This window comes from Bacillus sp. PS95 (genome assembly GCF_037963565.1).
GTDB classification, from domain to species: Bacteria; Bacillota; Bacilli; order Bacillales; family Bacillaceae; genus Bacillus; species Bacillus subtilis.
Genome location: NZ_CP150160.1, coordinates 3539549 through 3654891, shown reverse-complemented (window position 1 = coordinate 3654891; position 115343 = coordinate 3539549). Strand labels below are relative to the sequence as shown.

At 42.0% G+C, this 115343-nt stretch carries 104 protein-coding genes (2 of these 104 running past the window's edge); 82 read left to right on the top strand and 22 right to left on the bottom strand.

Translation table 11 applies throughout. From position 1 onward, the window contains the following. Positions 1 to 1257, top strand: partial view of a sugar porter family MFS transporter gene (locus NSQ12_RS18975; protein ID WP_024571920.1) — the 3' portion only. It extends 117 nt beyond the left edge of the window; only the last 1257 of its 1374 coding nucleotides appear in the window; the start codon falls outside the window, past its left edge; it ends in the stop codon at positions 1255 to 1257. Between the two features lie 36 nt (positions 1258 to 1293). Here NSQ12_RS18975 and gerBC read toward each other — a convergent pair whose 3' ends face one another. From gerBC to gerBA, 3 genes are read right to left on the bottom strand one after another with little or no spacing between them, the layout of a single operon-like run. Continuing rightward, positions 1294 to 2418 (bottom strand): spore germination protein GerBC, encoded by a 1125-nt coding sequence (gene gerBC, locus NSQ12_RS18970; RefSeq protein ID WP_198878454.1) that lies wholly within the window; start codon positions 2416 to 2418, stop codon positions 1294 to 1296. Next, a complete protein-coding gene (gene gerBB, locus NSQ12_RS18965) occupies positions 2415 to 3521 on the bottom strand; it encodes a spore germination protein GerBB (RefSeq protein ID WP_198878455.1) in 1107 nt (368 codons plus the stop codon). The genes gerBC and gerBB overlap by 4 nt, the downstream gene beginning before the upstream one ends. Before the next feature lie 5 nt (positions 3522 to 3526). Continuing rightward, positions 3527 to 4978, bottom strand: a complete 1452-nt coding sequence (gerBA, locus tag NSQ12_RS18960) for a spore germination protein GerBA (RefSeq protein ID WP_003243291.1) — start codon at positions 4976 to 4978, stop codon at positions 3527 to 3529. A gap of 264 nt (positions 4979 to 5242) precedes the next feature. On the opposite strand from gerBA, the gene manA reads away from it, so the two are divergent. Next, on the top strand, positions 5243 to 6193 hold the full coding sequence (gene manA, locus NSQ12_RS18955; protein ID WP_032722626.1) for a mannose-6-phosphate isomerase, class I: 951 nt from the start codon (positions 5243 to 5245) through the stop codon (positions 6191 to 6193). A gap of 129 nt (positions 6194 to 6322) precedes the next feature. Beyond that, positions 6323 to 8965: a beta-N-acetylglucosaminidase LytD gene (gene lytD / locus NSQ12_RS18950; protein ID WP_198878456.1), complete on the top strand. Its 2643-nt coding sequence runs from the start codon at positions 6323 to 6325 to the stop codon at positions 8963 to 8965. Positions 8966 to 9003: 38 nt separating this feature from the next. Here lytD and NSQ12_RS18945 read toward each other — a convergent pair whose 3' ends face one another. The 6 genes from NSQ12_RS18945 to NSQ12_RS18920 form a co-directional block, all read right to left on the bottom strand. Then, positions 9004 to 10863, bottom strand: coding sequence for a CDP-glycerol glycerophosphotransferase family protein (locus NSQ12_RS18945; RefSeq protein ID WP_015384814.1), 1860 nt, complete (start codon positions 10861 to 10863; stop codon positions 9004 to 9006). Between the two features lie 18 nt (positions 10864 to 10881). Beyond that, complete coding sequence (locus NSQ12_RS18940) at positions 10882 to 12051, bottom strand: CDP-glycerol glycerophosphotransferase family protein (protein ID WP_088327097.1); 1170 nt, start codon at positions 12049 to 12051, stop codon at positions 10882 to 10884. 3 nt (positions 12052 to 12054) lie between these two features. Continuing rightward, on the bottom strand, positions 12055 to 13080 hold the full coding sequence (locus NSQ12_RS18935; RefSeq protein WP_003235523.1) for a ribitol-5-phosphate dehydrogenase: 1026 nt from the start codon (positions 13078 to 13080) through the stop codon (positions 12055 to 12057). Beyond that, positions 13077 to 13790 (bottom strand): 2-C-methyl-D-erythritol 4-phosphate cytidylyltransferase, encoded by a 714-nt coding sequence (locus NSQ12_RS18930; protein ID WP_003235520.1) that lies wholly within the window; start codon positions 13788 to 13790, stop codon positions 13077 to 13079. Before NSQ12_RS18930 ends, NSQ12_RS18935 begins: the two co-directional genes overlap by 4 nt. A gap of 88 nt (positions 13791 to 13878) precedes the next feature. Further along, a complete protein-coding gene (locus NSQ12_RS18925; protein ID WP_088327095.1) occupies positions 13879 to 15030 on the bottom strand; it encodes a CDP-glycerol glycerophosphotransferase family protein in 1152 nt (383 codons plus the stop codon). A 95-nt stretch (positions 15031 to 15125) separates the two neighbouring features. Next, a complete protein-coding gene (locus NSQ12_RS18920) occupies positions 15126 to 15899 on the bottom strand; it encodes a WecB/TagA/CpsF family glycosyltransferase (protein WP_015251089.1) in 774 nt (257 codons plus the stop codon). A gap of 508 nt (positions 15900 to 16407) precedes the next feature. On the opposite strand from NSQ12_RS18920, the gene tagD reads away from it, so the two are divergent. From tagD to tagH, 6 genes are all read left to right on the top strand, one after another. Continuing rightward, the gene (tagD, locus tag NSQ12_RS18915) at positions 16408 to 16797 is read left to right on the top strand and encodes a glycerol-3-phosphate cytidylyltransferase (protein WP_029318766.1); all 390 of its coding nucleotides are present in this window, start codon (positions 16408 to 16410) and stop codon (positions 16795 to 16797) included. Positions 16798 to 16890: 93 nt separating this feature from the next. Then, complete coding sequence (locus tag NSQ12_RS18910; protein WP_015251091.1) at positions 16891 to 18075, top strand: CDP-glycerol glycerophosphotransferase family protein; 1185 nt, start codon at positions 16891 to 16893, stop codon at positions 18073 to 18075. Positions 18076 to 18098: 23 nt separating this feature from the next. Then, on the top strand, positions 18099 to 19439 hold the full coding sequence (locus tag NSQ12_RS18905; RefSeq protein ID WP_204551393.1) for a glycosyltransferase family 2 protein: 1341 nt from the start codon (positions 18099 to 18101) through the stop codon (positions 19437 to 19439). Positions 19440 to 19564: 125 nt separating this feature from the next. After that, on the top strand, positions 19565 to 22267 hold the full coding sequence (gene ggaB / locus NSQ12_RS18900) for a poly(glucosyl N-acetylgalactosamine 1-phosphate) glucosyltransferase (RefSeq protein ID WP_198878458.1): 2703 nt from the start codon (positions 19565 to 19567) through the stop codon (positions 22265 to 22267). A 171-nt stretch (positions 22268 to 22438) separates the two neighbouring features. Further along, positions 22439 to 23266: a teichoic acids export ABC transporter permease subunit TagG gene (gene tagG / locus NSQ12_RS18895; RefSeq protein WP_014665585.1), complete on the top strand. Its 828-nt coding sequence runs from the start codon at positions 22439 to 22441 to the stop codon at positions 23264 to 23266. A 19-nt stretch (positions 23267 to 23285) separates the two neighbouring features. Further along, complete coding sequence (gene tagH / locus NSQ12_RS18890) at positions 23286 to 24869, top strand: teichoic acids export ABC transporter ATP-binding subunit TagH (protein ID WP_088327089.1); 1584 nt, start codon at positions 23286 to 23288, stop codon at positions 24867 to 24869. A 38-nt stretch (positions 24870 to 24907) separates the two neighbouring features. Here tagH and galU read toward each other — a convergent pair whose 3' ends face one another. Further along, positions 24908 to 25786 (bottom strand): UTP--glucose-1-phosphate uridylyltransferase GalU, encoded by an 879-nt coding sequence (gene galU / locus NSQ12_RS18885; RefSeq protein ID WP_003227944.1) that lies wholly within the window; start codon positions 25784 to 25786, stop codon positions 24908 to 24910. 340 nt (positions 25787 to 26126) lie between these two features. Between galU and NSQ12_RS18880 the strand changes: the two genes are divergently transcribed. From NSQ12_RS18880 to wecB, 4 genes are all read left to right on the top strand, one after another. Beyond that, positions 26127 to 27494: an alpha-glucosyltransferase N-terminal domain-containing protein gene (locus NSQ12_RS18880; RefSeq protein WP_101172236.1), complete on the top strand. Its 1368-nt coding sequence runs from the start codon at positions 26127 to 26129 to the stop codon at positions 27492 to 27494. 34 nt (positions 27495 to 27528) lie between these two features. Beyond that, positions 27529 to 29049 carry a glycosyltransferase gene (locus NSQ12_RS18875; RefSeq protein ID WP_029318774.1) on the top strand — a complete coding sequence of 507 codons (1521 nt, stop codon included), beginning with the start codon at positions 27529 to 27531 and terminating at the stop codon, positions 29047 to 29049. Between the two features lie 75 nt (positions 29050 to 29124). Continuing rightward, complete coding sequence (locus NSQ12_RS18870) at positions 29125 to 31035, top strand: glycosyltransferase (RefSeq protein ID WP_029318775.1); 1911 nt, start codon at positions 29125 to 29127, stop codon at positions 31033 to 31035. A 22-nt stretch (positions 31036 to 31057) separates the two neighbouring features. Then, a complete protein-coding gene (wecB, locus tag NSQ12_RS18865; protein ID WP_144500505.1) occupies positions 31058 to 32200 on the top strand; it encodes a UDP-N-acetylglucosamine 2-epimerase (non-hydrolyzing) in 1143 nt (380 codons plus the stop codon). 39 nt (positions 32201 to 32239) lie between these two features. On the opposite strand, the gene lytR is transcribed toward wecB, so the two are convergent. Continuing rightward, complete coding sequence (gene lytR, locus NSQ12_RS18860; protein WP_144500506.1) at positions 32240 to 33160, bottom strand: transcription antiterminator LytR; 921 nt, start codon at positions 33158 to 33160, stop codon at positions 32240 to 32242. A gap of 212 nt (positions 33161 to 33372) precedes the next feature. On the opposite strand from lytR, the gene NSQ12_RS18855 reads away from it, so the two are divergent. The 13 genes from NSQ12_RS18855 to NSQ12_RS18795 all read left to right on the top strand — a co-directional run bounded on the left by NSQ12_RS18855 (position 33373) and on the right by NSQ12_RS18795 (position 50075). Beyond that, positions 33373 to 33696, top strand: a complete 324-nt coding sequence (locus NSQ12_RS18855; RefSeq protein WP_015384797.1) for a hypothetical protein — start codon at positions 33373 to 33375, stop codon at positions 33694 to 33696. A 27-nt stretch (positions 33697 to 33723) separates the two neighbouring features. Further along, the gene (locus tag NSQ12_RS18850) at positions 33724 to 35877 is read left to right on the top strand and encodes a SpoIID/LytB domain-containing protein (protein WP_160221847.1); all 2154 of its coding nucleotides are present in this window, start codon (positions 33724 to 33726) and stop codon (positions 35875 to 35877) included. An 87-nt stretch (positions 35878 to 35964) separates the two neighbouring features. Further along, positions 35965 to 37452, top strand: coding sequence for an N-acetylmuramoyl-L-alanine amidase (locus NSQ12_RS18845; protein ID WP_198878459.1), 1488 nt, complete (start codon positions 35965 to 35967; stop codon positions 37450 to 37452). A 219-nt stretch (positions 37453 to 37671) separates the two neighbouring features. Then, positions 37672 to 39576: a (poly)ribitol-phosphate teichoic acid beta-D-glucosyltransferase TarQ gene (gene tarQ / locus NSQ12_RS18840; protein ID WP_198878460.1), complete on the top strand. Its 1905-nt coding sequence runs from the start codon at positions 37672 to 37674 to the stop codon at positions 39574 to 39576. 234 nt (positions 39577 to 39810) lie between these two features. Continuing rightward, positions 39811 to 40470 carry a sugar transferase gene (locus NSQ12_RS18835; protein ID WP_003242561.1) on the top strand — a complete coding sequence of 220 codons (660 nt, stop codon included), beginning with the start codon at positions 39811 to 39813 and terminating at the stop codon, positions 40468 to 40470. A 55-nt stretch (positions 40471 to 40525) separates the two neighbouring features. Beyond that, positions 40526 to 41977: an MOP flippase family protein gene (locus NSQ12_RS18830; protein WP_080530093.1), complete on the top strand. Its 1452-nt coding sequence runs from the start codon at positions 40526 to 40528 to the stop codon at positions 41975 to 41977. Next, positions 41974 to 43143 (top strand): glycosyltransferase family 4 protein, encoded by a 1170-nt coding sequence (locus NSQ12_RS18825; protein ID WP_129137970.1) that lies wholly within the window; start codon positions 41974 to 41976, stop codon positions 43141 to 43143. Before NSQ12_RS18830 ends, NSQ12_RS18825 begins: the two co-directional genes overlap by 4 nt. A 61-nt stretch (positions 43144 to 43204) precedes the next feature. Beyond that, on the top strand, positions 43205 to 44590 hold the full coding sequence (gene tuaD, locus NSQ12_RS18820; RefSeq protein ID WP_033884207.1) for a UDP-glucose 6-dehydrogenase TuaD: 1386 nt from the start codon (positions 43205 to 43207) through the stop codon (positions 44588 to 44590). An 84-nt stretch (positions 44591 to 44674) separates the two neighbouring features. Continuing rightward, a complete protein-coding gene (tuaE, locus tag NSQ12_RS18815) occupies positions 44675 to 46141 on the top strand; it encodes a teichuronic acid biosynthesis protein TuaE (RefSeq protein ID WP_198878461.1) in 1467 nt (488 codons plus the stop codon). 28 nt (positions 46142 to 46169) lie between these two features. Continuing rightward, positions 46170 to 46850, top strand: coding sequence for a Wzz/FepE/Etk N-terminal domain-containing protein (locus tag NSQ12_RS18810; RefSeq protein ID WP_017695313.1), 681 nt, complete (start codon positions 46170 to 46172; stop codon positions 46848 to 46850). Positions 46851 to 46873: 23 nt separating this feature from the next. Continuing rightward, positions 46874 to 47632: a glycosyltransferase family 2 protein gene (locus NSQ12_RS18805; RefSeq protein ID WP_003242619.1), complete on the top strand. Its 759-nt coding sequence runs from the start codon at positions 46874 to 46876 to the stop codon at positions 47630 to 47632. A 28-nt stretch (positions 47633 to 47660) separates the two neighbouring features. Further along, positions 47661 to 48854: a glycosyltransferase family 1 protein gene (locus NSQ12_RS18800; RefSeq protein ID WP_198878547.1), complete on the top strand. Its 1194-nt coding sequence runs from the start codon at positions 47661 to 47663 to the stop codon at positions 48852 to 48854. Positions 48855 to 48998: 144 nt separating this feature from the next. After that, on the top strand, positions 48999 to 50075 hold the full coding sequence (locus tag NSQ12_RS18795) for an MraY family glycosyltransferase (protein WP_003227975.1): 1077 nt from the start codon (positions 48999 to 49001) through the stop codon (positions 50073 to 50075). Positions 50076 to 50147: 72 nt separating this feature from the next. Here NSQ12_RS18795 and tagV read toward each other — a convergent pair whose 3' ends face one another. Next, entirely contained in the window at positions 50148 to 51323 is a 1176-nt protein-coding gene (tagV, locus tag NSQ12_RS18790) for a polyisoprenyl-teichoic acid--peptidoglycan teichoic acid transferase TagV (RefSeq protein ID WP_064671519.1), read from the bottom strand. Next, a complete protein-coding gene (locus NSQ12_RS18785) occupies positions 51323 to 51976 on the bottom strand; it encodes a YigZ family protein (RefSeq protein WP_003227979.1) in 654 nt (217 codons plus the stop codon). Before NSQ12_RS18785 ends, tagV begins: the two co-directional genes overlap by 1 nt. 216 nt (positions 51977 to 52192) lie before the next feature. Here NSQ12_RS18785 and degS point away from each other — a divergent pair, with 216 nt between their 5' ends. The 30 genes from degS to minJ all read left to right on the top strand — a co-directional run bounded on the left by degS (position 52193) and on the right by minJ (position 78289). Beyond that, positions 52193 to 53350: a two-component sensor histidine kinase DegS gene (gene degS / locus NSQ12_RS18780; protein WP_003227983.1), complete on the top strand. Its 1158-nt coding sequence runs from the start codon at positions 52193 to 52195 to the stop codon at positions 53348 to 53350. Between the two features lie 82 nt (positions 53351 to 53432). Continuing rightward, complete coding sequence (degU, locus tag NSQ12_RS18775) at positions 53433 to 54122, top strand: two-component system response regulator DegU (protein WP_003219701.1); 690 nt, start codon at positions 53433 to 53435, stop codon at positions 54120 to 54122. 97 nt (positions 54123 to 54219) lie between these two features. Next, positions 54220 to 55065 (top strand): DegV family protein, encoded by an 846-nt coding sequence (locus NSQ12_RS18770; protein ID WP_003244125.1) that lies wholly within the window; start codon positions 54220 to 54222, stop codon positions 55063 to 55065. Positions 55066 to 55170: 105 nt separating this feature from the next. Beyond that, positions 55171 to 56562 carry an ATP-dependent helicase ComFA gene (comFA, locus tag NSQ12_RS18765; protein ID WP_080529868.1) on the top strand — a complete coding sequence of 464 codons (1392 nt, stop codon included), beginning with the start codon at positions 55171 to 55173 and terminating at the stop codon, positions 56560 to 56562. 59 nt (positions 56563 to 56621) lie between these two features. Next, on the top strand, positions 56622 to 56918 hold the full coding sequence (comFB, locus tag NSQ12_RS18760; protein ID WP_015483764.1) for a late competence protein ComFB: 297 nt from the start codon (positions 56622 to 56624) through the stop codon (positions 56916 to 56918). After that, positions 56882 to 57604, top strand: a complete 723-nt coding sequence (gene comFC / locus NSQ12_RS18755) for a comF operon protein ComFC (protein ID WP_038429729.1) — start codon at positions 56882 to 56884, stop codon at positions 57602 to 57604. The genes comFB and comFC overlap by 37 nt, the downstream gene beginning before the upstream one ends. Positions 57605 to 57676: 72 nt before the next feature. Continuing rightward, positions 57677 to 58096 carry a TIGR03826 family flagellar region protein gene (locus NSQ12_RS18750; RefSeq protein ID WP_038429728.1) on the top strand — a complete coding sequence of 140 codons (420 nt, stop codon included), beginning with the start codon at positions 57677 to 57679 and terminating at the stop codon, positions 58094 to 58096. Between the two features lie 80 nt (positions 58097 to 58176). Continuing rightward, on the top strand, positions 58177 to 58443 hold the full coding sequence (gene flgM / locus NSQ12_RS18745; protein WP_015384783.1) for a flagellar biosynthesis anti-sigma factor FlgM: 267 nt from the start codon (positions 58177 to 58179) through the stop codon (positions 58441 to 58443). A gap of 15 nt (positions 58444 to 58458) precedes the next feature. Then, a complete protein-coding gene (gene flgN, locus NSQ12_RS18740; protein ID WP_339175349.1) occupies positions 58459 to 58941 on the top strand; it encodes a flagellar protein FlgN in 483 nt (160 codons plus the stop codon). 18 nt (positions 58942 to 58959) lie between these two features. After that, a complete protein-coding gene (flgK, locus tag NSQ12_RS18735) occupies positions 58960 to 60483 on the top strand; it encodes a flagellar hook-associated protein FlgK (RefSeq protein ID WP_003228001.1) in 1524 nt (507 codons plus the stop codon). Between the two features lie 10 nt (positions 60484 to 60493). Next, positions 60494 to 61390 (top strand): flagellar hook-associated protein FlgL, encoded by an 897-nt coding sequence (gene flgL, locus NSQ12_RS18730; protein ID WP_015714797.1) that lies wholly within the window; start codon positions 60494 to 60496, stop codon positions 61388 to 61390. Positions 61391 to 61436: 46 nt separating this feature from the next. Next, on the top strand, positions 61437 to 62012 hold the full coding sequence (locus NSQ12_RS18725; RefSeq protein WP_015384781.1) for a DUF6470 family protein: 576 nt from the start codon (positions 61437 to 61439) through the stop codon (positions 62010 to 62012). Positions 62013 to 62032: 20 nt separating this feature from the next. Then, complete coding sequence (fliW, locus tag NSQ12_RS18720; protein ID WP_003228007.1) at positions 62033 to 62464, top strand: flagellar assembly protein FliW; 432 nt, start codon at positions 62033 to 62035, stop codon at positions 62462 to 62464. Further along, positions 62458 to 62682 carry a carbon storage regulator CsrA gene (gene csrA / locus NSQ12_RS18715; RefSeq protein WP_033884178.1) on the top strand — a complete coding sequence of 75 codons (225 nt, stop codon included), beginning with the start codon at positions 62458 to 62460 and terminating at the stop codon, positions 62680 to 62682. Before fliW ends, csrA begins: the two co-directional genes overlap by 7 nt. A 143-nt stretch (positions 62683 to 62825) precedes the next feature. After that, complete coding sequence (gene hag / locus NSQ12_RS18710; RefSeq protein ID WP_029725988.1) at positions 62826 to 63647, top strand: flagellin Hag; 822 nt, start codon at positions 62826 to 62828, stop codon at positions 63645 to 63647. Between the two features lie 233 nt (positions 63648 to 63880). Next, positions 63881 to 64210: a flagellar protein FlaG gene (flaG, locus tag NSQ12_RS18705; protein ID WP_029318316.1), complete on the top strand. Its 330-nt coding sequence runs from the start codon at positions 63881 to 63883 to the stop codon at positions 64208 to 64210. Positions 64211 to 64227: 17 nt separating this feature from the next. Next, positions 64228 to 65724, top strand: coding sequence for a flagellar hook-associated protein 2 (locus NSQ12_RS18700; RefSeq protein WP_029318317.1), 1497 nt, complete (start codon positions 64228 to 64230; stop codon positions 65722 to 65724). 21 nt (positions 65725 to 65745) lie between these two features. Beyond that, a complete protein-coding gene (gene fliS, locus NSQ12_RS18695; protein WP_003243747.1) occupies positions 65746 to 66147 on the top strand; it encodes a flagellar export chaperone FliS in 402 nt (133 codons plus the stop codon). After that, positions 66144 to 66485, top strand: a complete 342-nt coding sequence (fliT, locus tag NSQ12_RS18690) for a flagella biosynthesis regulatory protein FliT (protein WP_042975227.1) — start codon at positions 66144 to 66146, stop codon at positions 66483 to 66485. The genes fliS and fliT overlap by 4 nt, the downstream gene beginning before the upstream one ends. A 9-nt stretch (positions 66486 to 66494) precedes the next feature. Beyond that, positions 66495 to 66872, top strand: coding sequence for a hypothetical protein (locus tag NSQ12_RS18685; protein ID WP_029318318.1), 378 nt, complete (start codon positions 66495 to 66497; stop codon positions 66870 to 66872). 190 nt (positions 66873 to 67062) lie between these two features. Then, complete coding sequence (gene hpf / locus NSQ12_RS18680; protein ID WP_003228031.1) at positions 67063 to 67632, top strand: ribosome hibernation promotion factor; 570 nt, start codon at positions 67063 to 67065, stop codon at positions 67630 to 67632. A 167-nt stretch (positions 67633 to 67799) separates the two neighbouring features. Then, positions 67800 to 70325: a preprotein translocase subunit SecA gene (secA, locus tag NSQ12_RS18675; protein ID WP_024571530.1), complete on the top strand. Its 2526-nt coding sequence runs from the start codon at positions 67800 to 67802 to the stop codon at positions 70323 to 70325. 69 nt (positions 70326 to 70394) lie between these two features. After that, positions 70395 to 71496, top strand: a protein-coding gene (gene prfB / locus NSQ12_RS18670) for a peptide chain release factor 2 (protein ID WP_010886623.1) whose coding sequence is annotated in 2 segments (ribosomal slippage) — positions 70395 to 70466 and positions 70468 to 71496 — 1101 coding nt in all. Because the reading frame shifts where the segments join, the coding sequence is not laid out codon by codon here. A 166-nt stretch (positions 71497 to 71662) separates the two neighbouring features. Next, positions 71663 to 72508, top strand: a complete 846-nt coding sequence (locus NSQ12_RS18665) for a YitT family protein (protein WP_003242677.1) — start codon at positions 71663 to 71665, stop codon at positions 72506 to 72508. Positions 72509 to 72556: 48 nt separating this feature from the next. Then, a complete protein-coding gene (gene cccB / locus NSQ12_RS18660) occupies positions 72557 to 72895 on the top strand; it encodes a cytochrome c551 (protein ID WP_014481036.1) in 339 nt (112 codons plus the stop codon). Positions 72896 to 73128: 233 nt separating this feature from the next. Further along, positions 73129 to 73815, top strand: a complete 687-nt coding sequence (ftsE, locus tag NSQ12_RS18655; protein WP_003228039.1) for a cell division ATP-binding protein FtsE — start codon at positions 73129 to 73131, stop codon at positions 73813 to 73815. After that, positions 73808 to 74698 carry a permease-like cell division protein FtsX gene (ftsX, locus tag NSQ12_RS18650; RefSeq protein ID WP_015251119.1) on the top strand — a complete coding sequence of 297 codons (891 nt, stop codon included), beginning with the start codon at positions 73808 to 73810 and terminating at the stop codon, positions 74696 to 74698. Before ftsE ends, ftsX begins: the two co-directional genes overlap by 8 nt. 139 nt (positions 74699 to 74837) lie before the next feature. Continuing rightward, entirely contained in the window at positions 74838 to 76280 is a 1443-nt protein-coding gene (ctpB, locus tag NSQ12_RS18645; RefSeq protein ID WP_003228041.1) for a carboxy-terminal processing protease CtpB, read from the top strand. 383 nt (positions 76281 to 76663) lie between these two features. Beyond that, positions 76664 to 77017 carry a swarming motility protein SwrAA gene (swrA, locus tag NSQ12_RS18640; protein ID WP_015251121.1) on the top strand — a complete coding sequence of 118 codons (354 nt, stop codon included), beginning with the start codon at positions 76664 to 76666 and terminating at the stop codon, positions 77015 to 77017. Between the two features lie 78 nt (positions 77018 to 77095). Continuing rightward, positions 77096 to 78289: a cell division topological determinant MinJ gene (gene minJ / locus NSQ12_RS18635; protein WP_003228042.1), complete on the top strand. Its 1194-nt coding sequence runs from the start codon at positions 77096 to 77098 to the stop codon at positions 78287 to 78289. A gap of 47 nt (positions 78290 to 78336) precedes the next feature. On the opposite strand, the gene NSQ12_RS18630 is transcribed toward minJ, so the two are convergent. The 3 genes from NSQ12_RS18630 to NSQ12_RS18620 form a co-directional block, all read right to left on the bottom strand. Next, positions 78337 to 79671, bottom strand: coding sequence for an MFS transporter (locus NSQ12_RS18630; protein ID WP_029725985.1), 1335 nt, complete (start codon positions 79669 to 79671; stop codon positions 78337 to 78339). A gap of 30 nt (positions 79672 to 79701) precedes the next feature. After that, entirely contained in the window at positions 79702 to 80271 is a 570-nt protein-coding gene (locus NSQ12_RS18625) for a TetR/AcrR family transcriptional regulator (RefSeq protein WP_080529853.1), read from the bottom strand. 76 nt (positions 80272 to 80347) lie between these two features. After that, positions 80348 to 82843 carry a PEP/pyruvate-binding domain-containing protein gene (locus NSQ12_RS18620; RefSeq protein WP_339175341.1) on the bottom strand — a complete coding sequence of 832 codons (2496 nt, stop codon included), beginning with the start codon at positions 82841 to 82843 and terminating at the stop codon, positions 80348 to 80350. A gap of 447 nt (positions 82844 to 83290) precedes the next feature. Here NSQ12_RS18620 and NSQ12_RS18615 point away from each other — a divergent pair, with 447 nt between their 5' ends. The 4 genes from NSQ12_RS18615 to hag (NSQ12_RS18600) all read left to right on the top strand — a co-directional run bounded on the left by NSQ12_RS18615 (position 83291) and on the right by hag (NSQ12_RS18600) (position 89732). Then, a complete protein-coding gene (locus tag NSQ12_RS18615; protein WP_003228053.1) occupies positions 83291 to 83521 on the top strand; it encodes a CsbA family protein in 231 nt (76 codons plus the stop codon). 185 nt (positions 83522 to 83706) lie between these two features. Then, positions 83707 to 85692, top strand: a complete 1986-nt coding sequence (gene uvrB, locus NSQ12_RS18610) for an excinuclease ABC subunit UvrB (RefSeq protein ID WP_003228054.1) — start codon at positions 83707 to 83709, stop codon at positions 85690 to 85692. Positions 85693 to 85699: 7 nt separating this feature from the next. After that, a complete protein-coding gene (gene uvrA / locus NSQ12_RS18605; RefSeq protein ID WP_033884617.1) occupies positions 85700 to 88573 on the top strand; it encodes an excinuclease ABC subunit UvrA in 2874 nt (957 codons plus the stop codon). 337 nt (positions 88574 to 88910) lie between these two features. After that, positions 88911 to 89732 carry a flagellin Hag gene (hag, locus tag NSQ12_RS18600; protein WP_029318328.1) on the top strand — a complete coding sequence of 274 codons (822 nt, stop codon included), beginning with the start codon at positions 88911 to 88913 and terminating at the stop codon, positions 89730 to 89732. Between the two features lie 198 nt (positions 89733 to 89930). Here hag (NSQ12_RS18600) and NSQ12_RS18595 read toward each other — a convergent pair whose 3' ends face one another. Further along, complete coding sequence (locus tag NSQ12_RS18595; RefSeq protein ID WP_003235419.1) at positions 89931 to 90161, bottom strand: hypothetical protein; 231 nt, start codon at positions 90159 to 90161, stop codon at positions 89931 to 89933. 217 nt (positions 90162 to 90378) lie between these two features. Between NSQ12_RS18595 and yvlA the strand changes: the two genes are divergently transcribed. From yvlA to NSQ12_RS18570, 5 genes are all read left to right on the top strand, one after another. Next, positions 90379 to 90705, top strand: coding sequence for a protein YvlA (gene yvlA, locus NSQ12_RS18590; protein WP_032726939.1), 327 nt, complete (start codon positions 90379 to 90381; stop codon positions 90703 to 90705). A 24-nt stretch (positions 90706 to 90729) separates the two neighbouring features. After that, positions 90730 to 91827 (top strand): DUF4097 domain-containing protein, encoded by a 1098-nt coding sequence (locus tag NSQ12_RS18585; protein ID WP_128422427.1) that lies wholly within the window; start codon positions 90730 to 90732, stop codon positions 91825 to 91827. A 4-nt stretch (positions 91828 to 91831) separates the two neighbouring features. After that, entirely contained in the window at positions 91832 to 92029 is a 198-nt protein-coding gene (locus tag NSQ12_RS18580; protein ID WP_128422426.1) for a PspC domain-containing protein, read from the top strand. Between the two features lies 1 nt (position 92030). After that, entirely contained in the window at positions 92031 to 92390 is a 360-nt protein-coding gene (locus tag NSQ12_RS18575) for a phage holin family protein (RefSeq protein ID WP_003228066.1), read from the top strand. Positions 92391 to 92589: 199 nt separating this feature from the next. Further along, positions 92590 to 96459 carry a metallophosphoesterase gene (locus tag NSQ12_RS18570; RefSeq protein ID WP_339175337.1) on the top strand — a complete coding sequence of 1290 codons (3870 nt, stop codon included), beginning with the start codon at positions 92590 to 92592 and terminating at the stop codon, positions 96457 to 96459. Between the two features lie 19 nt (positions 96460 to 96478). Here the strand turns inward: NSQ12_RS18570 and nagR are convergent, their stop codons facing one another. The 3 genes from nagR to nagA are packed head-to-tail and all read right to left on the bottom strand — an operon-like array spanning position 96479 to position 99143. Further along, positions 96479 to 97210, bottom strand: coding sequence for an N-acetylglucosamine utilization transcriptional regulator NagR (gene nagR, locus NSQ12_RS18565; protein WP_339175335.1), 732 nt, complete (start codon positions 97208 to 97210; stop codon positions 96479 to 96481). Positions 97211 to 97227: 17 nt separating this feature from the next. Then, positions 97228 to 97956 carry a glucosamine-6-phosphate deaminase gene (gene nagB, locus NSQ12_RS18560; RefSeq protein ID WP_224913087.1) on the bottom strand — a complete coding sequence of 243 codons (729 nt, stop codon included), beginning with the start codon at positions 97954 to 97956 and terminating at the stop codon, positions 97228 to 97230. Further along, positions 97953 to 99143 carry an N-acetylglucosamine-6-phosphate deacetylase gene (gene nagA / locus NSQ12_RS18555; RefSeq protein ID WP_014481023.1) on the bottom strand — a complete coding sequence of 397 codons (1191 nt, stop codon included), beginning with the start codon at positions 99141 to 99143 and terminating at the stop codon, positions 97953 to 97955. Before nagA ends, nagB begins: the two co-directional genes overlap by 4 nt. Before the next feature lie 181 nt (positions 99144 to 99324). Here nagA and hprK point away from each other — a divergent pair, with 181 nt between their 5' ends. From hprK to hprF, 5 genes are read left to right on the top strand one after another with little or no spacing between them, the layout of a single operon-like run. Beyond that, a complete protein-coding gene (gene hprK, locus NSQ12_RS18550; protein ID WP_003228097.1) occupies positions 99325 to 100257 on the top strand; it encodes an HPr(Ser) kinase/phosphatase in 933 nt (310 codons plus the stop codon). Positions 100258 to 100270: 13 nt separating this feature from the next. Beyond that, positions 100271 to 101080, top strand: a complete 810-nt coding sequence (gene lgt / locus NSQ12_RS18545) for a prolipoprotein diacylglyceryl transferase (RefSeq protein WP_003242661.1) — start codon at positions 100271 to 100273, stop codon at positions 101078 to 101080. A gap of 23 nt (positions 101081 to 101103) precedes the next feature. Next, positions 101104 to 102042, top strand: coding sequence for a nucleoside recognition domain-containing protein (locus NSQ12_RS18540; protein WP_017695286.1), 939 nt, complete (start codon positions 101104 to 101106; stop codon positions 102040 to 102042). After that, entirely contained in the window at positions 102039 to 102689 is a 651-nt protein-coding gene (gene ppaX / locus NSQ12_RS18535) for a pyrophosphatase PpaX (RefSeq protein ID WP_029318337.1), read from the top strand. Before NSQ12_RS18540 ends, ppaX begins: the two co-directional genes overlap by 4 nt. 3 nt (positions 102690 to 102692) lie before the next feature. After that, positions 102693 to 103211, top strand: a complete 519-nt coding sequence (gene hprF / locus NSQ12_RS18530) for a heptaprenylglyceryl phosphate O-acetyltransferase (protein ID WP_003228107.1) — start codon at positions 102693 to 102695, stop codon at positions 103209 to 103211. 19 nt (positions 103212 to 103230) lie between these two features. Here the strand turns inward: hprF and pelC are convergent, their stop codons facing one another. After that, positions 103231 to 103896, bottom strand: coding sequence for a pectate/pectin lyase PelC (pelC, locus tag NSQ12_RS18525; protein ID WP_015251135.1), 666 nt, complete (start codon positions 103894 to 103896; stop codon positions 103231 to 103233). A 239-nt stretch (positions 103897 to 104135) separates the two neighbouring features. Then, positions 104136 to 104888 carry a C39 family peptidase gene (locus tag NSQ12_RS18520; protein WP_015251136.1) on the bottom strand — a complete coding sequence of 251 codons (753 nt, stop codon included), beginning with the start codon at positions 104886 to 104888 and terminating at the stop codon, positions 104136 to 104138. Between the two features lie 250 nt (positions 104889 to 105138). Between NSQ12_RS18520 and NSQ12_RS18515 the strand changes: the two genes are divergently transcribed. From NSQ12_RS18515 to bmrA, 12 genes are all read left to right on the top strand, one after another. Then, positions 105139 to 106314 (top strand): ATP phosphoribosyltransferase regulatory subunit, encoded by a 1176-nt coding sequence (locus tag NSQ12_RS18515; protein ID WP_014481016.1) that lies wholly within the window; start codon positions 105139 to 105141, stop codon positions 106312 to 106314. Then, positions 106307 to 106948 carry an ATP phosphoribosyltransferase gene (hisG, locus tag NSQ12_RS18510; protein WP_015251138.1) on the top strand — a complete coding sequence of 214 codons (642 nt, stop codon included), beginning with the start codon at positions 106307 to 106309 and terminating at the stop codon, positions 106946 to 106948. Before NSQ12_RS18515 ends, hisG begins: the two co-directional genes overlap by 8 nt. After that, positions 106945 to 108228, top strand: a complete 1284-nt coding sequence (gene hisD, locus NSQ12_RS18505; protein ID WP_339175330.1) for a histidinol dehydrogenase — start codon at positions 106945 to 106947, stop codon at positions 108226 to 108228. Before hisG ends, hisD begins: the two co-directional genes overlap by 4 nt. Beyond that, complete coding sequence (gene hisB, locus NSQ12_RS18500) at positions 108225 to 108809, top strand: imidazoleglycerol-phosphate dehydratase HisB (RefSeq protein ID WP_015714780.1); 585 nt, start codon at positions 108225 to 108227, stop codon at positions 108807 to 108809. Before hisD ends, hisB begins: the two co-directional genes overlap by 4 nt. Further along, positions 108810 to 109448 carry an imidazole glycerol phosphate synthase subunit HisH gene (gene hisH / locus NSQ12_RS18495; RefSeq protein WP_015251140.1) on the top strand — a complete coding sequence of 213 codons (639 nt, stop codon included), beginning with the start codon at positions 108810 to 108812 and terminating at the stop codon, positions 109446 to 109448. It begins immediately after the preceding gene. Further along, complete coding sequence (gene hisA / locus NSQ12_RS18490) at positions 109445 to 110182, top strand: 1-(5-phosphoribosyl)-5-[(5-phosphoribosylamino)methylideneamino]imidazole-4-carboxamide isomerase (protein WP_339175328.1); 738 nt, start codon at positions 109445 to 109447, stop codon at positions 110180 to 110182. The genes hisH and hisA overlap by 4 nt, the downstream gene beginning before the upstream one ends. Further along, the gene (gene hisF / locus NSQ12_RS18485; protein ID WP_015384749.1) at positions 110179 to 110937 is read left to right on the top strand and encodes an imidazole glycerol phosphate synthase subunit HisF; all 759 of its coding nucleotides are present in this window, start codon (positions 110179 to 110181) and stop codon (positions 110935 to 110937) included. Before hisA ends, hisF begins: the two co-directional genes overlap by 4 nt. Beyond that, a complete protein-coding gene (gene hisIE, locus NSQ12_RS18480) occupies positions 110934 to 111563 on the top strand; it encodes a bifunctional phosphoribosyl-AMP cyclohydrolase/phosphoribosyl-ATP diphosphatase HisIE (protein ID WP_339175325.1) in 630 nt (209 codons plus the stop codon). The genes hisF and hisIE overlap by 4 nt, the downstream gene beginning before the upstream one ends. A gap of 245 nt (positions 111564 to 111808) precedes the next feature. Then, positions 111809 to 112531: a lipoprotein YvcA gene (locus NSQ12_RS18475; RefSeq protein ID WP_339175324.1), complete on the top strand. Its 723-nt coding sequence runs from the start codon at positions 111809 to 111811 to the stop codon at positions 112529 to 112531. A gap of 5 nt (positions 112532 to 112536) precedes the next feature. Further along, positions 112537 to 114444, top strand: coding sequence for a DUF6792 domain-containing protein (locus tag NSQ12_RS18470; protein WP_038429714.1), 1908 nt, complete (start codon positions 112537 to 112539; stop codon positions 114442 to 114444). Positions 114445 to 114458: 14 nt separating this feature from the next. After that, positions 114459 to 114818, top strand: coding sequence for a hypothetical protein (locus tag NSQ12_RS18465; protein ID WP_003228131.1), 360 nt, complete (start codon positions 114459 to 114461; stop codon positions 114816 to 114818). 164 nt (positions 114819 to 114982) lie between these two features. Beyond that, positions 114983 to 115343 carry the 5' end (the start) of a multidrug resistance ABC transporter ATP-binding protein/permease BmrA gene (bmrA, locus tag NSQ12_RS18460; protein WP_038429712.1) on the top strand. It continues 1409 nt past the right edge of the window, so only the first 361 of its 1770 coding nucleotides appear in the window; the start codon lies at positions 114983 to 114985; its stop codon lies off the right edge, out of view.

Sequence of the window (115343 nt, the reverse complement as noted above, 5' to 3'; positions counted from 1 at the left end):
TTAAACGCGTTTACAGAAGGTCTTGTTGTCAGCTCCTTGCTGGTTGGGGCGATATTGGGCTCAGGAGCGGCCGGCAAGCTGACTGACCGTTTCGGAAGAAAAAAAGCAATTATGGCAGCCGCGCTGCTGTTTTGTATAGGCGGTCTTGGTGTGGCACTGGCCCCAAATACAGGAGTCATGGTGCTGTTTCGCATCATTTTGGGACTTGCAGTCGGAACATCGACGACAATCGTGCCCCTTTATTTATCTGAACTGGCGCCAAAACATAAACGCGGGGCGCTGTCATCACTGAATCAGCTGATGATCACGGTCGGCATCCTTCTTTCTTACATTGTCAATTACATATTTGCCGATGCCGAAGCGTGGCGCTGGATGCTTGGATTGGCTGCTGTGCCGTCATTGCTCTTGCTTATTGGCATTTTGTTTATGCCGGAGAGCCCGCGTTGGCTGTTCACGAATGGCGAAGAAAGCAAAGCGAAGAACATTCTTGAAAAATTGCGTGGCACAAAAGATATTGATCAGGAAATACATGATATAAAAGAAGCGGAAAAGCAGGATGAAGGCGGCCTGAAGGAGCTGTTCGATCCATGGGTGCGCCCAGCGCTTATTGCCGGTTTGGGACTCGCTTTTTTGCAGCAATTTATCGGAACGAATACGATCATCTACTATGCGCCAAAGACCTTTACAAACGTCGGATTCGGAAACTCCGCTTCGATTTTAGGCACGGTCGGAATCGGCACAGTCAATGTTGTCATGACATTAGTAGCGATTAAAATCATCGACAAGATTGGAAGAAAGCCGTTACTGCTATTCGGGAATGCGGGCATGGTGATCAGCTTGATCGTTCTCGCTTTAGTAAATCTCTTTTTCGATAACACTCCGGCTGCCTCATGGACGACCGTCATTTGTTTAGGCGTGTTTATCGTTGTCTTTGCGGTCAGCTGGGGACCGGTTGTATGGGTGATGCTTCCTGAATTGTTCCCGCTTCATGTCAGAGGAATCGGGACCGGTGTTTCGACCTTAATGTTGCACGTTGGGACACTGATTGTTTCACTAACCTATCCAATATTAATGGAAGCGATCGGAATCAGTTATTTATTCCTGATTTATGCCGCGATCGGTATCATGGCGTTCTTATTTGTCCGATTTAAAGTGACAGAGACAAAGGGAAAAAGCCTTGAAGAAATTGAGCAGGATTTACGGGACAAAAACGGACAGGGAGGATCGGCCGGAAAACAGCAGACTGTCGGAACATAAAAAAGGGTGCGCGATCATGCGCACCCTTTTGATTGCTTACTTTCCTACCGTGCCAAAGTTAATGATTTTAAAAGAAATATCGTACTTAAAATCAGTCTCAGAAAATATTTCCTCCCAATGCCCTTTTACTTTATTCCAGTAGTCAGGGTGTTGAATCCTTATGTGGTCTGATAAAAAGACCGGATCGGTTTTATACTCGTGCTGCAGTTTATCCATCACCTGCTTTACATCTCGTTCAAGCTTTTTTTCAAAAATGTTTTCCAGCCTGTGCAAATAACTTTTGCTGAAGGAGTTTTCATTCGGGTTTTGGTCTTCTGTCAGGATGCCCTTCGTTTTAACAGAAATATGAAAGATAGGCTTTCCGTTTTCAATGATAGGCTTAATTTTGGTTTTCGACTTTTTGATTTCAAACGTAATCGGATGTCCTTTATCTGTCGTCGGCATGACACCGCCTTGGATCGTCCCCATGACCCATGACAGTGTTTGGGTTTCATCAGCTGAAAGAAACCCAACGAGTTTATTGCTGCCCCTTTTGATAATGCCTGCTCCGTCATACTTGGCTTTTCCCTTTTCGTTTTTCACGGCTTGAATAAGATAACTGTACCCGTTCTGAGAGTAGACAGAAGCTCTTCCGATGCGCAGCGGTATCATAATCTTACCGTTATATCCGCTGTGAGTTGTCAAATCAATCAGTTTTTCGGAGGGCATCGGCTGCTGCTGATTGGGGTTTCCTTTTGTGAGAACTTCAGCTGCATTCCCTCTGGCTGCCATCAAATAGCTGCTTCGCCGCAGCTCATCATCTCGGATAAAGTGGTTGAGGACTTGGTCTACATTTTGATTCCTCATCAGTTTTTCTCCCAGAAGAATGACTTTTAAATGATCGCTATAAACAGGAGGGTCCTTGATGGATACATCACTGACTGCTTCCAGAATCGTTTTCCCGTGGGACGTCACATTGACAAATTCGGGTTTTCCGGATGCTTGGCTGTCTTCGCTTTGGGGAAGAAGGTTTTGATACGTCAGTTTGTACTGGTGATCATCTGTCTCATCGATCGCCAGCCCTCTGGCGAAGGATAGTTGCTCGATATCTTTGACATCCCAGCAGCCGCAGAGGGCCAGCAGCATAAAAAACATGACGGAGAATTTTGATGCTGTTTTCATTGCAGCTGCCCCCTCCCTAATTTTTTCTGTATCCAGCTTAAAAACCAGACGAATAATGGAATTGTAATCACAATTAAGAAAGCATATCCAAGAAGCGTCCCGTAATAAAACACGTCATTCAAGTCCTTGGGATACATCGTTATGAAAAACGTCGCAGCCAGCATTGCAGTCAGCAGCCATGCATTGTTTTTATTTTTCAGATGAAAGATTTCCGTTAACCCGATATGGGCGCCTTTAAAGGATCCGAGCATACAGGCAAATTGCTGAGCTGTCCAGGTCAGCTGTAAGAACAAATCAAATCGTTCAATAAAAATACCCGGAACCTCTAATGCGTGAATAAGGGAAATGGTCGGCCATGTCACCGTTTTTGCCTCAGCCACAGTCATACAGCCAATCACAATGAGCAAAGTAATGCTGTAGAACAATGTGGAAGTCGCGATGCCCAGAGCAACAGCCTTTTTCACTTGCTTTGGATCTCTCATAAAGGGGACCAGGTAAAAAATGATTTCAAATCCGGAGAAATATAATAATGTTTTTGGGAATAAAGAGAAAAAGCTTTGATAGCCTCCTTCAAATACCGGCCGGATAAAATCAAGCTGGAACAAGCGAAAGCTGAACATCAGAAGCATCATAAAAATAATAAGGGTTATAGGAAAAATATAAGCGTATACTTTTGCAATTGAATAAACGCCTCCGCCTACATGATAGATGGCAACTGCAAGAAATATAAACACCACAACTGCCATTGGCGTATTTTTCAACAAAAAGAATCCGACAACCTCTCCCAAAATCCGAGCTTGAAAGCAAACAATCCCAATGAAATATAGACAGATATATAAATTCAATAGAAAGCCGATGAATGTTCCAGCTACAATGCTGTTGAGCTTAAAAAGAGTTTTTCCGCTGTTTTTTTGAAGAAAAGGCAAAAAAAGCAGAGCGATGATAATAAAAATAACGCCCTGGAGCAGTATCATTAGCCATCCGCTCGGACTGCCGGTTTCGGCGGCTGAGCGGGGAAGGGTCAGCACCCCGGCGCCGATCAATGTGCTGCTGATCATAATGAGCGTCTGCATAAATGTCAGTTTATGCTCTGATTTCCTCATAGCCATCACCTTTGTCTGATGTTATCTTCGGGATCGTTTCGTGTCGGTCTTCTTTTTAAAAACATCGTGGGAATACGGATGACTGTGTCTTTCAAATCCTGTCCAGGCTGCGCCATGATCGGGATAATGTAATCCTGTCCAAAGCTTTTCAGGCGCATGAGATGGCCGATCACAAACAGATAAACCATTATAACGCCATACATGCCAAGCGCTGTTGCACTTATCATAACCCCGATCCGAATGATCCGCAGCGGAAAGTTATAGGCGTATGAAGGAACGGTAAAGGATGCCAGTGCTGTGACAGAAACGACAATGACCATAAGCGCACTGACAATTTGCGCCTGAACAGCTGCCTGTCCGATGACAACGCCGCCGATAAGGCCAATTGTCTGTCCAATCGGCTTAGGCAATCTTAATCCGGCTTCTCGAATCAATTCGATCGTAAAGATCATGATAAAGGCCTCTACAAAAGGCGGGAATGGTACGTTAAGCCTGCTGCCTGCAATGGAAATGGCCATTCTAGTCGGCAATAGCCCGGTGTGAAAAGAAACGAGAGAAATATACAGACCGGGCAAATAAATGGTGATCAGGATGCTGGAATAACGAAGAAGGCGTACAAGTGACATTGGGATCCAGCGCTGGCTGTAATCATCGGGCGAATGAATAAATTCGTCAACCGTAGCCGGTACAATCAAAGCAAACGGCGTACCATCCACTAATATGGACACTCGCCCTTCTAATAGAGAACTTTCGACCCGGTCCGGTCGTTCTGTGCTTAATATTGTGGGGAAAATTGAAAATGGTTCGTCTTCAATCAGCTGTTCAAGCGTCCCCGATTCCGGCAAATTATCTATATTGACTGATTTCAGCCTTTTAAACACTTCTTTGACGACATAATCTGGGGCGATATCCTGAATATAAGCGACAGCGATTTTCTTTTTGGTCCTTTTTCCGAGTGTCATTTCTTTGATGACGAGATTAGGATCACTCGTCCGTTCACGCAAAAGCGCCGTGTTTGTCCGCAGTTTTTCAATAAATCCTATTTTAGGGCCGCGTTCCACGACTTCGGAGGAGGGTTCATCAAGACTGCGTGTTGCGACTGACTTTGTGTCGAAAGCTAATCCTCCGCGATAGCCATCAGCGAGCAAAATGGCTTGCCCTGAAAAAACGAGCTGCTCTATTTCTTTCATTGTAGAAACAACGCTGTGGTGAAAGCCGAAAAAAAAGGCGGATAAGTCTTCAATCGAGCATTCCTTATGGGCCAACGCCTCTTTTTGTAAAGGAGAAATGACGTATTGCGCCAGCATTTTATTCTCTGTCAGACCGTCAATATACAGTAAACACGCCTTTTGTCTGCTATCTCCGAAAGCAAATGTATAAAACATCATATCGTCGTTTTGTCCCAATGTTTTTTTCAGTGTGTCTAAATTGTTCTGGAGATCAGAGTCGATTTGCATAGTTTCTCTCCTTCGTAAACAGATTGACGGTTTTTATTAATTTGTATCAAAAAAGGAGAATTATTCTTATCGAGGAAAAGGCTGAAACAAAGCTTCTTTTCGACGTGATATAATAGATAGGAAGCGTTTTCTTTGAAGGGGTAATGAAAAGATGATGCTTTGTACATATGTTGTCATCGGAAAAAGGCAGCTTATACGGGCGTTTGTAAGAGGGGCGCACCGGGAAAATGATGATCAGTTATTTACAGGGGAGGGGTACGGATCATGACGCAATCACCGATTTTTCTAACGCCTGTGTTTAAAGAAAAAATCTGGGGCGGAACCGCTTTACGAGATAGATTTGGATACAGTATTCCTTCAGAATCAACGGGGGAATGCTGGGCCATTTCCGCTCATCCAAAAGGACCGAGCACTGTTGCAAATGGCCCGTATAAAGGAAAGACATTGATCGAGCTTTGGGAAGAGCACCGTGAAGTATTCGGCGGCGTAGAGGGGGATCGGTTCCCGCTTCTGACAAAGCTGCTGGATGTGAAGGAAGATACGTCAATTAAAGTTCACCCTGATGATTACTATGCCGGAGAAAACGAAGAGGGAGAACTCGGCAAGACGGAATGCTGGTACATTATCGACTGTAAGGAAAACGCAGAAATCATTTACGGGCATACGGCCCGCTCAAAAACCGAACTTGTCACAATGATCAACAGCGGTGACTGGGAGGGCCTGCTGCGAAGAATCAAAATTAAACCGGGTGATTTCTATTATGTGCCGAGCGGAACGCTGCACGCATTGTGCAAGGGGGCCCTTGTTTTAGAGACTCAGCAAAATTCAGATGCCACATACCGGGTGTACGATTATGACCGTCTTGATAGCAACGGAAGTCCGAGAGAGCTTCATTTTGCCAAAGCGGTCAATGCCGCCACGGTTCCCCATGTGGACGGGTATATAGATGAATCGACCGAATCAAGAAAAGGCATAACCATTAAAACGTTTGTTCAAGGGGAATATTTTTCGGTGTATAAATGGGACATCAATGGCGAAGCTGAAATGACTCAGGATGAATCCTTTCTGATTTGCAGCGTGATAGAAGGAAGCGGTTTGCTCAAGTATGAGGACAAAACATGTCCGCTCAAAAAAGGTGATCACTTTATTTTGCCGGCTCAAATGCCCGATTTTACGATAAAAGGAACTTGTACCCTTATCGTGTCTCATATTTAAACTTAATCTCACTTCGAGATTAAGTTTTTTTTATTAGAAAATGGAAGTGATTCACCTATAAATGAAGCATGCGCGTGCCGATAAATAAACTAGTTTTATATACTCATAGAATAAGAAAGAGGAGAAGGAATGAAAAAGAGACTAATCGCACCTATGCTTCTATCCGCCGCGTCCCTTGCCTTTTTTGCCATATCTGGTTCTGCCCAGGCAGCCGCGTATACCGACTACTCACTATATAAAGTAGAGCCGTCGAATACGTTCAGTACAGAAAGCCAAGCCTCACAAGCTGTCGCCAAACTGGAAAAAGATACTGGCTGGGATGCATCCTATCAGGCTTCAGGCACAACAACGACCTACCAAATTTCCGCCTCAGGCATTCATAGCGAATCAGAAGCGAAAGCAATACTGAGCGGACTCGCCAAACAGACATCGATTACAGGAACGTCAAGTCCTGTTGGAAGCAAACAGCCATATGTCACCATCTCGTCAGGTGCCATCTCCGGAGAAAAACAGGCCAACACTACCCTAGCAAAGCTGAAACAGGAGACGGGAGTGGCTGGCGCTGTAAAAGCTTACGGAGCAGCTCGGCCCTATATGAACGTCATGACATCAGACATTGCTGATGAGACAAAAGTCAAGGCGCTTATCCAGAGCCTGGCTAAGCAAACAGGGATTAAAAGCTCGTATCAGCCCATCACACACACGGTGTCTGTCACAACCATTCAGTCTGGCACAATCGTGGGAGACAGCAGAGCAGCGCAGATCAAAAACGCCTTCCAAAAGGAATCTGGGCTGCAGGCATCATTAAAGGAAACAGTGAAAGGGCAAGCCTATTATACGTTTACAACTGCCGCCATTTCAGGTGAAGCCAATGCCAAAACTCTATTGCAGCAGCTGAAACAGAGCACTGGCATCACAGGCAGCTACAAGTCCATCAATCAAAAAACAACCGTTGAGTCATACAATGTCCAATCAGCTTATTTCAAAGGGCTGAGTACAGTAAAGGACGCCATCAGCCAAATCAAGAAAAACACTGGCGTATCCGGGAGTTATCAACAGGTTGGAAAAAGCACATCATATACCGTGAATATGAAGGGTATAACAAAACAGCAGCTCCAAAAAATAGACACTTTCTTTAAAAAGAAAAAATGGCATTACACGTCATCCAGCGTCAAAAAAACGACAACGTCTGCAGCTTATCAAATCACGACGGCAAAGATTTTAGGCGAGCAGCAAGCAAACAAAGCAGCAGCCTTCTTTGCTCAGAAAAAAGTAAAAGCTGCAAAAACAGCAGCTGGATCAACAGCAGAAAATCAATATCAGCTCATCTCAGAAGAAACATCAGATCAAGCAAAAGTCACAAAGGGCTTGAACATATTAAAGAAAAATCAGCTGAGTGCTTCTGCGAAATCCGTCAAAAAACAAATAGCTGGCACGTTTAAAATCACAACCGAATCTCTGCTTGATCAAACGAAAGTCAATCAGGCACTCACGTTTTTCAAATCGAATCATATATCAGCAGCAAGCCAGAAAACCGGTCAGACAGCTGCGAGCAGCTATCAAATCACAACTGAAGCTATTATCAGCCAAGAAGAGATTGACCGCGTTTTAACATTTTTCAAACAAAATCATATCGCAGTCACAACATCAAAAACAGGCCAGACAGCATATACACAATACAAAATCGTGACAACACAGCTCAGCAGCAAAACAGCATTGAATAATGGGTTAACCTATCTTAAATCGAAAAGTGTAACCCCCAGCTACACAACGAAAAGCAATACGCTTTATAAAATCAGCGTAAATGAGCAGTTCACAGGCAATGATACAGCTGCTGCGGCATCAACGAAGCTAAAACAATTATACGGATGGACATCATCTATCGTGAAGATCAAAAACGGCCCGCAAATCATGAAAACAAATTACAATCTCTCGCTTCGTGATATGGTCCAAAAACAAATGACAGTAAGTCCGCAAACAGACGGAGCGGCTTACGTATCGCTCACGTACATTAATATAGCAACATCAACCGTTACGGCTGATGTACTAAATATCCGGTCAACGCCGGAAGTCAGCCCGACAAACGTGATCGGCCAATTTAAAAAAGGCGATAAAGTGAAAATCATCGGACAGATAAACGGCTGGGCTAAGATCAATTTGGGCTGGCGAAACGCAAGCAGTGATGAAGTAGTTCAATACGTGGATCCAAATAACTTTACCAGAGACAGCAAATACTACTTCCAATTTCTCAAGCTGTCACAGACAGCGGGCCTCAGCGTTACTGAGGTCAATCAGAAAGTGCTTGCGGGTAAAGGCATCCTGACAGGGAGAGCAAAGGCATTTATCGATGCCGCCAATCAATATAGCATCAACGAACTGTATTTAATCTCACACGCTCTTCTTGAAACAGGAAACGGGACATCCGCCTTAGCCAATGGATTAACCTATAACGGAAAAACCGTATACAACATGTATGGAATTGGAGCATACGACAGCAATCCGAATTACTACGGAGCCAAATATGCGTACGAGCAGGGCTGGTTCACACCTGAAGCGGCCATTATCGGCGGAGCTAAATTCATAGGCTCATCGTATATCCACAACACAGCTTACAATCAGGACACACTGTACAAAATGAGATGGTCAGCTACAGCGACACATCAATACGCAACAGACATCGGCTGGGCGTACAAACAAGTAAACCGCATGTACAGCCTGTATTCATTGCTGGACGGCTATACACTTTACTTTGATGTTCCGGAATATCGATAAAAAAAACACCTTTTGCGGCTGCAAAAGGTGTTTTTGATTTATCTTTTAAGAACTTTATCCTCTGATGGCTCTTCTTCCTGAGGGAAAACAATTTGATCGACGACTCGCTCACTTGCTTTTCCATCAAGATCATCGAAGAAATAATGAACAAATGAATCAATTTGCTCAAAGTTATACTTCTCTTCTTTAATGATCGAAATCATTTGCTCAGACGTTTTCGCAAGAGGGCCAGGAATAAAGTCAAAGTAATCGTAATAGAAATCACGTTTGCGAATATAATCATCTACATCATAGCTGAAGAAGATCATTGGTTTATTTAATAAAGCATACTCAAAGCAAACAGAAGAGTAATCCGTTATCAGAATATCTGTTACGAGCAATAGCTCGTTAATTTCCCTGAACGAAGAGAAATCATAAAAGAAATCGCTGTACTGATAAGGTATATTGGCATCGTTTCGTACGAATGGATGAATTTTGAATAAGAAGATATATTCATCCTTTAACTCTCGATACAGACGGTCAAAATCAAGCACTTCAAAAGGATAATGAGCTGATTGCTGACCGTTTCCGCGGAAGGTTGGAGCAAAAAGAATGACCTTTTTGTCCTTTAGAAACGGATATTCCGTGTAAAGGCGTTCTTTTACAAATGCCTTCTTCGCTTCATCAAAGAAAAAGTCTGTTCGCGGTACGCCCGTAGCAATGACGTTCTCAATGTCTACCCCAAAGCCCTCTGCGTAGTGCTTCCGTATATTTTCAGAGCTGACAATAACCTTCGTGTAGTTTCTATGGTTTTTCGAATGCGGTGACGGTCCTCCCGGCAGACCGATTCGGCTGTAGCCGAATGTCTTAAAGGCGCCGACAGCATGCCATAGCTGGACAAGGTCCGCATTTTTACGGATTTTTAACGGATAAATAATCGGATAAAAATCATCTATAAAAATGATTTTGCTTGTCGCGAAATGATAAGCCATCGACATCAGTTCAGACAGGCTTTTTCTATCTCGAATGCTGCTCTTTAAGAAAAATTTGAAATCAAAATTTTCTTCACGTTTCAGCAGCTCTTCATAAACAAATTCGAAGTTTCCTGTCATATCAAGTCGGCTGTCAGAAGCAAAGACAATTTTATTAGACTTAATTGGAAGCAGGCGGAATACATCATAAGCAAAATGGAATAAGCTTGTATTCAGCTTGCGCAAAAAGCGGTTTGCCTCTTTTCCAGTATCCAGCTCCAAAAGGCTCGGATCAATTTCCTGCAGTTTGTTGCAAGACAAATTAATCGTCTTTTCGCCCTCATCATAATTAACGATCAAATTGAACTTCATCAGCTTTTTAGCAGAATGAAATTCCATTTTTGTGGCATACACATCATTAGAGAGGAAATTACTTACATTTCCGACTGTATGCACTTCCTGATGTTTTACATTTTGGTCATCTACAGCTTCAATCTCGAGAAACAGCTTATACTCGCCCTGCGGAAGAGGCTTGTCATTCATCAGCTTAGAAAAGTTAATCTGCTGTGAAAATCCTGCCCACTTATAGGCTCCAGGCACATTTGAAGTATCAATTGACAGCTTATCTACCGGAACATCCCGCAGTGAAACAGCTGTAAATAAAACACCGTTGTTCACCAATAATAAACGTTTTCGAACCTGATCCTCTTTTTGAAGCGGCAGGCCCTTGATATACATATAACCCGCAATTTTTAGAATTGACCCATTCCAAGAAAACTCAGAAATCTTTCTGACAGGGACTTGCTGGTTTTCTTCAATTCGCTTCGTTTTATCAAATAGAGAAAAAACCCTGTTATCAGCTGGATGGACAATGACAGCTGCATTTTCTTTTTGCGTTTTCTTTTTTGATCTGAAAAGTCTGTTCTTAATCTTTCTTGCCAGCTTCACTTTGTACCTCACTTTCTCCTAATCGGCACCAGATGTTAAAAATGATGAAATAAAATCGGCTACCCGCTCTGAAGATTTGCCGTCCTGATGGGTGATAAATGCCTGTGAAAAATCTTCAATACGTTTCGTATCAGCCTCGTGATCACTCTCGATATCGTGTACAAGCGATGGAACGTCTTTCGAAATCGGCCCGGGTACAAACGATTCAAACGGGTAGTAGAAATCACGTTCTTCCAAGTAGTCTTCTAAATCCGGGCAGTAAAAATACATCGGACGTTTCAGCAGGCTGTACTCGAAAATAACTGAAGAATAATCGGTTATCAGCCCATCAGAGATTGCCATCAAATCGTACAAAGAGTACGAATCAGTTAAATCCAGCACAAAATCATCCTCTTCCGTGTGCGCATGTTTGCGCATATACGGATGAAGATGGAGGATCACGACATAATCTTTATGGCTTAGCGCCGATTTTAATTGTAGCAGATCAAGCGGTATAGCGTCACCCTCTTGATGATGTCCGCTGCCTCGAAAAGTAGGAGCATACAAAAGCTTTTTTTTATGCTTCAGTTCAGGATAAACCCGATGAAACTCATCCAGTACAGTGCGAATATGTTCCTTATGATAAAAGTAATCCGTTCTTGGAATGCCGAGCGGCAAAATCTGCTTTTGCTCCATTTGAAAGGCTTCGGCGAAATGCGGAACGGCAGCGGGTGCACTGACAATGGCATAATCATAGTTTGAATGCACGGGAACAATCTTCAAATAATCAGAAGAAGGGCCGAACGGCTTGTTCACAATGCTGTAGCCAAATTTTTTAAACGCGCCGCAAGCATGCCAAAGCTGGATGGCAACAGTTTCCTTTCGTTTTGGCACAACATACAAAGGAAAATAATAATCATCCAACAAAAGCACGCGGCATGTTGCAAGGTGATATAACGAGCTGAAAAGATGAAGCAAATATGCAGCTCGTCCGATCAGCCCCTTATCCATCTTGCGGAACAGCAGGGTGATGCGAAGAGACGGGTCTTGCTTCAGCTTTTCATAGACACCTTTAAAATTATCACTTAAATGATCCTCACGATAGGAAGCTATGACAATTTTGTTGTGCTGTACTGGTAATAAAGCGCTCAATAGTTTATAAGCAGTGCCGAATACTCCTTTTACAATTCGTGTAAGGAATGTTTTCACTGTTTAAATTTCCCATTCAATAACAGTTTTTCCCCAAGATGAAGTCAAATCTGCTTCAAACGCGTTTGTAATTTCCTCAATACTGCGTACCGGGAAGCGTCCGCCAACTAATGTTTCTAAATAATCAACGACTTCAGGGTATTGAGCTAAAAAGTCTACAGTACGGGCAAAATCCTCGCGTCCGCTCCGGCTGCTGCCGATCAGCGTAATCCCTTTTTCAAGCACCATTCTTGTTTCAATTTCAACAGGGTATTCAGACACGCCTAGGAGCGCTACACACGCTTCAGGATGGACATGGGCAATGATCTGTTCAATTGCGCTTTCACTGCCGCGTCCGCCCACGCATTCAAAGGCATGATCGATTCTGACATCTTCAGGAATGTCGTTAATTTGATAAGCTGCATCAACAAAAGAAAAATGATCAAGCTTGTAAGGTGTTTTTCCGAAAATAAACACCTTGCTGTCTGGATATTTTTTCTTCAGTAGAAGCGTCATGATAAATCCGAGATTTCCGTCCCCCCAGACACCGAATGTGTCACGCTTCTTATGCGCCATGCGCTCAAAGCGGGAAAGCGCGTGAACTGCAATTGTAATAAGCTCAGTGAAGGCTGCGACATGCGGATTAATGCTGTCTGGAAGCTCAACAAGCCGATCAGGCGCCATGAACATATAATCCTGCATAAATCCATCATAACCGCTTGAACGGAATCTGCTGGACCGCAGGTAATTCTCCGCGATGACTTCATGCTCTTCAACCGGTGTATTTGGCACCATAACAACCCGGGTTCCAACTTTAAATGTGCCTGTCGGATCAAACATGACTTTTCCGATCCCTTCATGGATCAGAGCCATCGGCAGTTTTTTGTCCATCGCTTCTTTGCCGCGTGAGCCAGTATAATAACGCTGGTCTGCAGCACAGATGGATAAATGGGTAGGACGGACGACGACCTTATCTGAATGGACAACTTTATCTTTATATGTCACTTCAAATTGTCGGGCAGAAACTAAACGATATGTTTGATTAATCATTGTGAAATTCGCTCCTGTAAAATGGCATTAGCCACTTTTAAGTCATATGGTGTCGTTACTTTAATGTTAAAGACTTCACCGCGGACCAGCTTCACTTTTTCACCTGCTAACGAGCAGATCTTGCAAGCGTCAGTAAGGACAGCTTTTTGCTCATCGGACAGTTTATTATAAAGCTCGACCAATTTGCTGATCCGGAAGCTTTGCGGTGTTTGCCCCTGATACATGTTATCGCGGACAGGGATATCAGAAATAAATTCCTGGTCTTCTGAAGCAATAATTGTATCAATGGCTGAGATAACAGTATCAACCGCGCCGTATTGAAGAACAGCATCAATGTTTTCATCGATAATGCGATGAGTGAGAAACGGACGCACAGAATCGTGAGTGATGATCACGTCATCATCCTGAATACCGAATTCTTTTTCAATATAGCGGATGCCGCTCATAATAGATTCATTACGGTCGCTGCCGCCTTCAACGACAATCAGGCGATCATCCTGCCCGATAAATTTCTTTAAAATGTCTTTTGTATGGTTAATCCACTCTTTAGGGGAGACGATTAAAATCTTATCGAAACGGTCATTTAATAAAAACTTTTCAACCGTATGAATGATAATTGGGCGTTTATTTAATGGCAAAAACTGTTTTGGCATATTGACGTTCCCCATGCGGGAACCTTTTCCACCGGCTAGAATCTCAGCATAAATCATAAAATGACTCCTTCCTTACTACAACTCATAATGTTTTATAAAAGGTTTTCATATTATTTGCAATACCGATCTCTATTATATATAAAGATCAGCTTGATTTCTCATTTACATAGCTTAAAAGCAGCTTGCTGGCATTCCCTCTCGAGTACAGATTCCATTCACGTGAAAAGCGCTCCACTTCAGCTTGAAGCCTGTTCATATCTTTCAGCTGGTCCAAGAGCATTCCTGAATCACGGCAAGGAACCCCGGGGATTACCTCTGTATAATGGCGGATTAAACCGCGGGTTCTGTTGTAAGCCTCCATATCATACGTATAAAACAAAATGGGTTTGTCCAGCAAAGCAAATTCAAAAGGGACAGAAGAATAATCTGATATTAACAGATCACTCATTTTTAAAAGGTCTGCAAGAGGGAGATCTGATACGTCTTTTATCCACGCACTATCCCCATGCAATTGAGCAGATTGCTTCATAACAGGATGAAGTTTTACTGCAAGTAAATATTCTCCTTTTAAATCATGCTGCAGCTGTTTTTCTGAAAACGGCAGCGAAAAGCTTTCAAACTGATGATCCCTAAAGGTTGGCGCATACAGGATGATTTTTTTCTCTGCCGGCAGGTGATATTTGCTTTTAAGGTCATTGCTGTTTTCCTTCACCTCATAGTAAGCATCGGTTAAAGGCACGCCAAACCGAAGAAATTTATCACCTTTTATATCGAAGAATTCTTTGAATATGTCAGCCATATGTTCAGAACCGACGACAATCCGGTCAAATGAAGCATACACTTTGCGAAAGCGTCTCACGTCAGCCCGCGAACGATTCTGTGTGTTGATATCCTTTAACCCAAATCGTTTAAACGCTCCATTCGCATGCCAAACTTGGATACACTCGATATCAGGTCTGCAGGTCAAAACGGTTGTCAAAACAAAATAGTTATCAACAATCACAGCTTTACTGCTCAGCATAGAAAAGACCGCTTTATATATATGAAGCGGGTGTTTTTCGTTAATAACTGAAACAGTAAGCTCAGGAAATTCTGTTTCCAGCGATTTGGCATGCTGGGTCAGAAGTACATGAATGGGAAATGAGTAGTGTCCCATCTGATATTCCTTTAATATTGCCCGGGCATTATCAGGAAAGGAAACAAGAAGGGTCACTTGACTTCCCGGTTTGACCCAAAACAGCAATGCGCCGATGACTTTGATGAACAAATAGTAAAAAAACGCAAACCAGGATTTCAATCTGTCATCAGCTCAAAACGGCTGCCGCGGATTGTCGGCAGGCACAGCGAAAGATTCATGCATTTCATTACATACCATAGCTCCTTTAAGGCCCATTACAGATGGCGTGATTGATCTTTGACCTGTCCCGTATATTGCGGCTTTGCTGAAGTTCGTTCATGTTTCAGCACGGCTGTAACATACTTAGGAATGCTAAGCATTCTTCTCCAGCGCGCAGGGTTTGTGATCAGCCTGTACATCCATTCAAGGTGAAAACGGATAAAAAATGAGGGCGCTCTTTTGACATTGCCGCTGAACACATCAAAGCTTCCGCCCAGCCCTACAGAAACAGCCTGAGGGAATAGATGTCGGTATTTATGGATAAAGAACTCCTGATTAGGATAACCTAAAGCAACAAATACCATGTCAGGATTTGAGGCTGCGATCTTGTCTGCTACCTCACGTTGATTCTTCACATAACCGTCAGAATATCCGGCAATTTCAATCCCAGGATAATCACGTTCGACTCGCTCGATTGTCTGAGCAATCACATGCTTAGCTGCACCGTAAAAGAAAACCCGTTTTTTCTTTTGATCAGCCTTCTCAAGCAAAGACGTAAACAAATCATAACCGGCGATTCTGGATTGAAGCGGCTTACCAATTAGCTTGGAAACCAACACAACACCAATGCCATCCGGCAAAATAAAATCAGCAGATGAAAGAACCGCTTCATAACGCGGATTTTGCATCGCTTCAAATCCGATTTCAGGATTCGCTGTTACGATGAACGCACCTTTATTCTGGTCCAAAAATGACGTTTCTAAATGTGATACAAATGAAGTCAGTTCACCGTCTACAAAATCTAATTGATTAATGGGTTTCGTTTGCATCGTATCAACCCTCCTTTTCATCTATATGTCTATAAAAAACACGTGTCATTCGTATAGTTTGATTAAAGACTCTTTGTCTGAAAACATTTTACTCTATCTTACCACAAAAATCTTTAGGAACTTTTAACATTCACATTACAATTCCTTCACGTTTTGACGATGAATTAATATGAGGAGGGGCGTACAAAATAAATGACGCAGCAGAAAGAAAATCGTTTCACTTAAAAACGCGACAAAGGATTCGATTTTTTCGAAAAAGAAAACTTGTTATAATGGGTATGGATAAGGCATTAGACCTGTAAAAATTATACATCAATACAACGATGATACCAAAAAATGCTGGTGATTGACATTTTTAAAGAGCCTTAACTTTTATAGGAACTTATGCTATTATTGTTCAATATTAATGGTACGTAAAAAATGTGTCGAAATTATAAACAATCTGTTAAGGTTTTTGGTTTTTTTCTGGTACTCTCAGTTGAAAACGGTTGGAAGGTGATGTTATCTGATGAAGAAAGTGATAACGTACGGAACATTTGATTTATTTCATTATGGACACATGAAGCTGCTGCAAAGAGCAAAAAATCTGGGTGATTACTTAATCGTGGGATTATCTACAGATGAATTTAATCTTCAAAAACAAAAAAAATCGCATCATTCCTATGAACATCGAAAATTCATTTTAGAAACAATTGATTTTGTGGATGAAGTGATTCCCGAAAAAAACTGGGAACAAAAAATCTCAGATATTCAAAAGTACGATATAGATACATTTGTGATCGGCGATGATTGGAAAGGGAAATTTGACTTCTTAAAGGAATATTGTGAGGTCATTTACCTCCCGAGAACAGAAGGCATTTCAACTACCCAAATCAAAAAAGACATGGCTAGTTTATAGAAGCACTAACTTAAAGAGGCTTGAAGTAATTCAGTTGCTTCTTTTTTTCTTGTTTGCGCAAATATAAATTTTTCACTCTTTAAGGAGTTCATTATGAAATCTTTTATTTTACAAAAATGCAGAAGTTTATTAGTCAGGGCCTATTCAGTTCTTTTTAAGATTTTTGCTCTTCTGCCAAGAAACAATAAATTAATTTTATTTGAAAGCTACTCAGGAAAACAGTTTAGCTGCAATCCCCGAGCAATCTATGAATATTTACAGGAAAATAAAGATCAATATGATTATAAAATGATATGGAGCATTGATAAACGATATTTGTCGGCATTAGACGGCGTAGATGCAGCATATATAAAAAGGTTTTCTTTTAAGTGGATTTGGTACATGGCTACAGCGAAATATTGGATTACAAACAGCCGGCTCCCTTTATGGATTCCAAAACCAAAAAACACATTGTATGTACAGACGTGGCACGGCACTCCGCTAAAAAAACTTGCTAATGATATGGATGAAGTGCATATGCCTGGAACCACAACTGAAAAATATAAACAGAATTTTCTGCAGGAAGCAAGCAAATGGGATTATTTGATTTCTCCTAATGCTTATTCGACTGAAATTTTTAAACGGGCATTTCAATTTAAAAAACAAATTTTAGAAACAGGTTATCCGCGAAATGACATTCTATATTCACCAAATAAAGAATCATTAATAAATAGGGTAAAACAAGAGTTAGAAATTAGCGAAGATAAAAAAATAATTTTATATGCACCAACTTGGAGAGACAATGAGTTTAAGAAAGTTGGTCAGTATAAATTTAAACTTCAATTTGATTTAGAGGAAATGAAGAGGAAGCTTGGGGACTCTGTGGTTATTCTTTTAAGAATGCATTATCTAGTTTCAGAACAATTTAATTTAGGGAAATATAAAGATTTTGTGAAGGATGTTTCCTTATATAAAGATATTCGAGATTTATATTTAATTAGTGATTTATTGATTACGGATTATTCTTCTGTCTTTTTTGATTATATGAATTTAAAAAAACCCATCGTATTTTTTGTGTATGATCTCCCGGCTTATCGAGACTCTATCAGAGGTTTTTACTTTAATTTTCAGCAAAAAACGCCAGGAAACTTGGTTCAAACAAGTGAAGAACTTATAGATACGGTAATAGAGTTGTTACATAATCCTTATATAGATCATAACTATGAGGATTTTTATAATGAATTTTGTAATTTAGAAGATGGCAAGGCTTCTAAAAGAGTAATTGAAACGATCCTTTAACTTCTAAATAAAGAGGTACAAACATGTTTTCTATAATTATGCCAATATATAATTCTGAGAATTATTTAAGGTACTCAATAGAGAGTGTCATTAACCAGTCAATAGGATTTAAGGAAAATATAGAACTGATATTAATAGATGATGGCAGTGTTGACAGCAGTCCTCAAATTTGTGAGTCCTTTAAAAATCTATATCCTAATAATATTAAAATCATGAAAATTGAAAACTCTGGACCCTCTGCTGCAAGAAATTGTGGATTATCAAATGTAAGCGAACAATCTAAATTTATTGGTTTTCTTGATTCTGACGATGCATTGTCTCATAATGCACTGCAAAGTGTTTATGATTTTTTTTGTGATTCCGAAGATGTAAATATCGCGGTATTACCTGTTTATTACACAGGTGAAAAAGAAGGCGAACATAAATTAAATAATAGATTTGAAAAAGGAACAAGAGTTATAAATATTCTCAACGATTATAAAGCTATTCACTTTTATATTGGCGGCACTTTTTACAGAAGACATACACTAAATCGTACCGTCCAGTTTGATGAATCTATAAAGTTTTGGGAAGACGCTATCTTTTTTAATCAGTTATTACTGAAAGAAAAAAGATACGGAGCAGTTGCAGAAGGAAAGTATTTTTATAGAAAACGGAAAGAACAGAACTCGTTAGTTGATCGTTCGTGGTTTAACAAAAAAAGGTACACATATTTGTTGAATGAATGTTACATGACTTTGTTGATGGATTCAATAAAAAAATATGATATAGTTTTGCCTTATCTGCAATTTTTAATTGTATATCATATGAAATTGTTTTTATATCCGAACTATAGAGATGTTTATAAGTCTGTTTTAGATCAACAAGAACAAAAAGTTTTTGTTGATAATTTTATAAAAGTTTTAAAATTTATTGATCCGCAATTTATAAAAGAACAAGATATGCCGATGTACTATAAAGAATTTATGTTTCACTTATTAAAAGAAAATACAGAAGCTCTTGAAAATATAAAAAAAGAAAGAGTACTGCTTAGTTCATGTACTGTTACTTCGACAAAAATAAAAGGGTTTAGACTTGAATTAACAGGGCACTTTATTAACCAGTATTATGAGATGAAAGAAAATGACAGATTATATATAAAATATTTTAATAGATTAAAAGTATGTAAACGAAAAGAACTGAAAAAAACAATTGAAGTATGGGGATATAAATTAAGAGATTTTAGACATGCTGGTTTTGTTGTAGAAATACCGATTTGGGCCCTTGCATTTGACTTTGTCCTAAAAACACCAAATGATGCTTTAGAACTTAACCATGTAAACGTATTTAAAAGTTTTCTTACAAAGACTTTAAAAAACAGGTAAGGAATCCTTTTCATACATTTTACTAAATTAATTATGTGTTTTCAAAAATTTAGCACTCTAATTGTTTTTACTTTTATTTACCCGGATTCTTATTCATATAAACATTTTGTTAGGAGTAATCTTTTATGAACGAAAAGAGTTTTAACTATGATTTCAGTGTTATAATGCCGATTTATAATGTCGAGTTATATCTAACTGATGCAATAGAAAGCGTTATTAACCAGACTTTAGGATTCGAGAATATTCAGTTAATACTTGTGAATGATGAAAGCCCTGATAAAAGTGAAATGATTTGTAAAGAATATGCTCAAAAATATCCAAAAAATATTGTATATGTAAAGAAACAGAATGGCGGAGTGAGCAGTGCCCGAAATTATGGTTTAAAGTATGCCGAAGGCAGATATATTCAATTTTTGGATCCGGATGATTTAGTTTCAGAAGAAACATTCGAAAATGTTTTAAACTTCTTTAACCAACATAAAAATGAAATTGATATTGTAGCAATCCCAATATTTTTTGAGGAAGGAAGAACTGGAGAACATAATCTAAATAATAAGTTTTCTTCCACGAGAATATTGGATGTGGAAAAAGAACCACATCATATATTAACTCATTGCTGTTCTACATTTATAAAAAATGATGCCTTGAAAAAAATCAGGTTTGATGAAAATTGTAAAATAGGTGAAGATGCTAAGCTAGTTAATTTAATTATATCGCAAAAGAAAAAGTATGGTCTTGTTAAGGAGGCAAAATATCATTATAGAGTTAGAGAAGATGGATCGTCTGCCATGCAGACTGCTAAAGCAAATAAGAATTGGTTTAACCATTCACTTATCACTTTCTCCAAGAATTTAATCGATATTACCAAAAATAATGAACAGAAAATACCTTTGTTTCTTCAATACATGGTTATGCATGATTTGAAGTGGAAATTATTGATTAAGGATATTAGTGAAACACCTTTAGACGAAAATGAATACCGCGAATTTTTAACATTGATACGAGAAGTATTATCGTATATTGACGACGATGTCATTATTAATACAAAAAGTGTCAGCCATTTCTATCTATATCATGCTTTAAAAATAAAACACGGTGAAAATTATAGTAAGTATGTATATGAAAAAGAAACTGAACAAGATTATTATTTATTCAGAGAAGATAAAATTGTTTCGAAGTTATCGAATCAAACTCTAACTATTGAGATTTTAGAAGAAAATGATGATTCTATTCATATTGAAGGATTTTGGAGCTCTCTTTTTAATTCTAAAGGCTTTAATTTTTATGCTAAAATTGGAGAAACAAAAATAAAAGCAAAGAAAATAAAAAGAAGGCATAACGATTATATAAGTTTGGGAGAAGTAATAAAAAAATATCCTGGTTTTTCTATAGATATTCCGAAAAGCTATCTTGATGGCAATCACCATATTGAATTTTTTATAGCTAAAGGTAAAAAAAGAAAAATGGCAAAACTTCGATTCTTTAAGTATTCAGGTTTGTCAAATGATCTATTTAACGCTTATGCAGCTAAAAAGGATTATATCTTTTATTATAATTATAAAAAATTAATGTTCAAACAAAACAATGTTAAAAATAGATTTATAAAAGAATTTCGTTTCTTAAAATCCCTTAATAAATTAGGAGATAAATCAAAGAAACGAAAATCAGCTATTAAAAAGGCAATGTTGGCAAGAGTGGCACACCATGTTTTTACTATTTTTAACAGGAAGCCAGTTTGGTTATTCATAGACAGACAAGATAAAGCTGATGATAATGCAGAGCACCTCTTTAAATATGCAATCAGCAAGAATGATGGGGTAAAAAAATACTTTATAATAAAAAAAGATAGCAAGGATTACAACAGGATTAAAAAATATGGAAAGGTTATACCATACAGATCTTTTAGACATAAAATTTTAACCTTATCCTCTTCCAAAGTAATATCGACACATGCAGATATATGGGTTGTAAATCCATTTTTTAATATGGAGATTTATTTTAGAGATTTATTTAATTTTGAGTTTGTCTTTTTGCAGCATGGAATAACAATGGCAGATCATTCTGAATGGTTAAATAAATACAGTAAGAATATCAAATTATTAGTCACTTCTGCCAAACCTGAATATCGGTCTATTGTGAAAGGGAATTACAACTATAAAAAAGAGAATATTTTGTTGGGTGGATTTCCGAGATACGATAATCTTAAGAAGAGTGAAGGAGAAAAGCAGCTTCTAATAATGCCGACTTGGAGAAAAGATATTGTATTACCGAAAGATCAGGCAAAAGGAGTAAGACCGTACAACCCGAAATTTAAAGATAGTGAATACTTTTCTAGGTATAATGCTTTGATTAATGATGAACGGCTAATCGAATTTGCTAAGAAAAATAATTATAAAATAACTTTTTTTCCGCACCCAGATATTCAGCAACAGATTGTAGACTTTGAAAAGCATGAGTATGTGGAGTTTGCCGACTATAACAGCAGCTATCAAATGCTATTTAATTCTTCTAATATAATGATTACTGATTTTTCATCTGTAGCGTTTGATTTTGCATATGAGAAAAAACCTGTTATCTATTATCAATACGAAAAATCATACCATTTTAAACTTGATTATTATGATTATAAAAAAATGGGGTTTGGTGATGTAATAGAAGATCATAATAGCTTAGTTGATAAAGTTATCTATTATATGAAAAACAATAGTCGTATGGAAGATAAGTATAGAAAAAGAGTAGATAACTTTTTTGCATATACTGATAAAAATAATAGGAATCGTATTTATAAAGCTATTTTGGAATTAGATAATAATAAAGTTGCTAAGTGAGTTTAATTTACCCTATACTGACACTTTAAAGTAAAGAGAAGTTCTGCGGGACTTCTCTTTACTTTTCAAAAGTGAAAAAAACCTCAATATCTGTTACAATATTCACCGGTGCTTTCAAATTTCTTTAACCGAAAGATCCAAAAAATCATTTAAGTCTAAGGAAGATAAACAATGAATGCATTAGTAAGAATCGTAAAAGAGCAAGTGACATCGTTTCCTTTAATTTTGCGCTTAGCTTCGTATGAGACAAAGTCTCAGTATCAGATGAATTATCTTGGCGTATTATGGCAGTTTCTCAATCCTCTCATTCAAATGCTGGCGTATTGGTTTGTATTTGGTATGGGGATTCGTAACAGCAAGCCAGTCATAACAGGTATTGGAGAAGTTCCTTTTATTGTTTGGATGTTGGCTGGTTTGATCCCGTGGTTTTTTATTAGCCCGACGATTTTGGATGGATCAAACAGTGTATTTAAACGGATCAATATGGTTGCGAAAATGAATTTTCCGATCAGTTCACTGCCTTCTGTAGTGATTGCTTCAAATTTATTTAGTTATTTTGTAATGATGGGTGTTTATGTCATTGTCCTTTTAGCAAGCGGTGTTTACCCTAGCTTGCATTGGATACAATATATTTACTATTTAATCTGCATGATTGTGTTTATGTTTTCATTTAGCTTGTTTAACTCTACAATCAGTGTGCTTGTCAGAGATTATCAATTTCTGCTGCAGGCCGTAACCAGATTATTGTTCTTTTTACTTCCGATTTTTTGGAATATCTCAGAGCAGCTCGGGAAAAATCACCCGAATCTTCTGCCTGTGCTTAAGCTGAATCCGATTTTTTATCTGATAGAAGGATTTAGGAACAGCTTCTTAGACGGAAAATGGTTTTTCCAAGACATGAAGTACACGCTGTATTTCTGGCTGTTCACATTCCTTTTATTGTTAGTGGGTTCTATTCTGCATATGAAATTCAGAGACAAGTTTGTTGACTTTCTTTAATACGTAAGGAGATTGTACGATGAAACTAAAAGTTTCGTTTCGAAATGTTTCAAAGCAATATCATTTGTATAAAAAACAATCGGACAAGATAAAAGGATTGTTTTTTCCGGCTAAGGATAATGGTTTTTTTGCTGTGCGGAATGTCTCCTTTGACGTGTATGAGGGAGAGACAATCGGCTTTGTAGGGATAAATGGATCAGGGAAATCAACCATGTCTAACCTGCTGGCTAAAATTATTCCACCGACCAGCGGTGAAATTGAAATGAACGGCCAGCCGTCGCTGATTGCGATTGCTGCCGGTTTAAATAACCAATTAACGGGCCGGGACAATGTCCGGCTCAAGTGTTTGATGATGGGGTTAACCAATAAAGAAATTGATGATATGTATGACAGCATCGTTGAATTTGCTGAGATTGGCGATTTTATTAATCAGCCGGTTAAAAACTATTCCAGCGGGATGAAATCGCGTCTCGGTTTTGCGATTTCCGTGCATATTGACCCTGACATTTTAATTATTGACGAAGCGCTTTCTGTAGGGGACCAAACGTTTTATCAGAAGTGTGTAGACAGAATAAATGATTTTAAAAAGCAAGGGAAAACGATTTTCTTTGTCAGCCACTCGATCGGCCAGATTGAAAAGATGTGTGACCGCGTCGCTTGGATGCACTATGGTGAGCTTCGTATGTTTGATGAAACAAAAACGGTTGTCAAAGAGTATAAAGCGTTTATTGACTGGTTTAATAAGCTGTCTAAAAAAGAAAAAGAGACATATAAAAAAGAGCAGACGGAAGAGAGGAAGAAAGAAGATCCTGAAGCGTTTGCCCGTTTCCGCCAAAAGAAGAAAAAGCCGAAATCATTGGCTAATGCGGTTCAAATTGCTATTTTGTCTATTCTGACTGTATTCATGGCAGGAACGATGTTCTTTAATGCCCCGCTTCGTACAATTGCTTCGTTTGGCGCTATCCCGCAAAATGAAGTGGAGAATCATCATGGCAATGCAAAGGGCAAGTCAGAGGAACGCTTAACCGCAGTCAATAAGCAAGGGTTTATAGCAAATGAAAAAGCGGCTGCTTATAAGGATCAGGGTTTGAAACAGAAGGCTGACGTTACACTGCCATTCGGTACAAAAGTGACGGTAGCTGCAAAAGGCAAACAAGCAGCGAAAATAAAGTTTGACGGGCACTCTTATTATGTGAAACAGAGCGCTGTTGCAACTAACATGAAACATGCTGAATTGCATGCCGCTGCATTTACGTCTTATGTCTCGCAAAACGCAGCATCTTCCTATGAATACTTTCTGAAATTCCTGGGAGACAGCAGAACCAGCATTCAATCCAAATTGAATGGATATACTGAAGGGGATACGGCTGACGGCAGAAAAACGTTAGATTTTGATTATGAAAAAATCAGCTATGTGCTGGAGAATGATAAAGCAACAGAGCTTATTTTTCATAACATTTCTCCTATCAACCCGGCGTCACTATCCTTAAGTGATAGCGATGTATTGTATGACAGCAGCAAGGATCGTTTTCTTGTGAATACAGCTGATCTTGTCTTCACAGTTGATAATGAAGAGCATACACTGACTTTGATGTTGAAATAAAAAAAGGCTATTGGATGAATGTCCAATAGCCTTTTTGTTTAGATTTCTTCTTTGTTTAGTAAACCTTCCATAAATGGAACGAGCTGATCGCGAAGCTCTTTATCCTGCATCGCAAATTCTAGAGTTGTTGTGATAAAGCCGAGCTTTTCACCAACATCATAACGCTTGCCTTCAAAATCGTAAGCAAACACTCTTTGAATTTCATTCAGCTTTTGAATGGCGTCTGTGAGCTGAATTTCTCCGCCGGCGCCAACCTGCTGCTCTTCTAAATACATGAAGATCTCAGGAGTGAATACGTAACGGCCTAAGATGGCAAGATTAGAAGGTGCTGTGCCTTTAGGCGGTTTTTCAACGAAGTTTTTCACCTGATAACGGCGGCCTTCACTTGTCAGCGGGTCAATAATGCCGTAGCGGTGTGTTTCTTCTTCAGGCACCTGCTGAACACCGATAATAGAAGAAAGTGTTTTTTCATATTCATCCATTAATTGGCGCAACCCTGGTGTTTCAGCCTGAACAATATCGTCTCCAAGCAGTACCGCAAACGGCTCATCGCCGATAAAGTTGCGCGCGCACCAGACAGCATGTCCGAGACCTTTAGGTTCTTTTTGGCGGATATAGTGAATGTCAGCCAGGTTAGAAGCCTTTTTCACTTTTTCAAGCAGCTCAGTTTTTCCTTTTTCTTCTAGGTTTCTTTCAAGCTCAGGAGAGTAATCAAAATGATCCTCAATCGCACGCTTGCTTTTTCCTGTTACGATAATAATATCTTCAATACCGGCTTCAACAGCTTCTTCAATTATGTATTGAATGGTAGGTTTATCAACGATAGGAAGCATTTCTTTCGGCATTGCTTTCGTAGCCGGCAAGAATCTCGTTCCGAGACCTGCGGCAGGGATTATGGCTTTACGTACTTTTTTCAATTTCAAAGCACCTTCCTTAAGAACAGATTTAGGGTCACTCTTTTGAATGCAGAGTATTTAAAATGTTTGAGTTTCTTTTCTCATCAATACCCTATTTTCATTCTGTTAAACACATTTAATCATATAAGAAAAACCAATATTAAACAAGAGTCAATTCAGTGACTTTGGGGTTGAAGAAATACAAAAAAATATCATTAATTGATAGATAAAACAGTTTCACCTGATCCGGTATTTCAAGAAATATAACAGCTTCTTCATCTCTAGAGCCTGCTCAGCAAAAGTGATATAATGTAGTTCTGAAAATGTGACTGTACGAATTTATTCGAAAGGTAATAAATAGATGATGACGATTAAGGTTTCTACTCCAAAATTAGCATTTGTTTGTCAAGAGCTGAATGCTGCAAAAAAGTTTAGTATCAATACGATCGATTGGAATTATCCAATGGAAATTGTCACTTTACATCATGAGCCCAATGGGCCTTCTTCTTTTAAAGATACTGCTGTTATTAATATGTACAGCTACTTTAAAGGTTCTGAACCTCAGAAAGATAAAATCAAGCATCCGATTGAACAAGAAGGTTTAACATATATTCAAGAACCAAATAAGCCAATTTATCGTTATTACAATAATGGACGTTATATCAAATATCAAAGGTTTACAGCATCAGGAGAACTTGCTGTTATTGATTACTTTAATGAAAGCAGGCAAAGATTTAAAAGGGAAGAATATGATTTGTCTGGATATGTACACAGCTTAATGTACATGGATCTGGACACTAACAAACCGAAGCAGCATCTTTATTTAAGGGCAGATGGCACTTGTTATATGACAAAATGGTATAAGAATGATGGAACAACTGAAAAAATTGTCATTTTTGACGAAAAAGAGAATATAGTCAGTGTATTGTATTCAGAAAATGAACTTGCCCGTTATTTTCTGAGCCGCTTGATAAAGGAAGCGGATTATTTATTTATGACTTCTGAAGTTGAGTTATATACTACATTAAAATCTCTTTCAGTTGAATATTCTTCCATGTATCTAGGTTTTATAGAGACGAATGAGATGTTGGAAAACCCTGAAAAGGAAATAGGCCACCTTGATGCTTTTGTGGTTCCTTCCTTGAAGAGATATCATGACATAATTAAAAATACGGGGCCTCGCACAAATATTTATTACGTTTCTGAAGAGCCGTTTACCCGCAAGCGTTTTGTGGACAAACTAATAGATCAGGTGCCATTTAATAATCAATTGAAGGATATGAATGTTGAGCTGTTAATGGCAGAATGGCAATCAAAATCCGATTTATATCTGTCAGCCAAGGTTGAATTTAAAGGCTGCATTCCTCCCCATTCTGTTGGCCGCCATAAAATGTATTGGAAATTAAAAAATAAAAAGAGCGGCACTGAAAGCACGTTTAACGCAAAAGTAAACAGCGAGGAAGAACTAATATTTACCGTAAGCGGTACACTTCGTGTTCACTCTGTATTAGATCAGTTGTCCACCATTGAATTGTATCTCTGTTCCGAGTGGGATAATAGCTTCTTTGCATCAGGTGTGCGAATAACCGATTCAAAGGAAATTCCATTATCAAAACAAAGTATTTCAGGCTGGCAAGTTACTTTAGAAAAAGAAAATAATTATTTGCGTGTTCAGACTGCCGAGGGATTTCGGAGAAAATTAATGAAACGGCTGTTTGTGAAAAAATAGCAGACAAGGTTTTACCAGAAGAAGGAGTTTGAAGATGAGAAGGATCTTTTCACTAATATATGAAATAGACATTGAAAAAGGCGGCATTACAAGCTCTATGATGTCAAGATCTTTTACATTTGCGGAGCGCGGCCATAAAATCGATTTGGTTACACTTGATTATAAAGACAATTATGATCAGATTGAGCAAGTGCTGAAGAGCGCTGGAAGGCTGCATGCTGATGTAAATATCCTCAATATTTATGATGACTATAAAAATCAGCATAAGCATATAAAAATTGGGGAAGTGCAACAAAGTTACTATGATCAAAATCGTAATCGCTTTGAAGAACCGTATGCTGCGTATCATAATGAGGAAAAATTAGAAACGGAATACTTCAAGAATGGCTTATATATTAAAAAGAAAAAATGGGATGAGTCGGATAATCTTTTATATGTAGATCATTTCAATGAAAATATGCAAATGACAAAGCGAGAATTCTTTCATGGCGGTTATGTAAATAAAACTGTGATATTCGATACAAGAAGCGGAAAAATCAATCAAATTCACTACACAGCACCCGACGGTTTCTGTTATTTAACAGAATGGTACCATTTTAAAACAGGAGCCAGTCAAGGAGTTATGCTGTTTGGCCGTGATGAAAAGGAAGCTGTATTTTTCAAAAACAAGCACCAGTTTCATACACATTGGCTTGAAACGTTATGTGAGAAAGAAAAGGACCCTATTATCATCTGTGATGGAGTCGGAAGTGCTTCAAAAGTAAATGAAATGCGTGCAGGATTGGCAAAACGATTTTACTGTGTTCACTCAAATCATTTAGATTATCCTTATACGTTAGGCAGCAAAGTTCGAACCAATCATCAATATGCGATGGAGCATATTAAGGATTATGACGGGCTGATCGTATTAACGAATGAACAAAAAGAAGATATCATGAAGGATTTTGAGTCGAACAATAATATTTTTGTTATTCCTCATGCACCAAGAAGGCTTGAAAAATTACAAACGTATGAAAAGAAGAAAAACGAATTTGTCATGGTGGCCAGATATCATGAGGAAAAAGGGATCGATAAGGTCATAAAAGCAATGGGAATCGTAAAAAAATCCCGGCCGGATATTGTCCTGAATATATATGGCAGCGGTCCCGGCCATGAGGAATACCAGCAATTGATCGATGATCTTAAGTTAGATAATGTACATTTAAAAGGATATGTCGCAAATCCCGCTCCATTTTATCAGCAGGCGCTTGCCACATTATTAACATCAAAATTTGAGGGGTTTAGTCTCGCGATTTGTGAATCGTTTTCGTGCGCAACCCCTGTTATCAGTTTTGATGTGAAATACAGCCCGAGGGAGCTCATAAAAGAACACGAAACGGGAATGCTTGTAGAACCTGATAATATTGACATGCTTGCTGAAAGTATCATTTATTTGTACGACAACCCTGAGAGAGCCATTCAATATGGAAAAAACGCAAAGAACTTAATGGATACTGAATATAGTGAAGCCCGATTATTTGAAAGATGGGAAGAAGTATTTGAAATAACGAAATAGTACGTTTTTGCATCATTTTTGTTCATTATATGAGCTTTTGCGAATGAAATAGAAGCGGATAAGGATAGAGGTGTCATGGTGAAAATCACTGCAGCAGTACCCACATACAACTCAGAACATTTTATCTCCCGCTGCCTGGATAGTCTGGTTCAACAAACCATGCCGAATAATGAGTACGAAATTATTTGTGTAGATGATTGTTCACAGGATGGCACGGTTTCAATATTAAAAAAGTACAGTGAACAGTATTCTAATATAACGGTTATAGAACGAGAAAAAAATTCGGGAGGGCCGGGGGAGCCGCGAAACCAAGCGATACGTGCTGCGAACGGTGAATACATTTTTTTTATTGATTCCGATGATTATGTAGGAATCGAAGCGTTCGAGAGAATGTATCAATTTGCAAAACAGCATGATTCAGATATTGTGCTTGGGAAAATGGTCGGTGTAAACGGCAGATCGGTCCCGCAAGCTATTTTTAAGGAAACGAAACCTGAGGCGGATCTTGTAAAATCTCCGCTTGTTTACTCAATAGGACCGACAAAACTTTTTAAAGTCTCACTGCTTAGAATGCATGACATATATTTCCCCTCTAATATACAGGCTACAGAGGATCAGGTATTTGTCATGCAGGCTTATTTAGAAGCGGACAAAATTTCTGTCTTGGCCGATTATGATTATTACTATGCTGTACAGCATGATGGCGAGCATATGACGTTTGCATACGTTGCGCCTCAAAGCTACTATGGCGCAATGAAGGTAATCATAGATATGATTCGTAATAGCCGTCTTTCACATAATCGCAAAATGAAGTTTATGGCGAAATTTTTGAATCGTCATTTTGATTTTTCCAGAACAACGGACTTTACCGTAACAATCGAGGACGAACGGGAGCAGCAAACATGGATGACAGAGCTGCATCATTTTGTTGAACAAAATATACCACGGGAAATTGATAAACTTGTTCATTCTCATACGCGGTTAAAATTACACTTTGTACGCCATAATGACCTAAAGGGCTTAAAGCAGTTTGAAGCTGATAAAGAAAATATGGCCCAATATACGTCAGTTAAAAATGGTCATATCATAGCAAACTATCCCAGCCTTATCTCATATCATTTGGCAGAGAATGAACGGATTGTTGATGACAGAAACAAAATCAGTCATTACGTGAGCGAATTTCAAATGAAGGACAACACTTTCACATTAAGAGGGTCGGTTACCCACACGGCTTTACAACCAGAGCATCAAGCTATGCAAACTTTATACGGCATTTGGGTGCACCGTGATAGAAAAACTGAAAAAATCATTTCTCCAGTGTATTCCAAGGACGGAGAATTTGAATTTCTCACGAAGTTTACTGATTTGGCTATTCATGAAGAAGATATTGGTGTGTGGGATTTCTTTATTGAATCGGGGATAGACGGCTATAAAAAACGCGTCCGAATTGGCAGCAGCAGAGAACCGTATCCTTATTCAAAACATGCTAAATATATTGGGAATAACGGGGAATATGCTTTCAGCGCACGGCCGTACTTTACTAAAACCTATGATAATTTGTCGGTGGATATCAGAAAGCAGGAAGTTCTGAAAGTCGAATTCAGAGATAATGATTCGGACCAGCATTTAACGTTCGTATTTCCTGGAAGCCAATTGTTTTTTCCGAAGCAATCTTTATTATTGCTCGAATGCAATAACCAAGAGTTTTTAATACCAATAAAAAATCAAATCAGTTCAGCTGATGGGACAGTGATACAGGTTGATCGGAATCTCGTTCAGCAAAAGTTTGCTCCGGCTTATTTACAAAACACCAATATTGTTTTATCCATTAATTCTTATAAAACCACATTGGTTCCGAAAAAGGATGTCAGTGTGTACTTTTGCAGTAAAAATATTGAAAAAAAGCTATGGTGCTTTAAAATAAAGAAGAAAGTAGATCTATTTATACAATCGGACCAATCGAAATTCTATCTAACAGCCCGTTAAACAAAGAAACCAGGTGACAAATATGAAAAAACTAAAAGTTATGACTGTTTTCGGGACCAGGCCTGAAGCGATCAAGATGGCACCGCTTGTGCTTGAATTGAAAAAATATCCTGAAATAGATTCCTATGTAACGGTAACTGCACAGCACAGACAGATGCTCGATCAGGTGTTAGATGCGTTTCACATCAAGCCTGACTTCGATTTGAACATTATGAAGGAGCGGCAGACACTGGCAGAGATTACGTCTAACGCACTTGTAAGATTGGATGAGTTGTTTAAAGATATCAAACCCGATATTGTGCTTGTCCATGGTGATACGACGACGACGTTTGCCGGAAGCCTAGCCGCTTTTTACCATCAAATTGCTGTCGGTCATGTGGAGGCGGGGCTCCGTACAGGGAATAAGTATTCCCCGTTTCCGGAAGAGCTCAATCGACAGATGACAGGGGCGATTGCTGATTTGCATTTTGCTCCGACAGGCCAGGCGAAAGACAATTTATTAAAAGAAAACAAAAAGGCCGACTCTATTTTTGTAACGGGCAATACAGCGATTGACGCACTCAACACAACGGTTAGGGATGGTTACTCACATCCTGTTCTCGATCAGGTGGGTGAGGATAAAATGATTCTCTTGACCGCTCACCGCCGGGAAAATTTGGGTGAGCCAATGGAAAACATGTTCAAGGCCATCCGCAGAATTGTAGGGGAATTTGAAGATGTACAAGTCGTTTACCCTGTGCACCTGAATCCTGTTGTCCGGGAAGCGGCTCAGAAGCATTTTGGTGATTCTGACAGAGTGCATCTGATTGAACCTTTAGAGGTGATTGATTTCCATAACTTTGCAGCGAAATCGCATTTTATATTGACAGATTCGGGCGGCGTGCAGGAGGAAGCCCCATCTCTCGGGAAACCGGTTCTTGTTCTGCGTGATACGACGGAACGGCCTGAAGGAGTGGAAGCGGGAACGCTGAAACTTGCAGGGACGGATGAGGAAAACATTTATCAGCTGGCAAAACAGCTGTTAACTGATCCTGATGAGTACAAGAAAATGTCCCAGGCTTCTAATCCGTATGGAGATGGAGAGGCTTCCCGCCGGATTGTGGAAGAATTGCTGTTTCATTACGGGTACCGGAAAGAACAACCGGATTCATTTACAGGCAAATAAAAAAGAAGCTTTGCACATTGTGCGAAGCTTCTTTTTGTTTTACTTTTCGAGGCTGTCCTTCAGCTCTTTTGTAATATCGGAAAGGGCGCTTTCATCAGCTTGGTAGTAGTAAATTCCATTGATTTTCGTGCCTGTACCTTTTAGTTCGTGCTGTTTAATATGTTTTCGCGCACCTTTGTAATCGGACTGGATATCCCACATGTTATCGAAGGTCAAGTTCGTTTTCACATTATCTTCAACAACTTTAAACATATCTCCGAATTTCGTGATGGAAGAAATATTAGCGCCTTTATTAATAATACCTTGGATGACTTGGCGCTGGCGGTCCTGGCGTCCGAAGTCGCCTCTCGGATCTTCTTTTCTCATCCGGGTATAAGCGAGCGCTTCTTTTCCGTTCAGCGTGATTTCTCCTTTGCCGAACGAATAACCGTCATAACTGAACGCGAATGTGCTGTTAACTGTAATGCCGCCAAGTGTATCAACAACGTCTCTAAAGCTTTCCATGTTCACTTTCACAAAATAATCAACCGGGACATCGAGGAAGTTCTCAACAGTGTCTACCGTCATCTGCGTGCCGCCGAAAGCGTATGAATGGTTGATTTTATCCATTGTGCCTTTTCCGATAATTTTTGTATACGTGTCACGCGGAATGCTGACCATGTCGGTTGTATTCGTTTTTGGGTTAACGGTCATATAAATGAGCGTATCGGCACGGCCCTTATCGCCGTCGCGTTCATCCACACCCATGATTAAGACGGAAAAAGGATCTTTTTTATTGATACTGACCTCTTTATCCCTCTTTTTCGATTTATCAATGCTTTCATGAATACTTGCCACGGTTGAAGCTGCTTTATGCCATAAGTAGTATGCATAGCCGCCAGTTCCGAGTACAAATACGGCCACAATGGCTAAAATGACAAGTAATGCCTTTCTTTTTTTCTTTCTTTTTTCAGCTCTCATAATAAAGTCCTCGCTTTTTTGTAATCTAGTACGATTATAAGTTTCTTAATATTTGAAAACAACTAAAATTTGTCTGATTCTTTACAATAGACGGCTCCTTGTAATAAATGTTTCGGTATTTTAAGAAAATCCGCAAAAATTTTTCGTTGTTTTGAAAGAAATCTTAAAATAAGCTTAAAATTGTCGATAAAAAGTGGAGAGGTGATATAGGAATGAAAAAAATTGCTATTTTAATGTTCTCAATGCTGCTTCTTTTGTCTGCGTGCGGCACAGCTCAGAACTCATCAGGAGCAGAAACAAATTCAGACAGCCAGGATGCGGCTGCAGAAGAGACAGTAACGAAGGAAGGCACTTTTGCCGGTTTGGCGGACAGCCATACAATTGCAGTCACTATTGATGATAAAGAGACGTCGATTCAGGTTGGTTCAGACCTTCAGGACAAAATGAACAGCATTTCAGAAGGGCAAAAAGTTGTTGTCAAATATACAAAAGATTCAAATGGCGCTTTAATGCTTAAGGATCTTGAGACAAAGTAATAAAAAACTCTTAGGGGGTTCCATGTTTTGAAAAAAATGAAGCTCTTGCTTCTATCGTCAGTCACTGCGGCGGCTGTAGCATGTCCGGCGTTTATGCAGACTGCGAAAGCCGCTGATAAAACCATTTCGGTTAAGCTGAGTAATTATGTAGGCAGCAAATCAAGTTTGGATGTCGATATCACAGGCGGATATGAAATTCCCGGCTCAAGAATTGCGGATACGGAGCGATATGGAGGAGCAACCCGTTTTGATGTTGCCAATAATGTCGCCTCTGCCGGATGGACAAATCCAACGACTGTGGTCATTGTGAATCGGGATGCTTTTGCCGATGCGCTCTCAGCAACCCCGCTTGCCAAAAAGTACGATGCACCGATTTTATTAACAGACGCAGATTCGCTAACACCAAAAACAGAAAGCGAAATTGCAAAATTAAATCCTGACAATATTCTCATCATTGGCGGGACAATCAGTGTTTCTAAAAATGTAGAAAATACATTAAAAAAATATGGTTCTATCGATCGGATTGGCGGAGCAACCCGTTACGAGGTTTCTAAAAACATAGCCGATCGGATGGGGAATTACAGCCAGGCAGTAGTGGCCACAGGCATGGTCTTTACGGATGCCCTGTCAATCGCGCCATATGCTGCAATGAACGGTTATCCGATTTTACTTGCGGGAGACAATAACATCCGCAGTGATTACAAAATTCCAAGCAAGGTTACAATTGTCGGCGGTCCGTTGAGTGTCAGCACTGGTGTGGAAGCTGCATTAAAAAAGAAGGCAACTGTGAAACGGATTGGCGGCGTTTCACGATATGAGGTATCTGCCAATATCGTTAAAGAATTAAATATGAAAGCAACAAAGGTATTTATGTCAAACGGCCAAACATTCGCGGATGCATTAACGGGATCTGTGCTTGCAGCAAAGCAGGGAAGCCCTTTACTGCTGGTTGAATCAGGCAGCCTGCCGTCACCAGTCGCTGATGTAGTAGCGTCAAAAGGAACTCAGTCATTTGCGCTGCTTGGAGGAAGCATTTCCATCAGTGATACGCTAAAGAACAAACTGGCAGATACTTTTGCAGGAACTGGATATACAGTCAAGTTAACCGGCGGAAACCTAGTGCTTTATAAAAACAGTACTGCAATCAAGACGCTTGGAACGTCTTTTACAGCACAGCCTAAAAAATATGCAACTACAAATTCTATCAGTCTGAACGGAACGCCATATCTCGGAAACATGAAATTTACAATAGAGTCAGGCAAATATGTTCGGCCAATCAATGTGAATATCCCCTTTGAAGATTATTTAAAGGGTGTTGTTCCTCATGAAATGCCGGCCAGCTGGCAGAAAGAAGCGCTTAAAGCCCAAGCTGTCGCAGCGAGAACTTATTCCATCAGTTCGGCCGGAAAAGAAGTACAAGACACCACCGCTTTTCAGGTATATGGCGGATATGACTGGAATTCAAAAACTTCAGAAGTGGTCGAAGCTACAAAAGGAAAAGTTTTGAAATACAATGGGAATTTGATTTCTGCTACGTATTCCTCAAGCAACGGCGGCTACACAGAAGCGAGCGGTGAGGTCTGGAGCAGCCAGCTTCCTTATTTAATCGCCAAAAAAGATACGTACGACCCGCAAATCAGCTGGTCTCTGTCTTTAAATAAAACCCAGCTTGATAAGAGCAGTCTGAATCTGAAAAGCCCGGGTTCATGGTGGAGCTCTAAAAATGAAACAAACTTATCATATTTGAGCGGTTTGAAAAGCTGGTTTATTAAAAATAAATACAGCAATGCCGAGTCTATCAAAATCACGAAAATATCCAGTGTGAAATTCAGCACGGAGAAAACTGCCGGTCAGCGGCCGAAAACAGCAAGCGTCACATTCTCATATTTCGTGAAAGAAAAATCAAATGGCTATATCCTGTCAAATGGAAGCCTCAGTGAAAAAACAGCAACAATTACTGTACCTGCAACAGAGCTGAGAACGATGCTTGGCGCTTCCAATATGAAGAGTACATATGCTTCTGTCTCAAGCAATACAAACGCCTTTCTCATTAGCGGTAAAGGATACGGACACGGCATAGGCATGAGTCAGTACGGAGCCAATGCCAGAGCAGCTGCCGGACAATCTTATACAACAATTTTAAGTTTTTACTATCCGGGAACAACTCTATCAAGCTATTAAAAGATTGTTAGAGTCAAAGGAGGCGAGATGCCTCCTTTGTTCGTTATTTGATTTATGAATCATTATGAATCTTTGGAGGGACTATCTTTGCGGATCTTTCTTAAAAGCATACCTATGCTGATACTAGGAGTCGTGTTATTTGTACCAAATGCGTTTGCGGCAAACTCTGTTACAAGGCTGGATGGAGCAAGCAGATATGAGGTTGCTGTGAATGTTTCAAAACAAGGGTGGAGCAGTGCGAGCACGGTTGTTGTGGCAAACGGAACAGCGTATGCAGATGTATTAACTGCTGCTCCTTTGGCTTATAAATACAATGCCCCGATTTTATTGACGGAATCATCTAAACTGACTGCACCGACTAAAGACAGAATCAGCCAGCTTAAACCGAGCAAGGTCATCGTCATTGGCGGAACGATCAGTGTTTCTAACAACGTTGTAAGCGACATTAAAAAATTGGGTATTTCCAATGTGGAACGGATCGGCGGAAGAAGCCGCTATGAAGTTGCTCAAAATATTTCTAAAAAATTGTCTTCAAATTCAAAAGCAGTAATCGCAAATGGAACGGCATATGCTGACAGTCTGGCAATCGGTTCTTATGCTGCCCGTAACGGTATTCCAATTCTTCTGACGACTGCAAGCTCTATTCCCGAACCAACGAAAAATGCGATGAACAGCAAAGGAACAACATCGACTATTGTGGTCGGGGGAGAAATCAGTGTCTCAAAAAGCGTTTACAGCCAGTTGCCATCACCAACAAGAATCGGCGGGAACAGCCGTTTTGAAGTGGCTGCCAACATAGCGAAAAAGTATTATTCTTCATCAAAAGCTGCATTTGTCAGCAATGGCTATCAATATGCAGATGCTTTAGCGGGTTCTGTGCTGGCGGCGAAGCAAAATCGCCCAATGCTATTTACTGACGCCGGTTCATTGCCGACTGCGACAAGAACAGTCATCGGATCAAATAGCAAGAATACCTTCACAGTTCTTGGGGGAACTATTTCAGTGAAAACAAATGTCGTGAACCAACTTAAAAATGTAATTGTAGGCAAAAAGATATTTGTGGATGCAGGACACGGTGGTTATGACAGCGGCGCGGTCGGTAATGGTTTAAAAGAGAAAGATGTTAACCTTGCCGTTGCTAAGCTTGTAAACAGCAAACTTTCCAATGGTGGAGCCATTCCGATTATGGCCAGATCTACAGATGTTTTCTTAGAGCTTTCAGAGCGGGTTGCAAAAGCAAAAAGCAATAATGCAAACCTGTTTGTGAGTATTCACGCCAATTCAGCGAGCCCAGCAGCAACCGGTACTGAAACCTACTATTATACAAAATATGAGTCAGAAAACAGCAAACGGCTTGCGACAGAAATACAAAACAGACTCTATAAAGCACTCAATACTCAAAACCGCGGCGTGAAAATCGGGAATTTCCATGTCATCAGAGAATCAACGATGCCGAGCAGCTTAGCGGAGCTGGCGTTCATTTCAAATGCGAACGACGCAAGTAAGTTAAAGAGTGCTTTGTATCAAGAAAAAGCAGCTCAAGCAATATATGAAGGAATCATTGGATATTATTAGGGGATTAAATTAGTAGACATCAATAGCGGCTTGCCGGCAGAACCCATCAGGAATTGCCGGCAAGCTTTTTTATACGATAAAATGAGAAAAATTTTAAACCACATATGCTATGTAAAAGTTTAACAAAATTTAAGGTTAGGCCTATTCTTATTGACAGATGTTTTTGATATAATTATCAGGCAAAAATATAACCGATCCATTAGGGTAGTGAGGTAATCGATGAAAATAAGCATTGTTATCCCTGTATATAATTCAGAAGATCTTATTTCCGAATGTCTTGATAGCTTAGTTAACCAAACGATGCCAAAAGAGGATTATGAGATTATATGTGTCGATGATAAATCTACGGATTCATCTTTAGACATTTTGAATCGATATAAAAAGAAATATGACAATATTGTTGTTGTTGAAAGAACCGTAAATTCAGGCGGTCCAGGTGCGCCGCGGAATGATGCAATAAAAATTGCCAAAGGTGAATACATCCTGTTTGTTGATTCCGATGACTATCTAGGCAATGAAGCATTGTTAAGATGGTACAATTTCTCAAAAGAGAATGATTCAGATATTACTTTAGGTAAGTTAAAAGGGATAAACGGCCGAGGTGTTCCCAAATCAATGTTTAAGGAAACAAACCCAGATGTTGATTTGGTTGATTCCAAAATTGTTTTCACATTGGGACCCCAAAAACTGTTTAAAGCCTCACTTTTAAAAGAAAATCAAATCATCTTCCCTACTCACATAAAAGCAGCGGAAGATCAAGTCTTCACAATGAACGCTTATTTAAAAGCAAAGAAGATTTCTGTTTCAGCTGACTATGATTATTACTATCTGGTCAAAAGAGACGGTGAGCATATGAGTGTCGCTTATGTTCCCCCAGAGAACTTTTATGGAGCAATGGAAGATATTATCTCTGCTATCAAGGCTAGTGATCTGGAAGAAGCAAGAAAAACGAAACTGATGGCAGTATTTTTAAACAGGCATTTCGATTTTTCGCGGACAAAAAATGTCACAATAAAAATGAAGACAGATGAAGAAAGAGCTGAATGGTTTAAATATTTGTCCTCATTTATTCATGCAGTACCTGAAGAGGCTGACCAATTTGTCCTTCCGCATATCAAATTGCGGCTGCTGTTTATTCGGAATAATGATTTGCAGGGGTTAACCCAGTATGAGCGTGAAGAACAACACATTAAAAAGTTCTGTGTTGTAAATAACGGGGATTTAATTGCACGTTATCCGAGCTTAGAACGCTATCCAATTTCTGAAGAGTTATTAAAAGTAAATTATAAAAATAAGCTTGAACATTATCTGCAGAATATTGAATTTAGCGATCACAGCCTCAGCATTCAAGGAACCATTAAACACAAATTGTTGGATGATGAAACGAATCAAAATCAATCTCTGACAGGAGTATTTGTTCATCGCGATACAAAGGCGGAAAAATACATTGCGCCGGCTAAGTATGAAAATTCAACATTTACATTTGAGTGCAAGTTTGATGAACTGGCATCTGCAGAAGAAGATTTAGGCGTTTGGGATTTCTTTATTGAATCGTCAATAGATGGCTATAAATTAAGGGCGAGAATCGGAAACAAGCGTGCTGCGTATAAGTATTCAACAAACACGATGTATTTAGGGCATAATGCGTTGTTTGTCTTCAGTGCAAGACCATATTTCACAATGAACTACGATAATCTTTCGATTGATATAAAGAAACATGCCTATACAGAAGCAGAACTTTCATATGAAACTGAATCAAAAGATTTATCATTTATTTTTAAAGATAAGCAAATCTGTTTGCCAAATCATTCAAAAATGATTGTGAATACCGGACAGTCTGAAATCTCATTACCGGTAAAACGTATAGAGTTAGAGCCTAATTGCACAAAATTGACGGTAAACGTGCAGAGTTTGCTTGAACAGCTAGCTCATGTAAAGAAAGAGCGATTAATTGAATTTGCGATAAACACTTCTCAAAATAAAATCAGTGCAAAAGTGGATAACCAAGCAATTGTCCTGGACACAAGGAATGTGGAACGAAAATCCATGTTATTCTTTAGTAAAATGGTTGAGGTTCAATACAAGCTGTTAACCTCTAAATCAAAGTTTTATTTTCAATATTAAATGCTTCACAACGAAAAGAGACAAATCAGTAAAATGATTTGTCTCTTTTTTTAAACAATATGCTTAATTTTAAAAAAAAGTGTCTAAAACAATAAAAAGTTTACGGATAAATGTCAGAAAAAATAACAAATTCACACTTCTTAACATACCATTTACATCCAATTAACATCCGTCTGCTAAACTGACTGGCATAGGTCATCATAACATCCCAAACAAATCGTGAGGTGTGTGTCAGTGAGTGCAGAGAAAAGCATGAATGTGAGTCGTGAATTCTCAGTTCAGCAAATACATTCTTTTACATTATCTGAAAAGACGGCTCGTTATTTGGCAATAAAGCGCGTAATGGATATTTGGTTTGCGCTCATTGGGTTGGCGATTGCGCTGCCAATGATTGCGGTATTTTCAATTTTGATTTGTTTGGAGACGCCGGGACCTGCCATTTATACGCAGGAACGCGTAGGGAAAGGCGGGAAACCATTTAAGCTTTATAAGCTTCGTTCCATGAAAATAGATGCCGAGAAGTCTGGGGCGGTTTGGGCACAGAAGCAAGATCCGCGGGTGACAAGGATCGGAGCTTTTATCAGAAGAACGAGAATTGACGAGCTTCCTCAGCTGTTTAATGTGCTGAAAGGCGATATGAGTATGATTGGCCCTCGTCCGGAACGGCCCGTATTTACGGAAAAATTCCAGAATGAGATTCCAGGCTTTACACAGCGTCTGGCTGTTAAACCGGGATTGAGCGGCTGGGCTCAAGTGAACGGCGGTTACGATATGACGCCGAAGGAAAAGCTGATATTTGATTTATATTACATTCGCAATCTGACTTTCACTTTAGAATTAAAAATTATGTTAAAAACTTGTAAAGTAGTTTGGACGGGTGATGGTGCAAGATAAAACGGAATGCCATTATTCACCATCAATCTGAGCTTAAAAAGAAGTAGGGAATATGATGCCAAGTATTACAAAACAAATCATGAGCGGTGCAAAGTGGACAAGTATTTCAACCATGTGTATTACAATCATACAAATTGTTCAGTTTGCCCTGCTTGGAAATATGATGACCTTAACAGAATTTGGGCTTGTCGGCATGATCACAACGGTTACAGTTTTCGCCCAGATTGTGCTCGATATGGGTTTTGGAGCAGCATTAATTCAGAGAGACGACGCGACGGAGCGCCAGCTGTCAACATTGTATTGGCTTAACATTATGACGGGCGTTTTGCTGTTTGTTCTTTTATATGTGAGCAGTCCTGTCATTGCGGGATTTTATCAAAGAGAAGAGCTGGTGTTTCTGGTTCGGATTCTGGCGATTATGTTTTTGATCGCGCCAATTGGACAGCAATATCAGTATATGCTGCAAAAGCAGCTGCATTTTAATACGTTAAGCAAAATAGAGATTTTTTCAAATGTATTGTCATTCGGATATTTAGTGATAGCGGTTTTTATGATGGATGCGATTTTGGCGTACGTGATTTCTCAAGTCCTGCTGCAGTCCAGTAAAGGGATTTTATATTGGGCTGTATACCGAAAAAAGTGGCATCCTGCTTTTGTTTTTGATTTGAGAGGCATGAAGGATTTCTTTTCTTTTGGAGCCTTTCAGCTTTCATCCCGTCTTGTGAACAGGCTGGGAGCAAATATCGATATGATTTTGATCGGCCGGTTTATTGGTGCTGAAGCATTGGGGATTTATAACCTCGCTTATCAGATTGTCACCATTCCGGTTTTGAAGATCAATCCGATTGTCACACGGGTGGCATTCCCTGTTTTCGCAAAAAACAAATATGAAAACAGCGTGATCAGAGAAGGCTTTCTGAATATGACAAAAATGCTGGCGCTTGTTTCGTTTCCGCTGTTAATCGGGCTCGTGTCTGTGTCAGACGCCTTTATCACAGCGGTTTTCGGAGAAAAGTGGCTTGCTGCTGTTCCGATCCTAAATGTTCTGGCGATTGTCGGAATACTAAGAGTGCTTATGAATCCAAATGGATCTGTGTTGCTGGCTAAAGGAAGAGCTGACTTAGCGTTTTATTGGGATTCCGGCGTGCTGCTGCTGTACGGATTATCACTGTTTGCAGCTGTACAGACGGGAAGCCTGCTGACAGTCGCATGGGTATATGCCATTATCAGCGTTGTTAATTTCCTGATTGGGCGCTGGCTTTTGGCATATGTCATCAAGCTTAACCTTTCAGCTTATTTCCAGTCGATTATGAAGCCATTTCTGATTACTGCGGCGATGGGCATCATCGCGTTTGGTGTAAGCCTCAGTACCGAACACTTCAGTATGCAGGCAGAAATGCGGCTGGCCATTTCAGTTGCGGCCGGGGCGCTGTGCTATCTCTTTCTTTTGGTAAAAGCGTACCCTCAAACGAAAAGCAAACTACTAAGAAAAGGACGTTTGTCATGAAGATTTTGTGGATCACAAGCGTATATCCGAGCAGTATGAAACCCGGAGAGGGTGTGTTTCATGAGACACAGGTGCAAGAGCTGCAAAAACTCGGGCTTGATATCACTGTGATATGCCCACGGCCTTTTCATTCAGCGCCTGTCCGCATGCTGAAAAAGACATATCGAAAAAAGGATGCCAGACCGGAGTATGAGGTTAGAAAGGGGATACCGGTTTACCGGCCTTTCTATCGGGCAGTTCCCGGCCAGCTGAAGTGGGCGCAGCCTCATCGGAGAATCGCATCAGCCGTTTTAAAAACCATGAAACAGCGCGGCCTATATCCGGATCTGATCCATGCTCATTTTGCCATGCCATCGGGCGGGGCTGCGGCAGTCGTGTCAGAGTCAGCGCAAATTCCTTATGTCCTGACCTTGCATGGCAGTGATGTGAATGTCTATCCGCATTACAGCAAAGGAGCGTTTAAAGCCTTCAAGCGTGCCGTAGGTTCTGCGTCAGTTGTTTTAGCAGTCAGCCACAAGCTTCAGGAAGAAGCCAAAAAGCTTTCGGGCTTTGACAGCTCGGTTTTGCCAATTGGCATACAGCTCAGCCGTTTTCAGGAGAATGAGGAGACGAAAGAGGAAATCAGAGAAAGACTCGGACTCCCGCTTGATCAGCGTCTGGCTGTCTATGTCGGCCGGCTGGTCAGAGAGAAAGGCATTTTTGAACTGTCTGAAGCGATCGAATCGCTGCAGGACCCACCTCAGGCAGTCTTTGTCGGGGATGGTCCCGCAAAATCGACGCTGACGCAGAAGGGGCATATCGTCACAGGCCAAGTGCCGAATCATCATGTAAGAGACTATTTACTTGCGGCAGATCTATTCGTGCTTCCTTCTTACAGTGAGGGGATGCCGACTGTTGTGATTGAGGCGCTGGCGCTAAGGGTTCCTGTTATCTGTACGGATGTTGGCGGAGTGTCGTCTTTGTTCGGAAAGCACCAACATCTGCTGATTAAACCGAAATCCGCTCAAGCCTTGGCGGAAGCGATCACTCGGTACGAACATGAGCAAATATGGAAGCCGGAAGTAGCAGATGACTTATATGAAACCGTGCAGGCTCAATTTGACGCAGGAAAAAACGCCAAGGCCTTGCATCATCAGTATCAGACGGTCACGAAAACGTCCGTTTAATCGTAAGAAACTGCGACCAATATAAATAGGAAGATCATTTTACAGGAGAGGGATGAGCGCTGTGAAAAAAATAGCTGTAATTGGAACAGGTTATGTAGGACTCGTATCAGGCACTTGCTTTGCGGAGATCGGCAATAAAGTTGTTTGCTGTGATATCGATGAATCAAAAATCAGAAGTCTGAAAAATGGGGTAATCCCAATCTATGAACCAGGGCTTGCAGACTTAGTTGAAAAAAATGTGCTAGATCAGCGCCTGACCTTTACGAACGATATCCCGTCCGCCATTCGGGCCTCAGATATTATTTATATTGCAGTCGGAACGCCTATGTCCAAAACAGGTGAAGCTGATTTAACGTACGTCAAAGCGGCGGCGAAAACAATCGGTGAGCATCTTAACGGCTACAAAGTGATCGTAAATAAAAGCACAGTCCCGGTTGGAACAGGGAAACTGGTGCAATCTATCGTTCAAAAAGCCTCAAAGGGGAGATACTCATTTGATGTTGTATCTAACCCTGAATTCCTTCGGGAAGGGTCAGCGATTCATGACACGATGAATATGGAGCGTGCCGTGATTGGTTCAACAAGTCATAAAGCCGCTGCCATCATTGAGGAACTTCATCAGCCATTCCATGCTCCTGTCATTAAAACAAACCTAGAAAGTGCAGAAATGATTAAGTACGCCGCGAATGCATTTCTGGCGACAAAGATTTCCTTTATCAACGATATTGCAAACATTTGTGAGCGAGTCGGCGCAGACGTCTCAAAAGTTGCTGATGGTGTTGGTCTTGACAGCCGTATCGGCAGAAAGTTCCTTAAAGCGGGTATTGGATTCGGCGGTTCATGTTTTCCAAAGGATACAACCGCGTTGCTTCAAATCGCAAAATCGGCAGGCTATCCATTCAAGCTCATCGAAGCTGTCATTGAAACGAACGAAAAGCAGCGTGTTCATATTGTAGATAAACTTTTGACTGTTATGGGAAGCGTCAAAGGGAGAACCATTTCAGTCCTGGGATTAGCCTTCAAACCGAATACGAACGATGTGAGATCCGCTCCAGCGCTTGATATTATTCCAATGCTGCAGCAGCTGGGCGCCCATGTAAAAGCATACGATCCGATTGCTATTCCTGAAGCTTCAGCGATCCTTGGCGAACAGGTCGAGTATTACACAGATGTGTATGCTGCGATTGAAGACACTGATGCATGCCTGATTTTAACGGATTGGCCGGAAGTGAAAGAAATGGAGCTTGTAAAAGTGAAAAGTCTCTTAAAACAGCCAGTCATCATCGACGGCAGAAATTTATTTTCACTTGAAGAGATGCAGGCAGCCGGATACATTTATCACTCTATCGGCCGTCCCGCTGTTCGGGGAACGGAACCCTCTGACAAGTATTTTCCGGGTTTGCCGCTTGAAGAATTGGCTAAAGACTTGGGAAGCGTCAATTTATAAAAAGAAAAAGTGTTACTTGGTTGAAGCTGCCGGCTGCTAGGCTCGGCCGCCGGCTCCTGAAACATCAGGAAAGGGGTTAAACATGTGAGTATCAAACGATCAGCGGTCCATACGCTAGCGTTACTGGCCGCTGCTATATTTGGAGTCGTCCTATTGCTGGGAGCCATCCATAAAGATATAGGTTTCATGCAGATGGCTGCTGTGCTTGCGGTGTTGGCAATTGGCCTGTTTTTACTGACGCTTGCAACCGCATTTACAACAAAAGAACGGCTCTTTATGGCTGTAATCTATATTTTGATCGCCTGCACTTTTTTAAATAATGCATTTTTCGCTATTCATCTTGGATTTTTCAGTTTGTTCCTTTACCGGCTTCTGCTCATTGCAGCGGGTTGCCTTCATATTTTCGGCATGGTTCGGAATCGAACCCATATTGAAAGATGGCATGGGCTGCAAGTAAAAGGGATATTGCTCTTTTTCGCCTTTTGGTTTATATATGGCCTTGTTTCTCTGCTGTGGGCCAAGTCGGTAACAGTTGGCCTCAAGTATTTAGCCTTATTGGCAATGGGAATTTTCTTCATTTATCTTATTGTCATGTACGTGCAAAAAATGGAGCGGCTGATGATTATTTATGCCATTTGGCTGGTGATGACGGTATTTCTGATGATCATTGGTTTTTACAATCATATCACCCACCATCATCTTCCGAGTTCCACATTGTACAGCGGACCGGAGTATAAGCAGCATTATCCGACATCGGTCTTTTTTAATCAAAATGACTTTGCGACCTTTTTATCCATCAGCTTCTTTTTTTACATCACGATGATGAAAAACATTAAGAATGGATACATCAAGGCAATTGGCCTTGTGCTCTCGCTCTGTGCGTTGTATTTAATTTTTGCCACTGGTTCAAGAGCCAGCCTTCTGGGGATTTTTGCAGGTATTGCTGTCTACATCTTCATTGTATTGCCGCCTGTTTTAAAGAAAATGGCTATATGGCTGTCGGCGGCGGGAATTGCTCTTTTCGCAGTTCTTTTCGCCAGCAAAATCTATTCAAAGTTTTGGGAGCTGTTTCTGGCCCCGCAGACGCTGCATTCATTTCATGACAGGCTTCCATCAAATGTGGCTCGGGCAAATCTGCTGAAAAACGCTTGGCATTTTTTCCTTGATTCATACGGATTCGGAGTCGGAGCAGGAAATGTATCCTATTATCTTGAGCATTATGCTGTATATGATACTGACAATGTGGCAGAGGTGCATAACTGGCTTGTTGAAATTCTGGCTAATTTTGGCTTGTTCATCATGCTGGGATATCTGTCCATTTATGCCTACCTCATATGGGTGTTTTACAAGTTTTATGAAAGAAAATTAGAAAATCAGTCAAAACTGATCACAGAAGGACTTATTACCGCTATGGTCAGTTTCCTGGTATCAAGTATCAGCCCAAGCTCTGTTTCAAATTTATTTTTCCATTGGGTGTTTATGGCGCTCGTCATCGCAGCCGTGAATGTGTTAAGGCGATCCAGACAAATGCCTGAGCCGATGTACAGATAAACAGACTACAAAAAGCAGGGAGACTTATATGAACGATATATTGATAAGAATAGCCCGTCGCATAAAAAAAAATATCATTTGGATCATAGCGGTGCCAATTATATTAGGTGCGGCGGGGTATATCCTGCCGTCACAGATCGCTGATCAAAAGAGCTATACAGCTGAAGATACTTTGGCTGTGGGGAGCTATGATCATCCGGTTTATAACAGCACAGAAGAGATTCCGCTTCTGCTAAAGAGCGACTCTTTTTTGAAGGAGGCGCTTCCTGATGAAAAGGATGAAGATGTAGCAGAGATCAAAGAGAAGCTTACAATCAAAACGGAATCCAAATCGTTACTGACTTTAAGCTATAGTGACGAGGATAAGGATAGAACGGAATCTGTCTTAAACGCCATATCCTCCACCTTCCTCAAAAACGATCAAAAGCTGTATGCAGAAAGAGAAGCCGTCATCCGCAGCAGCATAGACGCGCTTGAAGGCGAGTCGGTGAGCGAGGATTCCAAAGTGGATAAAGAGAGATTTTTATATGAACTCAAAAACACACAGCTTAACCTGAAAGCGGCAAGTGTTACTGATTCCGAAACCGTAAGTGAGACAGCAGGCGGCGGTATGTCTCCGAAAAAGAAAGCAGTTCTCGGCGTTATGATTGGCCTTACGATTGCCTTTATGTTCGTTGTCATTCCTGAATTTTTCAGAGAATCCTTTTAAAATCATACGATGGAGATGTGATCATGACCAATTGGAAACCTCTCGTATCTGTCATTACACCTTCCTATAATGCGCGTGACTATATTGAAGACACGGTTCATTCGGTATTAGATCAGAGCCATCCTCATTGGGAAATGATTATCGTGGATGATTGCTCAACGGATGGGACCCGCGACATTTTACAGCAGTATGAAAAAATAGACGAAAGAATTCATGTGGTGTATCTGGAAGAGAACTCCGGAGCTGCGGTTGCTCGCAACAAAGCGTTGGAACGCGCTCAAGGGCGCTACGTAGCATTTTTGGACAGTGATGACAAATGGAAAAAAGACAAACTGGAAAAGCAGCTTGAGTTTATGATGGAGCGCTCCTGTGCGTTCTCTTTCACGGGCTACAGCTTAATGGCGCAGGACGGGACCCCACTCGATAAATTTATTCATGCGCCGGAAAGCCTGACGTACGATGACGCCCTGAAAAATACAATTATCGGCTGCTTGACGGTGATGATTGACAGGGAGCAAACGGGACAGATCCAAATGCCGAATATTAGAACGAGACAGGACTTAGCTACATGGCTGTCTCTTTTAAAAAAAGGATTTACTGCCTATGGAATGAATGAATGCCTGGCTGAATATCGGCTTGTCAATAACTCAATTTCCAGCAACAAATGGAAGGCTGCGAAAAAAACGTGGTTTGTCTACAGGGAGATCGAACGGCTTCATTTTATGAAAGCAACATGGTGTTTTGTTCAATATGCAAAAAACGCGGTGAAAAAAAGATTATAGCCGCAAACAGAGAGAAAAGGTGATGAAGGTGGAAACAAAAGAAGCAATCATTCATGTCATCGTTGCCACTGCTGAATGGGGAAAAGACCAATTGAGATACAGAAGGCACCGGCTGGCAGAATTTTTAGCTGCTCAGGAGGAAACGAAGGAAGTTATTTGGGTATGTCCGGCTCCGCGTGCCCAAGGGAAAGAGTTTCAAGAAGTCCATTCTGGCATCAGGCAATTCGCTGTCAAAGACCTGCTGCAGAAAAAAATGTTTCGTTTCGGACGATATACAGATGTCTTTTACAGACATAAGCTCTCCCCATTACTCGATGAGCTTACATCTGCTTCTGCAAACGGTGAACGCTGCTGTTTATGGTACACGTTTCCCGGATTCCCGCTGCTGTCTTCGCTGTATTCTTGGGATCAGGTCATTTATGACTGCAGTGACCTATGGGCTGCGCCGATCAGCGGCCGATCAAATCTGCTGTCTGAATTCCGGCGAAAAGTCATTAAATCGGCAGAGCTGAGAATTATACAACGAGCAGATTCAATAACCTGTTCATCAGATTATCTTCACAAGGAAGTAGACAAAAAACTGACTGCAGGACGAGAAAAGGTTCATACTGTGGAAAACGGTGTGGAGTATGAGCTGTTTTCTGCAACTAAACAAGCTCCCGATCGCAGTATACTGCAGGGGAGAGAAGGAACAGTGTTAGGTTTTATTGGCGGGATTAAACCGAAGCTCGATTTTAAAATGATTAAAGCCGCCGCCCTGCAAAAGCCTGATTGGACATTTTTATGGGTTGGCCCGGATGCCACCAATGGTGACGTTTCGTTTCAAGAGCTGCTGAGGCTTCCCAATGTCATATGGACCGGTCCGGCAGATCCAAAAGAAGTGCCTCATTATATGGAGCTTATCGACATTGGCATCATGCCATATAAACAATCACCGTATAATCAAGCTGTGTTTCCGCTGAAACTATTTGAATTTTTAGCGGCAGGAAAACCTGTCGTCGGCTCTAATCTCCCGTCAACCTCAAAAATGCAAAAGCCGTATGTATACGAATATGTAGAGGGCGATCATCCGATTGATTTTATAGCCGCTTGTGAAAAAGTTCTCGGTCAAAACGGAGACGAGACCTATAAAGAAATGCGCCGAAACATCGCTCGCACACAAGATTGGAATTGCTTATTTAGACAAATTATGAAGTATACAGGGATTCAAAAACATGCGTAGTCCTATAAATTGGGATGCGCGTTTTTTGATTATACGTGTTTCTTTTTGATGAAGCTTGTTATAATAACTAAGGAGAAGGTATAATGGAAGGAACGGTTCTCTATATAAATAAAGACTTCATTTAATTCCAAAGGAGACTTCTTTATGCTTGACGAACGCATGATTCGCATTGTTGTTGCGTTTATTGTCTCGCTGCTGACAGTTTTAATCATAACCCCAATCGTAAAAAGGATTGCGATTAAAATAGGTGCAGTTGACCAGCCCAGCAATCGAAAAGTACATGACAAAATCATGCCCCGCATGGGCGGGCTGGCCATATTTATCGGGGTGGTTGCAGGCGTGCTTGCATCCGGTATTTACACAGAAACAAGGATGACGGCAATTACAGTCGGAGCATTCATCATTATTGTGTTAGGTATTCTTGACGATAAATATCAATTAAGTGCAAAAGTTAAGTTTTTGATTCAATTAGGTGTAGCCATTATGATTGTAAGCACTGGCTTAAAAATGGACTTTTTCTCAGTACCTTTTTTAACAGAACGATTTGAGTTAGGATGGATGGCTTATCCGCTGACGGTATTATGGATTGTCGGCATCACGAACGCAATTAACCTGATTGATGGATTGGATGGCCTTGCTGCCGGTCTTTCTGTTATCGGCCTGTCAACGATTGCTGTCATGGCGCTATCCGGCGGAAAAGTGCTCATTCTGTCACTCTCATTAGTCGTTATTGCCAGCACGCTGGGGTTTTTGTTTTACAACTTCCATCCGGCAAAAATCTTTATGGGAGATACGGGATCACTTTTTTTAGGGTATAGTATTTCGATTCTTTCATTATTAGGCCTGTATAAAAGTGTCACATTGTTCAGTATCGTTATCCCGATTATCATATTAGGCGTCCCGATTTTTGATACAACTTTTGCTATCATCAGGAGAATATTAAACAAACAGCCGATTTCAGCGCCTGATAAGTCGCATATTCACCATAGACTGATGGCCTTTGGCCTTTCACATCGGATGTCGGTCTTAGTTATTTATTTAATTGGATTTATTTTCAGTATCAGTGCGATTGTACTTAAAAGTGCCACAATTTGGCTTTCTTTGTTTATTATCTTCATTTTAATTATTTTTATGCAAATCATAGCAGAAGTGACAGGACTCGTGAATGAAAAATTTAAGCCGTTTACAAAGTTTTATAAACGGCTGGTGAAAAGGAATTAAAAATTCCGGCTTATGTGCCGGAGTTTTTTTCTGCGCAAAAATGCCCGATCCTCTAAAAGGACCGGGCATTTTTTAATAGGATGAATCAGTTGTTGAATTCGTTGTACTGTTGTTTGAGCTTGTGCTGCTGTCATTCGAATAGCTGTTTCCGCTCGTCGTCCCGTCAGTTGTTGTGCCAGTGCTGCCAGAACTGCTTGAGCTGTCAGTCCCGTCTGTTGCACTTCCGGTACCGGAAGTGCCAGTGCTTGTATCAGGAGTATAATCTAAATGCTCTTGAAGCGTTTTTCTGACTTTCTCGAGATTTGTAGCATCAGGTTCAAAGTAATATGTGTTGTTAGGCCCTAAATACAAATCAGAACCTGTAATGCTCAATGTGTCGATTTTTTTGCTGGTAAAGCCGCTGTAAATCTGCTGAAGTGCTAAACCTTCAGTAATGCGAATATTGGTTTCAACGTTTTCGCTGGCTTTTTCTGCGATTTTATCAATTTTAGCAATGTTGCTTGCACTTGACATGCGGTCAATCAGCGCGTTTAAGATTTGTTTTTGTCTGTCATTACGGCCAAAGTCTCCGCGTTTATCCTGTTTTCTCATCCGGGCATATGCTAAGGCTTCTTCGCCGTTCAAATGCATCTCGCCTTTTTTGAAGTAAATCCGTTTGCTTTCGTCTACATCACTTTTTTCATCGAAATCGAAAGGCACGTCAACATCAATACCGCCGACTTCATTAATCACATCTTTAAATCCGTCAAAATCAACTGTGACATATTTATCAATCGGGATTTGCAAGAAGTTTTCAACAGTTTCAACTGTCTCATCTTTACCGCCTTTGCTGTAAGCGGCATTGATCTTCGTCTTGCTTCCCGTTGTGTCACCAGCTAATTGCACACGTGTGTCACGCGGAATGCTCAGCATTTTCATGGTTTTATTTTTGGGATCCAGGGTAACAACAATAAGAGAGTCTGATCTCCCTTTTTGTCCTTTAGTCGCGTAATCCTCTATTCCCATAAATAAAATAGAAAATGGTTTTTTCTTCATGTCTACAACTTCGTTGCGAAGATTTGATTTATTCCCGCGGGATAGGGCATCGTACGATTCATCCGCAGCGTTAATGGTTTTATAAAGTTTATACCCGCCAAGTCCTACAACTACCAATAGTGCAAGGGCGAACAATAACATAATTCTTTTTAAAATTTTCCTGCGTTTGCTCTTTTTCTTTTTTCGCACACGCACTCTAACGCGTTCAGCCATTATTCAGTCTCCTTTATGTGATTGACGGCTTTTTCAAGATACGTCAACTCTCCCTCTTTAATATCACTCTTTCCATTTGTCAGTTCTGTCATCCATTCAGAAAAAGCGTTTGTTTCTTTTTCTTCGACGTATGTTTCGAATTCAACATTTTCTGAATAATGGATTTCCTTTAACAGAAATTGTGACTCCCTTAATTCATTTTCAATCTTGCCAAGCCATGTGTAATCTGCAGAAGTATGCATGATTCGCATAAGCTTCCGTTCTACAACACCTATATGATTTAATCCTTCAGACACTGATTTCCCATAAGCGCGAATTAATCCGCCAGCACCAAGCTTAATGCCTCCGAAGTAGCGTGTAACGACGGCGCAAGTATCCTTCAGCCTGCGTTTTTTTAAAACCTCGAGCATCGGCACTCCCGCTGTACCGCTTGGTTCCCCGTCATCATTGGCTTTTTGGATATGATCATTCTCGCCAATAACATAAGCCGAGCAATTATGAGTCGCATTCCAGTGCTGTTTCTTTATTTTCTGTATAAATTCCTGTGCCTCTTGTTCGGTAGAAACACGGCTTAAATGACAGATAAAACGCGATTTTTCTATAACAATCTCGTGTTCTCCTGCTTCTTTCACAGTAAAATAGCTGTGCAGCATGCTAGCTGACCCTCCTGCTAAGCATAAAAGACTGCCTATACAAATTCGTACAGTCTTTAGAATTTTTGTGCGTATTTTGGTATCATAAAGAGTAGATAGTATATAAAAATGTTTTTTTCTAGAATATACGCATTCTTTCATTATAATTCGACATAATTTGCAGATCAATTACATTTATAATAAAAATATATGACAACGCCGTGACGGAGGGAAATTATGAATAAAACAAAGATGGATTCCAAAGTGCTGGATTCTATTTTGATGAAGATGCTGAAAACCGTTGACGGGAGCAAGGACGAGGTTTTTCAAATCGGGGAGCAGTCACGCCAGCAGTATGAACAGCTGGTCGAAGAACTGAAACAAATTAAACAGCAGGTGTATGAAGTGATTGAGCTTGGCGATAAACTTGAAGTGCAAACTCGCCATGCGAGAAACCGTTTATCCGAGGTCAGCCGTAATTTTCATAGATTCAGTGAAGAGGAAATCCGCAATGCTTATGAAAAAGCCCATAAGCTGCAGGTAGAATTGACGATGATCCAGCAGCGTGAGAAGCAATTGCGCGAACGGCGGGACGATTTGGAGCGCAGATTGCTAGGGCTTCAGGAAATCATTGAGCGGTCAGAATCATTAGTAAGCCAAATTACAGTTGTGCTCAACTACTTGAATCAGGATTTGCGCGAAGTTGGACTGCTTCTTGCTGATGCTCAGGCAAAACAGGATTTCGGCTTAAGAATCATTGAGGCGCAGGAAGAAGAGCGAAAAAGAGTCTCAAGAGAAATCCATGACGGACCCGCTCAAATGCTGGCGAATGTTATGATGAGATCGGAATTAATCGAGCGGATTTTCCGTGACCGGGGCGCAGAGGACGGATTCCAAGAAATTAAAAATCTACGCCAAAATGTTCGGAATGCCCTTTACGAAGTGAGAAGGATTATATATGATTTAAGACCGATGGCCCTTGATGACCTAGGCCTGATTCCAACTTTAAGAAAATATCTATATACAACCGAGGAATATAACGGGAAGGTCAAAATACATTTTCAGTGCATTGGAGAAACAGAGGATCAGAGGCTAGCGCCTCAGTTTGAGGTTGCGCTCTTCAGGCTCGCACAGGAAGCTGTGTCTAATGCGCTAAAGCATTCTGAATCTGAAGAAATTACAGTCAAAGTTGAGATCACAAAGGATTTTGTGATTTTAATGATAAAAGATAACGGTAAAGGGTTCGACCTGAAGGAAGCGAAAGAGAAGAAAAACAAATCATTCGGCTTGCTGGGCATGAAAGAAAGAGTAGATTTATTGGAAGGAACGATGACAATAGATTCGAAAATAGGTCTTGGGACATTTATTATGATTAAGGTTCCGTTATCTCTTTGACTATGATTTGTAAAATAGAGCCAAAAGGCATATTGACCGAATGCTAGAGTATATAGAACAATAATACAAGGAGGCGTGGCTTGTGACTAAAGTAAACATTGTTATTATCGACGACCATCAGTTATTTCGTGAAGGTGTTAAACGGATATTGGATTTTGAACCTACCTTTGAAGTGGTAGCCGAAGGTGATGACGGGGACGAAGCGGCTCGTATTGTTGAGCACTATCATCCTGATGTTGTGATCATGGATATCAATATGCCAAACGTAAATGGTGTGGAAGCTACAAAACAGCTTGTAGAGCTGTATCCTGAATCTAAAGTAATTATTCTATCAATTCACGATGACGAAAATTATGTAACACATGCCCTGAAAACAGGTGCAAGAGGTTATCTGCTGAAAGAGATGGATGCTGATACATTAATTGAAGCGGTTAAAGTAGTGGCTGAGGGCGGATCTTACCTCCATCCGAAGGTTACTCACAACCTCGTTAACGAATTCCGCCGCCTTGCAACAAGCGGAGTTTCTGCACACCCTCAACATGAGGTTTACCCTGAAATCCGCAGACCATTACATATTTTAACTAGGCGGGAATGTGAAGTGCTGCAGATGCTTGCAGACGGAAAAAGCAACCGCGGTATTGGTGAATCATTGTTTATCAGTGAGAAAACCGTTAAAAACCATGTCAGCAATATTTTACAAAAAATGAATGTAAACGACCGGACGCAAGCCGTTGTGGTCGCCATTAAAAATGGCTGGGTAGAAATGAGATAGTATAATAGGAGACTTGCCTTTTACTAGGCAGGTCTTTTTTTAGGCTGCCGTTTCCCTTACAATAGAGTTATAAAGCAATAAGGCAGGTATCGAAGCTATGAATATTGCAGTCGTAACAGACAGCACGGCATATATTCCGAAAGAAATGCGTGAACAACATCAGATACATATGATCCCTCTCCAGGTTGTTTTTAGGGAGGAGACTTACCGTGAAGAAATTGAGTTGGACTGGAAAAGCTTTTATGAAGAAGTGAAAAAACATAATGAGCTCCCGACGACTTCTCAGCCGCCAATCGGCGAGCTGGTTGCGTTGTATGAAGAGCTTGGCAAGTCTTATGATGCGGTTATCAGTATCCATCTTTCCAGCGGGATCAGCGGAACATTCAGCAGTGCAGCAGCGGCTGATTCGATGGTCGACAATATTGATGTGTATCCATTTGACTCAGAGATCAGCTGCTTGGCTCAAGGCTTTTATGCCCTTAAAGCTGCTGAATTAATCAAAAACGGAGCATCATCGCCGGAAGATATTATAAAAGAACTGGAAGAAATGAAAAAAACAGTTCGAGCTTATTTTATGGTAGATGACTTAGCCCATCTTCAGCGCGGCGGGCGATTAAGCAGCGCCCAAGCCTTCATTGGTAGTCTTCTAAAGGTAAAGCCTATCCTTCATTTTGACAATAAGGTAATTGTGCCTTTTGAGAAGATTCGCACACGTAAAAAAGCAATTTCGCGAATTTATGAGCTTTTAGACGAAGATGCGAGTAAAGGGTTGCCTATGCGAGCTGCTGTTATCCACGCTAATCGAGAGGAAGAAGCAGCGAAAATCATTGAAGAGCTTTCTGCAAAATATCCTCATGTTGAATTTTATAACAGCTATTTTGGCGCGGTAATCGGCACTCATTTGGGTGAAGGTGCGTTAGGAATTTGCTGGTGTTTTAAATAAGGCCAAATCTCCGTTTTTAGAGCGGAGATTTTTTTATATTCTTATTTTAATAGTTGGACAGAAAATATTCATTCAGGCATACTGTTTCGAAAGGAGGCGTGCTATGTGAATGTGCCAGTTGAAAAAAACGGTTCCTTTTCAAAAGAATTGCAGCAGACGCTTCGAAGCCGTCATTTGCTCAGGACTGAGCTCTCATTTTCCGATGAGATGATTGAATGGCATATCAAGAATGGATATATCACTGCTGAAAATTCTATATCCATAAATAAACGGAGATATAGATGTAATAGGTGCGGACAAACTGATCAGCGGTATTTTTCTTTTTATCACTCATCTGGAAAGAATAAGCTGTATTGCCGTTCCTGTGTCATGATGGGCAGAGTGAGTGAGGAGGTTCCTTTATATTCATGGAAAGAGGAAAATGAATCAAACTGGAAGTCTATTAAGCTGACATGGGATGGCAAGCTTTCAAGCGGACAGCAAAAAGCCGCCAATGTTTTAATTGAAGCAATATCAAAAAAAGAAGAGCTCCTCATCTGGGCGGTTTGCGGCGCTGGCAAAACAGAAATGCTGTTTCCTGGTATAGAATCAGCGTTAAATCAAGGACTGCGTGTATGTATTGCAACACCTCGCACCGATGTTGTATTAGAGCTTGCTCCAAGACTCAAGGCTGCCTTTCAGGGTGCTGACATTTCAGCGCTTTACGGAGGAAGCGATGACAAAGGGCGGCTATCTCCGCTTATGATTTCCACTACGCATCAGCTTTTGCGATATAAAGATGCAATCGATGTTATGATCATTGATGAAGTTGACGCTTTTCCATATTCTGCTGATCAAACCCTTCAATTCGCTGTTCAAAAAGCAAGAAAGAAAAACAGCACCCTCGTTTATTTAAGTGCAACACCTCCTAAAGAATTAAAAAGAAAAGCACTGAACGGACAGTTACATTCAGTTCGCATCCCCGCAAGACACCACCGGAAACCTTTACCCGAACCGCGCTTTGTATGGTGTGGAAACTGGAAGAAGAAATTAAACCGAAATAAAATTCCGCCAGCGGTGAAAAGATGGATAGAGTTTCATATAAAAGAAGGGAGGCCTGTTTTTTTATTCGTTCCTTCCGTTTCTATTCTGGAAAAGGCTGCTGCGTGCTTTAGAGGTGTTCATTGCCGAACCGCATCTGTGCACGCGGAAGACAAGCATAGAAAGGAGAAAGTGCAGCAATTCAGAGATGGTCAGCTCGATTTATTAATCACAACAACAATACTGGAAAGAGGCGTCACAGTCCCCAAGGTGCAAACGGGTGTACTAGGAGCGGAATCATCTATCTTTACGGAAAGCGCACTTGTTCAAATTGCAGGAAGAACCGGCCGGCATAAAGAATATGCGGACGGCGATGTCATTTACTTTCACTTCGGCAAAACAAAGAGTATGCTCGATGCAAGAAAGCATATAAAAGAAATGAATGAATTGGCAGCAAAAGTTGAATGTACAGACTAGCCATTATTTGAAAACGTGGTACAGTATACTCATATAACCGATGATGAGGAGCTGTAAAAATGCTTGTCAATTCAAAAGAAATCGTAATGAAAGAACTGCTCGACCGATATATGGACCAGCTTCATATGGCCTGTACTTGCCAAGTATGCCAAAACGATGTATTGGCACTTTCTTTAAACAAAGTGAGTCCATCCTACGTTACTGATCTTAAAAAGATCGCATATACGAAAGCTGAGCTGGTAGATAAACAAAAAAACACAGCAATGCTTGTCATTTTGGCTGAATCTGCTGCAGTAGTTTCAGAGAGTCCAAGCGATTTATGTCAAACGAAGCAGGAGGAGGCATTCATAAACTGATCTGTTTATTATGTGATTCGCAATTTTCTCAAGATGTTACATGGAGAGCCCTTTTTTTACTAAAGCCTGATGAAAAGGTTTGTTATTCTTGCAGAAGCAAATTAAAGAAAATCACAGGACATATCTGCCCCCTGTGCGGCAGACCTCAATCTGTTCATGCCGTATGCAGGGATTGCGAGGTGTGGAGAACAAGGATCAGAGACAGTTTGCTATTGCGTCAAAACCGTTCAGTTTACACATATAATGATATGATGAAAGAAGCGCTCTCCCGTTTTAAATTTAGAGGAGATGCAGAAATCATAAATGCATTTAAAAGTGATTTTTCTTCAACCTTTTCTAAGGCTTACCCCGATAAGCATTTTGTTCTTGTACCTATTCCGCTGAGCAAGGAACGGGAAGAAGAGCGCGGTTTTAACCAGGCACAGCTCTTGGCAGAATGTTTAGACCGGCCTTCCCACTATCCCCTCATTCGCCTGAATAATGAGAAGCAGTCAAAGAAAAAGAAAACAGAACGCCTGCTGTCAGAGCGCATTTTTGATACAAAAAATAATTCAGCAGCAGGTATGAATATCATTTTAATAGACGATCTTTATACAACAGGCGCCACCTTGCACTTCGCAGCCCGCTGCTTATTAGAAAAAGGAAAAGCCGCTTCAGTGTCATCTTTTACCTTGATCAGAAGCTAAATGATTCTGTTTTTATGCCGATATAATCACTAGAAATTGACACAGGCATATTATCTAATAAGGAGAAAAAAGATGGGAGAACTGGCTAATTGTCCGAAATGCAATGCTTTATTTTTAAAAACAAAGCTGCAAACCGTATGTCAGGCGTGTATTAAGGAAGAAGAAAAATCATTTGAGACTGTCTATAAATTTTTAAGAAAACAGGAAAACCGGCAATCAACTTTGAGCCGGATAACTGAGGAAACAGGTGTGGAAGAAGAGCTGATATTGAAATTCATCAGACAGAAGCGAATTCAGATCACTCATCTTCCTAATTTGGCATACCCTTGTGAAAGGTGCGGGACATCGATTAGAGAAGGCAAGTTCTGCAAGGATTGCCAGTCCGATATTAAGGATCAAATGGATCATTTGAACCACGAGGATGCTCTGAAAATCGAGAAAGAAAATAGTAAAAAAGACACATACTATGCCTATAATACCAAAAACAGCTGATTCCCTAAACTAACTGAAAACGCAGTCGATAAAAGGGTTAAGATTGTTTAAAGACTGCAACGGAAAGCGAGAGGAATCCTATGAAAATCAATCAATTTGGAACACAATCCGTTAATCCATATCAAAAAAATTATGATAAGCAAGCGGTGCAAAAAACTGCTGCACAGCCTCAAGATAAAATTGAAATTTCATCACAGGCTAAAGAAATGCAACATGCATCCGACGCAGTCGCTGGTTCACGACAGGAAAAAATTGCGCAGCTTAAAGCGCAAATTGAAAACGGGTCATACAAAGTAGACGCAAATCATATCGCGAAAAATATGATTAATTTTTATAAAAAGCAATAAAAAAGGAGAAAGCCCATGTCAGCGAAGGCAATTATTGAACAATTGAAGCGACTTTGCGTTCTGCATGAGCACCTGCTCACGCTGTCTGAAGAAAAGACGGAAGCGCTCAAAGCCGGCAAAACAAAAGAGCTTTCTAACATTTTGACAAAAGAGCAAAAATATATTCAAGCGATCACGCAGACAGAAGATGACCGGATCAAAACAACTTCGGCCTTTCTCGGACATAGCGAAAATAATACTATTTCCGCATGTATCGCCAAAACCTCAGGCAGTGAAAAGGAAGAGCTGGAACAACTATACGAATCTCTTTCTCAAGTTCTCGGACGTCTGAAAAAAGTAAATGAGATGAATAGGCAGCTGACAAGAGACGCGCTGCAATTCATCTCTATTTCGTACGATATGCTGGTTCCTAAGGAAAATAACTTCAATTACAGCAAATCAATTAAAGCTGAGCTGCCGAAAAGCAGCCAAATGAAACTGTTTGATTCAAAAGCTTAGCAGAAAGGAATTCAGAAAATGACATCTACCTTTATGGGGCTTGAAACTGCAAGGCGGGCGTTAAGCGCTCAGCAGGCAGCTTTAAGCACTACTGCAAATAACGTGGCAAATGCCAATACTGATGGTTATACAAGACAGCGGGTCTCATTGGAGGCAACTGACTATTTCCCTGCTGTATCCAAAAACGCAGAAAAAACAGCGGGACAAATGGGTACGGGCGTTCAAGGAAAATCAGTTGAGAGAATAAGAGATATCTTTCTTGACTACCAATACCGTCTTCAAAACAACAGTGCCGGATACTATGACACGAAGGCCAAAGCGCTGTCCCAAATGGAAGGCGTTTTAAATGAAACGGATGACAGCGGCTTGAACAGTGTGCTCAATTCGTTTTGGAACTCCCTGCAGGAATTATCGAATAATACAAATGAAGAAAGTGCACGTTCTGTTGTTGCTCGAAAAGGACAAGCTGTAGCTGAAACGTTTAATTATATTTCTGAATCACTTACAAATGTCCAATCGAATTTAAAAGCAGAGCTAAATACAACTGTGTTGGATGTCAATTCTCTGCTTTCTCAATTAAACAGTTTAAATAAGCAAATTGCACAAGTAGAGCCGGTCGGGCTTCTTCCGAATGGCTTATATGATCAGCGAGATTTGCTGATCGATAAATTATCCTCAATGGTTGATATCAAAGTCAGCTACAACAAATCAGGCGGGAATGCACTTGCATCTGCTGAAGGAACTGTATCAATTGAAATCCTTGATAAAAATAAACAGTCGCTGGGAACTGTTTTGGACGGTAAAAATTACGAGGTTTCAGAACTTGCAGCCAACTATGATAATGAAACTGGGTTAGTATCAAGTATTTCAATCGGGGATACAGCTGTACAGGCGGAGTCCTTTAGCAGCAAGGGATCCCTTTTAGGATTTATAGAGTCTTATGGGTATATAACAGCAGATGGCCAAGAAAAGGGCGTATACCCGGAAATGCTTTCTGATCTTGACAATATGGCGCTTGAATTCGCGAAAGCTTTCAATGAAGTGCACAGAAATGGTGTGACCAAGAGCGGTGAACAAGGCGGAGACTTTTTTGATTTTACTGGCGGTGAAACTGAACCTGCCAAGGGCGCGGCGGGCAAGATCAAAGTAGCTGACAGCATAATAGATTCAAAAGGCGCAAACATTGCTTTCTCACTGACTGGCGCAGCCAACGATAACGCAAATGCTACAAAATTAGCAAATGTTTTAACCGGTAAAATAACCATTAACGGTAAAGAAACTAGTGTTTTAGATTATTATGCGGGTCTGATTGGCGAGCTAGGGATCGAAGCTCAAGAGGCTAATCGACTGGCGTCTAATACAGAAACACAGCTGAATGATGCTGACATAAACCGTCAGCAAATGAGCGCAGTTTCTTTAGACGAAGAAATGACGAATATGATTCAATTCCAACACGCATACAATGCAGCTGCAAGAATGGTGACTTTACAAGACGAATTGCTTGATAAAGTGATCAACGGCATGGGTGTTGGAGGAAGGTAGGTAGAGTCACATGAGAGTAACACAAGGCATGATACAGCAAAACTCACTGAGATATATCGGTTCGAGCTACTCGAAGCTGGATAAACTCCAGTCGCAGATTTCTTCAGGGAAAAAAATCTCAAAAGCTTCCGACGATCCTGTAGTAGCAATGAAAAGCTTAAAGTATAATACGCAACTGTCTCAAGTGCAGCAGTACAAAAGCAATGCTTCTCAAGCCTTTACCTGGCTCGAAAACACAGAAACAAACATTACAGAAGGAATTGACATCTTGTCAAAGGTCAGAGAATTAGCGGTTGAAGCTCAAAATGATACAAACGGCGAGTCGGAGCGGCAAGCGATTGGCGTAGAGGTAAAGCAGTTAAAGGAACAGCTTTTAAATATTGCGAATACACAAGTGAACGGCAGATATATCTTTAATGGCACAAATTCAGATAAGCCTCCGGTTACAGATAACGGAGACGGAACTTATACAATTTCTGATACAGCTGATGTCGTAGTCAATATATCAAATAATATGTCATTGAAAGTGAATTCAGATCCAAAGTCAGCTTTTGGAGGCACTTCTGAAAGCGGGCAGAATGTATTTGAAATGCTTGATTCTTTTGAGAAAGCACTAAATTCTGGTTCGCTAGATGGCATGGACAGTGTTTTAGATGATATTGATCATTTTTCTGACGGCATGAGTGCTGAACGATCTGATCTTGGAGCGAGATATAATCGTCTTGAATTGGTTAATACAAGACTGTCAGCGCAAGAAGAAACAGCTACCAAAGTGTTATCAGACAATGAAGATGTAGAACTGGAAGAAGTAATAACTGAATTTATTGCGCAGCAAAGTGTGCACAGGGCTACTCTGGCCGTTAATGCGCAAATTGTTCAGCCTACATTAATTGACTTTTTAAAGTAAGCGGCTCTCAGGAGTTCGCTTTTTTTATAGTTCAGGAGGTAGAGTGATGCAGATTCCCAGATTGATTATGCATAGTGTTCAAGGAAAAATTGGTTTAACAACGACGCCTGCCAGCTTAAAAATGGAGCAGCCTCAAGCTGATCTAGAGATCGAACAGCCGAGTGCGGAAATGGAAATATCGGTGACACCTGGAAAACTCACGATTGACCAGACACAAGCATGGGAAGAATTAGACAGAAAGCATGTTTTCAAGAGAATTGAAGAAGCCGCACAACAAGGGCATGAGGATGTAATGGAGGGAATAGCGCGTACTGCAGAAGAAGGCGACGAGCTTATGAGGATTGAAAATAAGGGGAACCCAATCGCTTCACAAGCAAGGAGGAACTCTGAAATGCACCAAATTCAATTAGGCGAAAATTATGCTCCTTCTCTATCTAGGGTGAAAATACAATATACTCCGTCACAGCTTGATGTTCAGATTACGCCGCGAAAGCCTGTTATTCAGGCTGAGCCGCATAAGCCAATTGTTGAATATACGCCAGGAAATGTTAAGGTTGACATGCTCCAATACCCTGATTTAAATATAGATGTAGAATACCCGAAAGAATCACCCGAAAAGTAAAAAGAAAAGGATCGTGAACAATGATCATTCATACGAAGTACCATGGCCAAATGAACATAAAAGAAGAACAAATCATTCTTTTTGAAAGCGGGATTCCAGGCTTTTTAGAAGAAAAACAATTTGTCATACTTCCGCTTTCAGAAGACTCTCCATTCGTGGCACTGCAGTCCGTCACTTCAGAAAATCTTGCGTTTATCGTCGTAAGTCCGTTTATCTTTTTTAAGAATTATGAATTTGATCTTGATGAATCAACTGCTGAACTTTTGGATATCGATAATATTCAAGACGTAGAAGTCATGACAATATTGACTATGGCAGAGCCATTTGAAAAGTCTACTGCGAATTTATTGGCTCCCATTATTGTGAATCGCAAGAACATGATGGCTAAGCAAGTCGTTTTACACGACTCCTCATATACGACAAAGCATCCGATTGGAGGAGAATCATGCTAGTTTTATCGCGGAAAATAAGCGAAGCGATTCAAATAGGTGCTGATATTGAAGTAAAAGTGATTGCGGTTGAGGGGGATCAAGTGAAGCTTGGAATTGACGCCCCAAAGCATATTGATATTCACAGGAAAGAAATTTATTTGACCATTCAGGAAGAAAATAACCGTGCAGCAGCGTTATCCAGCGATGTGATCTCCGCATTATCCTCACAAAAAAAGTGAGGATTTTTTTATTTTTGTATTAACAAAATCAGAGACAATCCGATATTAATGATGTAGCCGGGAGAGGGCAAAAATGGCTCCGCCGATTACAAAATTGAGGCACAAGGACGTGCCTAAACAACATATTCAGGGAGGATATAAAAATGAGAATTAACCACAATATTGCAGCGCTTAACACACTGAACCGTTTGTCTTCAAACAACGGTGCAGCACAAAAGAATATGGAGAAACTTTCTTCAGGTCTTCGTATCAACCGTGCGGGAGATGACGCAGCAGGTCTTGCGATCTCTGAAAAAATGAGAGGACAAATCAGAGGTCTTGATATGGCTTCTAAAAACTCTCAAGACGGAATCTCTCTTATCCAAACAGCTGAGGGTGCATTGACTGAAACTCATGCCATCCTTCAACGTATGCGTGAACTTACTGTTCAAGCTGGTAACACAGGTACACAGCAACCTGAAGATTTAACTGCAATTAAAGATGAAATGGATGCTTTAACTGAAGAGATCGATGGTATCTCTCAACGTACTGAATTTAACGGAAAAAAACTTTTAGACGGTAGTGTAACAGCAGGATTTACATTCCAAATTGGTGCAAATGCTACCCAAAATATTAATGTTACAATTGGCAACATGGATGCAACAACTTTAGGAGTAAAAGGGATCGATGTTTCATCAGCTACTTTTAGTTTTGACACTGAGATCGCGAAAATCGATACTGCAATTACTAGCGTTTCAAGCCAACGTTCAAAACTTGGTGCGGTACAAAACCGCTTAGAGCACACAATTAACAACCTTAGTGCTTCTTCTGAAAATTTAACAGCTGCTGAGTCTCGTATCCGTGACGTTGACATGGCGAAAGAAATGAGCGAGTTCACAAAGAACAACATTCTTTCTCAAGCTTCTCAAGCAATGCTTGCTCAAGCGAACCAACAGCCGCAAAACGTGCTTCAATTGTTACGTTAATTTTAGAGAGGACCTTGGCGTTGCCAAGGTCTTTTATTTATATTTCTAACTCCGAATCATTCCACTTGCTGTTATTAAATCATGATATAATAACCGGATTCTCCACTTACTTTTTATAAACGTATTTCCAAACTAAGAAATCTAAAACGGATGAGATTTTTTCCAAAAATATGTGTAATCTTATCTCGATTTAGTCGATATAAACGATAGATTGGGGCATAGGGGATGATCAATTGAACATTGAAAGGCTCACTACGTTACAACCTGTTTGGGATCGTTATGATACTCAAATACATAATCAGAAAGATCATGAGAGTGAGGTTCCTGTTCATCAAGTTTCATATACCGACCTTGCTGAAATGGTAGAGGGAATGAACAAGTTTTTGGAACCTTCGCAAGTTCATCTGAAGTTTGAGCTCCATGAGAAGTTAAATGAATACTATGTAAAAGTAATAGAGGACTCTACAAATGAAGTGATCCGTGAAATTCCGCCAAGGCGGTGGCTAGATTTTTATGCAGCTATGACTGAATTTCTTGGGTTATTTGTAGATGAAAAAAAGTAGATTAGGAGTGGTTTGAAATGGTCACGAGAATAACAGGTCTGGCGTCAGGAATGGATATAGATGATATTGTATCAAAGCTGATGCAGACAGAAAGAGCACCGCTTAATAAGCTAACACAAAAAAAGCAGACTCTTGAATGGCAGCGTGATAGCTATCGTGAAGTAAACTCGAAAATAAAAGAATTCCAAGATTATATGTCTAATAATAAGCTGACATATCCGAGTACGTTTCAGAGTAAAACCGTATCAAGCTCAAACGAATCTGTGTTAACTGCTACAGGAACTGCAAGTGCAGCAAACTCTTCATCTACTATTGAAGTAGCAAGTTTGGCAACTGCTGCGACATATAAGGCAAACAATTATACAGGATACACACAGGGCGATTATAATTTGGCATTTAACGTTGTTGCGCCTGGTGAGACAGCCGCAAAAACAGTGAACATTAGTGTGACGAGCGCTGATACGATTGATAATGTGATTTCTAAACTTAACAGCTCAGATCTAGGAGTATCAGCTTTTAAAGATAAAATTTGGAATGGTACAGAGTATGTGGAAACCATTGCGTTTTCTTCTAAAGCAACAGGTGCAGGAGGCAGTATACAAGCAGCAGACTCTGCTACAGCAGATTTTATGTCTGGCCAGCTAGGTTTTTCTTTGGACACTGATAATAAGATTACTGCTTACAAAGAAGGAACGAATGCAAAAGTCACCATCAACGGCTTTGAAATGGAGAAGCTGTCAAACAACTTCACAGTGAATGGCGTTACTTATTCGATCAAAAATACAACTGCAGCCACAGGCCCTGTTACCACATCTGTATCTACTGATGTTGACGGGATTTACAACCAAATTAAAGAGTTTGTGAATAAATACAATGAACTGGTAGACAGCCTGAATGAAAAGTTGAAAGAAGAAAAATACAGAGACTATGCGCCGCTGACGAGTGAACAAAAAGAAGCCATGTCCGATAAAGAGATAGAACTCTGGGAAGAGAAGGCAAAAAGCGGTTTGCTGAAAAATGATACCAGCATAAGCACTGGTACGAATCAAATGCGGACTGATTTTTATTCTCAAGTTAGTGCGGATGGAAAAACCTATCAATTAACTGAATTTGGCATCACAACGTCTGGTGCTTACCAAATGCGAGGACATCTAGAAATTAATGAAGACAAACTGAAAGCTAAAATACAAGAAGATCCGCAAAGTGTTGCCGCCTTATTTACAAGCGGGTCGAACAGCAGTGCTTATAGTGATAAAGGGATTATGAAACGTATCGGTGACACACTGAAAAGTACGGTGAAAAGCATTGAAGCAAAAGCCGGTAACTCGACAATGGGAACCAATGACTACTCAATCGGTAAAAATTTAAACACGATCAGCACTGATATCACCAAAATGCAGGACCGGTTGACCACAATAGAAAACCGCTATTATACAAAATTCAGTGCAATGGATTCTGCGATTCAAAAAATGAACGAACAATCGTCCTATTTATCACAGCTTCTAGCACAATAAATGTAATTTGGAGGATGACACATGGCGATCCAAAATCCATATACAGCCTATCAGCAAAATTCAGTGAATACGGCTACACCCGGGGAGCTGACGCTTATGCTGTATAATGGCTGTTTGAAATTTATAAGACTTGCCGCTCAGGCCATTGAGAATGATGATATGGAACGTAAAAATGAAAATCTGATTAAAGCGCAAAATATTATTCAGGAATTAAATTTTACACTTAACCGTAACATAGAGCTTTCCGCTTCTATGGGTGCGATGTACGATTATATGTATCGCAGATTGGTACAGGCAAATATCAAAAATGATACGGGCATGCTGGCTGAGGTTGAAGGTTATGTAACAGATTTTCGCGATGCTTGGAAACAAGCCATTCAAAGTGAGCGGAAGGACCGGCACGGATCAGGCGGGATCGCATGAATAATATAGATCAACTATACACTGAGACGAAGAGTATGCTGTCACACATACAAAATACGCCGGAAAGCGATGAACTTTTAAAGCAAATTGAAGACTTTGTGGCTACACGGTCTGAACTGATTCAGGAGATATCTCTGCCGCTTTCAGAAGAAGAGCGAAAGCAGATGAAGCTTGTGCTGACATGGGATCAGCTTATTGTGAAGGAAATGGAACGACTGAAGCAGTCAATCGCAGCAGAACTTCAGCAGATGAAAAGAAAACGTGTGATGCATACGACGTATTTAAATCCTTATAACAACATTACGATTGACGGCACATATTATGACAAGCGTAAATAGGTGAGTGCCTTGAAGAGCATTGAAGATTATACGCTTTTATCAGCTTATTATCATCTTCTTTTTACCATTGAAGAAGGGTTGTGTTATTTGATAGAGGCTGAAGAGAATTTATCAAAAACAGAAGGGGATCGGATCTACCAAGATCTGATCCAAGCCTTTTTTTATTTGGATTCAACACATTCAACACTTCTCTTCATTATGGATTCACGGTGTGCTGAAATTTGTGTGAAAGCATTTGACCAAATTTTTGCGGAGTTTGATCAATTGGTCTCTTTCTCTTTTCCCTCTCATGAGTTCTGTGAGTATTTAAAGGAATATTTTCTGATTCATTATAGAAAATGGATGCTGTCTATTCATCAATGTATGGAACCCTTTTTAATCAATTAGGCGTGTTTGAGGTATTTGTTTCGTTCAATCAGCATATACATATACCTCCGAACCGCCAATAACAGAGCAAATACAAACAAAATTCGACAAAGTTCACTGAATTTTCACAAAAGATTTATGTTTCAGCAGGAATTGTAAAGGGTAAAAGAGAAATAGATACATATCCTTAATAAAAGGGAGGCGTTCTTTGATGAACTATAACATCAGAGGAGAAAATATTGAAGTGACACCCGCGTTAAAGGATCATGTCGAGAGGAAGATCGGCAAGCTGGAGCGCTATTTTGACCATAGCGTGGATGCCGATGTGAACGTCAACTTGAAGTTTTACAATGACAAGGAGTCTAAGGTTGAGGTTACGATTCCGATGACAGATCTGGCGCTTCGGTCCGAGGTGCATAACGAGGATATGTACAACGCAATTGATCTCGCAACAAACAAACTGGAACGTCAAATCCGTAAGCATAAAACGAAAGTAAACCGTAAATTCCGTGAGCAGGGCTCTCCAAAATATTTATTGGCAAACGGTCTTGGCTCTGATACAGATATTGCGGTTCAGGATGACATAGAAGAGGAGGAGAGCTTGGACATTGTCCGTCAGAAACGCTTTAATTTAAAGCCGATGGATAGTGAAGAAGCGATCTTGCAAATGAATATGCTTGGCCATAATTTCTTTGTTTTCACAAATGCGGAAACAAACCTTACAAATGTCGTGTACCGCAGAAATGACGGGAAATATGGCTTAATTGAACCGACTGAATAATGAAGAGAAGCCTTCCGTGATGTCCGCGGAAGGTTTTTGTTTTTCTTATTTGCAAATTCTTTGGAAATAACAAAAGGTATGATATGATAATGAGAGGTATACATGGACTAGTAAATTATTTATACATGCCTTTAAAATAGGCATGTGATGATAGAGGAGCGTTATAAATGCTTGGAATTTTAAATAAAATGTTTGATCCAACAAAACGTACGCTGAATAGATACGAAAAAATTGCTAACGATATTGATGCGATTCGCGGAGACTATGAAAATCTCTCTGACGACGCGTTGAAACATAAAACAATTGAATTTAAAGAGCGCCTTGAAAAAGGGGCGACAACGGATGATCTTCTTGTTGAAGCTTTCGCTGTTGTTCGAGAAGCTTCACGCCGCGTAACAGGCATGTTTCCGTTTAAAGTCCAGCTCATGGGGGGCGTGGCGCTTCATGACGGAAATATCGCGGAAATGAAAACAGGGGAAGGGAAAACATTAACGTCTACTCTGCCTGTTTATTTAAATGCGTTAACAGGTAAAGGCGTACACATCGTGACTGTCAACGAATACTTGGCAAGCCGTGACGCTGAGCAAATGGGGAAAATTTTTGAGTTTCTCGGTTTGACTGTCGGCTTGAATTTAAACTCAATGTCAAAAGACGAAAAACGGGAAGCTTATGCCGCTGATATTACTTACTCCACAAACAATGAGCTTGGCTTCGACTATTTGCGTGACAATATGGTTCTTTATAAAGAGCAGATGGTTCAGCGCCCGCTTCATTTTGCGGTAATTGATGAAGTTGACTCTATTTTAATTGATGAAGCGAGAACACCGCTTATCATTTCTGGACAAGCTGCAAAATCCACTAAGCTGTACGTACAGGCAAATGCTTTTGTCCGTACGTTAAAAGCGGAGAAGGATTACACGTACGATATCAAAACAAAAGCTGTACAGCTTACTGAAGAAGGAATGACGAAGGCGGAAAAAGCGTTCGGCATCGATAACCTCTTTGATGTGAAGCATGTCGCGCTCAACCACCATATCAACCAGGCCTTAAAAGCTCACGTTGCGATGCAAAAGGACGTTGACTATGTAGTGGAAGACGGACAGGTTGTTATTGTTGATTCCTTCACGGGACGTTTGATGAAAGGCCGCCGCTACAGTGAGGGGCTTCACCAAGCGATTGAAGCAAAGGAAGGGCTTGAGATTCAAAACGAAAGCATGACCTTGGCGACGATTACGTTCCAAAACTACTTCCGAATGTACGAAAAACTTGCCGGTATGACGGGTACAGCGAAGACAGAGGAAGAAGAATTCCGCAACATCTACAACATGCAGGTTGTCACGATCCCTACCAACAGGCCTGTTGTCCGTGATGACCGCCCGGATTTAATTTACCGCACGATGGAAGGAAAGTTTAAGGCAGTTGCGGAGGATGTCGCACAGCGTTACATGACGGGACAGCCTGTTCTAGTCGGTACGGTTGCCGTTGAAACATCTGAATTGATTTCTAAGCTGCTTAAAAACAAAGGAATTCCGCATCAAGTGTTAAATGCCAAAAACCATGAACGTGAAGCGCAGATCATTGAAGAGGCCGGCCAAAAAGGCGCAGTTACGATTGCGACTAACATGGCGGGGCGCGGAACGGACATTAAGCTTGGCGAAGGTGTAAAAGAGCTTGGCGGGCTCGCTGTAGTCGGAACAGAACGACATGAATCACGCCGGATTGACAATCAGCTTCGAGGTCGTTCCGGACGTCAGGGAGACCCGGGGATTACTCAATTTTATCTTTCTATGGAAGATGAATTGATGCGCAGATTCGGAGCTGAGCGGACAATGGCGATGCTTGACCGCTTCGGCATGGACGACTCTACTCCAATCCAAAGCAAAATGGTATCTCGCGCGGTTGAATCGTCTCAAAAACGCGTCGAAGGCAATAACTTCGATTCGCGTAAACAGCTTCTGCAATATGATGATGTTCTCCGCCAGCAGCGTGAGGTCATTTATAAGCAGCGCTTTGAAGTCATTGACTCTGAAAACCTGCGTGAAATCGTTGAAAATATGATCAAGTCTTCTCTCGAACGCGCAATTGCAGCCTATACGCCAAGAGAAGAGCTTCCTGAGGAGTGGAAGCTTGACGGTCTAGTTGATCTTATCAACACAACTTATCTTGATGAAGGTGCACTTGAGAAGAGCGATATCTTCGGCAAAGAACCGGATGAAATGCTTGAGCTCATTATGGATCGCATCATCACAAAATATAATGAGAAGGAAGAGCAATTCGGCAAAGAGCAAATGCGCGAATTCGAAAAAGTTATCGTTCTTCGTGCCGTTGATTCTAAATGGATGGATCATATTGATGCGATGGATCAGCTCCGCCAAGGGATTCACCTTCGTGCTTACGCGCAGACGAACCCGCTTCGTGAGTATCAAATGGAAGGTTTTGCGATGTTTGAGCATATGATTGAATCAATTGAGGACGAAGTCGCAAAATTTGTGATGAAAGCTGAGATTGAAAACAATCTGGAGCGTGAAGAGGTTGTACAAGGTCAAACAACAGCTCATCAGCCGCAAGAAGGCGACGATAACAAAAAAGCAAAGAAAGCACCGGTTCGCAAAGTGGTTGATATCGGACGAAATGCCCCATGCCACTGCGGAAGCGGGAAAAAATATAAAAATTGCTGCGGCCGTACTGAATAGTTCGCCCCGGCAAGTTTACTGACCGCGGCGCCTGCAGGCGCCTGCGGATCTTTTAATGAGGTGAATGAAATGGAATTATCAGAAATTAGAGCAGAGCTCGAAAATATGGCTTCTCGTTTAGCGGACTTTAGGGGGTCTCTTTGACCTCGAATCAAAGGAGGCCCGCATTGCTGAGCTAGATGAACAAATGGCTGATCCGGAATTCTGGAATGATCAGCAAAAAGCTCAAACGGTTATAAATGAAGCAAACGGTTTAAAGGATTATGTCAATTCGTATAAAAAATTGAATGAATCCCACGAAGAATTACAAATGACTCATGATCTTTTGAAAGAAGAGCCGGACACTGATCTCCAGCTTGAGCTTGAAAAAGAACTAAAATCATTAACAAAAGAGTTCAATGAGTTTGAGCTTCAGCTTCTTCTCAGCGAGCCGTATGATAAAAATAACGCGATTTTAGAACTGCACCCTGGTGCTGGCGGTACAGAGTCACAGGACTGGGGCTCTATGCTTCTTAGAATGTATACAAGATGGGGAGAGCGCCGCGGCTTTAAAGTAGAAACTCTCGATTACCTTCCAGGTGACGAGGCGGGAATCAAATCAGTGACATTGCTCATCAAAGGACACAACGCTTACGGGTATCTCAAAGCAGAAAAAGGTGTCCATCGTCTTGTGCGGATCTCACCATTTGATTCATCAGGCCGCCGCCACACATCTTTCGTTTCATGTGAAGTCATGCCTGAATTTAACGATGAAATTGATATTGATATTCGTACGGAGGATATTAAAGTTGACACGTACCGTGCAAGCGGCGCGGGCGGACAGCACGTCAATACGACGGATTCAGCCGTTCGGATTACTCACTTGCCGACGAACGTAGTTGTGACATGCCAAACGGAGCGCTCACAAATTAAAAACCGTGAAAGAGCCATGAAAATGCTGAAGGCCAAGCTGTATCAGCGCAGAATTGAAGAGCAGCAGGCAGAGCTGGATGAAATTCGCGGTGAACAAAAAGAAATCGGCTGGGGCAGCCAAATCCGTTCTTATGTATTCCATCCGTATTCCATGGTAAAAGATCATCGGACCAATACAGAAATGGGGAACGTTCAAGCTGTAATGGATGGTGACATTGATACGTTTATTGATGCCTACCTGCGTTCTAAGCTTTCATAAGCTGAAAAACACACCTGATGCATACGGGTGTGTTTTTTTAATTCCTTATATCCTTGATTTCACTGCTGCTTTAGCATATTACCACTGTATTTGGGTGTTATTTACATCTAATCAGGGAAGGATTAAAATGCTATCGGAGAGCATTGGAAGAAACGGAGGATATATGATGGACGTACGGAATAAAACATTGTGGATTTTGCGGGATTATGTATACATATTGATAGGAGCAGCGATTACGGCCGTGTCCTTTAATGTATTTTTGCTTCCGAACAAGATTGCCGCCGGCGGTGTCAGCGGGATCAGTACGATTTTACAATCATATGGTTTTGAAGCAGCGTATGTACAGTGGATTATTAATATCCCTTTATTTATTGCTGGCGTCATTTTGCTCGGTGGGAAATTTGGGCTAAAGACGCTTGCAGGTTCTGTGTTTTTGCCGCTAGTAGTGTTTCTGACAAGGGATATTCAGCCCGCCACTCATCATGAACTCTTGGCGGCGATTTTTGGCGGTGTCGGGATAGGTATCGGAATTGGTATTGTGTACTTAGGGAAAGGATCGACGGGAGGAACAGCCTTGGCTGCACAGATCATTCATAAGTACTCCGGTCTGTCATTGGGGAAGTGTCTCGCCATCATTGACGGAATGATCGTTGTTACGGCTATGATTGTATTTAATATTGAGCAAGGCTTATATGCCATGCTTGGCGTCTATGTGTCCAGCAAAACCATTGATGTTGTGCAAGTCGGCTTTAATCGTTCAAAAATGGCGCTCATCATTACAAAGCAGGAGCAGGCTGTCAAGGAGGCTGTCTTACAGAAGATTGACAGAGGCGTGACAAAAATTTCTGCAGTCGGCGGATATACTGACGATGACCGTCCGATTTTAATGTGCGTGGTTGGGCAAACTGAATTCACCAAATTGAAACAAATCGTCAAACAGATTGATGAGTCAGCTTTTGTGATTGTAGCAGACGCGAGCGAGGTGCTGGGCGAGGGTTTCAAACGCGCTTAAACGAGGTTATAATATGGAAGAGATCGTAAAGGAGTTGTGCTTCTCAACATGAAATCAAAGTTATCGATACTAATGATTGGATTTGCGCTTTCTGTTCTGTTGGCTGCCTGCGGATCAAACGATGCAAAAGAAGAGAAGACAGACACTGGCAGCAAGACGGAAGCCACTGCATCTGAAGGGGAAGAATTATATCAGCAAAGCTGCGTAGGCTGCCACGGCAAGGATTTAGAAGGTGTGTCAGGGCCTAATCTCCAAGAGGTCGGAGGCAAATACGATGAACACAAAATTGAAAGCATTATTAAAAACGGCCGCGGCAATATGCCAAAGGGGCTTGTAGAGGATAACGAAGCCGCTGTTATTGCCAAATGGCTGTCAGAAAAAAAGTAAGATAAAAACATCCTTGCCGAGTGCTGGCAAGGATGTTTTTATGCCTTGACAATATGAATGAAAAGAAACTGTAATAGTATTATGTCTAAATTTGACGTATAATGAAGTGTATTGAAAAAGGGAACTTTCAGATTTTCCATCTTTTTACAAATGAATGGGTCATAAATTGTCGAATGCATTCGAAGAGTATGACCGTGTGATAGATAAAATGATATAAAAGATTAGGTGATTTCATGATAGAGATGAAGGAAGTATATAAAGCCTATCCGAACGGCGTAAAAGCGCTCAATGGGATTTCTGTTACCATTCATCCCGGCGAGTTTGTGTATGTTGTTGGTCCGAGCGGAGCAGGTAAATCTACTTTTATTAAAATGATTTACAGAGAAGAAAAACCGACAAAAGGACAAATTTTAATCAATCATAAAGATCTCGCGACAATTAAAGAAAAAGAGATTCCTTTCGTGCGCCGAAAAATAGGCGTTGTCTTTCAAGATTTCAAGCTTCTTCCGAAACTTACTGTTTTTGAAAATGTGGCATTTGCCCTTGAAGTGATTGGAGAACAGCCGTCTGTCATTAAGAAACGGGTGCTTGAAGTGCTTGATCTCGTGCAGCTGAAGCATAAAGCGCGACAATTTCCTGACCAGCTTTCAGGCGGGGAGCAGCAGCGTGTATCTATTGCAAGATCAATTGTGAACAACCCTGATGTTGTCATTGCTGATGAACCGACAGGAAACCTTGATCCGGATACGTCTTGGGAAGTCATGAAGACGCTGGAGGAAATTAACAACCGCGGGACAACAGTCGTGATGGCGACACATAATAAAGAAATCGTAAACACCATGAAGAAACGTGTCATTGCAATCGAAGATGGTATCATTGTGCGTGATGAGTCAAGAGGGGAGTATGGTTCATATGATTAAAATTCTCGGGCGCCACTTGCGTGAGAGTTTTAAATCTCTCGGGAGAAACACATGGATGACATTTGCATCCATTAGTGCTGTAACCGTTACGCTGATTTTAGTCGGCGTGTTTTTAGTGATTATGCTGAATTTGAATAACATGGCCACGAATGCAGAAAAACAAGTCGAAATCAAAGTGCTGGTTGATCTGACTGCAGATCAGAAGGCACAGGACAAGCTTCAGAACGATATTAAGGAACTGAAGGGCATTCAGAGTGTCACTTTTTCATCTAAAGAAAAAGAGCTTGACCAGCTGGTTGACAGTTTTGGTGACAGCGGAAAATCCCTGACAATGAAGGATCAGGAAAACCCGCTTAATGATGCGTTTGTCGTCAAAACGACAGATCCGCATGATACGCCGAACGTGGCGAAAAAGATCGAAAAAATGGATCATGTTTATAAAGTCACTTATGGAAAAGAAGAGGTCAGCCGTTTGTTTAAAGTGGTCGGCGTTTCCCGCAACATCGGAATCGCGTTAATTATCGGCCTGGTATTTACGGCGATGTTCTTAATTTCCAACACCATTAAAATTACAATTTTCGCAAGAAGAAAAGAAATTGAAATCATGAAGCTTGTCGGCGCGACAAACTGGTTTATCCGCTGGCCGTTTTTCCTTGAAGGATTGCTGCTAGGCGTATTCGGTTCTGTGATTCCGATTGCACTGGTGCTGAGCACTTACCAATACGTCATCGGATGGGTCGTTCCAAAGGTTCAAGGATCATTTGTCTCTCTTCTTCCTTATAATCCATTTGTATTCCAAGTTTCGCTAGTGCTGATTGCAATCGGCGCAGTAATTGGAGTATGGGGAAGTCTGACTTCCATCCGCAAGTTTTTGCGAGTATAAAGTGAAAAAGCCGTTCCGTTTTCGGGACGGCTTTTCATTTGCCTTCTTTTTCTTCTATGATTACATGAAATCTCCATCCTTTACATATACTATCTCTAGGTTTTGGTAAAGACAGTCTGGCATACAGGAGGAGTAAAGGATGAATCAAAAAATAATGGCTGTGATAGCAGCAGGGAGCATGCTGTTCGGAGGCGCCGGTGTATATGCGGGAATCAACCTGCTTGAGATGGATAAGCCCCAGACTGCAGCAGTTCCCGCGACGGCACAAGCTGACTCTGAACGGGATAAAGCTATGGACAAAATCGAAAAAGCGTATGAGTTAATTTCGAATGAGTACGTAGAAAAAGTAGATAGAGAAAAGCTGCTCGAGGGAGCCATCCAGGGAATGCTGTCTACGCTAAATGATCCTTATTCTGTTTACATGGACAAGCAGACAGCTAAGCAATTTTCTGATTCTCTTGATTCCTCATTTGAAGGCATCGGGGCTGAGGTTGGAATGGAAGACGGCAAAATTATTATTGTTTCTCCATTCAAGAAATCGCCAGCGGAAAAAGCCGGGTTGAAGCCTAATGATGAAATTATCAGCATCAATGGAGAATCGATGGCCGGCAAGGATTTAAACCACGCTGTGTTAAAAATAAGAGGAAAAAAAGGGTCCAGCGTTTCAATGAAGATTCAGCGGCCTGGAACGAAGAAGCAGCTGTCATTCCGGATCAAGAGAGCTGAGATTCCGCTCGAAACGGTTTTTGCATCAGAGAAAAAAGTACAGGGGCATTCTGTCGGATATATCGCCATCTCTACTTTTTCTGAGCACACCGCAGAGGATTTTGCAAAAGCGCTGAGGGAGCTTGAGAAAAAAGAAATAGAAGGACTTGTCATTGATGTACGCGGCAACCCGGGCGGATATCTTCAAAGTGTGGAAGAAATTCTTAAGCATTTCGTTACAAAGGACCAGCCGTATATTCAGATTGCTGAACGCAATGGAGATAAAAAACGTTATTTTTCAACATTGACCCATAAAAAAGCGTACCCTGTCAATGTGATTACGGATAAAGGAAGTGCCTCTGCATCAGAAATTCTTGCCGGCGCATTAAAGGAAGCTGGCCATTATGATGTTGTAGGCGATACGTCTTTTGGAAAGGGAACGGTTCAACAGGCTGTGCCAATGGGGGACGGCAGCAACATCAAATTAACGCTTTACAAGTGGCTGACGCCAAATGGAAATTGGATTCATAAGAAAGGAATTGAACCGACCATTGCGATTAAGCAGCCCGATTATTTTTCTGCCGGGCCCTTACAGCTGAAAGAGCCGCTTAAAGTGGACATGAACAATGAAGACGTCAAGCATGCGCAGGTATTGTTAAAAGGTCTCAGCTTTGATCCGGGACGTGAGGATGGCTATTTCAGCAAAGACATGAAAAAAGCGGTTATGGCTTTTCAGGATCAAAACAAGCTGAATAAAACCGGTGTGATCGACACTCGCACTGCAGAGACATTAAATCAGCAGATAGAAAAGAAAAAATCAGATGAAAAAAATGATTTGCAGCTTCAAACAGCATTGAAATCATTATTTGTCAATTAAAGGAGATGGTATTCCATCTCCTGTTTCTTTGTGCTTAAAGAGATTATGGATCATAAGTCACATAAAAAATGAGTTTTTGACAAGAAATTAAAAAAATTTTCACAAATAAACATTTATAAAGGACTGTTATTACCCGATATCAATATATGAGAGAGACTTTCTAACGAGTTAATATGCATTTAAAATGAAACTTTTGCAAGTTGCCTAGTCTTTGTTTACTTCATACAATATAAGAAGGTTCTAAAAAGAACAGTAATCAGGTTAATGGCAGCTGAACGACAGGTATTTAAAGAGTAACGTTAGCGAGAATGCTTGTTAGCACTCCAGTACTGCTGCTTATACTGGCCCGTGCTTATCTGTATAAAGAAAATGGGGGTTCACAATTGAAGAGGGCAAGTATTGTGCGTGAAAAAAAATATTATGAATTAGTGGAACAATTAAAAGACAGAACACAAGACGTAACATTTTCAGCTACAAAAGCACTAAGTCTTCTTATGCTGTTCAGCAGATATTTGGTCAATTACACCAATGTCGAATCAGTAAATGACATTAATGAGGAATGCGCCAAACATTATTTTAACTACTTAATGAAAAACCATAAGCGATTAGGAATTAATCTGACAGATATAAAAAGGTCGATGCATCTAATCAGCGGGTTATTGGATGTGGATGTAAACCACTATTTAAAGGATTTTTCACTATCGAATGTCACGCTGTGGATGACGCAAGAGAGATAAACTCTCCTGAGGATATCCAAGCCATTTAATATTTGATAGAATATGAGTAACATGTTTGGCTTGAGGCGGTGAGAGATAGTGTCTGTTCAATGGGGAATTGAACTGTTAAAAAGCGCGGGCTTGTTCTTCTTACACCCGCTTTTCTGGTTTTTTATCATCATAACCCTGGCTTTCGGCTATGTAAGAATCAAACGGGAACGAAAAACCTTTCATACAAGAATAGCAGATATTTATGATGATCTGAAATTTACATATACAAAGGGACTGATTCCAGGTCTTCTTTTGTCAGTTATTTTAGGTGGACTCGGAATATCGATTCCTCTCGGTTTACTTGCGATTATTGCCGTTATCACTGCAGCGGCAGCGTTCACTCTTCGCGCAAACTGGATGTCTGCTGCATATATCGTCAGTGTGAGTATGCTGATAGGTTTTGGACTGCAAATATATCAGGCGGAGCCCTTTCTAGAGAGATTTCCGCAAGGATTTGCAGTTGTTTGGCCGGCTGTGGCTGTGTTTCTAGGTTTGCTGATTATCACTGAAGGAGCGGTTGCTTATCGTTCTGCGCATGTGAGAACATCACCGGCACTTGTCGTAAGCAGCCGCGGTTTGCCGATCGGACAGCAGCTGGCAAACCGGGTTTGGCTTTTGCCGCTGTTCCTTCTCGTGCCCGGCAATGGTTTAGAATCGCACCTTAGCTGGTGGCCCGTGTTTACTGTTCCCGGCGGCTCATTTCATTTTCTATGGATTCCTTACTTTGTCGGATTTGGACAAAGGGTACAGGGATCGCTGCCTGAAACGAGTATAAGGATCACAGCGAAACGCGTTTGTATTCTCGGTCTTGCCGTCGCAGTTCTCGGTGCAGCGAGCTTACTGTGGACGCCGCTTGCGGGTGCAGCGGTCTGTACTGCTTTGTTAGGGCGCATTTTTTTGTCCATAAAGCAAAGAGTGAATGATAACGCGGCTCCGTTTTATTTCTCGAAAAGGGATCAGGGCTTAATGGTGCTTGGGATTATCCCCAATACGCCGGCTGAGGATCTGGAATTGAAAATCGGGGAAATCATAACGAAAGTCAATGGCATACCGGTTAAGAACGTTTCTGATTTCTATGAAGCGCTTCAGCATAACCGTGCATATGTAAAGCTTGAAATTATCGGTTTGAATGGAGAAATCCGTTTTGACCAGCGAGCTTCTTATGAAGGAGAACATCATGAATTGGGCATCCTCTTCGTAAAGGATGACCGTGAAGACGAAGCAGCCGCTTCTGGATCATAAAAGGCAGCCCGGCACCGCAGGAAGATGCGATGCCGGGCTGTTTTGCGTTACGCTGAGTTTTTTTCTATCCGTGCCGTTTCATCAGATTTGATGCCCAATGAAACAAAAACGCCGATGATGGATACAGCAAAGAGAATCATAAATAGGATGTGATATCCCGAAATCAGGCCAATTAAGGCTGATGAAATGATGCTTCCGAAATAACGGAAGGTCGAGAAAATCCCAGATGCCACTCCTGACATACCGGGGTCTACTGTGGCAAGGGATGAAACCTGCATGCTGGTCAGACCGACTCCGGAAGCGAGCCCGCCAAGGATAAGAGAGAGCATGAGGAACAAGACAGAATGCGAGCTGCTTAACAGCAAAAATAATAGATTCGCACCAGCCATCATGGCAAATGAAAGAAAAATGATTTTTTTGGCTCCCCATTTGTGATGGAGCTGCGCGCCCACCCAGTTGCTGGCTGACATGAAGATCGAAAATACAGAAAGCGCCATCCCGCTGTTAGATGTATTAAGCCCAAATTGGTTCGTCATAAATAACGGCATAATCAATAAGACGGCATACATCATCAAATTGCTTAACAAGACTGATAAATTCGCATTTGTAAAGGTTGAGCTTTTAAACAGTGCAAAGTCAATGATGGGGTGCTGGGTACGTTTTTCTCTTCTGAAAAAAAGCGGAACAAAAAGAAGTATCAATACACTGTATACCGCATATCCCCATGGAGCCTCATTTTTCGTCAGCAGGATAATTGAAACGATGCTGCCTGCAAGCAAGAGAGAGCCGATGATATCCAGCGGCGCGTCAGATTTATTTTCTTTATATTGAGGAAACATCGTTAATGCCGTAAATAAAGCAATGGCGAGGAACGGGATGTTGACCCAAAAAATCGAATGCCAGCTGAAGCTGTCAATCAGTATAGAGCCGATAAAAGGCCCGAGTGCTGCACCAAGTCCCGCACCCAGTCCGAAAAATCCAAACACTTTCGGTAGGCGTTTTTCAGAAACAACATGCCGGATAATGGCAATGCTGTTTGGCGTAAGCAATGCCCCGCCGACAGCCTGCAATGCCCGAAAGACAATTAACAGGAGCAGACTCGGTGAAAGGGCGCAGCCTAGAGATGCGATTAGAAAAAGGCCGACTCCCCATAAGTACATTGTTTTATTGCCGTACATGTCACCGAGCTTTCCTGCAATCGGCTGTGTGACTGCCATCACGATTAAATAAACGGTAACCACCCAAGTGATGCTTGCGATGGACTCGTTATACGTATGGGAAATAGATGAGAGCGCGACCGCGATCATCGTTGAGTTAATGGGAACCAGAATGGCCCCCAATAATAGCGAGACGATCAGCGCCCATTCTTTTCTTGAGCTCATTGGGATCCTCCTTTTTATTATGCCAAGGAGTTAATCAGCAGAAATTCCTTTGACAAATAGAGCTGTGCTGTGCTCCAGCATTTTTTCCTGGGGCATTGATATGACCCGGTCTCCTAAGTGGAGACAGTGAATGAAATAACCGAAGATAATCGACATGAACACGTCGGCATGCTCCGCTTCATTTCCTGTCTGAATAACCCCTTTCTCACCCATTGTTTTGAGATAATCAACCAATAGCTGTTTCATAGATTGGGGATATTCAGTGACGTGGTTAATGACATCCTGAAACATGGCCGGTTCACGAAAGCTGATTTTAATGATATCTTTTCTATGTTCGAGCTCCTCCAAGAGACAGGTTCCGATATGAAGCAGGTCTTTGTACAAATCCCCTTCTGTTTGTTCCAAAATGCTGCCTCTGTTTGAAGAATGCTGAGAAAGCAAAGCCTCAACTAGTCCTTGTTTGTTTTTAAAGTTCCTGAAAATCGTCGCTTCACTTACATTTGCTTTTTCTGCAATTTCTTTTGTAGTTGTTGCGCGATATCCTTTTTTGACGAGCAGCTGCATGGCAGCGTCAAGGATTCTCTTGTTTGTCGGTCTCAATACGTTTCACCTCACGAATATACTGGCAGGACAAGTATACACCCGCCCCGCTTGTATAAGAAAGAGGGGGGACGCATCAGGACCGGCTGACAACTGTGATTTTGCCGCTGCTTCCGTCAACAGTGATGATGTCACCGTCTCGCAGTCTTTCGGTTGCCGTGCGTGTGCCGAGAACGGCTGGAATGCCGTATTCACGGGCAATAATCGCAGCGTGAGACAAAATGCCGCCTGTGTCTGTAATAATCGCTTTGGCGTCTTGAAACAGGCTGGTCCATAGCGGTGTGGTCATCTTGCAAACGAGTACGTCCCCAGGCGCGAATTGAGAAAATTCATTGGCGTCCCGAATGATTTTCACCGGACCTGTCGCAATGCCGCTTGATGCCGCAATGCCAAAAATATGATTCTCTGTGTTTTTTTCATCCTCTATCACAGCGCCGACAATTTCTTCAGCAGCTTTGAGCTGTTCTTTTGTCGGGGTGCCGAGGTAGGCCGGGGCTTGGGCCAGCTCATACTCATGAAAAATCTGTCTGCGTTTTTCAGCCTTTTCTTGCAGGGATACAGGGTGAAGAAGCGCTTGTTCCACTTCGTCATCATATAAGAACCAAAGGTCCTCACGATCTTGAATGACACCGTTTTCCGCCAGCAATTCACCTATCTTCAGCAGAAAGATTCTCGCCTTGGCATCCAGCATGGCGTCAATATAAAAGTGGTGATCATCTTTTATATTTGCAGAGTTCAGTGTCCATTGATAATAGAGGTCAAATTCGGTGCGCAAACCGGGATCTTCTATGTTTTCCAAGAATTCATTGTATAATTTCTCTCGTTTTTCTTTCGTTTTCTGAAATTCATTGTCAAAATGATAGCCATTACGGACATAATTTTGAATATTGGCCAGAGCGAAATACGGATTTTCCACCCAGATTTGTTCAATCAGATCATGACTTTTAACAGATCTCCATCCGTATTCTTGCAAGAATTCATGGACGTTCTTCAGGAAGTGTCTTCCCTCATCTGTTTGTTCCAATTTCTCCTGGAGTTGTTCAGGCTTGTTGTTTTCAAAAATGGCCAGAAGGTTCGGGTTCTCCTGAACTTCCACAGAAAATAGCCATAAGCAACGGTCCGTTTCCAGTGATTTGTTCATTTTTCCTGTCAGCATCTCGTAAAAATGAGCGTTTTCGGACTCTCCTTGAATGTCCTGATACATCGCTTGCAGTTTGTTTGTTAAAAGGATTTGCGGGAAAACGATATTAAAGTGCTCTTCATAAGCCGTGAGATAAAAGGCCTTTAGTTTTTGAAAAGCTTCCAGTGCGCTTTCTGCGGTATGCTCAGTTTGTGCGAGCTGGTCCAGTGTCCGGTAAAAAGGGAGGTATGTGTGATTGATGATGTCATACATATGCTCCGATAAAATCGGGAAAAGCTCTTTGCCACAGTCTTCAGAAGGAGGCTGCTGTCCGCCTTGGTTTTTGGAATAAATATGTCCGCGATAAAGTTTTACTTCATCAACAACTACACCAATCGGAAACTTTTGCATGCTCTTCTTCAAGCCATATTCCAATGCCGGCACGATGAAGGATGAAAATAACGGACTCACCGGACCTTCAATATTAGACTCCATGTTAAGCCAGAAATCATTCATATCAGTGTCGGTAATCATGAAGCTGCGTTTTTCTTCTGCCGCTTTTTTGTCCTGATCAATGGTTGTAATCGGGCGAGCTTGCAGAAGGTATATTTGATGATCAGCAATTCCAAATTCTATATCAACAGGATATCCGTACAGGTCTTCGGTTTTTTTTGTGATTTCAGCCAATTCAATCACTTGTTCATCTGTAAGGCAAAAACGGCTGCGCATGTCTTCACTCGTTTCTTTTTCAGCAATTCCTTCTGCCGCAGACTCCATGTAGATTTCCTTTGCACCTATTTCTTTCTGAATCTCAAACGAAGATTTATTAACAATGAACGTGTCTGGGGTAACACTTCCTGAAACAACAGCTTCACCCAACCCGTAGCTGGCGCTGATTAAAAGCTCTCTATCATCATGGGTAACAGGGTTGCGGCTGAAGATAACACCTGACATTTCTGAATCGATCAGCCCCTGAACGACTATTCCCATTAACGGCTCTGCGATTTGATTGTTCATTTTTTTCTTATAGCTGCTGACCCGCCCAGAAAAAAATGAGGCCCAGCATTCTTTCACTTTAGCCAGAAACTCTTCCTCTGTTTTGATATTTAAGTAGGTTTCATATTGACCCGCGAATGAGGCGCCTTCTAAATCTTCCGAGGCAGACGAAGAACGCACGGCTACGGATCGATATGATTCTCTAAGCTTATAAAAGGAACTAGTCAGCTCATCTTTCAGCTCATCCGAAAATGTTCCGGAAATGATCCCGCTTTCGACGTTTTCACTAGTCTCTTGAAGCTGGTTGTCCTCCATAAAACGTGCGAGCGCATTCGTTTGAATAATAAACCCGTCCGGAACAGGAAGACCGTGTTTGGTCAATTTAATCAAATTCATTCCTTTTGCTCCAGCCAGCTGGCTGGACTCTTCTGCCTGGCGAAATAAAACAGAATACATATTTGAAACCCCTCTTTTCTTCATTCATTTTGTTTTTCTCTCTAGTCTTTTTATTGCGGAGCCTGTGTTTAAAAAAAATGATAGTAAACACTATCATTCAATTGTAGGTTTTCAGGAAAATGCTGTCAAACGCAAAAAGTCCTAAATAAAATGAATAGTTAAGTTGGTTATATTATCCTGAAAAATTCGGCCGTACTGTTACTCTATGCCTATTTTCTTTTATTCTCGGAATCTGGCGGCGGACTTGATGATGTAATAAAAAAAGTGCCGCTGATTAGAACAGCGGCACCATGGAATAAGTTTTGACCGGCACCAAAATGCAAATATAGTGATTGATTTTGGCTGAAAAGGGGTATGGTGTAGTAGAGGGAGCGAATGCACGATTGTCCGATTCTTCATTTTTTACTATAATCAGATCAGATGAAGAATCCCTGAGGAGGGTTTTTGTTGATTACAAAAGCCGTTTTTGCATTGTTTTTCCCTTTTATGCTTGTTGTTCTATTTACTAGAGTCACCTTTAATCATTATGTGGCGATCGCTTTAACAGCTGCATTGCTGTTTGCCTCTTATTTAAAAGGCTATACAGAAACGTATTTTATTGTAGGATTGGATGTTGTGTCTCTTGTGGCTGGCGGACTGTATATGGCCAAAAAAGCTGCAGAGAAAAAAGAAGAATAAATCGGACATAATGAATATAAAGACTGAATACCTGCTTTTACGTTTTAAAAGCAGGTTTTTTATACACAAAAACAGCTGGAAATAAAAAACCACCGAACTTTAGTTCGTATTTTTAGTGATTTTGCTTTCCATTGTGTTACTATATCTATAGGAAGATTTCGTTAAAGAAACGGAGGCTTATTTTTGTGAAAGATCGCTTTGAGTTAGTCTCGAAATATCAGCCCCAAGGAGATCAGCCGAAAGCCATTGAAAAGCTTGTAAAAGGAATTCAGGAGGGCAAGAAGCATCAGACTCTGCTGGGTGCGACAGGAACTGGGAAAACATTTACGGTGTCTAATTTGATTAAAGAAGTCAATAAGCCGACTCTCGTGATTGCCCATAACAAAACCCTTGCTGGACAGCTTTACAGTGAGTTCAAGGAATTTTTTCCGAACAATGCTGTCGAGTATTTTGTCAGCTACTATGATTATTATCAGCCGGAGGCGTATGTGCCTCAAACGGATACATTTATAGAGAAAGACGCTAGTATTAATGATGAAATTGATAAACTGAGACACTCTGCCACATCAGCTTTGTTTGAGCGTAGAGATGTCATTATTATTGCGAGTGTGTCTTGTATATACGGCCTCGGTTCGCCTGAGGAATACCGGGAAATGGTCGTGTCACTGCGGACTGAAATGGAAATTGAGCGCAACGAGCTGCTCAGAAAACTTGTAGACATCCAATATGCCCGCAACGATATCGACTTTCAGCGCGGTACATTTCGTGTGCGCGGGGATGTAGTGGAAATCTTTCCGGCATCCCGTGATGAGCATTGTATCAGAGTTGAATTTTTCGGTGACGAAATCGAACGGATTCGGGAAGTGGATGCGCTGACAGGAGAAATTCTCGGCGACCGAGATCATGTTGCGATTTTCCCGGCATCCCACTTCGTAACGCGAGCCGAGAAAATGGAGAAGGCGATTCAAAATATCGAGAAGGAGCTTGAGGAGCAGCTGAAGGTCATGCATGAAAACGGAAAGCTCCTTGAAGCGCAGCGTTTAGAGCAGCGGACAAGATATGATCTTGAAATGATGCGTGAAATGGGTTTCTGCTCCGGCATCGAGAACTATTCAAGACATTTGACGCTGCGGCCTCCAGGTTCAACGCCGTATACGCTTCTTGATTATTTCCCAGACGATTTTATGATCGTGGTGGATGAGTCGCATGTGACAATTCCCCAGGTGCGCGGCATGTTTAACGGAGACCAGGCGCGGAAACAGGTGCTCGTGGATCACGGCTTCCGGCTTCCATCAGCGCTTGATAACCGTCCGCTTCGTTTTGAGGAATTTGAAAAGCATATGCACAATATCGTGTATGTATCAGCAACACCAGGGCCGTACGAGATTGAACATACAGATGAAATGGTCGAACAGATCATTCGTCCGACGGGGCTTCTTGACCCGCTTATTGACGTCCGTCCAATCGAAGGTCAGATTGACGACTTGATCGGCGAAATTCAAGCTAGAATCGAGCGGAATGAACGGGTGCTTGTGACAACTTTGACGAAGAAGATGTCAGAGGATCTGACCGATTATTTAAAGGAAATCGGCATTAAAGTAAACTATCTGCATTCTGAGATCAAGACGCTTGAACGGATTGAAATTATCCGCGACCTGCGCCTTGGCAAGTACGATGTGCTTGTCGGCATCAACCTGCTGAGGGAAGGTTTGGACATTCCCGAAGTATCCCTTGTTGCGATTTTGGATGCGGATAAGGAAGGTTTCCTTCGTTCGGAGCGGTCGCTGATCCAGACCATCGGACGGGCAGCGAGAAATGCGGAAGGCCGCGTCATTATGTACGCCGATAAAATAACGAAGTCTATGGAAATTGCGATTAATGAAACAAAACGCCGCCGCGAGCAGCAGGAGCGGTTTAATGAAGAGCACGGCATTACGCCGAAAACGATAAATAAAGAAATTCGCGATGTCATTCGTGCCACAGTAGCAGCTGAGGATAAAGCGGAATACAAAACAAAAGCCGCGCCGAAGCTGTCGAAAATGACGAAGAAAGAACGCCAGAAAGTCGTTGAACAGATGGAGCATGAAATGAAGGAAGCCGCCAAGGCGCTTGACTTTGAGAGAGCCGCGGAGCTTCGCGATTTACTTTTAGAGCTAAAAGCGGAAGGATGATGAACAAATGGCTATGGATCGGATAGAGGTGAAGGGAGCCAGGGCGCATAACCTGAAAAATATAGATGTAACGATTCCGAGAGATCAGCTTGTCGTTGTCACGGGTTTGTCCGGGTCAGGTAAATCCTCCCTTGCCTTTGACACGATATATGCTGAAGGACAGAGACGGTATGTTGAGTCGCTGTCTGCTTATGCCCGCCAGTTTTTAGGGCAAATGGATAAGCCTGATGTGGATGCAATTGAGGGGCTTTCTCCCGCCATCAGCATTGATCAGAAAACAACGAGCCGCAATCCGAGGTCTACTGTCGGTACGGTAACTGAGATTTATGATTATCTGCGTCTTTTATATGCGAGAGTAGGGAAGCCTCATTGTCCGGAACACGGAATTGAGATTACATCCCAGACCATCGAGCAAATGGTGGACAGAATTCTGGAATACCCGGAACGGACGAAGCTTCAGGTGCTGGCGCCGATTGTCTCAGGCCGAAAAGGCGCTCATGTCAAAGTGCTTGAACAGATTAGAAAACAAGGCTATGTCAGAGTCAGAATTGACGGCGAGATGGCTGAGCTTTCCGACGATATCGAATTAGAAAAGAACAAGAAGCATTCCATTGAGGTAGTCATTGACCGGATTGTCGTGAAAGAAGGCGTGGCAGCCCGGCTGTCAGATTCATTGGAAACAGCGCTCCGTTTAGGGGAAGGACGGGTTATGATCGATGTCATCGGTGAGGAAGAGCTGATGTTCAGCGAGCATCATGCCTGTCCGCACTGCGGATTTTCAATTGGTGAGCTTGAGCCGCGTCTGTTTTCGTTTAACAGTCCGTTCGGGGCGTGTCCGACGTGTGACGGTCTCGGAATGAAGCTTGAAGTGGATGCCGATCTTGTCATCCCCAATCAAGATTTGTCATTGAAGGAGAATGCGGTCGCCCCTTGGACACCGATCAGCTCACAATATTATCCTCAGCTGCTTGAGGCAGTCTGCACCCACTACGGGATTGATATGGATGTGCCGGTCAAAGATTTGCCGAAGCATCAACTGGATAAAGTGCTGTACGGCAGCGGAGATGACCTAATTTATTTCCGATATGAAAATGATTTTGGACAAATCCGCGAAGGTGAAATTCAATTTGAAGGCGTATTGCGCAACATTGAAAGACGCTATAAGGAGACAGGCTCCGATTTCATACGTGAGCAAATGGAGCAGTATATGTCTCAGAAGTCTTGTCCGACGTGCAAAGGCTATCGGTTAAAGAAAGAGGCGCTTGCCGTACTGATTGACGGCCGCCACATCGGAAAAATTACCGAGCTGTCTGTCGCCGACGCACTTGCCTTTTTCAAAGACCTTACCCTTTCTGAGAAGGATATGCAGATCGCCAATTTGATTTTGCGCGAAATTGTGGAGCGCTTAAGCTTTCTGGACAAAGTCGGCCTCGATTACCTGACATTGAGCAGGGCAGCGGGTACATTGTCCGGGGGAGAGGCGCAGCGCATCAGGCTGGCGACACAAATTGGCTCGCGTTTATCCGGTGTGCTTTATATTTTAGATGAGCCGTCTATCGGTCTGCATCAGCGTGATAACGACCGCTTGATCAGCGCTCTGAAAAATATGAGAGACCTCGGGAACACGCTGATTGTTGTCGAACATGATGAGGACACGATGATGGCAGCAGATTATTTAATAGACATTGGACCGGGAGCCGGCATTCACGGCGGACAGGTGATATCTGCGGGTACGCCGGAAGAAGTGATGGAAGATCCAAACTCATTAACGGGCAGCTATTTATCAGGGAAAAAGTTTATCCCATTGCCTCCTGAAAGAAGAAAGCCGGACGGACGTTACATTGAAATTAAAGGTGCTTCAGAAAACAACTTGAAAAAAGTGAATGCCAAGTTCCCGCTTGGGACGTTTACAGCAGTTACAGGTGTTTCCGGTTCAGGAAAGAGTACACTCGTTAATGAAATTTTGCATAAGGCGCTGGCGCAAAAGCTTCATAAAGCGAAAGCGAAGCCCGGCAGCCATAAAGAGATTAAAGGTTTGGATCACTTAGACAAAGTCATTGACATTGACCAGGCGCCAATCGGAAGAACGCCGAGATCCAACCCTGCGACATACACCGGTGTATTTGATGACATTCGTGATGTATTCGCGCAGACAAATGAAGCGAAGGTCCGCGGCTATAAAAAAGGCCGTTTCAGCTTCAACGTGAAGGGCGGACGATGTGAAGCCTGCCGCGGAGACGGGATTATTAAAATTGAAATGCACTTCCTTCCTGACGTATACGTTCCATGCGAGGTGTGTCACGGCAAACGCTATAACCGTGAAACACTTGAAGTGGCGTACAAAGGAAAAAGCATCTCTGATGTGCTTGATATGACGGTTGAAGATGCTCTTTCTTTCTTTGAAAATATCCCGAAAATCAAACGCAAGCTCCAAACCCTTTATGATGTTGGTTTAGGTTATATTACGCTCGGCCAGCCGGCGACGACCTTGTCAGGCGGAGAAGCGCAGCGCGTGAAGCTCGCGTCAGAGCTGCACAAACGCTCGACCGGACGCACGCTCTACATTTTAGATGAGCCGACGACAGGTTTGCATGTCGACGATATCGCCAGGCTTCTTGTCGTGCTGCAAAGGTTGGTAGACAACGGAGACACTGTACTGGTTATTGAGCACAACCTTGATATCATTAAGACGGCCGATTACATTGTGGATTTGGGCCCGGAAGGCGGAGCCGGGGGCGGAACCATTGTCGCGTCTGGAACGCCTGAGGAAATCACTGAAGTTGAAGAATCGTATACAGGCCGTTATTTGAAGCCTGTTATCGAACGTGACAAAGCACGCATGAAATCGCTCTTGAAAGCGAAAGAAACAGCTACATCTTAAAACCCTCTGTTAAGAGGGGACAGCTTGTCAGCAAGTCCATCCTAGGGCTTAGCAGGCAAGCTTTTTCTTTACGGCATAATAGGTTTAGATTCGTCTTTGGTATAATTTCTTTGGGAAAACGCCTAAACATTTACAAATTGCTGTCGATATATGAATTGAAAGGCGGATGATGATTTCCAAATTAAGCAGACAAACCCTATTAAGGGGCTTAAAGGCATCCTTAAGCAATAACTGAATCTACATAGGTTAGAAGCTTTATTGGAATCTGATACGCCAGAAATCAAAGAAAAGGAAGTCTTTGATTTCAAAAACATATACACATGGAGGTATTTTTCACATGAGAATCAACCACAATATTGCAGCGCTTAACACACTAAACCGTTTGTCTTCAAACAACAGTGCGAGCTCAAAAAACATGGAGAAACTTTCTTCAGGTCTTCGCATCAACCGTGCGGGAGATGACGCTGCGGGTCTAGCGATCTCTGAAAAAATGAGAGGACAAATCAGAGGTCTTGAAATGGCTTCTAAAAACTCTCAAGACGGAATTTCTCTTATCCAAACAGCTGAGGGTGCATTGACTGAAACCCATGCAATCCTTCAACGTATGCGTGAACTTACTGTTCAAGCAGGAAACACAGGTACACAGCAAACTGAAGATTTAACTGCAATTAAAGATGAAATGGATGCTTTAACTGAAGAGATCGATGGAATTTCTCAACGTACTGAATTTAACGGAAAAAAACTTTTAGACGGTAGTGAAACAGCAGGATTTACATTCCAAATTGGTGCAAATGCTGGCCAAAATATTAATGTCACAATTGGTAACATGGATGCAACAACTTTAGGAGTAAAAGGTATCGATGTTTCAGCAGATGATTTTAGTTTTGACACTGAGATTGTTAAAATCGATAGTGCAATTACAAGTGTTTCAAACCAACGTGCTAAACTTGGTGCGGTACAAAACCGTCTAGAGCACACAATCAACAACCTTGGTGCTTCTTCTGAAAACTTAACAGCTGCTGAGTCTCGCATCCGTGACGTTGACATGGCGAAAGAAATGAGCGATTTCACAAAGAACAACATTCTTTCTCAAGCTTCTCAAGCGATGCTTGCTCAAGCAAACCAACAGCCGCAAAACGTGCTTCAATTGTTACGTTAATTTTGAACGGCTATCTCTTTCTGATAGTTACAGCTTGCCGACAGAGTCCATTAACTGGATGTGCCGGCAGGCTTTTTTTGTTACAATCATTTTGTGACAGCCAGGGAATCACTTGTTTTTTCAAAACAAAAAAGGCAAGATATTGTCATCTAACCTTTAGCTTTGTTTCAGTTATAATGAATGATATGTTTTCCGCAATTACAAAGTCTTCTTATACAGCTGCTTACTTACACTCATTAAATCTTGAACAATATGCGTGTTGCTGCTGTCGAGCAGCACTTTTATATATTGGATATCGTGAGAGATCGGGAAGGGTCCGTGAATCTGCTCAAGCTCGGCGATCATTTCACGATTCATTCTTTTTTGTTCATGAATCAGCTTTAACACTGATTCTTGTGTTACTGTATAGTCACTGGGATCTTTCTCCATTGCTTGTCCAGCCTCCTTGGTTGCCGTAAGCTTTTTACATATTGTAATCGGTATAGCCGGAAGATTCTACTTCTAAAACTTTTTAAAATCCAATTTCCGTAAATCGGAGCATGTCTAAAGAATGAATTTGAAACCTGAAGAGATTTTAAACGTATAAATAAGTAAAACGTCCCTGATCTTTTGTCATGGACAATTCACAATAGGAGTGTGGAATGAATTGAACCGTAATCAAGCTATTATTGCATCACTTTGTTATTTCAGTGTGTTTATTGCGCCAATCATTGTGCCGATTGTCGCTTATTTTGTTGTAAATGAGAAAGAAACAAAACGCCATGCGATACGCTCTCTTATTTCTCACATAGTTCCGTTTGTCGGCTGGCTGTTCCTTTTTATTGCTTTACTTGGCGGAGCCGTTGCGATTGATGGAGACAGCTTGCTTCCTGTATTTGTAATCATCGGGGGAGCGGTTATTTATTTCTTAGTTGTCATTGGCATTATCATTTGGAATGTGATTCAGGGCATTAAGGTCCTGCGTGAAGCATAAGTAGACAATGGGGAGGAGATCGTAATGAAGCAAGAAAAGGAACGAATCCTTAAGCTTGTTGAGGAAGGAAAGCTTACAGCACAAGAAGCTTTGACACTGATTGAAAAGCTTGACAGCGACTACAAGGAAAAAGAAGAGAAAATCACAGCGCTCTCAGTTCACGTTCATGACGAGGAAGAGCCATTTACAACGGCAAAAAAAGAAAGCGGCAAACCGTCTTTAGGAGCCAAGCTGTTTGACTGGATTGATTCTGCTGTGAAAAAGGTCAAGGAAGTTGACCTTGATTTAAACTTTGGCCATGCGTATGATGTTCAGCACATTTTTCAATTTAAAGATACTGACGTTTCCAGTGTTGAGCTGCAAATTGCCAATGGCAGCGTGAATATCGTCCCTTGGGAAGATGACGATATCAGAGCGGAATGCCAGGCGAAGGTATATCGCGCTGACAGCCAGGATGCGGCGAGACACGCATTTCTTCAGCATATTGAATGTGAAATAAAAGGAAATAAGTTTTTTATCCGTACTGAGAAAAAGACGATGAAAACGAATGTCACTTTGTATATTCCTCAGAAGGAGTATGATAAGATTCGGGTGAAGCTGTTTAACGGTCCGGTCAGAGGGGAACATTTACATGTAAAAGAGTTCTCAGCGAAAACGACAAACGGCGTACTGTCGTTCTCGCACTTAACAGCCGAAAAAGCCATAGCTGAAACGGCCAACGGGCAAATTAAACTCGCCAGCCACAGCTGCGGAACGATAGAAGCGGAAACCATTAACGGATTGATCGATCTCCGAGGGAAAAGCGAATCCATAGACGTTCAAAGCTTTAACGGAAATATTGCGATTAACGTAACAGAATCAGACTGCCGCTCCATTTATGCAAAAACAACGACTGGAAGTGTGGAGCTTGCGATTCCGGACGATCTCGCAGTGAAGGCAGAGCTGAAAAGCAATCTTGGTTCGCTGTCCCACGAATTAATGGATGTTGAGATGCTGAAGGAAAAAAATGATACCATTCAAAAAGAAATGATGTTCACTTCAAATCAGGCACATGATCAAAACATCACCGTCTTCTCAGAATCACTAACAGGCGCCATCAAACTAAAGTACTCACAGAGGTGATCGAATGAATAAGCTTTATCGCTCAGAAAAAAATAAGAAAATCGCCGGTGTTATCGGAGGTCTCGCGGAATATTTAAATTGGGACGCATCACTCCTCAGAGTCATAACTGTCATCTTAGCCATTATGACAAGTGTCTTGCCGGTTTTGCTCATTTATATCATTTGGATTTTTATCGTCCCGTCAGAAAGGGATATGAAATGACATGGTAAAATGGGCAGTCAGCATTTTAGTCAATGCATTGTTATTAATCGTCATTGATGGATATATTGACTCCATCCATATCAGCAGCATCGGGGCAGCGATTATCGCCAGCCTCATTTTATCGATCTTAAACGTGCTGATTAAACCGCTTTTGATTATCTTTACACTGCCAGTCACGATGGTGACGCTTGGACTCTTCTTGTTTGTGATTAACGCCATCACGCTTATGATGACCGCGTCCATTATGGGTGACAGCTTTCAAATCGACGGCTTCGGCACAGCGATATGGGCATCCGTTATCCTGTCGGTCTTCCATTTGCTGATTCAAAAAGGCATTTTAGAGCCGCTTAGAAAAAAATAAAAAAAGCTGCCCGCAAAGGCAGCTTTTTTACATGTTCTGCAGCCTCCTTAAAAAATTGTGAAGTGAAGTGTTCGCTTTTTGTCAGCAGTCCCGCGTATATGTCGTATACCATCTGCTTTGTCAGATTGGATATTGTTTAAAAATGAACTCATAAGCTTCCCTGTTCAGACGCAAAATACATGAAAAGGGAGGTGCTTTGATGAGGAAATACACGGTTATTGCTTCTATATTATTGTCTTTTCTTTCCGTTTTGTCTGGCGGCCATCATGAATCGAAAGCTTTTCCTGTTGTTCAGCAGGAACCATTTCAGACGCCTCATTACATACCCTTGCTTGAAAATCCTCCTCAAATTGATGTGAAAGCTGAAATGAGAAGCAATCTAATGATTGAGGCTCAAGTTCGCGATAATTCGTATCAAGCATTTTCCGCCTTTCTTTTTTATAAACAAAGTAATGAGCTGGGCTACAAAATGGTGCCGATGGACCCGACCCCCGGAGCGGTCCGCAAGTTTTTGGCACAAATTCCGAAACGTTTGATTTGGAACAGCGAGCTTGAGTATTACATTGTGATGTCGAATGGGAAGCAGCGGGTTGAGTCGGAGACGAAGAAACTGAAGCTTGAAGGATACCAGGCTGACCTTGCCCATATTCCGGAGCTTCTGATCACAGAGCTGGCGGTTGATACGAAGAATATAGGACGCGCAGACGGTTATGAATTTATTGAGATTTTTAATACGACTGACAGAACGATTGATTTTAAAGACTACCATATCCGTTACCGCTACCCAAAAGAAGGGCCTGACTCCGATCTGATTTGGAGACCTGATGAAAGGATCTTGATACCATCCGGCGAAACGTTTGTCGTCTGGCTGAAGCCTGCCGGGCATCCAGAATTGACGTCAGCGGATTTCAATCGTTATTATCAGACACAACTAAAAGAAGGAAAAAATCTTGCGGTGATAGACGAGACAGAGGGTATGGCCAATACGAGGCCGCGGGCCGTTGTGATATCAACGAATACAGGAAAGGACATTTCGGTTGCGCATTATCGGAAACATGCGCTGCGCCGGCTGTCATCAGTGCTTTATAAGTATCCACTGAACGGAACAGCAGAACTTCTGAACATTTCAATCGGGGAAAAGAATCCGTCTCCCGGAACCGTATTACAGGCACAGGTGCCCGACCAGAAACGGAAAATCAAGCTCGATAAAGAAAAGCCGGTTATTGAGGATTTGACTGACCGCAAGCCTGTCCGCCCTGCTGAAAGCATTGAGCTGCGGGCTGACATACGGGACCGAAGTCTAGTGAAAACAGCTGCCTTTTACTACCGGACGGATGAGAACAAACCGTTTAAGCGAATTCTTGCTGAAAAAGACCGTAACGATAATCTCTACCATTATATTGTGTATTCGCCTGAATTGATCGGGAAGGATCAACTAGAGTATTATGTGGCGGCCGGGGACGGGATCAATGAAGCGAGAACGCCGGTCAAAATGATTGATATTAAACAAACAAGCAAGGCGCACGGTCTGCGGTTGAATATTGAAAACAGAGACACGCTGTCGGGAACTCAATTTCTCAAAGCCACGACAGAAGGGCGAGCTGACCGCATTAAGCTATGGATTGACGGGAGAAAACAAGTGACAGAGCCCGCGATGGAAAAAGAAGTATATTTTGCATTCGATACGAGGAAAACGAACCTTTATTTTAAAAACGCGGTAACGATTGAAGGCAAAGTGCTGAAGGTGTTCGATGATACAACAAATAAATACCGCACCTATTCTGTTCCATTGCCAGAGACACTGCTTCGGAAAGGGAAGCAGCTGCAGCGTATTACGATACGTTCAGGTTCGAAGGTGTCTCCGTTTGATACTGCTGAAAACCGTGATGACTTCTTAGTCAAAAACGCCCGATTGGTGTTATCAGATGGAACGGTGATCAGGGATCAGAGGGTGTCCCCTGAGAAGGAACTCTTTATTGGCGATAATCAGCGCTCAAATAAAAGCTGGCAATTTCAGTTCAATCTGCCTGACGGACTATTTACATCACAGCTGCTGGAGTGGGATACATCAAAGCTTTCTGAAGGCGCTCACCATATTCAAGCAAGCGACGGGAAGGAAAATGTCAGCCTGGTTGTACGGGTAGATAATTCAGGACCTCACATTGAGCCGAATATCACCGAGGGGCAAACGTATAAAGGAAACCTTATCCTGCAGGCGGATATGTATGATAAATGGAGCAGAATTGAGGAAGCGGAGGCGTCGTTAGATGGAGAAAGCATTACACTCCCATATCATACGTCATCTTCTGACCTTTTGCCGGGAAAACATTCTCTAAAAGTGACAGCAACGGATCTCGCGGGCAATAAAACAGTGATTGAGAGGATATTTAAAACCGAACGAGAGCATCCGGACCAGCCGGAGGTTATAGACAGCGAAGCCGACACGCATAAGGCCAAGATTTCTGTACGGGTGAAAGATCCGACGAATGATGCCATGGATGTTGGTTTTTATAGGGGATTTCAATATACAGCGCGCAATCATGTGAAAATATTTAAGCACGCGTCACTGACTGAACCGCCGAAAAGCTTTGTGCCGGAAAGGGAGATCCCATTTACGAATAAAGAATTGGAGCGGGTATCAGCTGCTGATGGAAAAACAGTATCGACAGAAAACAAAGAGCTTTTCCCTTATCATCGCTTTGAAGTGACGGTTGATCCATCAATTGATGAGAATGATCTGGCAGAAGCAGTCTGGAAGGGCAGTTCTTTGCCGGGGAGAAAGGTGACGATGTATGCTTGGAATTATCGGACAAACGAATGGCAGCCTGTTGACAGCTTCGTAGCGAAGGATGACAAACCGTTTACGCTGAAAGCGTCTGTGATTGCCGCCGATTTTGTACGGGAGTCGAAAATGAATGTGATTGTACAGGATGAAATTCCTCCTGCGAAGGATATGTACACATTTGTCTGGATGTCTGATACACAGTATTACGCCGAAAGCTATCCGCATATTTTTGATAAACAGACCGAATGGATAAAAGATAATCAAAAGCAGCTCAATATCAAATATGTGTTCCACACGGGTGATATTGTAGATGATTCCGCCGATATCAGACAGTGGAAAAACGCTGATCGGTCAATGTCCGTTCTGGATAAGAGCGGAATTCCTTACGGCGTGCTGGCCGGCAATCACGATGTCGGACATAAGGACGGCTCCTACAGGGCGTTTGGCAAATATTTTGGCAGCGATCGTTTTGATAAAAAATTGCATTATGGCGGTTCCTATAAAAATAACCGCGGACATTATGACCTGATTTCTAGCAACGGCAATGATTATATCATGCTGTACATGGGATGGGGCATTACGGATGAAGACATCGCGTGGATGAATCAGGTGCTGAAGAAACACCCTGACCGGATGGCCATTTTAGCTTTTCATGAGTATTTGCTGGTCAGCGGAAACAGAAGCCCAATCGGAGAGAAAATATTCAAAGAAATCGTAAAGCCGAACCCGAATGTCGTGATGGTATTGAGCGGGCATTATCATAGTGCGATGAGAAAAACAGATGAGCTGGATGATGATGGTGATGGGAAGCCGGATCGTCTTGTGCATCAAATGCTGGCCGATTATCAGGGCGGGCCAGAAGGCGGTCAAGGGTATTTGCGTTTGCTTCAATTTGACCAGGCCAATGACATGGTGCACGTATCGACGTATTCTCCGTATGTAAAGGATAAGAATTACTATGATACGGATACCTATGGCAACAAGGATGAATTTTCCCTTTCGCTTGATTTGAAGCCAAGAATCAAAAAGGTGGAAACCGATTATTTTGAATGTAATGTATATACCAATGAAGAGCTCGGAAAACGGGAGCAAGTGAAGAGCGGGGATACAGCTGAATTCCGCTGGGATCACCTTGAACCGCAGTCTGTTTATTATTGGTACATTATAGTGGAAGACAGTTTTAACGGCAAAACGAAATCACCGATCTGGAAGTTCAAGACGAAAAAAGAAACATATCGTCCGGCACCAGACCAGTTTGATTTTCGCCATGTCTCCAATCCTTAAAAAGGGTTGGAGGCTTTTTTTATGAAAGACGATCCATATAGTGGACAAATGTATAACGGTCGCCTCTGTATACGGATTTTGCATGCTCAAAAGCAGTTCCGTTCTGCAGATATGTTGTTCGTTTAATTAATAGGACTGGCGCTCCCTTTTGAATACCAAGAATGTTCGCTTCTTCCGTGGTGGCAGCGCTTGGCTCAAGCTCCTGTTTTGCACGGGAAATCGGTATGCTGTTGTACCTTTCAATATGATCATAGATCGATGACTGAAAATGCGATTCGTTCAATTCACCCGCAAGCTCAAACGGAATATGTGAGGACTCAATCGCCATCGGAATATCATTTGCCAGCCGCACCCGAGTGATTTTATGGATAGAGGAGGGGTGCCCGAAGCCTAATATAGCCGCGAGCTCCTCAGTTGAATCAATAAGCTGATAATCAATGAGCCTGCTGCCCGGTGTCATCCCGCGGCTTTTCATATCCTCGGTAAAGCTTGTCAGCCCTTGAAGTGCTTGTTCCATTTTTGGCTTGCTGACAAAGGTGCCCCGCCCTTTCAGGCGATAGAGCAAGCCTTCATTAACTAAATTAGAAAGCGCCTGGCGAACTGTCATCCGGCTGATCCCGAATTGTTCGGCATATTCGCGCTCAGAAGGAAGAGGCATATCCGGCTGCAGTTCTCCGCTCTTAATTTGGGTTTTTAATTGCTCCATAATCTGATAATAAATCGGAATAGGCGATTGTTTATTGATATTCATAAGTCAGCATGTTCCTTTCAAGGTCTTAATGACGCGGCTTCACGATCAATCAAAACCGTAACATCGGAATGCAGGTGCAAAGCAGATGCGGGAAAATCTTCGCTGATGTTTCCTTCTAACAGCTTATGAACAGCTTCCGCTTTGCTTTTTCCAGAAATAAGCAGCAGAATGCGCTTGCTTGAGAGTATCGTTTGAATTCCCATTGTCAATGCTTTTTTCGGCACGCTGTCTATGGAGGGAAAATATCTGGCATTCGCTTGGCGGGTTTGCTCATTTAATGTCACAACATGAGTTCGCGACTTGAAAGACGTTCCCGGTTCGTTAAAGCCGATGTGTCCGTTTCGGCCGATGCCGAGAAGCTGAATGTCAGTGCCGCCGAGGGACTCGACTAGCTGTTCATACCGTCTGCATTCGTCCTCCAAATCGTCTGCATTTCCATTCGGAATAAAATGCCGGCTAGGCTTGCTGTCGATATGCTGAAATAAACGGTCATTCATATAGAAGTGATAGCTGTTCGGGTCATTGCTTGAAAGTCTGGCGTACTCATCCAAATTAACTGTAGTGACGTTTTGAAATGAGAGATTCTCAGTTTGGTGCAGGCGGATCAGCTCGCGATACGTGCCTTCCGGTGTGCCGCCCGTCGCTAACCCGAGAACGGCATCAGGTTTTTCTTTGATTGTATCTGCCGTTATTCTGGCTGCTTTTTGGCTTAGCTCTTCATACGTTTGACATTCCATTACTTTCATATCTGGTCAGCCTCCTTGGATATAAATGCAATGTTTCCGCGGCAAATGGTGAGAATCACCTCGCAATCACTGCTGACAATCACCAAATCTGCATCTTTTCCCACAGTCACACTGCCTTTTCGGTCAAAGATGCCCAGCTGTTTGGCCGCGTTTGCAGAAGTTATATTAGCTATATCCGTCCAAGAGCAATTTGTAAACTCACGCATATGCCGTGCGCCTTCGTTCATTTTGAGGATCGAACCGGCAAGGGTTCCGTCTGAAAGAAGAGCTGTTCGTCCTCTTACCGTCACACTTTGGCCGCCGAACTCATATACGCCGTCTTTCAGGCCTTTTGCCCTCATGGAATCGGTAATTAAAATGAGCTTGCTGCTACCTTTCGCCAAAAAAGCAAGCTTTGCAGCTAAAGGGTGGGAGTGAATGCCATCGGCGATAAGCTCTGTCACAAACCCATCATGGGCCAGCGCCGTTCCGATCACTCCGGGCTCTCGGTGATGAAACGGGCTCATCGCGTTGTACAGATGGGTCATATGGCTCGCCCCTGCTTTTGCGGCATCCGACAGCAATGCGGAATCGGCATCCGTGTGCCCCATGGATGCGATAATCGATTCGTCTTTCAAATGGCGGATCAGTTCAAAATGCTGATCCTCCTCCGGCGCAAGTGTAACAATTTTGATCAGTCCGCCCGCCTCCTGCTGCCACTTTTTGAAAAGCGCAACATCCGAAGGCCTAATCCACTCCTTTGGCTGCGCTCCGGCTCTTTTAGGCGAAACAAAGGGGCCCTCTAAATGAATGCCGAGCAGTTCTGCACCTAATAAAGAGGACTCTTCAGCCGCTTTCCACTCTCTTGCGTTCACCAAAGCTTGAGAAATGTTCCCATGCTCTTGGGTAATCGTTGTGGCTAAAAAGCTCGTCGTGCCTTCTTCGGGCAGTCTTGACGACATGATGTCGAGCGTGGAAAAGCTAGCATCCATCGTATCTGCGCCATAGCCGCCGTGGATATGAATGTCAATCATGCCGGGAAGCAAAACGGAATCCGCAGGTGCTTGAATCTCTTTTGAATATGACTCCTTGGGCCGTTCTGTTGAGACTGTGCTGATTTTTCCGTCATTGATTCCGACATAGCCGTTTTTGATTACTTCATTTTCTGTCACGATCGCAATGTCTTTGATAAGAAGACTCTCTGCCATAGATGATCCGCCTTTCTGGAATTTGAATACCTTTATTTTACTCTTTTTCAGACTAGTGATCTAGACCAGCTGAGGTGTTTTCCCGCCTTTTATAAAATCTGTTTTAGGTTCAAGCCTGAAAGTGATAAAATGAAAGTATTGTGAGCAAGCTCGGGGCAGCCCGGAACAGGAGGAACATATCGTGGCAAAGGTTCGCACAAAAGACGTAATGGAACAGTTCAATTTGGAATTAATCAGCGGAGAAGAAGGAATTAACCGCCCGATTACAATGAGTGACCTATCAAGACCAGGCATTGAAATTGCCGGATATTTTACATATTACCCGAGAGAGCGCGTGCAGCTTCTCGGAAAAACAGAGCTTTCTTTCTTTGAACAGCTTCCTGAAGAGGAGAAAAAACAGCGAATGGATTCTCTGTGCACTGATGTAACACCAGCTATTATTCTTTCTAGAGATATGCCCATCCCGCAGGAGCTGATTGACGCCTCCGAGAAAAATGGGGTGCCTGTCCTCAGATCGCCGCTGAAAACGACAAGACTGTCAAGCCGTTTAACCAACTTCCTTGAGAGCAGGCTGGCGCCTACCACAGCAATTCATGGCGTTCTTGTCGATATATATGGTGTCGGCGTGCTGATCACAGGAAAAAGCGGCGTCGGAAAAAGCGAAACAGCGCTGGAGCTTGTGAAAAGAGGGCATCGCCTTGTTGCCGATGATTGCGTTGAAATACGGCAGGAGGATCAGGATACTCTTGTGGGAAACGCTCCGGAATTAATTGAGCACCTTCTTGAGATCAGGGGCCTTGGCATTATCAATGTGATGACGCTATTTGGCGCTGGCGCGGTCAGAAGCAATAAACGAATCACGATTGTCATGAATCTTGAACTCTGGGAGCAGGGCAAGCAATACGACCGGCTCGGACTTGAGGAAGAGACCATGAAAATCATTGATACAGAAATTACAAAACTGACGATTCCCGTCCGCCCAGGCCGAAATCTTGCAGTCATCATCGAAGTGGCAGCAATGAACTTCAGATTGAAGCGGATGGGGCTGAATGCCGCTGAACAATTTACCAACAAGCTGGCGGACGTCATTGAAGACGGTGAACAAGAAGAATAGGAGTTGGCGTTAAATGAATGAAGCGATAGAACCACTCAATCCGATAGCATTTCAGCTGGGGCCGTTAGCCGTCCATTGGTACGGAATCATTATCGGTCTCGGTGCTTTGCTCGGGCTGTGGATTGCGATGAGGGAAAGTGAAAAACGGGGGCTGCAGAAAGATACGTTTATTGATCTTGTCCTGTTTGCCATTCCAATTGCGATTATTTGCGCACGAATTTATTACGTTGCCTTTGAATGGGACTATTATGCGGCACATCCGGGAGAAATCATTAAGATTTGGAAGGGCGGCATTGCCATTCATGGCGGATTAATCGGCGCCATTTTAACGGGTTATGTGTTTTCGAGAGTGAAAAACCTTTCGTTCTGGAAGCTTGCGGATATTGCCGCGCCCAGCATTTTGCTCGGCCAGGCGATCGGCCGCTGGGGGAACTTCATGAATCAGGAAGCGCACGGCGAGGCTGTCAGCAGAGCCTTTTTAGAAAACCTGCACCTGCCTGAATTTATCATCAATCAAATGTATATCAATGGGCAATATTATCATCCTACTTTTTTATATGAATCACTATGGAGCTTTGTCGGCGTCATTGTTTTACTGCTGCTGCGCAGAGCGAATTTGCGTAGAGGCGAGATGTTCTTGATCTATATCATTTGGTATTCAATCGGAAGATACTTTATTGAAGGAATGCGGACTGACAGCTTAATGCTGACTGATTCACTTCGCATCGCTCAGGTGATTTCAATCGTATTGATTGTTTTGGCTGTGGCAGCCATCATCTTCAGACGCGTCAAGGGATATTCGAAGGAGCGGTACGCGGAGTAGACGTCAACAAAGGGGGATGAGGGATGAAGAAGATCTTTCTGGCCGGTCTTGCAGCAGGTTTTCAAACAACATGGACGCTGGGTAAAGTGATTTTCCCGGTAACGCTATTGGTCACTTTGCTTCAGCATACCCCTGTCATGGATTGGCTTGTACGGCTGATTACACCGGTAATGGGTCTCTTCGGGCTTTCTGGTGAAGCGGCCATTCCGCTTGTACTGGGAAATATGCTGAATCTGTATGCGGGAATTGCCGGGATTTTAACATTGGATTTATCTGTGAAAGAAGTCTTTATTTTAGCTGTTATGCTTTCTTTCTGTCATAACTTGATTATCGAATCGACAGTTGCCGCAAAGGTTGGTATCAGAATTGGCGTCATATTGGCCGTGCGCATCGGTTTGGCCGCTGTGTCAGCCATCGTCATCAACCTCATTTGGCATGGCGGAAAGGAAACGGCGCAGTACGGTTTTATCGCTGCGAAGAGCGCGGCGCCAGACAGCTGGCTAGGAATGTTGGCAGAAGCATTAACGAAAGCCGGACTTGGTGTTTTGCAGCTGGCGGCAATTGTCATCCCGCTGATGATTATCATCCAGTTTTTAAGAGATTTAGGCTGGCTGCATCGGTTTTCCAGGTGGCTGTCGCCGTTTACGCAGCTGCTTGGCATGAATAAAAATACGTCTATGACGATGGTGGCGGGACTGACGATTGGTCTGGCCTACGGAGCGGGTGTCATGATCAAAGCTGTCGAGGATGACGGCGTGAGCAAGCGGGATATGACATTGGCATTTATATTTCTCGTTGCCTGCCACGCGGTCGTGGAAGATACACTTGTCTTTATTCCGCTTGGCATACCGGTCTGGCCGCTTCTTTTGATTCGTGTCACCACAGCAGTTCTGCTGACAATGGCTATTGCGCACACGTGGAAAAAATGGAAACCCTCAGCGGTTGGAAAGGAAGCAATATGAGTGACAAACAAGTAACGACGATTCTGTTTGATTTAGACGGAACGCTTATTAATACGAATGAATTAATTATCGCGTCCTTTTTGCATACACTGGAGCATTATTATCCGAGCAAGTATAAACGAGAAGATGTCCTTGCGTTTATCGGGCCGTCTCTTTTTGAAACGTTCTCTTCGATGGACCCTGATAAATGCGAGGATATGATCGCCATGTACAGAGCATACAATCATGACATGCATGATTCACTCGTGACTGAATATGAAACGGTATATGAGACTCTGGAAGCATTAAAAAAAGCCGGCTTTACATTAGGGATTGTGACAACAAAATTAAGAGATACTGTCAATATGGGCCTCAAGCTCACGGGAATCGGCGAATTCTTTGAAACAGTTGTCACCCTTGATGATGTGACGAATGCAAAGCCTGATCCCGAGCCTGTGCTGTTAGCGCTGAAACAGTTAGGAAGCAAGCCCGAGGAAGCCATTATGGTCGGAGATAATTACCACGATGTGCTGGCAGGCAAAAACGCCGGTACAAAAACGGCAGGAGTCGCATGGACGATTAAAGGGCCGGAAATGCTGGCGAAGCATGAGCCGGATTTTATGCTTGAGAAAATGAGTGATCTATTACAAATCGTTGGAGTGAAGTAATCTGTGAGAAAAACAGATCGTCATCCGGTCTCGGGGGCCAACTCACTGTGGCATGTCTATCAAACGGTACCTTTTTTAAAGGTCGTCAAAAATTTCATTGTCATTCAAATTGCGAGATATACGCCGTTTATAGGGATGAAAAACTGGCTGTACCGTACATTTCTGCGGATGAAGGTTGGAAATCAGACATCCTTTGCCCTCATGGTGATGCCAGATATCATGTTTCCGGAAAAGATCTCAGTCGGAACAAATACAATCATCGGGTACAATACGACCATTCTGGCCCATGAGTATTTGATTCACGAATACCGGATCGGCACAGTTCTGATCGGAGACGAAGTGATGATTGGTGCCAACACGACCATTCTGCCCGGGGTGAAAATAGGAGATGGCGCAGTTGTGTCCGCCGGAACACTTGTCCATAAAGACGTGCCTGCCGGCGCATTTGTCGGCGGAAATCCGATGAGGATCATCTATACGAAGGAAGAAATGCAAGAAAGATTGAAAAAGTCCGCTGAATAACATCAGCGGACTTTTTTGGTTAAAATTGAGTGTTGTTGTTTTCGTAAATATGCTGAACACCAATCCATTTTTGACCGACATTAGAGTAGCGTGTATTTGTCATTCTGACCGTGCTTGTTTTGCTGTCCGTCCGGAATATCGCTTCCTTCATGTTTGTGATGGTGCACTTATCGATGATCACATCAACGTGGAAGGTTGAACCGCCAAGCTGTCTTATGAACTTTCCGCCATTGTCTGCCGTGAAGTTTTTCACTGTGAATGTACTGGCTTTATTGATTTGGAATATCTTATCTGACGCTTTTTGTGCAGAACCGCCGTCGATCGTCACTTTTCCTTCCTTCTTCACCGTTAACGCATCCTCACCAACATCTTCCCATTTCACATTCTGAATGTTAACGTTTCCATAAGTGTGTACGCCATCAGCGGCAGGGGCGCCAAGCACCACATTTTTCAGGGTTGCACCATCCTCCACACGAAAAACAGGGTCTTGGTTTTCTGACTGGCTTCCGTCGCCTAATTCTTTCCCTGCCACAAACCGCTGTCCTTTCCCGTCATATGTTGTATTTTTTGGTACGATAATTGTTTCGTGCACCACTTTGTCTGCTGCAAAAGCGGTTGATGACTGAAACTGGCTGAACCCCATAACCAAACCGAACATAAATAGGATAGACACGAATTTTTTCAATGATAAATCCTCCCCGGATATCTTTCATTTTTTGCAAGAGAAGCGTCAGCGACTTGCACCGGCTTCTCTCGCATAGATCGGGGCAAGGCTGAATCTGCTTTAATCATAAAAACAGATAGCCTGAAAGTAAAGATAATTCTGGATGATAAATGGAAAATGAATCAATCTTACCGATTGAAACAAAAAGCATGAATATTGTCGTATTTGCTCAGGATAGAGCATAGTGAGGCTTCAGGTGTTTACTTTTGAATAACCACGGCCTGGCTGCCCATTTGTTTCCACGCTTTTTCAAAGCTTGTTCTATCGGTTTTTCTGTTTTTATAGCCATACGGATCATTGAGATACACATATTTATCATCATATCCCGTAACGGCGACGCTGTGTTCGCTGTACGTAATCTCTATCGTTCCGTTTGGCGTTTTCCATGTCTGCATGTTGTCAACTGGCGTAAAGTTGGCTGTCGTAATAACCCAAACTGGATTGCCTTTTTCAAGCTGTTCATAAACAGCAGAAATGCTTTTTCCAGTCAGGTCAAACACTTTGTCTCCCGCATAGGTTTTCGCCAGCTGATAGATCGGTCGATGGTAGACACCGAGACCAGGGCCATTCGCCATATCCCCGACAAATCCGTCATTCGGATCACCCTTTAATCCGCTGCTGTATGTCAAAGGCACTGTGGCAACCTGATTTGCCAGGGTGTTTTTTGTCACGTCGTATCCCGCGTAATTCAGCACCATTGCAAGGCTTGTTACTTCACAGCCGTTATAGAGCCGGGGTGCGTCCATTTGATTGTAAAGGATGACATCCAGCGGTTTTGCGCTTCCCTTCAGCTCCTTTTTGCTATTCGCAGCTGAGTCTGTATCGCTATCAGAAACCACTTTTTTAAGGCTGTTCAAAAAAGGAATATCTATATCTTTTGCATCTATTTTAAGTCCGAAAAAAATAACGCCTGAAAGAATCATCAGGACACATAGAGTTCGCAGTGTTTTCATCTTTATCTCCTTGTTCTCTATTTGATTTGTATTATAGCATGCCAAACATAAAGAATTTGAGATATTACGTACCTTTAATACATTATTCATGATTTTTTCATAATGAGGAGAAGGATATTTGAACTAAAAATATCCTTACTGAAGTTAAGCGTTGATTTTCATTCTTTCATCTGCTAACATATTATCATATTAGCGAACTAAAGGATTCGGAATTTTCCTTCATAAGATAACAGCGGAGGTGCTCGGGTTGATGTTTATGTTTGAAAAACCGCACGGCATGAGAGATACACTGCCCGGTTTATACGAAACGAAAAAAAAGGTGAGACGATCGTTAACCGATTTGATTGATAAATGGGGATATCAATTTATGGAAACGCCGACACTGGAGTTTTACGATACGGTTGGCGTCCAGTCAGCAATTGAAGAGCAACAGCTGTTTAAGCTACTTGATCAGGACGGCAAGACATTGGTGCTTCGCCCGGATATGACGGGGCCGATTGCAAGGGTGGCGGCATCGAAGCTTCTGAAACACGGTCATCCGCTAAGAGTCGGCTATGCGGCAAATGTATTCAGGGCTCAGGAGCGTGAAGGCGGACGTCCGGCTGAGTTTGAGCAGGTCGGAGTGGAGTTAATCGGTGACGGCACGACGAGTGCGGATGCGGAGGTCATTGCTTTAGTCGTCGGGGCATTGAAAAACGCTGGGCTGGCATCCTTTAAAATTGCCATTGGCCATGCTGGCATTGCGGATGCTTTGTTTGTTGAGGTGCTCGGGAACGTTGAACGAGCTGATGTGCTGCGGAGGTTCTTATATGAAAAGAACTACGTCGGCTACAGAGAGCATGTCAAGTCTCTCCCGCTTTCCTCCATTGATAAAAGCAGGCTGCTTGAGCTCCTTGAACTGCGGGGCGGTATAGAAGTATGCGGACGTGCCGAGGAAATCGTCGATTCTGCGCAAGGAAAAAGCGTGGTTGATGAGCTGAAGGCGCTGTGGGACATTCTTGAGGATTACGGATGTACGGAAAATGTCCGCCTGGATCTGAATATGGTCAGCCACATGAGCTATTACACAGGGATTTTATTTGAAGTGTACGCCGAGAATGTCGGTTTTGTCATTGGAAGCGGCGGCCGTTACAACAAGCTGCTGGGCCATTTTGATTCACCTGCACCGGCAACAGGCTTCGGGCTTCGGATCGACCGGCTGATTGAAGCCCTTCATATGAAAGAAGAACCTTGTGATATAGACGCTGTTATTTTCAGCAAAGAGCAGCGGGCGCAAGCCATCGCTTATGCGAATGAAGAACGCATGAAAGGGAACAAAGTGGTTCTTCAAGATTTATCGGGAATAGAAAATATCGACCAGATGACAAAATCTTTTGCAAACGTCACTTATTTTATCGGTGCCAGAAAGGAAGAGCAAAATGGGTAAGTTACTCACAATGGCGATGCCAAAGGGCCGGATATTTGAAGAAGCGGCAGGGCTGCTGAGGCAGGCAGGCTACAGGCTCCCTGAGGAGTTTGAAGATTCGAGAAAACTGATCATCGATGTGCCGGAGGAAAATCTTCGTTTCATATTAGCGAAGCCGATGGACGTAACTACGTATGTGGAGCATGGCGTGGCAGACGTCGGAATTGCGGGCAAGGATGTCATGCTGGAGGAGGAACGCGATGTGTATGAGGTACTGGATTTAAAAATCAGCAAATGCCACTTAGCTGTCGCCGGACTTCCGAATACAGACTGGAGCGGAGTGGCGCCAAGAATCGCGACAAAGTATCCGAATGTGGCTTCCAGTTATTTCAGAGAGCAGGGAGAACAAGTCGAGATCATTAAGCTCAACGGTTCAATTGAACTGGCTCCGCTCATTGGGCTTGCAGATCGGATAGTGGACATTGTTTCCACAGGACAGACGCTGAAAGAAAATGGGCTTGTTGAAACGGAGCACATTTGTGACATTACCTCTCGCTTTATTGTCAACCCGGTAAGCTATCGCATGAAAGACGATGTGATTGACGAAATGGCATCCCGCCTATCTCTCGTTGTGGAAGGAGAGACGGCAAAATGAAGATCAAAACCATCAGCGGAGCGGAACGGCTTTCTCTCAAGCGTTCCATCGATGCCGGAACGGAAGAGCAAAGAAAGACGGTCCGGTCCATTATTGAAGATGTTAAAGCAAACGGTGATCAGGCGGTTCGCAGCTACACGGCGAAATTTGACGGCATCGAAATAGACAGCCCGCTGGTCACAAAAGAAGAATTTGAGGAGGCATACACCTCACTGGATTCACGTCTTCTTCAGGTGATTAGGCAGGCAATCGAAAATGTTAGGGAATATCACGAAAGACAGCTGCAATCCTCCTGGTTTTATCACAGAAAGGACGGCACAATGCTGGGGCAGAAAGTGACGGCGCTGGATTCCGCCGGTGTATATGTGCCGGGGGGAACGGCCGCATATCCTTCATCTGTTTTGATGAATGTGATTCCGGCGCTCGTAGCGGGCGTTGAAAGAATCGTTCTCGTCACGCCTCCGGAAAAAGACGGTCTGCTGTCTCCTGGAGTTTTGGTTGCTGCAGCCGAGCTGGGCATAAAAGATATTTACAAAATGGGCGGCGCTCAGGCGATTGCGGCGTTAGCATACGGAACAGAAACCATTGAACCGGTGGATAAAATCACGGGTCCGGGCAACATTTATGTCGCGCTTGCCAAACGAGAAGTGTTCGGCGATGTCGATATCGATATGATTGCCGGACCTAGTGAAATCGTCGTGCTGGCTGATGAAACAGCGATTCCGAGCGAAATTGCAGCCGATCTGCTGTCACAGGCGGAACACGATAAGCTCAGCTCATGTGTGTTTGTCACAGATTCCATGGCGCTGGCCGAGGCGGTTTCAGCCGAGGTGAGTAAGCAGCTGAAAACCTTGCCGCGAAGAGAAATAGCGGAAGCTTCAGTGAGAGATTACGGTTGTATATATGTGGCGGAAACAATGGTGGAAGCGATTAATACTGTCAATACACTCGCGCCAGAGCATTTAGAAATCATAACACAGTCTCCGGAAGCTTTGCTTGGCAGTATCAAACATGCGGGTGCAATTTTCTTAGGCAGATACAGCCCTGAGCCTGTCGGTGATTATTTTGCCGGACCGAACCATGTGCTTCCGACAAACGGAACAGCCAGATTTTCAAGTCCATTAAACGTAACTGATTTTCAAAAGAAATCGAGCATTATTTCTTACAGTCAATCAGCCTTTGAAGAACATGCCGAAAGCATCGCGGCTTTTGCCAGACTGGAAGGGTTAGAAGCCCATGCCAGATCAATTGATGCGAGAGAACGGAGGATTTCTAAATGAGAAAAGCGGAACGCGTCAGGAAAACAAACGAAACAGATATTGAACTGGCATTTACAATAGACGGCGGGGGACAAGCGGATATCAAAACAGATGTGCCGTTTATGACACATATGTTGGATTTATTCACGAAACACGGCCAATTCGATCTTTCCATTAACGCAAAAGGCGATGTTGATATAGATGATCACCACACGACTGAAGATATCGGCATCTGCTTAGGGCAGGCGCTGCTCAAAGCGTTGGGCGATAAAAAAGGAATCAAACGCTACGGATCGGCGTTTGTGCCGATGGATGAGGCACTTGCTCAAGTTGTGATTGATTTAAGCAACCGGCCGCACTTAGAAATGCGCGCTGATTTCCCGGCTGCTAAAGTCGGAACTTTCGATACGGAGCTTGTACATGAATTTTTGTGGAAGCTGGCGCTCGAAGCTCGAATGAACCTGCACGTCATCGTTCATTATGGCACAAACACCCACCACATGATTGAAGCCGTTTTTAAAGCACTGGGACGTGCGCTTGATGAAGCGACAACGATCGATCCGCGAGTTAAAGGAATACCGTCAACGAAAGGGATGCTGTAAATGATCGGCGTGATAGATTACGGAATGGGGAATTTATACAGTGTCTCAAAGGCGCTTGAACGTGTCGGCGTGCCGTATTTTGTTTCTGAAAAGCCGGAGGAGCTGAAAGAAGCTGATGCCTTCATTTTGCCGGGAGTTGGTTCATTTGGAGACGCGATGGACAATTTGCGCTACACGAAGCTTGATCAATTGATTCACGATATGGTCTCAGAGGGAAGACTGCTTCTAGGGATCTGCCTCGGCATGCAGCTTTTATTTGAAGAAAGCGAAGAAAACGGCACCGCTTCAGGACTCGGGCTGTTAAAAGGAAAAGCAGTCAGGCTGAAAGCAGAAGATGAAAAAGGAAACAAGCTGAAGGTTCCGCATATGGGCTGGAATCGTCTTTCTTTTCATAATGAATCTCCGCTGCTGACTAAAACAGAACAAGGCTACGCTTACTTCGTTCATTCCTATTACATTGACGGGATGGAGGAGAACGCGCTTCTGGCAAGCGCCGATTATGGTGTACGAGTGCCTGCTGTAGTCGGAAAAAGAAACGTCTTCGGCGCCCAATTTCATCCGGAAAAAAGCAGCACAGTCGGAATGTCTATTTTAACTCAATTTACGAAAATGGCAGCAGAACAGAAGGTGAAAAAATGAGTGCTTTTACATTATATCCGGCAATTGATATGAGAAACGGCAAATGTGTCCGCCTTGTTCAAGGGGATTACAATAAGGAAACGATATATGGCGATTCACCGTACGACATGGCTGAGTTATTTGCGAAAGAGGGTGCCGAATGGATCCATCTCGTTGATCTCGACGGGGCCAAAGAAGGGAAAAGAGTGAATGACCGCCATGTGATTGAGATTGCGCAAAAGCTGAACCTGAAAGTCGAAATCGGTGGCGGGATCCGTTCCGAAAAAGACGTCTATGAATATTTATCAGCAGGAGTCGATCGGGTGATCCTGGGAAGCTCAGCAGTTTCTAACCCTCCGTTTGTCAAAAAAATGCTGAAACAATATGGCGAGAAAATTGCAATCGGACTGGATGCGAGAAACGGTTTTGTTTCAACAGAGGGATGGCTTGAAACATCAACCCTTAAGGCAACTGAACTGGGCAAAGAGCTAGCCAATGAAGGTGCGGAAGTCTTTATTTTTACTGACATCGCGACAGATGGAATGCTGTCAGGCCCCAATGTTAAAAGCACGGTCGAGCTTGCTAAGGAAACGGGGAAATCGGTGATCGCTTCCGGCGGAGTCAGCTCCGTCGCGGATCTCGAAGCTCTCGCCCGCAATGAGGCGGACGGCGTCTCTGGAGCGATCATCGGAAAAGCGTTGTATACCAATCAGTTTACGCTGTGTGAGGCGCTTGAAAGGGTGAAGCGCAAATGATCACAAAACGGATTATCCCATGCCTTGATGTCAAAGAAGGACGCGTTGTCAAAGGAATTCAATTTCTCGAATTGAAGGATGCCGGTGACCCAGTTGAACTCGCCGAAGTGTACGACCGGGAAGGTGCGGATGAACTTGTTTTTCTTGATATCTCTGCCTCGCACGAAGGACGAAAGACGATGGTTGACGTTGTGGAACAGGTTGCCGCGAAGCTTGCCATTCCGTTTACAGTCGGCGGCGGCATCAATCAGCTCAGTGATATGAAAACGATACTGCGTGCCGGAGCGGACAAAGTGTCGGTGAACACGGCAGCTGTTCTCCGCCCTGAGCTGATTGCAGAAGGAGCCGAGTTTTTCGGTTCGCAATGCATCGTTCTTGCCATTGATGCCAAGTATGACAAAGAATCTGACACATATAAGGTCTATACGCACGGCGGCAGAAAGAAAACAGATTGGGAGGTCACCGCGTGGGCAAAAGAGGGCGTCAAACGCGGGGCAGGAGAAATATTGCTGACAAGCATGGACTCTGACGGTGAGAAAAAAGGCTTCGACCACACGCTGACAAAGCTTGTTTCCGAAGCTGTCCCCGTCCCTGTTATCGCCTCGGGAGGCGCGGGAAACGCACAGCATATGCTTGAGGCTTTTACAAAAGGAGAAGCCGACGCCGCGCTGGCCGCCTCAATTTTTCATTATAAAGAAACATCGATTAAAGAAGTGAAATCATACTTGAAAGAGTACGGGGTGAATGTGAGATGAAACAGGCAGATGAACTGCGTTTTAACGAGGACGGATTAATTCCTGCTATCGTGCAGGATGCGGCAAGCAAAGAAGTGCTGACACTTGCGTATATGAACAAGGAATCGTACGAAAAAACGCTGGAAACGAAGGAAACATGGTTTTACAGCCGCTCACGCCAAGCGCTATGGCATAAAGGAGAAACCTCAGGGAACACGCAAGCCGTCAAAGGTATCCGGTATGACTGCGATCAAGACGCGCTGCTCGTACTCGTAGAACCGTCAGGCCCGGCATGCCACACTGGCAGATACAGCTGTTTTACGAAGGAACAAACAGAAGAACAGGCCGCGGACCGATTCGGCATCATGAACGAACTGGAGCGGGTGATCGCGGAACGCCAAGCGGAAATGCCTGAAGGAGCTTACACCACGTACCTCTTCCGTGAAGGCGTCGATAAGATTTTGAAAAAAGTAGGAGAAGAAGCATCCGAAGTCATCATCGCCGCGAAAAACCGGGATCATGAGGAACTCAAATGGGAAGCGGCAGACCTGCTGTATCACCTGCTTGTCCTGCTCAGAGAACAATCCCTGCCGCTGGATGATGTGCTTGACGTATTGAAAAAACGCCATTCTGAGAAAGAAGAGTAAAGAGCCGTATGATACGGCTCTTTTTGTTTTGTGAAAAAAGTAATAGGTATTTAGATTTATATTAGGTGTTATATATGAATAGTTAATAAAAGGAGATCAAAACCGAGTCTGATTTCCTATTTATCCAAATTCCGCCATGATGTAACATGAAAAAGGATGAAATATTCATCTCTTAACCAGGTCAATAGAATTATTTTTGATATAAAAATAGAATACTATTCTCACAAAACCCGTGGAGGTTCGTAATGAAAAAGATCATCTTTATTTGCTTCAGCTTATTACTTGCCCTGACAGGAGGATGCAGTATGCATGACAATGATAAAAACACCACAAATGACAATAAAACAGAAGCCGTAAAACCAAAAGACATGGATCCAAAAGACCTGCCGCAAGTTCCGGCGTTTCAAGATGAGAAAACGAGAGAGTACATGGTGTCAACGAAAGAAGAGGAGCCGGGGTATTATTTGCTTGAATCTAAGCTGAAAGGGTTTAGGATGTTGTTTCCGGAGGATGGGGAGTATGCACCTGATCTTTCAAGTATAGGAGAAAATGAGGAAACAATAGTATTTGATAGTTTCAATAAAAAAACTAACATTCAATATGACGGGCAATTAGATTATCATCAAGAAAAAAGTTTTGCGAATGACAAGGATACAATGCTTGACATTGTAAGCGGCAGAAATAGCTATAAAGGAAAATACGAAGAAAGAGAGCTATCTGATAAAATTGTATATTCTGCTCAAAAGAAAAGCAGTTTTGATGATGTGGATGAAAAGAATAATTTTTCTTATAGATTTTTTGGTTATGTTAAATCTAAAAAAGAGGATTATTTAGGAATAGAGTATTCTTTTCGTTTTTCTTGCTATAAGGGTAAAGAGGTTTGTTCATTAAAGAAAGAAGAAGCAGAAAAAAAAGTTCGAAAAATAATTGATTCTATCACCTTTTTAAAAGTTAAAAAGGAGAAATAGAGAAAATGGAAAATAAGAATATATTTGAAAATGAAAATGTAAAGCTGCGTTTAATTGACTTGGAGTACGATTATAAAGAAAAATTTGCTTCTAATATTGAAAGTGAAATAAAGAGAGCTAAAACAGGTTTTGAAGTCGAGGTGCGTCGAATATACAAAGAAGAAACACATCGAGATCTTCCAAAAAATCTGGAAATATACACATCTAATGAACTTATTAAAAAAAATTCGAAAATAGATACATCAATAAGAGAGTCCGGATATGATGGTACAGCTATTTATATTAAGGATGATAAACAACACGTTAATCAACTTCATATTATTTCAGAGGGGAGTGCTGATAACGAAGACTGGTCATACAATTTCTTTGGTCTCTTTTTAGGGATAGATGACAGCCAGTACCAAGCGACAAAAGAGTTTGTAAGAAATGCCAAAAGAGAAACAGAGAATTCTCATGATTTAAAGACCTTTGCTATGGGCCACTCACTGGCAAATAATAATCAGGTGATGGTTCAATTAATTGACGGAGAATTTGATGAGGTTTATGGGGTTAACGGAGCTCAAATAAGCGTTGACCACCTGCTAGCAACTGATTTGAATTTGAGAGATAGGCTAATGCATAAATTTCATATTAGACGCTTAAAAGATATAAATGATATCCCACCAGATAAGCTAAAAAAAGAAATCCAAAAATATTATGAAGACAAAGGCGTAACAGCAAACATCATCCAACGCATCTCAAAAGATGACCCGCTGTATGGAGTCAGCGGCAAGGCCGATTTCATTACATTCGGTGATGTGAAGATGGCAGATACAAATACAAGTGTAAAAGGCATCCGAAACATTATGGATGGGGTTCCTGACGAAGATGTGAGGTCAATTCAAAAATTCCTTCAAAAATATAAGGATGACTATGAAAAAGACGGCTTGAACGGTTTTATAAAGGCAGCCAGCGGGATAGACATAGACCTGATTGAGAAAGTGAAAAACACAGACGGCGCTTTAAAGAAAGTAAGTGTTCTATATGAGCATTTTGATGATGTTAAGCAAATGTATGGCCGAATAAAAGAGGAACTGCCGTCGTTTTTAGGTTTTCTTCATACCTTGTTGAGAAACAGCGGACCGGTCGTAGATCAGTTAGCTGAAAACGGTTATATTGATGAAACGCAAAAGAAAGTGATCAAAAAAGAATTTACGAATATTAATGCGAGTATGCGAGGCATAGAATCACGGTACGAACATTTCATTGACCATTTAAAGCATGGCCAATTTATGCAAGCTTTGAAAGACGTTGGTGAAATAGTGGACTATGTAAAATCAATTCTGTCCTCATTGAAAACACTCGACACAGAAACAAAAGACGCACTAAAACTTATCGTCGACGGCCACAGTATCGTTCAAATGCTCAACGCCTTGTCAAAGGAAAAAGGCTTCAGCTATAAAGGCACCGATATTTATTTTACAGGGAAGAGCGGCTCGGGAGAAACGATTCAAGTCAATCTCTCATCCGCTGTCAGAATCTATCAAAACGGTATGAAAATCGTTGAAGATATGGAAGATGCGATTTCTAAGTACCAGAAGGTTTACAGTCAGGAAATCGATGAAGACTTCATAGACAAAAAGCAGGCGATCATCACGGCTATTCATCATATGGAAGAAAACCCTTCGCATTATGCCTTCGATCTTCAATTCCGGCTTGCAGCTGGTTTCAGCCACACATTCGATAAATTGGAGAAAATCTCAGTTCATGAATCATTCCACACAGGTGCGCTTCCTGCTAATGATGGAATTGTTGCTGAATTAAAAAAACAGACAACAGAAAAAAGAGATTTTATCAAAAATATCCGCGAGAGTATTGAAAAGCTGTTTGAAAAAGAAGAAATGATTTCTCAGTTATTTGATTTTCAGCCTTAGGAGGAATATGAAGAGTGACTTCCTTATTTTCAGAAAGTGAAACAGAAATTGTATCAACGACCTATATGTTTCTTACCCAAGATGAAATGAAGGGGAAAGCGGGCACCCTCAATCAACCGATCAACGACTTTCTCAGCCTGACAAAGAAATTTGAGTCTTCATTAAAAGAGGAAATCAAAGGGCAAAAAGGGTTGATTGTAAAAAAAATAAAAAAAGAGCTTGAGTCTAATAGCGAAAAACGAAAAGCTGCCCTTCAGATGATAAAAGAAGAACATACCGCAAAAGTTGATCGGTACAAAATGATAATAGAAGACCTGCGACAGCAGGATGTAACATTGACTTACAGAAAAAAGAAGCCAGTGAAAGATGTCTAACACAAAAATCTCCTATTCAAACAATGAGTGGGAGATTTTTATTTTGATCACGGCAAAAATATACTGAAAAAGTCTTTCTCCATTGATATGATTGAGAAAGAGTAAAAATCATCCTTTTGCTATGACTTTTCACCTTTCTGAACGCTGAAACAGGAGGAAAATATATGCCAACCAAGAAACAAAAATCTAAAAGTAAATTGAAACCCTTTTTTGCCTTAGTAAGACGGACCAATCCTTCTTATGGAAAGCTCGCCTTTGCGCTTGCCCTCAGTGTAGTAACCACGCTGGTCAGCCTGCTCATTCCATTATTAACGAAGCAGCTTGTCGATGGTTTTTCTATGTCAAATCTGTCAGGCACGCAAATCGGTTTGATCGCGCTGGTGTTTTTCGTTCAGGCGGGTTTAAGCGCTTATGCCACCTATGCGCTTAACTATAATGGACAAAAAATCATTTCCGGGCTGCGGGATTTATTATGGAAGAAATTAATTAAGCTGCCTGTCTCTTATTTCGATACAAATGCTTCCG

Bases quoted from the DNA above. Each gene is read 5' to 3' on its own strand.
- gerBC (WP_198878454.1), bottom strand. From the start codon at position 2,418: ATGAAAACAGCATCAAAATTCTCCGTCATGTTTTTTATGCTGCTGGCC.
- gerBB (WP_198878455.1), bottom strand. From the start codon at position 3,521: ATGAGGAAATCAGAGCATAAACTGACATTTATGCAGACGCTCATTATG.
- gerBA (WP_003243291.1), bottom strand. From the start codon at position 4,978: ATGCAAATCGACTCTGATCTCCAGAACAATTTAGACACACTGAAAAAA.
- manA (WP_032722626.1), top strand. From the start codon at position 5,243: ATGACGCAATCACCGATTTTTCTAACGCCTGTGTTTAAAGAAAAAATC.
- lytD (WP_198878456.1), top strand. From the start codon at position 6,323: ATGAAAAAGAGACTAATCGCACCTATGCTTCTATCCGCCGCGTCCCTT.
- NSQ12_RS18935 (WP_003235523.1), bottom strand. From the start codon at position 13,080: ATGATTAATCAAACATATCGTTTAGTTTCTGCCCGACAATTTGAAGTG.
- NSQ12_RS18930 (WP_003235520.1), bottom strand. From the start codon at position 13,790: ATGATTTATGCTGAGATTCTAGCCGGTGGAAAAGGTTCCCGCATGGGG.
- NSQ12_RS18920 (WP_015251089.1), bottom strand. From the start codon at position 15,899: ATGCAAACGAAACCCATTAATCAATTAGATTTTGTAGACGGTGAACTG.
- tagD (WP_029318766.1), top strand. From the start codon at position 16,408: ATGAAGAAAGTGATAACGTACGGAACATTTGATTTATTTCATTATGGA.
- NSQ12_RS18910 (WP_015251091.1), top strand. From the start codon at position 16,891: ATGAAATCTTTTATTTTACAAAAATGCAGAAGTTTATTAGTCAGGGCC.
- NSQ12_RS18905 (WP_204551393.1), top strand. From the start codon at position 18,099: ATGTTTTCTATAATTATGCCAATATATAATTCTGAGAATTATTTAAGG.
- ggaB (WP_198878458.1), top strand. From the start codon at position 19,565: ATGAACGAAAAGAGTTTTAACTATGATTTCAGTGTTATAATGCCGATT.
- tagG (WP_014665585.1), top strand. From the start codon at position 22,439: ATGAATGCATTAGTAAGAATCGTAAAAGAGCAAGTGACATCGTTTCCT.
- tagH (WP_088327089.1), top strand. From the start codon at position 23,286: ATGAAACTAAAAGTTTCGTTTCGAAATGTTTCAAAGCAATATCATTTG.
- NSQ12_RS18880 (WP_101172236.1), top strand. From the start codon at position 26,127: ATGATGACGATTAAGGTTTCTACTCCAAAATTAGCATTTGTTTGTCAA.
- NSQ12_RS18875 (WP_029318774.1), top strand. From the start codon at position 27,529: ATGAGAAGGATCTTTTCACTAATATATGAAATAGACATTGAAAAAGGC.
- NSQ12_RS18870 (WP_029318775.1), top strand. From the start codon at position 29,125: ATGGTGAAAATCACTGCAGCAGTACCCACATACAACTCAGAACATTTT.
- wecB (WP_144500505.1), top strand. From the start codon at position 31,058: ATGAAAAAACTAAAAGTTATGACTGTTTTCGGGACCAGGCCTGAAGCG.
- lytR (WP_144500506.1), bottom strand. From the start codon at position 33,160: ATGAGAGCTGAAAAAAGAAAGAAAAAAAGAAAGGCATTACTTGTCATT.
- NSQ12_RS18855 (WP_015384797.1), top strand. From the start codon at position 33,373: ATGAAAAAAATTGCTATTTTAATGTTCTCAATGCTGCTTCTTTTGTCT.
- tarQ (WP_198878460.1), top strand. From the start codon at position 37,672: ATGAAAATAAGCATTGTTATCCCTGTATATAATTCAGAAGATCTTATT.
- NSQ12_RS18830 (WP_080530093.1), top strand. From the start codon at position 40,526: ATGCCAAGTATTACAAAACAAATCATGAGCGGTGCAAAGTGGACAAGT.
- NSQ12_RS18825 (WP_129137970.1), top strand. From the start codon at position 41,974: ATGAAGATTTTGTGGATCACAAGCGTATATCCGAGCAGTATGAAACCC.
- NSQ12_RS18810 (WP_017695313.1), top strand. From the start codon at position 46,170: ATGAACGATATATTGATAAGAATAGCCCGTCGCATAAAAAAAAATATC.
- NSQ12_RS18805 (WP_003242619.1), top strand. From the start codon at position 46,874: ATGACCAATTGGAAACCTCTCGTATCTGTCATTACACCTTCCTATAAT.
- NSQ12_RS18795 (WP_003227975.1), top strand. From the start codon at position 48,999: ATGCTTGACGAACGCATGATTCGCATTGTTGTTGCGTTTATTGTCTCG.
- tagV (WP_064671519.1), bottom strand. From the start codon at position 51,323: ATGGCTGAACGCGTTAGAGTGCGTGTGCGAAAAAAGAAAAAGAGCAAA.
- NSQ12_RS18785 (WP_003227979.1), bottom strand. From the start codon at position 51,976: ATGCTGCACAGCTATTTTACTGTGAAAGAAGCAGGAGAACACGAGATT.
- degS (WP_003227983.1), top strand. From the start codon at position 52,193: ATGAATAAAACAAAGATGGATTCCAAAGTGCTGGATTCTATTTTGATG.
- NSQ12_RS18770 (WP_003244125.1), top strand. From the start codon at position 54,220: ATGAATATTGCAGTCGTAACAGACAGCACGGCATATATTCCGAAAGAA.
- comFB (WP_015483764.1), top strand. From the start codon at position 56,622: ATGCTTGTCAATTCAAAAGAAATCGTAATGAAAGAACTGCTCGACCGA.
- comFC (WP_038429729.1), top strand. From the start codon at position 56,882: ATGTCAAACGAAGCAGGAGGAGGCATTCATAAACTGATCTGTTTATTA.
- NSQ12_RS18750 (WP_038429728.1), top strand. From the start codon at position 57,677: ATGGGAGAACTGGCTAATTGTCCGAAATGCAATGCTTTATTTTTAAAA.
- flgM (WP_015384783.1), top strand. From the start codon at position 58,177: ATGAAAATCAATCAATTTGGAACACAATCCGTTAATCCATATCAAAAA.
- flgN (WP_339175349.1), top strand. From the start codon at position 58,459: ATGTCAGCGAAGGCAATTATTGAACAATTGAAGCGACTTTGCGTTCTG.
- flgK (WP_003228001.1), top strand. From the start codon at position 58,960: ATGACATCTACCTTTATGGGGCTTGAAACTGCAAGGCGGGCGTTAAGC.
- flgL (WP_015714797.1), top strand. From the start codon at position 60,494: ATGAGAGTAACACAAGGCATGATACAGCAAAACTCACTGAGATATATC.
- NSQ12_RS18725 (WP_015384781.1), top strand. From the start codon at position 61,437: ATGCAGATTCCCAGATTGATTATGCATAGTGTTCAAGGAAAAATTGGT.
- fliW (WP_003228007.1), top strand. From the start codon at position 62,033: ATGATCATTCATACGAAGTACCATGGCCAAATGAACATAAAAGAAGAA.
- csrA (WP_033884178.1), top strand. From the start codon at position 62,458: ATGCTAGTTTTATCGCGGAAAATAAGCGAAGCGATTCAAATAGGTGCT.
- hag (WP_029725988.1), top strand. From the start codon at position 62,826: ATGAGAATTAACCACAATATTGCAGCGCTTAACACACTGAACCGTTTG.
- NSQ12_RS18700 (WP_029318317.1), top strand. From the start codon at position 64,228: ATGGTCACGAGAATAACAGGTCTGGCGTCAGGAATGGATATAGATGAT.
- fliS (WP_003243747.1), top strand. From the start codon at position 65,746: ATGGCGATCCAAAATCCATATACAGCCTATCAGCAAAATTCAGTGAAT.
- fliT (WP_042975227.1), top strand. From the start codon at position 66,144: ATGAATAATATAGATCAACTATACACTGAGACGAAGAGTATGCTGTCA.
- hpf (WP_003228031.1), top strand. From the start codon at position 67,063: ATGAACTATAACATCAGAGGAGAAAATATTGAAGTGACACCCGCGTTA.
- secA (WP_024571530.1), top strand. From the start codon at position 67,800: ATGCTTGGAATTTTAAATAAAATGTTTGATCCAACAAAACGTACGCTG.
- NSQ12_RS18665 (WP_003242677.1), top strand. From the start codon at position 71,663: ATGGACGTACGGAATAAAACATTGTGGATTTTGCGGGATTATGTATAC.
- cccB (WP_014481036.1), top strand. From the start codon at position 72,557: ATGAAATCAAAGTTATCGATACTAATGATTGGATTTGCGCTTTCTGTT.
- ftsE (WP_003228039.1), top strand. From the start codon at position 73,129: ATGATAGAGATGAAGGAAGTATATAAAGCCTATCCGAACGGCGTAAAA.
- ftsX (WP_015251119.1), top strand. From the start codon at position 73,808: ATGATTAAAATTCTCGGGCGCCACTTGCGTGAGAGTTTTAAATCTCTC.
- ctpB (WP_003228041.1), top strand. From the start codon at position 74,838: ATGAATCAAAAAATAATGGCTGTGATAGCAGCAGGGAGCATGCTGTTC.
- NSQ12_RS18630 (WP_029725985.1), bottom strand. From the start codon at position 79,671: ATGAGCTCAAGAAAAGAATGGGCGCTGATCGTCTCGCTATTATTGGGG.
- NSQ12_RS18620 (WP_339175341.1), bottom strand. From the start codon at position 82,843: ATGTATTCTGTTTTATTTCGCCAGGCAGAAGAGTCCAGCCAGCTGGCT.
- uvrA (WP_033884617.1), top strand. From the start codon at position 85,700: ATGGCTATGGATCGGATAGAGGTGAAGGGAGCCAGGGCGCATAACCTG.
- hag (WP_029318328.1), top strand. From the start codon at position 88,911: ATGAGAATCAACCACAATATTGCAGCGCTTAACACACTAAACCGTTTG.
- NSQ12_RS18595 (WP_003235419.1), bottom strand. From the start codon at position 90,161: ATGGAGAAAGATCCCAGTGACTATACAGTAACACAAGAATCAGTGTTA.
- NSQ12_RS18585 (WP_128422427.1), top strand. From the start codon at position 90,730: ATGAAGCAAGAAAAGGAACGAATCCTTAAGCTTGTTGAGGAAGGAAAG.
- NSQ12_RS18580 (WP_128422426.1), top strand. From the start codon at position 91,832: ATGAATAAGCTTTATCGCTCAGAAAAAAATAAGAAAATCGCCGGTGTT.
- NSQ12_RS18575 (WP_003228066.1), top strand. From the start codon at position 92,031: ATGGTAAAATGGGCAGTCAGCATTTTAGTCAATGCATTGTTATTAATC.
- NSQ12_RS18570 (WP_339175337.1), top strand. From the start codon at position 92,590: ATGAGGAAATACACGGTTATTGCTTCTATATTATTGTCTTTTCTTTCC.
- nagR (WP_339175335.1), bottom strand. From the start codon at position 97,210: ATGAATATCAATAAACAATCGCCTATTCCGATTTATTATCAGATTATG.
- nagB (WP_224913087.1), bottom strand. From the start codon at position 97,956: ATGAAAGTAATGGAATGTCAAACGTATGAAGAGCTAAGCCAAAAAGCA.
- nagA (WP_014481023.1), bottom strand. From the start codon at position 99,143: ATGGCAGAGAGTCTTCTTATCAAAGACATTGCGATCGTGACAGAAAAT.
- lgt (WP_003242661.1), top strand. From the start codon at position 100,271: ATGAATGAAGCGATAGAACCACTCAATCCGATAGCATTTCAGCTGGGG.
- NSQ12_RS18540 (WP_017695286.1), top strand. From the start codon at position 101,104: ATGAAGAAGATCTTTCTGGCCGGTCTTGCAGCAGGTTTTCAAACAACA.
- ppaX (WP_029318337.1), top strand. From the start codon at position 102,039: ATGAGTGACAAACAAGTAACGACGATTCTGTTTGATTTAGACGGAACG.
- NSQ12_RS18520 (WP_015251136.1), bottom strand. From the start codon at position 104,888: ATGAAAACACTGCGAACTCTATGTGTCCTGATGATTCTTTCAGGCGTT.
- NSQ12_RS18515 (WP_014481016.1), top strand. From the start codon at position 105,139: ATGTTTATGTTTGAAAAACCGCACGGCATGAGAGATACACTGCCCGGT.
- hisG (WP_015251138.1), top strand. From the start codon at position 106,307: ATGGGTAAGTTACTCACAATGGCGATGCCAAAGGGCCGGATATTTGAA.
- hisD (WP_339175330.1), top strand. From the start codon at position 106,945: ATGAAGATCAAAACCATCAGCGGAGCGGAACGGCTTTCTCTCAAGCGT.
- hisB (WP_015714780.1), top strand. From the start codon at position 108,225: ATGAGAAAAGCGGAACGCGTCAGGAAAACAAACGAAACAGATATTGAA.
- hisH (WP_015251140.1), top strand. From the start codon at position 108,810: ATGATCGGCGTGATAGATTACGGAATGGGGAATTTATACAGTGTCTCA.
- hisA (WP_339175328.1), top strand. From the start codon at position 109,445: ATGAGTGCTTTTACATTATATCCGGCAATTGATATGAGAAACGGCAAA.
- hisF (WP_015384749.1), top strand. From the start codon at position 110,179: ATGATCACAAAACGGATTATCCCATGCCTTGATGTCAAAGAAGGACGC.
- hisIE (WP_339175325.1), top strand. From the start codon at position 110,934: ATGAAACAGGCAGATGAACTGCGTTTTAACGAGGACGGATTAATTCCT.
- NSQ12_RS18475 (WP_339175324.1), top strand. From the start codon at position 111,809: ATGAAAAAGATCATCTTTATTTGCTTCAGCTTATTACTTGCCCTGACA.
- NSQ12_RS18470 (WP_038429714.1), top strand. From the start codon at position 112,537: ATGGAAAATAAGAATATATTTGAAAATGAAAATGTAAAGCTGCGTTTA.